The sequence below is a fragment of the Aureisphaera sp. genome, assembly GCF_059726885.1.
Genome location: NZ_AP041051.1, coordinates 3,553,136 through 3,668,478, shown reverse-complemented (window position 1 = coordinate 3,668,478; position 115,343 = coordinate 3,553,136). Strand labels below are relative to the sequence as shown.

Here is a 115,343-nt window from a genome sequence, read left to right as displayed (position 1 = left end):
TCATCATATGCATTTTCGTAGGATGTGTATTCTGAATATGGGCGTAAAAACGTCCTTTCCATACCATAGTTGCCACCTGTTTCATCCATCGTGCCATAGTATGTATGTAAGGAGTCGAATTTGGCCTCGGAGATATAGAATTCATTGCTTTCAAAAGAAACACTACTGGGAACGCGCATTTCGTACTTGTTGTCCAAGTTTAGTATGGAATCAAACGCAATGGTTTTGTAATCACTGTATTCGAAAGATTTGAAAAAAGTGTCGGTCCTGTCTACCTTTTCATCTGCAACCGTTTTCTGAGCCAGTAGTACATAGGTTCTATTACCCCGCATGAAAAATCGGACCAAGGTATTGTAGCCATTTCCTAGTGAAATTTCGAATTCTAGCCCTTCCAAACCTCGTTCTTTATATTGGGTAGGCCCGGATATGATGGTACCCATAGAACTAAAATGGGCAATTAATTCCTCTTCATAGGTCGTATTGTCCATGATATAGTGCCCCTTTGGCTGATCGTTATACCGCATGATGTATAACATATTATTAGCCTTGTCCTGTGCCATGTACATATTCATAATATAGGGCGGCAGTTCTTCTCCTTGTGGATTTGCGACTTCTCGGGAAATATCTTTTATCTCCCCTGGCATGGATATACTCATGGCTCCTAAATCCGGTTCGAAAGTATCCCATTCTACTATGGGAACTTCTGGAGGAAACAAGACAATAGAATTGAAAAAAGCATTAGACTGGGCCATATTTGTGCTGGCTGCCTGGGATTGCACCATAAAGGCATAGACAATTTGGTCCGTTCGGATGATCTGCATTTTCAATACACCTTCATCTTTGTTTACAACGACTTCATCAATTTGGTGGCCGAACTTTTCGAATTGCCTTCTGCTAACAATTTTTGTGGTGTCACCTTGTATCTGTTCTGCTAAAACACTTTCTGTGAAATCGTAGCCCTCTTTGATCTGTTTTCCCCTAAAATCGACAGCCATATAAGCAAAAAAGCGTCCAGTAACCATATCCATTGACATCCTAGAAAATAGGCCTTCCTTAATATTTATGGGCTGGGGTTCCGATGGAAGCTTAAGCTCGAAGCCTAGCTCGGGTATTCTGTCGTGATACCACTCATCTAGATTAATCTCTTGGGAAAAATCGAACTCTGTAGGGTCTTCGTTAAAAGTGGCCGCCACTTTACTTACAACAAACCCTTTTTTACGCATTAAGCTAATAATTCCTTCTTCACCCGAAAGATGTGCTGCCCCTACTGCGGTAAAAAGTGATTTTTCCTTCATGATTCGCTCCATATTGTCCGCCATTACATGATTGCGCCGGTTTAGGGATACGTTAAATGGAGTAGACCCGGCAATCTCTTCATATAATTTTTCAATATCCCCTTGGTAATAAACTTCCTTTAGGAACTGCACATAATTTTCAGACTCTTCTTCGTCACTATCCAAAATCTCAAGTACCTCTTCCCGTATCTCTTCCTTTGGGATGTCCTCGAGATTAGGCAATTGATCTTCCACTTTCTCCAGACCATACACATCATTATTATAATATTTGGCGATACCGTATAAATAGACATCCAAAAATGTTTCCATTTCATCTTCTTTGGGAACATCTTTTGTTAGCCTTGTCTCAATAAAGGTGGGGTTCAGGAACGGTGCACTATCCAACGACTTCCCATGTAATTCTTCGTATCTTTTGTCTAAACGCTCGTATTCTTCTTCGGACAATACCTCCTTATATACATTCTTTTTAATATCCTTAAACATGGTCTTCAAAAGGCTGGAAGTCATGCTGTCTGGGTGAATCTCCATTGCAAAAGCCTCTGTATTCTTTATGGCTGGAATGACAGAATCACTAAATTTGAAAACCTTGGGATCCTGGGAATGAAAAGTACCAAAGAGATAGGATTTTTTCGAAGAATCCAGATGCGAAATCTCCCAAAGAAGGGCATAATTTTCCCTATCTTGGGAATAACCGCTGTATGAAGAAAAGAATAAAAAAAGTAAGAGGGTAATAGATAGGATCCGATGTAATTTCATAATTTACCGTCGAGGATTTAAATGGTTGAATCGTCATTCAATAATACTAATTTTTAGATAAGTTCCCGATCATTGAGGACTATAAAAACGAAAACCGACTTTCTGCTCGATGAATTAAAACCGAAGTTACTGTCGTGGGCACAGCAATTCGAAGAGGTTATATGGTTAGATTCCAACGATCACGTTCAAAATCATAGCAGTTATAAAGCGATTTTGGCAGTAGATGCCAAAACAAGATTAAAGTGTGGCTCCGATGGTGCGTTCGATAGGCTTTCTAATTATCAGGAAACTGCGAACGACTGGTTGTTCGGCTATCTTTCCTATGATCTAAAGAATGATGTGGAAAACCTTTTTTCCGACAACGTGGACAAGCTTTTTTTTCCGGACCTCTATTTTTTTCAACCAAAGAAAGTATTTCTCTTTAAGGATAATGAAGTTGAAATCCATTATCTACAGGAAGTGGAGTCGCAAATAGATGAAGATTGGAATTCAATACGAGGAGGAAGAACGCTCACTGGTATAACTGCGATAGAAGAGCCTATTAAGATTAGGCTTCGTACCACAAAGGATAATTATTTTTACAAAGTGAACGATATGCTTCGCCATATAGAGCGGGGCGATATTTATGAGGCCAACTTTTGTCAAGAATTCTTTGCAGAGGATACACAAATTGATCCGCTGAGGGCTTTTTATCATCTTAACACTATTTCTACTCCGCCATTTGCGACTTTTTTGAAATTGGGACATTTACACGCGCTCTCCGCATCTCCGGAGCGTTACTTAAAAAAAGACGGCAACCAGGTGATTTCACAACCCATAAAGGGAACCGCTAAGCGTTTGAAGGACCCAGAAGCCGATCGGAAGATGGCAAAGGCTTTAGAAAGCGATCCTAAGGAAAGGAGCGAGAATATCATGATTACCGACTTGGTTCGTAACGATCTTTCGCGTTTTGCCATCAAAGGAACGGTTGCTGTAGAGGAACTATGCAAAATCTACACATTTGAGCAGGTGCATCAGATGATTTCTACAGTGAAATGTGAAGTGCCAACTTCCATTTCGCCAGTTTCACTTATTAGAAATACGTTCCCAATGGGCAGTATGACTGGAGCACCCAAAATTTCTGCCATGAAAATTATTGAAGATCTAGAAGATGCTAAAAGAGGTCTGTACAGTGGGGCCATAGGTTATTTTGCTCCCAATGGGGATTTCGATTTCAATGTGGTTATAAGGAGTATTCTATATAATTCACAGGAGCAGTACGTTAGCTTTTCGGTGGGTGGTGCCATAACCGCCAAATCCAAACCCGAGAATGAGTATGAAGAATGTTTGCTCAAGGCAAAGGCCATGCGCAAGGTGCTCGAAGGTTAACGTATCCTTTTGATTTCCTTACATCATCTTTCCTTATTTTTGAAGACATTTATTACCATGCAATCAGCTTTTGTAACACATATTAACAATACTTTTCCCAGTATGGTGGGCAAAAAGGTGCTCGTTGCCTGTAGCGGAGGCTTGGATAGCATGGTTCTTTCTAGTTTGTTATATCGATCAGGTTTCGATATCGCCCTGGCACACTGTAATTTTGGACTAAGGGGTCGTGAAAGCGATGAAGATGAAGTCTTTGTGCACAAAGTGGCACAAGAATACGGTATTCAGGTCTTCGTGAAAAAATTTGATACGGAGCAAGTTGCCAAGGATAACAAATGGTCCATTCAAATGACGGCTAGGGAACTGCGTTATCAATGGTTTCATACGCTATTAATAAACAACGGATTCGAGTATCTCGTTACCGCGCATCATGCAGACGACGATTTGGAAACGTTTTTCATTAACCTTTCCCGGGGAACAGGTATACGCGGTCTTAGAGGTATTCCAATGGAAAATGATAAAATCATTCGGCCATTATTGGCTTTTACAAGGAGTGAGATCGAGGCCTTTGCCAAGGAATCCGGCCTGTATTGGAGGGAAGACAGTAGTAATGAGGACACAAAATATTTGAGGAATCAAATAAGGCACGATTTAATCCCAGCTTTTAAAGGGTTAGGGGATAAAGCGATTAGAGGATTTAGGAATTCACAAAAATACCTGGATCAAGGAAGTCGGCTAATTGAAGATTATATTCAATTGGTGTATAAATTGGCTGTTTCTGAAACGAATGAAGGTATCGTAATCGATATCGCTAGGTTAGACGATCTACCCCATACGGATGCCCTTCTTTTTGAAATGCTGCATCCTTTTGGTTTTACTGATTTTAAAGCCATCAAAGGATTATTAAGTGCGCAGACTGGAAAATTAGTTAGGTCTTCAAGCCACAGAATCCAAAAGAATAGAAATACATTGCTCATTAGTGAATATCCTACTCAGGAAGTTGTCGGTACCGATATTTCGGAACAAACAGAGCAAATGAAGTACCCTATTTCACTTTCCTTTTCCCAAGCCAATCAGTTCGAAATAACTAACGGACATACTGTATTTTTGGACAAGGCAAGGCTAAGCTATCCATTGGTATTGCGTAAATGGAATGAAGGGGATAGTTTTTACCCTTTGGGTATGAAAGGAAAAAAGAAATTGAGTAAGTTTTTTAAAGATGAAAAGTTATCTTTGGTGGCCAAGGAAAATTGTTGGCTTCTTTGTAGTGAAGATCAGATCGTTTGGGTGATTGGATATCGCATGGACGAACGATTTAAAGTGACCAAGGAAACAAAAAATATAGTGAGAATAGATTATACCCCAAACTAAGATATGAAACGTTTCTTCGCAATTTGTATACTTATCCTTTGTGCCCAGTTTTCTTTTGGGCAAGGATTATTGGATCCGGTAAAATGGAATGTATCCATTCAACAAAAACAGGGACAACAGTATGAAATCCTAATCAATGCCGAAATAGATGCTGGTTGGCATTTGTACAGTCAAAAACAGTTTGGAGAAGAATTTGAAGGGCCAATTCCTACAGAGATTTACTTTAATGCTACGGATTCCACGTATCGTTTGGTGGGGGAAACCAAAGAACCACAGATCAAACCAATCTACGACAAGGTATTCGACCTGGATGTAGTTTATTTTGAAGACAAAGTAGAGTTTAGCCAAGTCATTGAAATGATTAATGACAAGGACTTTAAGGCGGTCGTAGAGGTGAATTATTCAGTCTGCGATGACGAAAAATGCCTAGCTCCGGAAAGCAAATCATTCGAAGTTAATCTAGATGGTATCTCAACGGTTATCGATGCGGATATTTCTCCGGAGGATATTGCCAAAACCGATGCCCTTATGCTAGATATCAAGGGCAAAGACAAGTATTTGGTTGCCTCACAGGAAAAGAAGGGGCTATTTACCATTTTCCTTTTAGGGTTTTTGGGCGGTTTAATTGCGCTGTTAACTCCTTGTGTATTTCCAATGATACCGTTAACCGTTAGTTTTTTTACCAAAAGTGCCCAGAATAAGAAGAAAGGACTGGTAAATGCAATTTTGTACGGACTTTTCATTTTCTTGATTTATGTGTTATTGAGTATTCCTTTTCATGTATTGGATTCGCTCAATCCCGAAATATTAAATAACATTTCGACCAACGTTACCCTTAACGTTATCTTTTTCATCATTTTCATAGTATTCGCATTTTCATTTTTTGGGTACTTCGAACTTACGCTTCCACAATCCTGGAGTGCCAAAATGGATAGTAAGGCCACGAGTATAGGTGGTTTTATAGGAATATTTTTCATGGCATTGACCTTGGCAATTGTCTCATTTTCCTGTACGGGTCCTATATTGGGTACGCTATTGGGTAGTTCTTTAACTGCAGATGGCGGGGCGATGCAACTTAGTATGGGAATGGGTGGTTTTGGTTTGGCATTGGCATTGCCATTTGCCCTTTTTGCCCTTTTCCCTAATATGCTGAATTCGCTCCCAAAGAGTGGAGGATGGCTAAACACAGTGAAGGTGGTACTTGGTTTTATAGAACTGGCACTGGCATTTAAGTTCCTTTCCAATGCCGATTTGGTAGAACATTGGGGCTTCCTGAAACGGGAGATATTCTTTGGTATTTGGATTATTTGTGCGCTAGGTCTTGCTCTCTACCTATTTGGATTCATTCGTTTTCCACATGACGGTCCAAAAGGCAAATTGGCCAAAGGAAATATTTTGGTAGGATCCATGGCAATTATTTTTCTATTGTATTTAATTCCCGGACTTACCAATACAAAATATGCGAATTTGAAGCTTTTAAGCGGATTTCCACCACCATTGTTCTATAGCCTTTACGACAAGGGTACTTCGGCTCCCTTAGGACTTACTGCATACAAGGATTTTGATGAAGGACTTGCAGCTGCCAAAGCGGAAGGAAAGCCCATTATGGTAGATTTCACCGGTTGGGCATGTGTAAATTGCAGGAAAATGGAAGAACAGGTTTGGAGCGATCCAGAAATCTTCAAATCCATTAGCGAGGACTATATCCTTATTTCACTTTATGTAGATGACAGGAAGGAATTGGAGGATGCCGAGAAGTTCAATTATTTGAAACCTTCTGGAGGCACCAAGAAAATAAAGACCATAGGGGATAAGTGGGCTACTTTTCAGACTATTAACTTTGGCAATAACTCACAACCCTATTATGTGCTCTTGGATTCCGAATTGAATTTATTGAGTACTCCAGTTGGATACACCCCGGATTCTGATGAATATCTACAATGGTTGAAGGAAGGTACTTCCAAAACTATCGCTAAAAACCAATCATTATGAAGCAGTTATTTTTTGTATTAGCCCTTTTTATTTCAACATCTTTTTGGGCTCAGGAGGACTATTCCAAAAATCACTACAATAAAACAGAAACGACCATCACCATGCGCGATGGTATAAAACTTCACACCACCATTTATTCTCCCAAGGACACCTCTAAGGAGTATCCAATGCTGTTACAACGAACCCCTTATAGTTGTAGGCCCTACGGGGAGGATAAATTCCGCTCGCGAATTGGCCCTAATGAGTTCATGATGAAAGAAGGGAATATCATTGTGTATCAAGATGTACGTGGTCGATGGATGAGCGAAGGGGTATACGATAATATGCGTGCGTATATTCCCAACAAAAAGGGAAAGCAGGTAGATGAGGCGAGTGATACTTATGATACTATTGATTGGTTGGTAAAGAATGTACCGAATAATAACGGAAATGTAGGAGTCTGGGGGATTTCATACCCTGGGTTCTATGCGACTTATTCACTACTGGATGCCCACCCATCACTTAAGGCAGTATCCCCCCAGGCTTGTATTGGAGACTTCTTTTTCGATGATTTTCATCACAATGGCGCCTATTTGTTGAGCTATTGGCGTGCTACGGCGGTATTTGGTTATGAAAAAACCGAACCAACACCGAAGTCCTGGTATTCCTTTCCTGATCTCGGCTCAAAAGATCAGTATCAGTTCTTTCTTGATGCTGGCCCTTTATCTAATTTAGATGCGTATTACGGTGAAGACAATATATTTTGGCAACAGCTCAAAGATCACCCTAATTATGACGAGTTCTGGAGATCACGGGGCATCATTCAGCATCTAAAGGATATAAAGCCAGCCGTAATGGTTGTTGGTGGCTTATTTGATGCAGAAGACCTATATGGGCCTTTCGAGACCTACGAAAAGATAGAGCAGAACAGCAATAATTATAATACGGTGGTTTTTGGTCCCTGGAGCCACGGTGATTGGGCACGAAATAAGGAGCGCCAAGCTATTGGTAATGTGTATTTCGGAACTAATTTATCTAGGGATTACCAGCGTGATGTAGAATGTAAATTCTTTAATCACTTTCTTAAAAACAATGGAGAAGGAGAGTTGGATTTGCCAGAAGCACGTATGTTCGATACGGGTACCCGAGAATGGAGAAACTTTACGGAGTGGCCCCCAAAAAACACAGACCAACGCACATTATGGCTGCAAAGCAACCAACGCCTCAATAAGATGGCAGAAAAAAGCTTTACATTCGAGGAATTTGTGAGTGACCCAAAGAAACCTGTTCCTTATACTGAAGATATTAAAATGGTATTTACCCCAAGAAAATACATGACAGACGACCAACGTTTTGCCGCTAGGAGACCGGATGTGGTCGTTTTTGAAACCCCGGTTTTGGAGGAAGATGTGACTTTGACAGGGGAGATAATGGCCAAGTTAAATGTGTCTACTACAGGAACAGATGCCGATTGGGTAGTAAAATTAATAGATGTATATCCCAATGATGCTGAAGATTATGAGGAAACCCAGAAGTACTTAAAGATGAGTAACTATCATCTTATGGTGAGAAGTGAAGTGATGCGGGGCCGTTTTAGGAATGACTTCAGTAAACCCGAACCATTCGTACCGGGAGAAAAAACCAAGGTCGAGGTAAAACTACAGGATGTTTGCCATACATTTAAGAAAGGACACAAGATTCAGATACAGGTTCAGAGTACCTGGTTTCCGCTAATAGACTTGAATCCGCAGACATTCGTTCCAAATATTTTTGAGGCTAAGGAAAGTGATTTTCAGAAACAAACCCATAGGGTGTATAACGATTCTTCTATAGAGTTTACTGTATTGAAATAGGACAAAAAAAAGCGCTGCGTAGTGAATAGCAGCGCTGATAACAAACCTAACTTAGTAAATTTTATTTCAGTATCGAAAATCAATTTTTTATCCCCACAAAAAATTTTTTCAATACGAATTCACTAATACTCCAAAGATATACTACAAATAATAACTACATATACGTGCATACACGTATTTTCGTATTAATAAATGTTAAAATGATATTTCCCTATAGGGAAGTAGGGTTTTAGTTCGATTTTTCGATAAATCTTTTAATAAAGGGTGGTACCGTTGGTTTTAACTAAAACGTTTTCGGTAATTTATTCCATTTTTGCGCCTCAAAAAATGCATATCTTTAGAGCGTAATAAACAAATTTGAACTGGAAGTACAAATGGGTCAAGGGGTTAAGGAAAATTATGGAAAAGTGTTTTTTTAGTTCATAAAGCATAGGAATTACTACAATTAATGAATAGAAAAGGGTTTATTTTCGATTTAGATGGCGTCATAGTCGATACAGCTAAATACCATTATTTAGCTTGGAAGAAATTAGCAGAAAGCATAGGAATTTCATTCACCGAACACGATAACGAACAATTGAAAGGAGTAAGTCGGGTACGATCCTTGGAGAAAATTTTGGCCTGGGGAGAGAAAGAACTGCATGAAGATAAGTTCATGGAATTACTCGCTGTAAAAAACAACGATTACCTAGCCTACATAGAAAGAATGGATGAGAATGAATTGCTGCCAGATGTGAATAGAGTATTGCAGTTTCTGTTGGAAAGCGAACAACCCATTGCACTTGGGTCGGCTAGTAAGAATGCCCGCAAAATCCTTAGGGAGGTTCAGTTATATAATAAATTTGATACCATTGTCGATGGCAATGATGTAACCTTGGCCAAACCGGATCCAGAGGTGTTTTTGAAAGCAGCAGCCGGACTTAGTGTTAATTCCGAAAATGCCATAGTTTTTGAAGACTCCATCGCCGGTATTCAAGCAGCAAATATGGCTGGAATGACTAGCATAGGTATTGGTAGTCCCGAAGTATTACAGGAAGCCGATTATGTTTTCAGTGATTTTACTGAAATATCCAATGAATTTTTACATAAACTTATTCATCAATAGTTACAAATGAATCAAGAATATATCATACCAGATCCGTGGAGCATCATTGAAGATGGTTTCGATAAAGAATTGGTTAAATCGTCCGAAAGCCTTTTCAGTATAGGAAATGGTGCCATGGGACAAAGAGCCAATTTTGAAGAGGATTATAGTGGTTCCACATTTCAAGGGAGTTATATAGGAGGCGTCTATTATCCGGATAAGACCCGTGTGGGATGGTGGAAAAATGGATACCCCGAGTATTTTGCCAAGGTGTTGAATGCTCCCAATTGGATTGGGATACGGATCTCGGTAAATGGGGAGAACCTCGATCTAAATACCTGCGAAGTAAGTGAATTTCGCCGTGAATTGAACATGCAAGATGGTTCCTACACACGCCGTTTTGTGGCTACGCTCCAAAATGGGACAGAAGTTGAGGTAACTAGTACACGGATCCTTCATTTGGATCATGACGAACTGGGAGTTATAGACTATTCGCTGAAGGTTTTAAATAAGGATGCAGATGTTGTCTTTAGCCCTTATTTGGATGCAGGTATAACTAATGAGGATAGTAACTGGGACGATCAATTTTGGGAAATTCTTGCCGTGACCGAAGATAACGACCAAGGCTTTATTCGTACCCGAACGATGAAGACCCATTTCGATGTATGTACGTTTATGCAGTCCCAGCTGTTATTGAATGGAACTACTATGGGAGTCTCCCCGAAAATGGAGTCTAAGGCCAAAAGTATCTGGGCACATTATCCTATTGCCTTGCAAAAAGGCGAAACGGCAACTCTACAAAAATATGCAGGGTATGTGGTATCCCTTAACCATAAACCAGATGCTTTAATAGATGCAGCCAAAAATGTACTGGAGAATGGGGTTTCTTTGGGATATACAGCATTAAAAGAATCACAAGCCGATGCCTGGTCCAAGGTTTGGGACATGGCAGATATTACTATAGAAGGAGATGTAGAGGCTCAACAGGGAATCCGATTCAATATTTTTCAACTCAATCAGACCTATTCGGGGAAGGACGAACGTCTTAATATTGGTCCTAAGGGATTTACAGGCGAAAAGTACGGTGGGAGCACTTATTGGGATACAGAGGCTTACTGTATTCCATTTTATATGGCTACCAAGGACCAACAGGTTGCTAGAAATTTGTTGAAGTACCGATACGATCAACTGGATAAAGCCATAGAAAACGCCCAAAAGCTTGGTTTTACCAATGGAGCTGCTTTATACCCAATGGTGACCATGAACGGGGAAGAATGCCATAACGAATGGGAGATTACTTTCGAGGAAATACATAGAAACGGAGCCATTGCCTTTGCCATTTTCAATTATGAACGTTACACGGGCGATACATCCTATGTTCCAGAAATGGGCCTTGAAGTTCTTATTGGCATTGCAAGATTCTGGCATCAAAGGGCTACTTTTAGTAAAGCGAAGAACAAATATGTTATTCTCGGGGTTACGGGGCCCAACGAATATGAGAACAACGTCAATAATAATTGGTATACAAATTATATAGCCAAGTGGTGTATCGAGTATGCGACGGCTATGATAGAACGCGTACATGGCGAGTCAGAAAGTGAGCATGCCCGCATTATGGGCAAGACTCAATTGTCGGTTGAAGAGATTCAATCATGGAATCAGGTAGCCCACGGAATGTATTTCCCGTATTCTGTGGAGTACGACATTTATCTGCAACAAGACGGGTTCCTTGACAAGGAGTTAATTACGGTTAATGATTTGGGTAAAGAGAATAGGCCCATCAATCAGAAATGGTCCTGGGATCGCATCCTAAGATCTCCGTACATTAAACAAGCGGATACGTTACAAGGGTTTTATTTCTTCGAAGACCAATTTACTGATGAAGAACTGGAGCGTCATTTCGACTTTTACGAACCTTTTACCGTTCATGAATCTTCATTATCTCCTTGTGTGCATAGTATTCAGGCCGCTAAATTAGGTCGAATGGAACAGGCTTATACCTTCTATCTGCGAACTTCTAGATTGGATTTGGATGATTACAATAAAGAGGTGGAAGAAGGTTGTCATATCACGAGTATGGCGGGAACCTGGATGAGCATTGTAGAGGGCTTTGGTGGAATGCGCATTAAAAATGGAGCATTACATTTTACACCTCAAATGCCAGAACAGTGGACGAGTTACTCCTTTAAGCTCAATTTTCGGGGGAGTATTCTTAAGGTGATGGTAAATAAAGACCAAACTAACTTTAGATTGGAAAGTGGTCCATCGGTTACTGTGACCCTTAATTCAGAACAAATCACCATAAACTAATTATATGATGAAATTTGGGAATTACTTCCTCGTTGCAATATGCACCTTTGTTTGGATAGGATGCGGGGAAAATAAGAAAGAAACGACCGATTCTTCGATTACTTCGGAGGTAGAAATAGAAAACAGTAAAACTTCCCATTTCGATTGGGAAGGTGCCAACATATACTTTCTATTAACCGATCGCTTTCACAATGGAGACACTTCTAATGATGTCAATTTCAACAGAACCAACGAAACTGCCGTTCTCCGTGGATTCGAAGGAGGAGATATAAAAGGAGTGACCCAAAAAATAAAAGAAGGCTACTTCAATGATCTTGGTGTAAATGCGATTTGGATGACTCCCATTGTAGAACAAATACACGATGGCGTGGATGAAGGAACGGGATATACCTATGGATACCATGGGTATTGGACGAAAGACTGGACTACCCTTGATCCGAACTTCGGAACTGAAGAAGACTTAAGTGAATTGGTAACCACGGCACACGAAAATGGCATTCGCATTTTATTGGACGCGGTTATTAACCATCATGGACCCCAGACCGAAATAGACGGGGTATGGCCCGAAGAATGGGTGCGAACCTCTCCAACTTGCGACTTCCAAACGTACGAAACGACAACCAAATGTACACTGGTCGATAATTTGCCAGATGTCCTAACCGAAAGTAATGAAGCTGTTGCTCTACCTCCACAATTGGAACAAAAGTGGAAGGCAGAGGGTAGGTACGATGAGGAAATGGCCGAACTGGATGCATTCTTCGAAAAAACGGGTCATCCAAGGGCGCCCAGATTCTATATCATGAAATGGTTGGCCGATTATATCACGGATTATGGTATCGACGGATATCGTGTGGATACGGTAAAACATACAGAAGAATATGTATGGGAAGAGTTTGAAGATGTTTGTGAGACAGCGTTTAATGATTGGAAAACAGCCAATCCAACGTTAACTTTAGACGAAAGCCCTTTTTATTTGGTGGGTGAAATTTATTTCTACAACATCAATAACGGAAAGGAATACGATTTTGGAGACCGAAAGGTAAATTACTTTAATGATAGTTTTGACGCCCTTATTAATTTTGATTTACGGGGAACAGCCGATCAATCATTGGAGGCCGTTTTCAGTAGATATTCAGATATTCTTCATGGAGAATTGGACGGTTTCAGCACCTTGAGCTATGTCTCTTCCCATGACGACGGTGATCCATACGATAAATCACGGGAAAAAACATATGAAAGCGCAGTACGTTTGCTATTGGCGCCTGGTGCTTCACAAATTTATTATGGAGATGAAGTCGGTCGTTCCTTGATTATAGAAGGTACCCAAGGAGATGCTACGCTACGTTCTTCCATGAATTGGGAATCCATTGCTACGGATCAAGAAGCCCAAAAACTATTGGCACATTGGCAAAAACTAGGGCAATTCAGAAACAATCATATGGCGGTAGGCGCGGGAGTGCATGCTATGATTCAAGAAACCCCATACACATTTTCAAGAATGTACAGTAGCGATGCGTACGAAGATAAGGTGGTCGTAAGTTTGGACAACCCAAACGATAAGGTAATTTCCACTGGGAATGTGTTTCAGGATGGAACCCAATTAAGGGATGCTTACAGCGGACAGACTGTTGAGGTAAAAGAAGGCAGGGTGTCCTTCAGTTCCGAGTACGATATCGTATTGTTAGAACCCATAAAATAAGACGATGAGAAAAATAGCCGTTTTGGCCCTGCTGTGTTTCACGGTATGGTCTTGTAAACAAGGGACCGAAAAAGACAATACAGCTGAACCAGAAGGTTCGGAAACAAGCGAGATGACCAGAAAACCAGAGCGCATTCGTATTACGGATACCGATTTGGAAAGTACCGTGATTTATGAAGCCAATATTCGGCAATATTCACCAGAAGGAACTTTTGATGCCTTTACCAAAGATATTCCGCAGTTAAAGGAATTAGGGGTGAAGGTAATTTGGCTCATGCCAGTGCATCCCGTATCTATGGTGAAAAGGAAGGCCACAAATGATTCTTCCATAGAGGATATAACCGACTTAGAGGAACGGAAAAAATATCTAGGGAGTTATTATTCGGTAGCCGATTACAAGGCCGTAAACCCAGATTATGGAACCATGGAAGATTTCCGCGAATTGGTTCGAACTGCACATGACAATGGTATGTATGTTATTATAGACTGGGTTCCTAATCATACTGGCTGGGATCACCCGTGGATTACGGAACATCCAGAATACTATACCAAGAACGAAGAAGGTGAAATTACCGATCCTTTAAACGATGATGGAGAACCTTGGGGCTGGACAGACGTTGCAGATCTTAATTATGATAACATGGAGATGCAGGAAGCGATGATAGATGCAATGAAGTTTTGGATTGTTCAGGAAGGGATAGATGGTTTTCGTTGCGATGTGGCTCATAGTGTACCCTTACAATTCTGGGAAAAAGCGATTCCTGCATTGCGTTCCGAAAAAAGCATTTTTATGTTAGCTGAGGCAGAGCTGCCTGAGATCATGACCAATGACCTGTTTGAAATGTCCTATGCCTGGGAGTTTCATCATTTACTAAATGCCATTGCCAAAGGCGAGAAAGGAGTTTCCGATTTCGATTCGTATATGAAGGATGAGCAGGAGAAATGGGCTAGTGACGATATCCTAATGCGATTTGTCACCAATCACGACGAAAATTCATGGGCAGGAACCGTAAACGAAAGAATGGGTGATGCTTCCGAAACCCTATTGGCACTTACCTATTGTGTGCCAGGCATGCCCTTGGTTTACAGCGGTCAGGAATACGATTTGAATCACAGGCTTAAGTTTTTTGAAAAGGATCAAATTCCGAAGGATAAAGGGAAGACCTGGGAAGTTTTATCAAGGCTGGGTACCCTTAAAAATACATACCCTGCTCTGTCGGGGGGAAAGAATCCCGCTTCGTATGAAAGATTAAATACTGGAAACGATAAGATACTGGCCTTTCAAAGAATGAAGGGAGATAGCAAACTTTTCTATGTGGCCAATATGAGTGGAACTGCACAAGAGGTAATGATGGACTGGAAATTGGATGGAGCTACTTGGAATCCTGTGCTCAATGATGAAATAATTATAGTTTCTGATGAACCCATGGAATTAGCTCCCTGGGAATACCATATTTTGATAAAAAAGTAATTTTTTGCCCCAATTATTGGGGCTTTTTCATAAAATGCCCATTTCGAAAACGTTATCGTCAATATTTTGCTTTGTTCAATAAAAACTTTGCTATAATTTTACCTTAATGAGTGAAAAAATTAAGAGAATAGCTGTCTTGACCAGTGGAGGTGATGCACCTGGAATGAACGCTGCCATACGTGCTGTCGTGCGTTCCTGTGCGTATCATGATTTGGAGTGTGTAGGTGTGTTCAGGGGACTTCAGGGATTGATAGAAGGGGACTTCAAGGAATTAGGGCCTCGATCTGTAAAGAACATCATTAACCGTGGTGGGACTTTTCTGAAATCTGCCCGCTCAAAAGAGTTCAGGACTAAAGCAGGTAGACAAGAGGCATACGACAATCTTAAAGAATCCAATATAGATGCATTGGTGGTTATTGGAGGTGATGGAACCTTTACCGGTGCCAATGTATTTAATGCTGAATTCAATTTTCCAATTGTTGGGATTCCGGGAACAATAGACAATGATATAAATGGTACAGATTATACCATTGGGTACGATACTGCTTTAAATACAGTAGTAGAGGCCATTGATAAGATTAGGGATACAGCAAATTCCCACAACCGTTTGTTCCTTGTTGAAGTTATGGGGCGTGATGCAGGAGATATAGCTTTAAATGCTGGAATTGGTGCGGGTGCCGAGGAAATCCTGATCCCTGAAGAGGATATGGGAAGGGACAGGTTAGTGGCTTCTTTACGACGAAGTAAGAAGTCTGGAAAATCCTCAAGTATCGTTGTGGTTGCAGAAGGGGATCAGATTGGTAAAAATATCATGGAATTAGCCGAATACATTCGTGAAAACCTCGATGAATATGAGGTAAAAGTAACGGTGCTAGGTCATATTCAACGAGGGGGAACCCCAAGTTGTTATGACAGGGTACTTGGCAGCAGATTGGGTGTGGGAGCGGTTGATGCTCTCATTAATGGTGAAAAGGATGTCATGATAGGAATTTCACATAATAAATTGGTTTCGGTACCATTTGCCGAAGCTATCAAAGGAGAAAACGAAATAGATTTAGACTTAATACGTGTTGCAGATATTACATCTGTATAATTTCAAAAAAAGAATATGACAAAAATTGGTATAAACGGTTTTGGCCGAATAGGAAGAATTGCTTTTAGGGTAGCCGCTAAGAATTACAACGTGGAGATTGTGGCAGTAAATGATTTATTGGATGTAGATCATCTGGCGTATCTTTTAAAGTATGATTCTGTACATGGAAAATATGACGGAACGGTCGAGGTAAAGGATGGGCATTTAGTCGTAGATGGTAAAACCATACGAGTGTCGGCAGAAAGAAATCCTGAAGATTTAAAATGGGATGAAGCAGGAGCTGAAATAATCATCGACTGTACAGGCATTTTTACAACCAAGGATACTGCAGGAGCCCATATAAAGGCTGGAGCTAAAAAAGTAGTTATTTCTGCGCCTTCTAAGGATGCTCCTATGTTTGTTATGGGAGTAAACCATAATGAGGTAAAGCCTGAGGACACTGTCGTTTCCAATGCATCTTGTACGACGAATTGCTTGGCCCCTATGGCGAAGGTTATAGACGACAACCTTGGGATAGTCGAAGGGTTAATGACAACAGTACATGCAGCAACTGCAACCCAACTTACGGTAGATGGTCCAGCAAGAAAGAACTATCGACTGGGAAGAAGCGCTATTTCGAACATTATCCCTACAAGTACGGGAGCAGCGGTAGCCGTGACTAAGGTAATACCTGCCTTGCAAGGAAAACTTACCGGAATGGCATTTAGGGTACCTACGGCAGATGTATCTGTAGTGGACCTTACGGTTCGTACAGAGAAATCAGCTACCTACGAAGAAGTTAAGCAACTCTTTAAAGATGCGGCATCTGGTTCGTTTAAAGGCATTGTAGATTATGTGGAGGACCCTGTGGTTTCCCAAGACTTTGTAAGCGACCCCAACACCTGTAATTTTGATGCAAATGCAGGAATAGCCCTTAATGACAATTTCTTTAAATTAGTGGCTTGGTATGATAACGAATTTGGATATTCTGCTAAATTGATCGATTTGGCAGTACACATTGCAAGTATTTAATATATGACAATTATAGCTGACGGTGGTTCTACGAAGTGCGATTGGATATTGCTAGATGAATCGGGGAATCAAGTCCTTAAAACACGAACGCGTGGATTAAACCCAGCTGTGGTACCGCGCGAGGACCTGTACAAAAGAATACAGGAAAACAATGATTTACCCGGACTCTTCGGAAAGGCAACCATGGTGGACTTTTATGGTGCTGGCTGTGGAACTGAAACACCACGAACAGCATTACGATTGGTACTGGAGGACCTGTTTAAAAATGCAACGGTTACTGTTCAGGAAGATGTTGCTGCAGCGGTATATGCGGCCACAACCGAACCTGGAATAGTTTGTATTTTAGGAACAGGCTCCAATAGCTGCTATTACGATGGTACCGAGATTCATACACCAGTTGCTTCATTGGGATTCTCCCTCATGGATGAAGCCAGTGGAAATTATTTTGGCAAACGATTGATAAGGGATTATTTCTATAAAAGAATGCCTGTAACGTTGGCAGAGGAATTTGAGAAGCGTTTCGATTTAGATCCCGATGTGATTAAACAAAACTTATATCAGAGACCCAATCCAAATACTTATTTAGCAAGCTTTGCTGAATTTATCTTCACTAGTGAAGAAGTGAATGGGTATTTCTATAAACTGATCAGTGAAGGGATTATACGTTTTATAGATTATCGTATCATGTGCTATAAAGAAGCACAAAGTGTGCCTATCCATTTTGTAGGTTCTATTGCGCATTTTTCCAAAGATATTATTGAAGATTGCATGAAACGCTATCAGTTGGAATTAGGTAATGTCATTCGTAGGCCAATAGACGGGCTTATCGATTATTACCGAAATCACCGATTAAACGTAGCCACTCAAAACTAATACCATTATCTAATGAGTTTCCCTAAAATCAATCCCACAGAAACAAAGGCATGGGAACAATTATCTGCGCACTTTTCCGAAGTTGAAAATGACAAAATGCAGGATTATTTTAGCAATGATCCTTCTCGTGCAGAGCGCTTTTCTGTTCAATGGAATGATTTTTACGTAGACTACTCCAAAAATAGAATTACGGAAACTACAAAGGCACTTTTGCTCGAGCTGGCCAATGATGTTAAACTAAAAGAGGCTATAGACGCTCAATGCAAAGGTGAACACATTAATGAAACCGAAAATAGAGCTGTAGGGCATACTGATCTTAGGGACTTCAGCAATATGAAACCCGAAGTACGTGCAACACTAGATAAGATAAAAGGGTTTACGGAGTCAGTTATTAATGGACAATGGAAAGGATATACAGGAAAACCTATTGAAACCATTGTTAATATTGGTATTGGAGGAAGTGATTTGGGTCCAGATATGATCTGTGAGGCGCTGCAATTCTATCATAATGCCCTACAAGTGCGATTCGTTTCGAACGTAGATGGGGATCATACCATGGAATCATTGAAGGGATTGAACCCTGAGACGACCTTGTTCATTATTGTTTCCAAAACCTTTACCACCCAAGAAACCCTTACCAATGCTAACACGATACGGGATTGGTTTCTGAAATCGGCAACCCTAGAAGATGTGGCAAAGCATTTCGTTGCCGTTTCTACCAATTTGCAGGCCGTTTCCGATTTTGGAATTTCCTCCGAAAATATATTCCCAATGTGGGATTGGGTAGGAGGTCGTTTTTCACTTTGGAGTGCTGTGGGACTTTCCATTGCCTGTTCGGTAGGGTATGACAATTTTGAAAACCTCTTAAAAGGAGCCCACGAAATGGATGTGCATTTTCAAAATGCATCTTTTGAAGAAAATATTCCGGTATTGTTGGGGTTACTCTCGATTTGGTACAATAATTTCTACGGTGCCGAAAGTGAATGCATAGTGCCATATTCCCAATATTTGAATAAGCTTGTTGCCTACCTTCAACAAGGGATTATGGAGAGTAATGGAAAGAGTGTAGATCGTAATGGCAATCCGATCGATTACCAAACAGGAACCATAGTTTGGGGAAGTACAGGAACCAATGCACAGCATGCTTTTTTTCAATTGATTCATCAAGGAACTAAAACGATCCCAACCGACTTTATTGGGTTTGCAACGTCCTTACACGGGAATGAAGATCATCAAAACAAATTAATGGCCAATATGGTGGCCCAGACAGAAGCCTTATTGCAAGGGACCTACGGCGCCCAAGTAGAAAATTCCTTTAAAGTTTTTACAGGAAACAAACCAACCAATACAATTTTAATTAAAAAGTTGACACCGAAGACTTTGGGAAGCCTTGTTGCCATGTATGAGCACAAATTGTTCGTGCAGGGTGTCATTTGGAATATTTTTAGTTATGATCAGTGGGGAGTGGAATTAGGAAAGAAATTGGCAAAGGGAACCCTGCAAGCCATTGAGAACGAGGATATTTCTCACATGAAGAATAGCTCAACACAAAACCTCGTGAAGCGCCTATTCTAGTACACTTTATCGATAAGTTTTTAAAACCCTCGTCAAGTTACGAGGGTTTTACTATTTTTAGTTTATGTTTTCCCCACAAAGCATAGAACTAGTAACCAATAAACTTTAAATATGAGTGCAACAGACAAGAAAATTACATTAGCCGAAGCCATTTCATGGACAACTGCATGGAGAGGTTCGCCTTCTACATCAGCTAAGGCATTCCTTATTCCTATCCAGGATCTTCAGGGTGTCTTAAATGAAATTAGTGGACAGGGAGGAAATCCTTGTGCGCGGGCGTATTTGGCTATGGACGGGGGAGTCGAAAAGTTAATTTTCGTGGGGACCTCCCAGGATACCCAAAAGGATGGGTCTGTTATTTATAGAGACCTTCTACCTTCTGTTGGAGGGGCTGAGGGAGCCGAAGCTGCAGGTTCTAATTCCATATGGGATTTCACAGAACCTTGCCCATCTGCATGCGACCCAAATAGTCCATTGAATTGAGTTCATTAGAATTTTTTAGGCTAATAGGGGATGTCATTATCTATGCCGCCCCTATTATTGCCCTTATTTACTTTATAAGCTTTATTAGAAATAATAGGGCTTATAAAATTTTCACTATTTATTTATTCCTCATTGCGATGATTCAATGGGGGTCTTACTATGTGGGGCGGGGAGGTTTAAATGCAAATAATTTGTATTACTCCCACTATTACTTCATCTCGCAGTTTATATTATTGTCCTTTTTCTATTTCGAACTGTTAAAGAGCCTATTAATTAAAATTGTTTTGGTTGGTGTTCTTCTATTCGTATCCTATCAATTCATTGATGACCCAACCATATACTTAAGGTACAACCCTCTTGGTATGGCCATTACACACGCTATTTTGGTAGTGTATGCGATGATCTATCTGTACAAATCCCTCCAAGGCAAAAAAGAATTTATCATCGTAAATATGGGATTGTTGATCTACTTAATTTCAAGTACCTTAATATTTGCTTCAGGAAATTTAGTTTTGGATTTAGATTTTTCAATCGAAACAAAGCGTATTCTAATCAATGTAAATAGATTCTTGGCATTGCTATTTCAGATTTTAGTACTAATTGAATGGTTTAAGAACTATAGACCAAATTCGAGGACTAAGTAGCGTTTCAAAATTCCTATATTCGCTTTGTGGAAGAAGTGTTGAACTCCGAAAACCAGATTACGAACATCATATTAATAGCGATTGGACTTTTATTGCTTATGTCCATAGCCATTGTTTTGTTCTTCTACTTTTCCCGAAAAAAGATCATCAAGGCCGAATTGGAAAAGGCACGATTGGAGATAGACCATCAAAAAGAATTGCTGCAAGCTACGATTATTACACAGGAAGAAGAACGGAGCAGGATAGCGCAGGACCTTCACGATGCCATTAGTTCGAAACTGAATGTGGTGTCCTTAAATGCCAATTTTTTAACGGAAGCTGAAGTAACGAAGGAGGAGGCCAATAAATTTGGTCAAAGTATACTTACCATTACTTCAACGGTGTTGGAGAATTCGAGGAGGATAGCGCATGATCTTTTACCTCCTACGTTGAGCAAATTTGGGCTGGAAGCAGCTTTAGAAGAATTATGTGACGAGGTATCCGAATCTGGGAAATTTCAAGTGAATTATCAGGCAGACTATCCCATGGAAATCCTTCCCGAGGAGGATGAACTCCATTTATTTAGGGTAGTTCAGGAATTGTTCAATAATTCCATTAAGTACAGTGAAGCCTCTCACATTGACCTATCCCTTACTAAATTGGATTCAGGGGTACAATTGGGCTACAAGGATAATGGCAAGGGTTTCGATATGAGTGAAGCCTTGAAAGCAAAAGGACTGGGGATGAGTGGCATACAAAATAGGGCAGATATACTTAAGGCTACCCTTGTTATGAAGTCTGCTCCAAATGAAGGAATACAGGTGAAAATTGAAAAACCCTTGACAAGTAACAGTTAGTATCTGTTCAATTTTATAACTTTACGAAAACCAAACGACCCCGGAGTGAAAATAAATCTAGTATTAGCGGACGACGAAGAACTTTTTCGTGTGGGCATGGCTCATATCCTTTCCAAGGATGAGGACATTAGTATTATCCACCAGGCCTGCAATGGAAAAGAACTACTGGATTATCTGGCGGGAGCCGAACTACTTCCCGATATTATCATTATGGATATAAAAATGCCAGAACTTAATGGAGTGGAAGCTACCAAGACAATTCATAAGGCATATCCTGAAATTAGTATCATTGCTCTAACCACTTACAATACGAAACCTTTTATCCGCAATATGATCCAAGTGGGCGCAAGTGCCTATCTGGTAAAAAATTCTGCCCCAAGCAAAGTCTTGCATACCATAAAGCAAGTGTATTATAATGGGTTTTATTACGATACAGATGTAATGAAAGCCATAAAGGGAATCACCAATTTGGCCAATAAGAATGATGCCAAGACAATTTTTGATGATGAACTCATAACACCTAGGGAGAAAGATGTGTTAGAACTTATCTGTCATCAAAATACGTCTCAGGAGATTGCAGAGAAACTTTTCATTAGTAAAAGAACGGTCGAGGTACACCGTAAAAACCTTCTGGACAAAGCCAATGTAAAAAATATTGCAGGATTGGTCATTTTTGCTATTCAGAATGATTTGGTGCTGTTATCCGATATGGAATAATCCTTTTTTTCTTATTAATTGCCACAGTCTTAATTTATAAAATGTGGGCACTCTGTGTAAATAATTTCCCTCTTAGGGCAGTTTTTCATCTTTTTTGAAATAAATTTAAGATCAGAAAGGTATTCCTTCGGATTGCCGATCAACCAAAAAAACTGCCAATGAAAATTCCCTCCATTGTATTCGTATGCATTTTTTGTACCTCATTTGCCCTAGCACAGAACAGTACACCAGACAATAGTTATTATTCATGGTATGATGGTATAGTGGGCATAGAGAACACTCCTCTCTTTAACGGTGTAGAATATATCGAAGGGTATAAAACGACCCGTGACAATCATAAGTTCTTTATTAATCAATCCTTCTATGAAGGAACTGTGGAATACGACGGACAGGATTATTACGGCATCAGTCTTAAATATGATATATATGAAGACGAACTTATTGCCAATCTAGAAAGCGAAGCCCAGAAGTCCTTATTGCAGCTTATAAAGAGCAAAGTGACCCTGTTTAGTTTTGGAGGACATACCTTTATTAATGTTACGGATGCCAATGCCAAGGCAAAGGGAATTGAAGGGTATCACGAACGCTTGGGCAGTAATTCATTAGGTACATTCTACAAAAAACATAGGAAGCGGAGGGTTAAAAAAGAGGACAAGCGAATTTTGTATTTCGAGTTTTTTGATACCAAGAGCGATTACGTTGTTGAAATGGACGGAACCTATCATTGGGTCAATAATAAAAGTGATTTCTACGAGCTATTCCCCAATATTAAAAAGGAACTAAAATCATTCCTTAATTCCAATGACGCTTTAAGGCGTTCCGACAAGGAACAGCAGTTAAAGGCATTATTCAATAAAGCAAGTCAAATGTCGAACAGTAAAAACCCAACCCCATGATAAAGAAGTTGTTCTTATTGGCTTGTATGCTTCTATCTGGGATTATTTCGGGGCAAGAGGTAAATAACATCACTATTTCCTTTCAGAATGAAACGCTCGAAGAAGCTTTGCTTAAACTGGAAAGGGAAACAGGCATTCAGTTTTATTTCGAAAGAAGTTGGTTGAAAGACAAGATTGTCTCCAGTAACTTTTCGGAAGATTCCATGGAGGATGTGCTAAGCGGTCTTTTCGAGGAAACTACCATTAATTATTACTTATTGGATGGGGACAAGGTAGTGCTCACCCAAAATAACTTTGTGTACGATCAATTGCCACAGGGCTTTTTTGGAAGGGAAACGGATTCCGGAAATCAAACCACTACTGAGCCTGCTCCAAGGAATGTCTCACCCATATTCAATACAATTCCGAGTACTTCTAGTGCGGTTCCCATAGAAACTGTACGGATTGGAAAGGAAACAAAGGGCAATAATGCCAGTAGTTTTACCCTTTCGGGTGTGGTGACGGACGAGGCAGGTAAACCATTGCCTAATGTCACCTTTGTTGTCAAGAACTCTGGATTCGGTACAACCACCAATGCCAGTGGGGCGTATCGCATTACATTGCAACCTGGCGTAAATAGGGTAGAAATAAGATCACTGGGTTTTCAGAACCTTCAGAAGCGCATCATTATTTACAACAACGGTGAATTGAACATAGCCATGCAAGAAGGACTGGAACAATTGGAAACAGTTGTTTTGGAAGGGAGTGCCAAACAGAACGTGGCCGAAGTTTCCACCGGTGTGACCGAAATAGACGTAAAAGAAATAAAGAACATCCCTTTGGTCTTGGGAGAACGGGATATTCTGAAAGTAGCGACTACCTTGCCTGGTATTACAACAGCCGGGGAAGGAAGTTCCGGATTTAATGTGCGTGGTGGTAAGGAAGATCAGAATCTTATCTTATTGGACGATGGAGTAGTGTACAATCCTACCCATTTTTTTGGAATATTCTCAGGAATTAATCCCTTTACCACGGAAGATGCTAAAATTTATAAAGGAAACATACCAGCCGAATATGGAGGACGCCTCTCTTCGGTTGTAGATATCATTACCAAAGACGCCAATGTGGAAAAGCTATCTGCAGAAGGTTCAATTGGGCCAGTTACAGGTAGTCTAGCGGTGGAAGTTCCTGTAGAAAAGGGTAAAGGGGCATTTCTAGTAGGAGGAAGAACAACGTATTCTAATTGGATATTACGTTCATTAGATGATGAAGCCCTTAAGAATAGTGAGGCTAACTTCTATGATGTCATTGCCAAGTACAACCACAAGATTGGTGAAAAAGACGATATAAGGTTCACGGGATATTATAGCAAGGACGCCTTTAGTATTACTTCAGATTCACTTTTTAATTATTCTAACAGAATGGTCTCCCTTCGTTGGAATCATGAATTTAACGAGAATACGAGGGGAAGTATAGGCGTATCGAACAGCAACTATAGATTTGGGATCGAATTTGATGGCGAATCAAATACGGATTTCGACTTGGGATACGACATTACCGAAACTAAGGTTAAGTTAAAAATGGAATCGAATTTAGGAGATAATCATACGCTTAACTATGGTGTGTCATCTAAGCTCTACAGTGTGAACCCAGGAGAAATAGACCCTATAAATGGATCGAGTGTCATACCCATTACCATACCCAAAGAACGAGGTTGGGAATCTGCATTATTTATATCAGATGATTGGAACCTTACCGAAGAATGGCAGTTAAGTGCAGGTGTCCGGTATTCCTTCTATTCAGCTTTGGGACCGTCAGACCAGAATGTCTATGCCGATGGACTACCACGAAATGAAGATACTTTTATTGAGAGTAGGGAATTTGCCAATAACGAATCCATTGAGACGTATGGTGGTCCCGAATTTCGGATATCCTCACGGTATTTTATTACACCGGACTTATCCGTAAAGGCAAGTTTTAACAATACCTATCAATACATTCATACCCTTACCAATAATACAACGGTATCGCCCACGGATACTTGGAAACTTTCAGATTTAAATATTAAACCCCAAGAGGCCAATCAATACGCCCTCGGTTTTTATAAGAACCTAGAAGGAAATGCCTTCGAAATAAGTTTGGAAGGCTATTACAAAACCTTGGATAATGTATTGGATTTCAAGACAGGTGCAGAATTACTATTGAATGAAACCATAGAAACGGAAGTGCTGCAAGGTGAAGGTAGGGCATATGGTGTGGAATTCTTGCTTAGAAAAAGAAAAGGAAGCCTTAATGGTTGGTTGTCCTATACCTACTCGCGTTCTGAGCAGAAATTTGATAGTCGTTTTTCTGAAGAGACTATCAATAATGGAGATTATTTTCCAAGTAATTTTGATAAGCCTCATGATATCAGCTTAGTGGCAAATTACAAGTTAACGAAGCGATTTAGTTTGTCGGCCAATTTTGTGTACCAAACGGGAAGGCCGGTTACCGTGCCAGTGGGTAATTTCTTTATCAATAATTCGGAGTTCGTACTTTACAGTGAAAGAAATAAGTTTAGGATTCCGGATTACTATCGTTTCGATATAAGCTTTAATGTAGAAGGAAATCATAAGAACAAGAAGTTGGCACATAGCTTTTGGAATATATCCATCTATAATGTTTTGGGAAGGAACAACCCTTATTCAGTCTTTTTCGTGACAGAAGAAGGCCAGGTAAAAGCATTACAGAGCTCGATTTTTTCAATACCCGTTCCCACCATCACCTATAACTTCAAATTCTGATATGTATTCGGGCAAAACATATTATATACTGGGTGTCGTCTTGATTATGGCGACGGCTTCTTCGTGTTTTGAAGAGATATCTTTTAATGGCCAGACGGCGGACAGTGCATTGGTAGTGGAAACCATTATTTCTGATGAAATCAAGCATCAGGAGGTACTATTGAGTAGAAGTCATGGTTTCAGCGACACCATTACTAGCTCAGTTCCAGAAAGGAATGCAACCGTATATATTGAAACCGATACTGAAACCATTCCTTTTGAAGAGGTAGCGGCGGGAACCTATCTTTCCGTAGCCCCTTTTGCCGCACAGCCCAATACAAATTATACATTGAATATTGCTACGCAGAATGGAGAACAGTATATGTCCGAGCCCAGACGACTAACACCACCTAGTGTATTTCAGGATCTATATGCCGAACGGGAAACGAATGAAAGTGGGGCACCAGTACTTTCTATATTTGTAGATAGCGATGACCCCACAGGAAACGTAAACCATTACCGTTATCAATTCGAAGAAACGTATAAAATTGTGGCACCCAAATACAATGATTTAGAGCTGGTCATTGCCAATCCCATATTTGCCTTTTGCGATGTGGAATTCATCCCCAAGAAAGTGGATAAAGAGATTTGCTACAATACGGTAAGGAATAAGGAAATATTACAAGTGAGTACGGACGATGTAAGCACGAATACCGTAAGTAGATTTAAGGTGCGACAAATCGCGAGCGATGATTATATTATAGGTCAAAGGTATAGCATCGAAGTAAAACAATACACCCAGTCCAGCGATGCCTTCTTTTATTTCGATAGGCTATTGGAGTTTCAGGAAACCCCGAACACCTTTTCGCAGGTGCAACCGGGTTATTTGGCAGGAAATATAGAAGCGGCCAACACGGAACTTCCCGTAATTGGTTTTTTTGATGTATCCTCTGTGTCTACCAGAAGAATCTATGTGAATTATGTAGACTACTTTCCCGATGTTGAGATTCCTTCCCAAGTACGATTTTGCGATCTATTTGCCCCTTTGCATTATGACAAATATTCGTTTCCATTTGAAGAAGATTGTGGAGAACTAATCCTTAGGGTACTACCGCGTGAAAAGTATTTGTTTTTTCAAATAAACCTGGATCAACAATTTTATGATAAACCGCCATTTTTTTTCCCATTAGACGGTCCTTATGATTTGGTCCCGAAGGAATGTGGCGATTGCACATTGTTTGGAACCACCGAAGTCCCTGATTTTTGGATAGATTAAACCATATGAAAAAGAAAATTGTGTACAGAATTATTGGAATTTTCGCTTTTGCTGCTCTATTAAGTGCATGTGTAGAAGAGGTAGCTTTCGAAACAGAGGATTTGGAAAGTGCCTTGGTTATTGAAGCTATTATCACTGATGAGGATAAGCAGCATGAAATACTGTTGAGCAGAACCTACGCCTTCGATGCTAATGGGCCAATACCGGAAATTGGAGCAACAGTTAGTGTAGAAAGTAGTAACGGAACCATTATATTCAATGAAGAAGAGAATGGACGTTATGTATCAGGATCTAGCTTTAGTGCAGTACCCAATGTAGATTATCAATTAAAAATAAGGACGAGTGATGGAAGGGAATATAGTTCCAGCAACACCCAACTTACCAAGCAAACAGATATTGGTAATCTATATGCAGAACGGGTTATAGACGATATTGGGGATGATGGAATCTCCATATTTGTTGATAGTTTCGACCCGGATGGGGAATCCCAGTTCTACAGATTCACCTATGATGAGACATTTAAGGTCATTGCCCCTTTATGGCGTTTGGAAGATCTTGTGGTCATAGATCCTACTTGGCCAGAGTGTTCGGTCGAATTGGTGAACAAAACTGAAGAAAAAAGAGTCTGTTTTCGCACTGAGGCTTCTACGGAAATCGTTCTGGGCAATACAACAAGCCTTAATGAAGATAGATTAGAGCGTTTTCTCGTTCGAAGAATTTCAAGAAGGGATTATCGCATTACACATCGCTATAGTGTGAACGTAAAACAGTTTGTACAGTCTAGGGAAGCTAATACCTATTACACCACCTTGCAGGAGTTTTCAGGGGAAGGAAGCATTTTTTCACAGAATCAACCCGGTTTTTTTGAAGGAAACATTTTATCCGAAACCAATGCCGAAGAAAAGGTGATAGGCTTTTTTGAAGTGTCCCATGTAGCTGAAAAACGTGTTTTTTTCAACTTTAGGGACCTTATTCCAGATGGCCCACTACCACCTTATATCTCGGGCTGTACGGAATTTGCACCACCAAGGGATCTTGGACACCCCACAGATCAATGTGGTTCCCTTATTACAGCCTTATTGAATGAAGAGGTCGTATATACAAGGGATAACCCCAATGGCGGTACCCCAGAAGAGGGTGAGTACTTTGTGGTCGATGCCGTTTGTGGAGATTGCACTGTAGTGGGAACTAATGTAATTCCAGAATTTTGGGAAGAATGAAAAAACTAACTTTCAACATACCCTATGCTTTTTCAATAATGGCAATAATCATGCTCTTGTTGCAAGGTTGTGTTGAAGAAATCGATTTTAATACAGCGACTTTGGAGAGCGCACTGGTCGTAGAGGCCACACTTACTAATGAACTGAAACAGCAGCAAATTCGACTGAGTCGCACCTATGAATTTGAGGAAGAGGGACCTACTGCAGAAAGTGGTGCGATCGTCTCCTTGGATACAAGCAATGGAGCCATAGTTTTTGAAGAGTCTTCAATTCCGGGTCTATACACATCTACCTCAGAATTCGCTGCACAGGCCAATATAGATTATCAATTAAGAATTGCTACAAGCGATGGCAAAAGCTACACAAGTACCCCTACCCAAATGGTAGCGGAGATTCCGATTGACAATTTGTATGCAGAAAGGGTAACGACCGATTTTGGTGATGATGGTGTATCCATTTTTGTGGATAGTTTTGACCCTACGGGTTCTGCAGACTATTTTAGGTACGAATACGAAGAAACCTATAAAATCATTGCTCCGCTTTGGAATAGTACCTCAATGATTGAAGTAACGGATCCACCCTGTGGTGTCATGCTGGGGATACGAAAACAGGAGGAGCGAATATGTTATAATACAGTTGCTTCCACCGATGTAAATTTGGTAAGCACCAGCGGGCTCTCAGAAAGTAGGGTACAACGTCATCTCGTCCGATTTCTGGATGAAGACAATTACATTATTTCACACCGATATAGCATTCTTGTGAGACAATATGTCCAGTCCCTAGAGGCGTACACCTATTTTAGACTATTGGATGAGCTATCGGGTAGTGAGAGTCTGTTTTCCCAAAACCAACCAGGCTTTTTTGAAGGGAATATAAGGTCGGAAACGAAGGCTGAAGAAAAAGTGGTCGGCTTTTTTGAAGTATCGAGCGTGTCCGAAAGACGTTTGTATTTTAACTACGTCGATTTTTACCCTGGCGAACCCTTACCACCGTATCCTTCGGGATGTACGGAGTTTGCGCCTGAACCTGCAACCTTGGTTCCTGGCGTTTGTGGCCCATTGGTAATAGGAATTCGAAGAAATGAATTAAGATATATTCGATTAAACGACATGCCCAATGAGGCATTTCCAGGACCCTTTTTCGTTGTGGCGAGGGCTTGTGGGGATTGTACCGCATTGGGAACAAATAGTGTCCCAGATTTTTGGGTCGATTAAAACGTAGTATGATGAGAAAATTTGTTTTTACCCTTAGTGTATGTATTGGTAGTATTTTCGGGGTCTTTGGCCAAACCGTCACAGCTACGCAGGAGGTCTTGGAGGGATATCGAAATATTCCGCAAGAAGAGATATATGTGCATTATAATACAAATCTACTATTTGCTGGAGAGTATTTGTACTACAAAGTGTATTGTAAAAATAGTACCACCCAAAAGTTGAGTACGTTAAGCAAAGTCTCCTATGTTGAATTGGTTGCTTCTGATGGAAGATCCGTTTTTAAACATAAGGTTCGTTTGCATAATGGCAAAGGACAAGGGGATTTCTTTTTACCCGTAGGTACTCCATCTGGCAGTTACAAGCTGATTGCCTATACCCAATGGATGCGCAATTCCGGCGAGAAGGTGTTTTTTAATGGTGATGTTGCGATTATAAACCCATATCAAAATGCCCAGGAAAGCATTTTATTATCCGAAACAAATGAAGGCGAACCCCAGCGTATCATTACCAATAATACACAGGAGAACCTGATCGCAAATAATTCTGGCATTCGCACCAACAAGACCCTATTTGCTCCCAGGGAAAGAGTGGTTGTTACCTTAAACAATCAAAGTATGGATCTTACGGGCGGAACCTATTCTATTTCAGTAAAAAAGAGGGATTTCAATGTGCCTTTTGCAAAAGTTAACAGTCAGAATTATAAAAAACGACCCTCAAAACAAGTAACACCTAGATTGGGAGAGACCCTTTATTTACCTGAATTAAGGGGAGAAGTAGTTTGGGGAAATGTGGTTGACAAAACCAATAAAGGCCCAATCGCAAATGCCAAAGTGGCCTTATCGATCCCGGGTCAGGATTTCGTAACCAAAATTGCGAACACCAACGAAAAAGGGGTGTTCTATTTTATTCTTCAGGAAGAATTTAATGATGAAAAAGCAACGTTTCAGGTGCTTGGTGATACTGCTTCAGATTACAGCATTGAAGTGAAGGAACACACTTCCATTAATTACGATGGTCTTGAATTTCAACCTTTTTATATTGATGCTAATTTGGAAGAGTCTATCGTAAAACGGAGCGTTTATAATCAAATAGAAAATGGGTATTACGAATTGAAACCAGACACGGTAAAACTGCCAGTAGCAAGTAAACCGTTCTATGGTAAACGCGGAACATCATATGACTTAGATGATTACAAGCGATTTAGTACAGTAAAGGAAACATTTCTAGAGTTTATTGATGATGCATGGACCAAGAATGTGAATGGTGAGACCGTATTTTCGGTACGTTCCTACGAAAACACTTTGGTTTCCGATTTCCCACCGCTGATTATTATTGATGGAATTGTTCTTCAGGACCAGCAACAATTGGTAGATTACCCATCACGGAAAATAAAGACCATTGGCATTGTACGTGATAAATACTATTTGGGAGCCGATGTTTTTCAAGGCGTAATAATCGTTGAGACCATTGAGGGCGATTTTTATGATACCCTAAGAGGGGATTATGTAGCCAAAATCAATTTGTTTACACCTCAGTCTAAAAAATCTTATTTCGCCCAACAATATGGGAAGGATGGCAATGATCGCATTCCCGATTTTAGAAGTCAGTTATTATGGGAACCCAATGCTGAGGTGACTTCCGAAGGGGATCAATGGCATTTTTACACCTCGGACAATACGGGAACCTATGAGATCTCTTTCGAAGGATTTACAGAAAATGGGTTACCCGTCTCCCTTAAGAAAACAATTGAAGTAAAGTAAGCTAGGCTAAAAAGGAATTCGCAAGAGGGGAAGATTAAAACATAATCGTTAACTTCGCTACACTCCCTCTTACATAATTAATTCTTTTAATATGCTTACAAAAGTGTATGGGAGTGCTGTGTTTGGTGTAGAAGCCCAAACCATAACTGTTGAAGTTAATACCGATATAGGAATCGGTTACCATTTGGTCGGATTGCCCGACAATGCCATTAAGGAAAGCAATTACCGCATTGCTGCAGCACTACAAAACAATAGCTTTAAAATTCCAGGGAAGAAGATCACGTTGAACATGGCACCTGCCGATCTGCGCAAGGAAGGCTCCGCATACGATCTTACCTTGGCCATGGGGATATTGGTTTCGACCGGACAGATAGCTGAAGTTCATCCTTTACAAGAATTTATCATTATGGGAGAATTGTCCTTGGATGGTTCGCTACAACCCATTAAAGGCGCCTTGCCTATTGCAATTAATGCCAAAGAAGAAGGGTTTAAGGGATTTATCCTTCCCGAACAAAACGCAAAGGAAGCGGCCATCGTAGATGGATTGGACGTATATGGAGTTACTTCGATTAAAGAAGTCATCTCGTTTTTTGATGAAGGCATAAATCTGGAGCCCGTTAAAATGGATATGAAAGCCGAGTTTTATGAACATCTGGAACACCCAGAGTTCGATTTTGCCGATGTAAAAGGACAAGAGGGAATTAAACGCTGTATGGAAATCGCAGCAGCTGGGGGGCATAATATTATTCTTATTGGCCCACCGGGTTCGGGAAAGACGATGTTAGCGAAACGGCTTCCTTCCATACTCCCACCACTTTCCCTGACCGAGGCATTGGAAACCACGAAAATTCATAGTGTGGCAGGACGAACCCTTGAAAAAGGAGGGGTGATGACCTCACGTCCCTTTCGCAGTCCACATCACACCATTTCGGATGTAGCTTTGGTTGGAGGTGGACAGTATCCACAACCTGGAGAGATTTCGTTGGCACACAATGGAGTTTTGTTTTTGGATGAATTACCGGAGTTTAAGAGAAGTGTGCTAGAGGTAATGCGACAACCCTTAGAGGATCGGGATGTTACTATTTCCAGAGCTCGGTTTACGGTCACCTATCCCGCCAGTTTTATGTTGGTGGCCAGTATGAACCCCAGTCCTGGGGGTTATTTCAACGATCCCAATGCTCCAGTGACCTCTTCGCCGGCCGAAATGCAGCGGTATTTGAGTAAGATTTCCGGCCCCTTGTTGGATCGCATCGATATTCATATTGAAGTGACACCCGTTCCTTTTGAAAAATTAAGCGATGATAGAAAAGGGGAGTCTAGTGTCTTGATACGCGAACGGGTAACGCAGGCAAGGATGCTTCAGACAGAGCGGTTCCAGAAAATGGAGCACATTCATTATAACGCACAAATGGGCGTTCGACAAATTAGAAAATTCTGCAAACTGGATACCGCCTCATTGAATTTGCTTAAAAATGCCATGGAACGATTGAATCTTTCGGCACGCGCCTACGATCGAATTCTTAAAGTAGCCAGAACCATAGCCGATTTGGAGGATTCCATTGAAATAAAAGGAGGACATATTTCAGAGGCCATACAATATAGGAGCCTCGATAGGGATGGATGGTTGGGTTGAGGACGCCTTTCCAAATTTCGGAACCAGTGCAGGGTCAATCGTAATTTTATCCCTAAAATGGAGAGAATATAAAGACTTTTGATGTAAGCTTAATCTGGAATGCATAGAAGGGGTCCAATCCCCAAACCCTCATTAAGATGGGTGGGGTCCATATCGTTTAATTTTATGGTTACTTCAATTATATCCTCAGGATTAATACTATCATCAGGAATACCCTTACGATCATTATGTAGTGGTTGGCCCTGAGCTTCTAGCTTTGTAAACTGAACAATTAACAACAATGCCTCATCCTTAACGACTTTATAGGGTTCCCTATTTAATTCCCCAAACATTAAACTGCCATTATAGTAGAAATCGATATGTTCTTTTTCGTTTATTTTTTTCAGGTATTGCTTTGAGTAATTCCTTTTAACAAATTTCTTGCACTTCTTTTTACTTTTACTATTATGTGCCTCCAACCACGAATTCAAAATCCGATGGGTGGTTTTTACGGAGGTATGATCATCTACTGTGCTTAGTCTATCCGTTTGCAAGCCGGTAAAATAAAAGAGACTGATTGATAGTAGTATTAAGCTTGATATTTGTGCCATAGTATTTATGAAGTAAGAATTATATAAATACAATACAGTTTACTTCACTTGGTTGCATTTTGTCGTATCAACAAACATTTCTTCATGTTTTCCTGACCTCAGGCACTTCACAAGAAGAAAAATGTGCTAACCTATATAGGAATGAACCCTAAATTATAGAACGCAGCCCTTATAATTTATTTCGAAGGCAAGTTCGACTTCGTTTTTCTGAAAGTTCTGAAGTAATTAAGAAGGAAACTTGTAAAGAATAAAAATACACTTGGTAAAAGCAGGCCGTTTCTACCTTAAAAAAAATCACCAACTAAAACTCTCGACTAAATCATTGTGGAAGAGTACTTTTATGGTATCTTTTTTATTGAGAAATATATGATGAATCCTGTCATCGCCACGACGTATTTCTCTATGATCCACATGAATAGTGGCAGAGTCCAGATCTTTTGGAACTGATTTTGTCGTATGCTCTAGCTCATTCTTTGCAAATTTGATATAGGTAGTATTTACATTTTCAAGGGAAACAACATTTATTGAGTAAAACGGGTCGTCCGTTTTTGAGGCATTATATATAAGTCGATTGCTGCTGGGGGACCAATTAATCACAAAGGTTTCTGGCATTAGGTCATTAGCAATTTCCTTAATTTCTTTTTCTTCTATATCCTCTAGCAATAACATATACGTATTATCCGTCTTTTTGTAATACGCAATGAGTTTTCCATTGGGAGCTAATGAAGATGCGACTTTTTCTTCTTGGGTCTCAATGGTATTAAAAATGAATATCCCCATCAATGTGACCACAAGTAAGAAACAAACTCCCACTAGGGTTTTTTTATGGCGGGGCCTTCTTTCTATCCCTTTTCTTGAATATTCTTCTTTGTAGACAGGGAAGGTTATTCTATATCCTTTTTTGGGGACGGTTTCAATAAAATTTTTATCGGATCCTCGATTGAGAATTTTTCTTAGCTCATAAATGGCTTTATTTAATGAGTTTTCCGTTACGATTGAATCGGGCCATACTTTCTGATAAAACTCGTTTTTGGTAACTACAGCACCATTGGCTTCAAGAAGCAGCAATAATACCTTCATTACTTTATCCTGAGTCCTAAATTCTAAATCATCCTTCTTTAGCAATAGGGAATCAGGGTAAATAACCCACGGGCCTATTTTGAATATAAAGTTTCGATCGGACATAAATCTAATCAGATGTAGTTAAGATAAAATTCAGAAAAAAGTAACACCTAAAATTAAGGCTTTATTTAATTAAGTATTAATTACGCCTTCAAATATAATCTATTAACCACCTAAACCAATTTGCACTCAGGCCAATTGTTTGTAGAAAAGATCAATCCGGATAAAGATGTATGTGTCAACGGATATGAAGATGGGCACTTAAAGAATGTTTGAATAGAATATAAAAATGAAAAAGATGAAAATTTTAGTTACGGCATTAATGCTACTGTGTTACGGTGCAGGTTATGCTCAGTTTTATCCATTAAGAAAAATAGATGAAAGAAAGATATACTCGAATATTCTTGATGAAAATAGGCCCATATTAATTTCCAAACCCAATGGATATGATCAATCTAAAGAGAAATATTTTGTTGTCTATGTTTTGGATGGCAACCTAAATATGTATTTCACTACCGGTATTGCGGAGTTATTATATCAAGCTGGGTATCCCCGGTTATTGATTGTTGGAATTCCCAGTACGTATAGAACTAGGGATTTGACACCTTCAAAGACGGAAGAAGCTCCTACCGGTGGAGGAGCGGATAATTTTATGAAATTTATTGAAAATGAATTAATGCCCTATGTCAATAATAATTATAGAACCCATGAATATTCTGTACTTATTGGACATTCATACGGCGGTCTATTTGCAGCGCATGTACTTGAAAAAAACCAAGACTTATTCGACGCATATATCGCAATTACCCCAACGGTTGTTCATGATGATTTTCTAATTAGTAAGAGGTTGAATAGCAAGTTTAACACTATTAATGAACTAGCAAAAACCTTCTTTTTTTCCGTTGGTCACGAACCGGGAGCAGAGGGTGATGCCGTAATCGAATTAAATGAGATATTCAAAAAAAGCGCCCCAGCCAACCTTAACTGGAAATACAAATATTACCCTGGGGAAAACCACTCTACCACACCGGTTATAGCCACTATTGATGGTCTAAGGTTTGTTTTTAAGGATCTAGTGCCTGACGAAAAACTGGTAGAGGAAATAGGTTTTACCAAAACATTGGAGTACTATGAGAACTTAGAAAAAAGGTACGCTAAGAAAATAAACATACCACAACGGGTATTAATGAATTATGGCTATCCACTGCTGGATTCAGAAAACACAGAAGAGGCTTTTAAAGTATTTAATTACTATAAAGAAGCATATCCAAAAAACCCTGTGGGTTATGATGGTTTGGCAATTCTGTACGAAAAGCAAAGGAACCTTAAGATGGCTATTGAAAACTTAAGGATAATCATGAAGATAGCCCCCGGTTATGAAGATGCAGAATCACGATTAGCGAAATTGGAAGGACAGTTGAAGGAGTAAACGACTGATTTATAGAGAAAAAATCCCGGTATAACAACCCATTAATTTTTGCAACCATAACGGCTTTTTTGAATTATACACAAAAGCCACTTATTACGATATGAACAAAACAGATAATGAATCGATACTATTAACTACTTGCCCTGTAATACCAGTCGATAATATGAATAAAGCAATACGATTTTATTGTGATAAATTGGGTTTTGAAAACACCTATGATTCAAATGAATATGAAGAAGGGCCCATAAATTATCTGGTTTTGTGCAGAAAAAATGTGTGCCTTCATTTTCAATTATTTGATAGCATCGAGGATATTACCATGCCCTTTTTAAAGTTTCCCGTAAGAAACATAGAGGCTCTTTATGCAGAATTTAGGGAGAAAGAAGCTATTGACGAAAGTAGGAAAATACAAAATACTGCTTGGAATACTAAGGAGTTTGCCATGTATGACCCATTTATGACGGGCCTTACTTTTTATGAGAGTCTTAAAAAATGATGTCCATATAGACGACAAAGGAATTAGCGCTTCCCATTTTATGGGGATAAACTAATTTGTGTTTGTTAACTAAGGTTTCGGCAATGAATTAATCTACAATTTTGTGATTCTCGTTTTTCATTAACAAATGAAAACCAGAAGCGTCACTTTGTATGAAGTCCTCTTGATTTTTTATAATCCCTTCAATTTCGGCCAACTTATTATTTGTGTTTTTGGTGTTGATAATCCTAGTGGTTGTATTGTAGTTCATAAGCAATGAATGCAGCGTATAACATAAGTATGGGTTGGTACTCCATGAGGCATGGTGAAGTTCACTCAAATCATTATTGAACAAGGAGATTAAGGAATCCTTCCCGTCAACAACAATATTCAATTGTTGACTTTTCCATTTCTCCATGATCGAAGGACCTATTGATGAAACCACAATATTCGCTCCCTTTAGTTCAACGTCATTGGAATAAGAGATTAAATGCACCGTAACACCACGTTTAATAGCATTTTGAATATTGGTTTCAATTTCCCGATAGGGTATAGGGAACGTATCCAAGATTAGTATACTATTGCAGTGATCTATCATTTTCTTTACTTTTTCAAATACAAGATCAACAGATTTAATCACATACGTTCCATCATCCGATTTTGGTTTTTTAACTTTTGAAAGGGACTTCGAAACATTTTTCGCGTTCACATTAAATTTAAATTGTAGCGCATTTAAAAATTCCTGAACATCAATTGCTTTACATAGTCTTTTGCTCCCATTTTGAATTACAATGGCTCCCTTTTCACTTAAAGAATCCACAGCTTTGTATATGTTGGCGGTAGGCTTGTTCAACATTTTACCAATTTTGTAAGCTGTAATTGGCTCGTTTCCTAGCAAGAGCAAATAGACTTCAGCCTCCATCTTATTCAAACCAATTTCTTGTAATTCCCTTATGATTGCTTCCATAATATTCATTAAGAATATAGTAGTATAAAAAAGTACTACTAATTTTATATATTTACAATATAGACAAAATTAAATATATGAAAAACCGTAGGCTAATTGCAGTTCCATTGGTATTTATGATAATACTGGGAAGCTTTGTTGTTTCCCGATTTGAAATAAGTGAAATGGGTAAAGTTGATAATTTATTGTTGATTGCCTTTGGAGTATTCTTAGGCATTTTTTTAACGGCTATAGGGGCTACCTATAAAAGGTAGCCTAAAAAGAACTATCAATTTCACTTTGGTTGTTCTTCAGTTTATCTATGCATTTTGCAACCATAATTTCAATTCAGCATTACAACATATACGCTAGTGGTAATGCGGAGCTTAATTTGGCATCAAGTGTTAACTAACCCTCATTGCATATAAACAACTAATTAATATGAAAAAGGTTACCCTTATAGTATGTTTTATGTCAATTTGTGCTTTCGGTCAAGAAAAGTTACTATCTCCTTCCGAATTAAAGGAAAGTAAAACCTTCACTTCTCTCGAAGACGCCTTTTCTTCTCAGGAAAAAGTACATATACTGGATCTTTCCAATCAGAAATTCGATCAATTTCCTTCCGGCATTCTGGACTTGGAATCGCTTCAAGTTCTCATTCTTTCCAATACTCAAATACCCAACCTACCAGATGAGATAGATCAACTAAAGCATCTTCAGACATTAAATTTAGATCATCTCGAATCTCCCAACTATGGATTAATGAAGTTACCTAGTAGTTTTGAAAATCTACAATATTTACGTGAAGTCAATTTAAACGGGAATCCAAATTTGAATTGGAAAAGAACTTTTAAACTGTTTTCTAGACTGGATAGTTTAAAAATACTGGCCCTCATGAATAATCAATTATTAAAACTTCCAAAAAGCATCTCTAATCTAAAATTGTTGGAGCAAATTTGGTTGGGAAAAAATCCGGATCTAGAAATTAACCCTACGTTGAAGCAATTAGATGTGCTGAAAAACCTAAAACATTTGGGATTGGGCGGAAACAATTTAAAAGCGATACATTTCAAAAAATCGACCCTTAAGCAACTTCAAAACCTTTGGCTCTCGGGTAATGTTCTTAACAGCTTAACTGGCATACAACATCTGGAAAATTTAAAAAGCATAAGTTTAAATAATAATCAGCTGACTGCAATTCCAAACTCATTATTCAATTGTGAAAAATTAGAATCCATATCATTAAATAACAACCCAAATCTCGACCTGAGCAAGACAATCGACTCCATGTCGGACATGCCCAACCTTAAAATAATTGGCTTTAACAATAATAACCTTGCCGTTCTACCCGCGAATCTTAACAAATTAAAATCGTTACGCTATTTAGTGATCAAGGGCAATAAAATTTCAGAAGCAGAAATTAACGAATTACGAATCAATTTACCATCCGTAACAGTCATAAGCCAATAGGTGGTGCTTTCCCGCAAGAGTGAAGTTAAGACAGTAGAAGTGAGTAAATTTGCGAGACTTTTAGTAACATTTTCATATATTATAACACCAATAATTAAAGAAAAAAATTAAATGCCAGTAGACGGGACATATGGAAGATTAGCAGCTCACAACAGGCGTTTGAGTGATCTAAAATATAAAAAGAGTGAAAGAAAAAAGAATATTAATTCTGCGATTCTGTATGCTCGTAATTCCAAGGAATCTTTTGATGAGTTTGACCGGGATACTGTAGAAAAAGTGAGATCCGAAATTAAGTTGAAAGCATTAATTAGAAAACGCAAAGAAAGAAATTTGTGGATTGTACTTTCGATTGTTGGATTTGCCCTAACAGTGTTTTTTACATACTTTATAATAAACCTTTAAACGGCATACGATTAAATTTCCCCAATTAGTACTGATATCCAACTACATTCCAATACAGCATAAAAATAAGAAGCCAGCAAATACCCATAGCCGTAATTGAAAAGAATATTCTTTTACTTGTACTCCAAAGTTTTTCTTTCCAAACATAAGGAACTAAGCCCACCACAATTAACCCTAGAATGAAGGCACCCAATAAAATAGTACACACTGTATTTAGCACAGGTATTTGATTGTAATGATGCTTACCTGGAGAAAGTAAGGCCATTATAAGACCAACAACCGGAGCGATGAAAAAAAGCAATGAAGTAATGATGGCAAGGCTGTAGACCCTACGACTTTTTAACGAAGATTTTGTTCTGTCCACACCTTTTATTTTAAGCTTTCTAATCATGAATCTAAATAAAGATACCAGCAAGAACATGAGCAATATGACTATGGAGCATACCGTAGCGACCAAATGATACTTTCCACGCTCATACCATGGGATTTTACGCAAGGTGACGGGGTCTCTTAAAATTGTACTAATGTGCATATTCGAAATACCTCCATCTTCATTTTCATCGAACGCGACAAATCCACCATTTTGTGTTCTATAAAACAAAGGATCATGTGCGATTAAATTGGTTGCATTGCCTCCGCCTGGATTACCTAGCATTAATTGCCCTTGATCATTTCTATATACTGGCAAATCGGAAACAATCGCCATTAGTTTTTCTATTCTATGGGACGGCATGCTATTTAAGCGGTAATAACCTATTATTTCATTATTCCCCAATGATGTATTGTTGCTATGGGATTCTATGTTTTTACTTGTGTTAGGATACAAAATGTCCATGAGCGCTTCGACCAAAAGATACCTTAGCCGACCATTCTGCCCGTCGCCCGAAAGTGAAACGTAAATTCCGACCTCATCATTAGGAACAATCGCTAAGAGCGATAGGTGATCCCTGGCTCCCGTATGAAAAAGTATCTTTTTATTATTGATCACTGTTTCAAAAAAACCTAAGGCAACCCCGGGCATTCGTCTATCCCCGGAGTAGTGATTTGAATGCATCAGGTGTAATGTTCCATCGGATAATATGGTAGAGCCCGATCCCTTAAAATTTGACATCATAAATTTTCGCATATCTGAAGTTGAACTAACCATAGAACCTACTGAATAAATGAGCTTCGATTTTGGAAATCTTTGGTATGCCATGTTGTTTTTCAGTGAATCTGGAGGGGGCTGTATAAATGTACTCCTTGTCATTCCAAGGGGATTGAAAAGGTTCTCCGTGACATATTCGTTAAATGGCTGGCCTGATATCACTTCCACAAGATATCCCGCTAGGGCTATTCCCTGATTTGAGTAATTTATTTCGGTTCCTGGTTCTATAACACAGGTTGGTGGGTGCTTTCCAAAGTATTCTTCGAGAGGCACATCTTTTGAATGTATGGGCGCATCGATACCCAAGGTATACGAATCGAAACCACTAGTATGGGTAATTAAATGTTTAACCTTAACAGGGGTAGTGTACTTATTGTTTATGAGTACGTTTTGCAAATGGGTTTGGACATCATCTTCCAGATTTAGTTTGCCCTCATCAATTAACTTTAATAGGGCAGTCGTGATGATTAATTTTGATACCGATGCAGTATAGAATATCGTTTTTACGGGATCCACTTTTTGTTTCCTATGCCCCGGATCCAAAAAGCCATATCCCTTTTCTAATAGTATTTCATTACGCTTTACTACGGAAACTCCGGCGCCAATATTTGGATTTTTTTCGATAAAAGTATTTACAATAGAGTCAAACACAGATTCAATACGTAGTTTTATATGATTTGACGATTGCAAGGCAACAGTTGTAGTGTCCCTTGCTTCTTTTTGTAAGCCAAGCACATCTTGCGAAAAAGAGAGGCATACAAATGCAATAAGTAAGCGGTAGGGTAATTTATGCCCCATAAAATTTGATAGATATACTTTCATGAATTATTGACTTTACCGTAAAATGCAAATCCGATTAAATGGTTGCAAAAGGATAGATTAGTACGTTCGTACATGAATGGCTCGCAAAGGAGGATGGATATTGCAACTTTTTTTAAAAACTGAATTATTAGTTTATGAATCAATTGAAAGATGAACAACAAATAATTGAGCAGGCGAAAAGAAATCCTGAAGAATTTGCTAAAATATATAATCACTATTATTCCAGAATATTCAATTTTATATACAAACGCACCCTTAATTTTGATATCTCCAGGGATATCACATCTGAGGTTTTTCTGAAGGCCTTCATTTCAATTGGTACATTTAAATGGAGGGGGATTTCCATTGGCAATTGGCTTTTTAGGATAGCCATTAATGAAATCAATCTATACCATAGACAAAAGAAATATGCTCCGGAAACCCTTAAAGATTCATACGGGACTATGGTTTTTGAAAAGCATACCACAAATCTTCAAGAAGAAAAGGAAAAAGCTGAAAAGGAGTTGTTGGATCATCAAAGGTTTATAGATGTTAGTAGGCGCTTAAAACAATTACCTCAAAAATATCAAGATGTAATTGCACTTAAATATTTTGAAAAGTTAACCATACGCGAGATTAGTAATATCTTGGGTATTAAGGAAGGAACAATTAAGTCCTTGTTATCAAGAGGAGTAAAGAAGCTAGCAGGGGACAACTAATGCAACCGTATTATATTATTAGAATTACAAGTACAAGATGTTATGAATACAGATGAAAAAGATATAGAGAAAATCATGTCTGAGATGAAAATACCAAACGTTGCTGTAGATGAGCACAAAAGAATTTTTGGGTTAACAATCTTAAACACAAGAAGATCTGCTTTTGCAGGTATTGTGCTTCTTATGTTACCGCTTATTTTTCTATTGGGGGTTTTAGCCAAGCACTATCTCGCTATTTCTATCCCGGTTATTAGTAGTGTTTACGATTGGATTGGTGAAATGGATCGTCAATATGGGGATTCCTCCATCCTTAATTGGGTCATTCGCATCTTACTCCTTTTTGGGCCATTAGTGGGGTTGGCCATTAACTTATTGGCGGTATCCCATGTTAGACTAGAACGCAATCCTTATGAGCTGGTAATTAGTTTAAAGTTCAAATGGATTAATTGGATACTAATTCTCGTATGTACTTTAGTACTTTTAATCTTCTTCTTTTATCTAATCATGGAAAATGCTTAGACCTATGAGGCAGATGTGAAGCATCCCAAAAATTGCATTAAGTACCCACAACAGGAATAATTAGGTTAAGAAAACCAAAGGGGACATATTTCTGAGGCCATACAATATAGTAGCCTCGATAGGGATGGATGGTTGGGGTGAAGGTATTCGAGAAGTGATTTACTGTTTAGTAAAGACGAGCTTTAGAATCTTGCTTTATCCTAGACCACGATATACAGACTTATAATAATATCTTACAGCAGCTTTCGATGCTGTTTTATTGGGAATAACTTATTACTATAAAACGACATAAATACTATGTCGTTTTTAACTTAAATTATATACTGACTGTTTTTGTAAATTTATTATTCAAAAGAACTACAATGATGGAACGACCCAGGAACAAATGATACTAAAAGAAAACAATTGATTATGAAACGCTTTCTCCTTATCGTAAGCTTTTTTGCGACCTACACCGTGGCCGCACAGATCACCCTTATCCCGGATCAGTTTTTCGAAGCCCATCTGGTAGTAGCGGGTATTGATACCGATGGGGAGGTAAATGGACAGGTATTGACAGCGGATATTGCCGATGAGGAAACGTTAATTATGATAGAAAATGGTGCCGTGGATTTAACCGGGATTGAGGATTTTGCAGCCCTAAAAACGCTTTCGCTCTTAAATTTCAATATACAGGAAATGGACCTATCTCAGAACAGCAACCTTGAAGATTTAGATCTAGACAATGTAACCTTGGAAAGTTTAGATCTGACTGGAAATCCTAATCTGGAAATATTGATTATTTCACCCAATACTACTTACCCGAGCACAATTCCCGAATTAGATCTCAGCAACAATCTGAATTTAAGATGGATAAGTATATTCAATATACCTATTTCGGAATTGGATTTGTCAAGCAATAGTGCCTTAGAAGATATTTCTATAGGAGGTGCAATGTTAGGCATTACCCATTTGGACGTTTCGAGCAACACCGCGCTCAGGGATTTTGCATATTTTGGCTTTTCCGAGAGTATTAATTATATAAATCTTCAGAACGGCAACAATACCAATATACTCTCTGTTGATATAATTGATAACCCTAACCTGCAATGCATCCAGGTGGATGATCCTGCTGCCGTGATTGCAGGTACCGACCCACCCTACGATAATTGGATCATTGAGAATAACGACAGTAATCCATTGATTACGGACGATTGCCAGTTTGGGATTGAGGAATTCCTTTTACAAAATCTACATGTTTTCCCCAACCCCGTAAATGATATATTATATGTCGAAGCTCTGGATGGGATAGAAGTCAAGGCCATGAGGCTCTGCAACGAACTGGGACAGGTTGTAATGAGTAGTAAGGTAACGCAACTTGATCTGTCAGGGTTACCAACAGGCTTTTATCTCCTATCGATAGAGACAGATAAGGGAACGATAACCAAGAAATTGAGTAAACTATGATTTCTCAGGATTTCTGATTGAAAGCTTACAATTAGAATTTAGAATGCCTAGACCTCGAAGGCAGATGTGAAGCATCCCAAAAGTTGCATTAAGTGCCCACAACAGGAATAATTAGGTTGAGAAAACAAAATGATATATTTCTGAGGCCATATAATACGGGAGCCTTGATAGGGATGGATGGTTGGGGTGAAGACACGTAACAACCTAAGATTGGTTTAATGATGCATTAAACAATGAGATGTGTGTCTTATAGAAATAAAGTATATCTTCGTAACACTTCCCCAGCCTTTAAAGAAACATCTTAATTAGTTTTGATTTGAACGAGAATCAATCATTCCCATTTTTTTCATTGGGTACGGAACATGTATTTAGTACTATTTCCGAAATTAACGGAAGAAAGGCCGCTATTGAAACCGTGGTACAGGTAAAAACCGCAAAAGTTAGATTTGCGAACTACCCATTATTGATGCAGGATTTTCCTCAGCTACATGAATCTGAACTGCTGAAAAGGAACCCAGGGCTTCGAACCATGGATTCCGACCAAAGAACATGGAAGATTCACCGTTTGATCGACACGTGGCTATTGCACCATGGAGGGTATGTTTCGACCAGTCAGGCCAAAAACACCCTTGTAAATACTAAAATTGAAACGGGGTCGAAAGAAACCCGGGCATACCGACCCTTGCATTACGGGAGGGCACTCATTTTTTCCATAGAGGAAACCATTAAATCCTTAGGCGTTCTGAAAGAAGTGGGTGAGCAGCAATCAGATCGTGGATTATTGGATATTAAAGGAGTAGGGGTGGCACCGCACAGGACGCCTAGTCATAGAACGCACGGAAGTGGCCTTATGCCCCTTCGTGGGTGCTATAAGGAGTTGTTTATGGAGCAACTTATTCATCAAATCTTCACGAATGAAAAGGCAAATCATAGAACCACCCCAATTTATGCCATTGTGGATCTAGGGTTCGATAGGGTGGTGCTTAAAACAAGGCTGCATGAAATTAAGAACAAATCCATAGATTCGGTCGAAAAGTTAGAACAGCCTGCGGGACTTCTTTTTAGAAGGGCCCACAATCGTGTTGATGGTAGGGTAGATCTCCCCAATTACGGAACGGAACACTACCAATTGACCAAGAATATTGAAAAGATGCTAAGAAAGTATGGTATGACATCTGTTAGCACACCTTCCCAGCTTAAGCTATGCCCTAGGAATAAGGGTTTCGAATTATGGCATGGACGGTTCAAAAAAAATGGGATTAAAGAAGGTGGTATTAAGAACTATTTGCAAAACCTTGCGAAGGTAATTTCTGGACCCATCACCTTCGATGGGGTCAATGTCCAGCTAACAGGAGAACTGCGCTCCAATCCCTCAGGAGGAATCCTCGTGGATTTTGATCACTATGAAATTAGGGAATGCTTTGCGAATCCTGTCCTTTATATGTCATCGCGGTATCTCTGTTGGGGTGATCTAAACTGGCCCATAGATGGTGATTTTGTACAACCCAGTAATGGTCTCGCTATTCCTTATGACCTTTTGGAAGGCGAGGGGGAGGTGGATGGGTTTCCACAATATGAAATTATAAAAAGGAAGTTAATTACCCTATGTGAAGGATTGGTAAATGCGTTAAGGAAAGGGCAATTGACCAATGAAGATGTTATTAACAGGCTACAGGAATTAATGTGTTCCTGCATCGGTCACTGGAAGGACCATTAAGTTTTACGGTCCAAGGTCTGGATATTCAATACGCTACTTGCCGTATTTGTCAGATAGTCAATCAAGTACAATTCAATTTTATCTATCTCAAATCATAAATGTTTAAAATATTTACAAAATAATTATTTAGTGTAAATAATATATTCAAAAATATTATATATTCGTAGTACGTAGAAGCGTGCACTACTTCCATGAGCTCGACAAATCCATGATCTGCAGCGGATTTTCGGGCATATGATATCTATACCCATACATCAATAATTGGGTACTAGGGATTCATACAAGTACATACATTTTTCACTTTTAAACTGAATTTTTATCATGGGGGGATTAAGAACTAATATCCGACAATTAATCAGTTTGGCAATCTTTATCTGTCTATCGGGATGCCAAAATGACGACAATACTATTAACGATCAACATGTTGATCACAAGCACATTAGGATACAAAAGGTGAGCCTACACGATTTTCCTGAAATTGCCAATTATGTAAACCGTTTAACTACCAAGGACAACCCATTGCGGGTTCAACCTTCTTCAAATCCATATGCCAACCAATCTCGCGATGTAGATTTGGTTTTATTGGATGTAGATTTGGATAATGTTATACAAAGTCTGGACGAGAACGAGAAATCCAATTTTGCGATTTCGGCCTCTGCCGAAACTTCAGGAACCCCAACCGAATTCAGGTTTGTCACCTATAATTTGGTCATATCGGAATATGGGGAAGAGGCCTATAGCTTTATTGTAGAATACGAATACGACAGAAATTGGATCGCTTCTCAACCCATTGGTAACTTCGACTACAGCACCTTATCTGGTTTTATTCGGTTTTATGATATCTATGGACAATTTGTGCAAGAACACACTTATGTAAATGGACAGGTCCTGGCATTACGCGGAAGCGATCCCTGTAATGATGACGATACAGATCCAGATCCGGACCCAACAGGCGGAGGGGATGGACCTACCGTAGTTATTACCTGCGGCTGCGATCCGTCGCACAATGGAGGGAATTCTAACCCGGTATGCAGTTGTACGCTTCCCGATATTATTACCATTTATAATTTTGGTCCAGAAGGGGGCGACACAGACAAAGATCCGTTGCGATCACCAGATCCCTGTTCAGATGGCACTGGTGGTGGCGATGGCGGCGATGGCGATGGTGATGGCGGCAACACCAACTTACCCGATGAATGCTTTTTGCCGAACGGTGATCCAATAGATTGTGAGAATCCAAATATTCCTTTAACACCACAGGAACTGCAGGAGAATTATTTTTCATTGCTGACCGCTTTAGGTGATCTGGTCCCTGATTTTTGGACCGATTATATTCCTGAAATGCTATGGTTAGGAGATAACAAAGACATAGCAAGCGAAATGCTATATTATTTGGTCGATGAAAACTATTCGGAAAGCTCGGTGCATTTTGTGATGGAGGCACTCACCAGTACTATGGAAGGGGGACAGGTGAATTTTGATGAAAAGCTCATTATGGATCCTACAATTTCTGAGTGTGTTCAAAATATTATAGATCCATTAATTACAAAATCAGACTACGTTAGTTTAGTGCCAAACTTACCGGTTAACATTAACCTTTCATCATTGATTTTAGACATTTTTAATAATTCATCCAATCATAATTACAAGATTAAGGTGGGGAACCTGCCTAGCGGATTTAATGCGTTAACTACTGCAGGATCTCAAGGGGGAACGTCCTTTTTGTATACCACAACAATAAACTCTTCATATATCAGCAATGCAACCGACCTAGCCATCGCCCGGACTATAATTCATGAATCGGCTCATGCATATTTGTCCTATATTTACCAAGAACAACCCCTATCTTCTATTTCTGTGGCTTTGAGACATCATCTATCACAAAATGGGTATGATACGAATGCTGCCCAACACGAATTCATGGTACAGTATGTTGATGCGATCGCATACTCACTCCAAAACTGGGATAATAATAGTCTCTTGGGCATAGAATACTATCGTTATTTGGCATGGTCGGGAGATATGTTGAATACAACAGACTTTAACCAACTCCCTGCAGCGTTTAGAAATAACGTTATAGATGCCAACATTGCAGAGGGACAGGCAGGTTCTGGAAATGGATCAACTAGTGCCGCCAGAGGTATAAATAATTGCCAAAACTAATGAAAAGATTGCTAGTCACATACTTCATCCTTCAAGCAGTATTTTGTTTTGCCCAGGAAGGCACACGAAGATCTGATATTGAGGCATATGGTGTTATAAATACGGCCCTCGGAACTAAAAACATTGCTGTATATAAATACTTTTCGAATAGCAAGGGATGGTCCGTGATACTTTCTTCGGAGGATATCTTCGACTCTTTATTGGGACATTGCTTGAATGCAAATGGAACTGAAACCCTTGAATACAGTGAAGTTATAAATGAAAAGGAAGCTGAGGCCATTTCTTATGAGCTCCAGTCATTTAGGCCTAATGAGAAATTGAAAAAAGACTTATTATCCCGCAATATCAAAATTCGGGGAAATTCAAAAGCTCAGGCTCTGGTTCGGGTTACAAAACCAATTTTCTTTTCGGACAAGGCGGTACTATTTATGCAGTATGATTTGGAAGAAAAAGTATTGATATTTCAGAAGGACGTGAAAGGGGGCTGGAATTTACTTTGTGAAAAATTCCTGTATTTATCGACAAAGAATTGATATGGATTCCTTCAAAAAGTTGAACTTAAAGAGGTTTGAACTCAAATGGGTAATTATGGGCATAACCCTAAGTATAGGTGTTTTTCCTTCATAAATCATAGGTGTTTCCCTCTTGTTAGGTTGCTAGTTTTCAATTACTTTTAGCTTTAACTAATGATGTTCCATACCTATAATTTAGGGTTGTGGAACATCTTCAAATACCCCCTATGGAAACAAAATTTGGTTTTACCCTAATGTCAGTTTCAGAATTCGAAACTTGGATCACACAGCAAAATATTGCGAGAACAGTACTATTTCTTCAGGAACATCACACCTTTTCTCCAAGTTATCAGCACTTTAATGAAAGCAATCATTTCAAACTGCAAAAGGGAATGAAGAACCATCATGTTAATAACAACGGATGGAGTGACATAGGACAGCATTTTACGATTTTTCCGGATGGAAAAGTGGCAACAGGAAGAAGTTTGGAACGTTCGCCTGCCTGTATTTTCAATAATAATAATCATTCCATTTGTATTGAAAACCTTGGGTTCTTTGATAATGGCAAGGACCAGATGAGACAAGAACAGAAGGAAGCTATTGTTCGTATTTCCGCGGCCATATGTAAACGGTTTAATATTCCAGTTACTACAGATAGGGTAGTCTATCATCATTGGTTCGATCTTAGCAGCGGTAATCGTACCAACGGTAGCGGAGTGACCAAATCCTGTCCCGGAACCAATTTTTTTGGTGGAAACAAAGTGTCCGATTGTGAGGCAAACTTTTTACCACTGCTTAACAATGCCCTCAACGAACCTATTACGGGAACCATGGATTCCCCTCCATTGAAATATGGATATGTAACTGCTAATAAGCTGAATATTAGAAAGGGACCTCGTTCTACATTCCCTGTTTTGGGGCAGACAACCCTAGGTTCTGTACTTCGGATATACAAGGTTAAGAATAGATGGTGTAAAATTTCCAAGGGAAAAGAAGAATGGGTCTATGGTAACTTTGTTAAGGAAGTAAAGCGCGCTATTGTAAATGCCGATGTGCTTAATGTACGAAGCGGACCCTCTGTAAGCTTCAATCGAGTGGGGTCTGTCGTGAAGAATCAGGAGATTTTTGTCTATGAGGAAAAGAACAATTGGTCCAAAATAAGTTTAGACGAACTTTGGGTTTCCAGCAACTTCATCGATTTCTGATTCCCATAACTACTTACCAAAAACATTAGCCCACCTTAGAAATAGAACCTTTAGGGGCTTTCTTTGCAATAAATAAGGAAAAACCCCTGTTGTAAATGAGTGTTTTAATTGTAACTATCTGTATATTAGTTGTTTAATTTTGTATAAAGTTATTTATAACTAACAACCAAATACGAATTAAAACTTCATATCCATGAAAACAAAATCAATTTTAAAAGGTTGGGTTGTATGTGGGATTCTTATGGCCATAGCGATTAGCTGTTGTCCACCTACAGACGATTCCAAAGTATTGCCCGTAACACTTAGGGCGCAACAAACCAGTCAATGGTGCTGGGCCGCTAGTGGACAAATGTGCATGGAATGGCTGGGTACCAATGTAGCTCAATGTACACAAGCCAATAATAGGTTTAGTCAAACGACTTGTTGTAATAGTCCAACTCCGGGTGTTTGTGTAGTGGGGGGTTGGCCAGAATTCAACAAATACGGTTTTACGTCTTTGAATACGGTAAATTCAGCATTATCATGGGAGAAAATCAAGGAAGAGATTGACTGCGGTAATCGTCCTTTTACGTACACCTGGCACTGGGCTGGAGGAAGCGGTCATATGGTCGCCATTGTTGGATACTCAACAGGAGTATGTAATGGACAGAGATTTTTGCATGTTAACGATCCATTGCCCGTGAATACTGGAAGTAACTACACCATTACCTACGATGCTTATGTGGCTGGAAGCCCCGGTTCCTCTCATTGGAATGACTATTATGAAATCAAAAAAACGCCTTAAAACGAATATCATGAAAAAAGCAATAATAATTGTAATTTGTTTCTTCACATTAGGAGGAACCCAGATGAATGCTCAAGGCGGCGGAACATATATACAAATAGCAGAGGATGCATTGGCCTATTTCCGTTGTGCCATTACCGAGCTGAACTACCAGTTCTACGGACTTAGCAAGTATAGTAAGTTAGAAGATGTCCAGATAGGACAGGCAGTAGAGCATTATGCCGTGGGATTGGATCGACTCAAGAAATATACAGCAGATCAGGATCCGGGTAGAATCATACAGCCTATGGGCTTTGTAGCTGTGAACATTCAGGTAGATGGATCGGAAAATGTATATATCATGCTAAATGAAAGGGATGGAAAATGGCAATCTACCTCATTAGGTCAGGAGTACTATTCGCAGGCCTTTATCGACCTACAACGAAATTCTGATTTTGGGGAAGAAGTTAGTTTGGTTCGGGTTCCCGGATTAAACTTGGCATATGCCAGTACTGTCATCGATGAAGTTTTGCACCTAATACCATTACAAATTGGAGATGAGCAAACTAAAGATAATGAACCAAGGCCCGCAGCTGAAGTATTTGAGGAGCTTTCCCGACTTATTGATGATGGGGAAGATGTCCCAAGATAGTTAGAATTCCACCTAACGAAACAAAAGAGTCTATCGCATTTTATCGATAGGCTCTTTTGGTTTTTGTGCATCTTAAATTAACACCATTTTAAGGGTTTGAAAGTGGTAGGGATTGTATATTTAAAAAAATCAAAAAACACTCAAAACCCATGTATTCCAAAAATCGTTTTAATGTTATTTTGGGCTTTTCATTGGCCCTTTCTTTATTCCTCATATCCTGTGGAACAAAAGAATCTTCCCCAGAGGAGTCGTCTAAGCTCTCCATTGAATTCGAGAAATATGAACTCGAAAATGGCTTGGACGTGGTTTTGCACCAAGATAAAAGTGACCCAATTGTTTCCCTTGCCATTCAGTATGGTGTAGGATCCAATCGTGAGAAGACAGGACGAACAGGATTTGCTCACTTATTCGAGCATATGCTGTTCCAAGAATCTGAAAACGTAGGACAGGATCAGTTCTTCAAAAAAATTCAAGACGCAGGTGGTACTTTAAATGGTGGTACCTGGAAAGACGGAACCATCTACTATGAGGTTGTTCCAAAGAATGCCTTAGAAATGATCATGTGGCTGGAAAGTGATCGTATGGGGTATTTAATAAATACCGTTACCGAATCTGCTTTTTACAATCAGCAAGAGGTGGTTCAGAATGAAAAACGCCAGCGAGTAGACAATAATCCATACGGGCATACCAATTGGGTATTGGATAAGAACATTTATCCAGAAGGTCATCCTTACAATTGGCAAGTAATTGGTGAGTTGGTAGATCTACAAAATGCGACGGTCGAAGATGTTCGTGAGTTTTACGATAAGTTTTATGGACCCAATAATGCTACCCTAGTGCTAGCGGGTGATTTTGAAACGGAAGAAGCCAAGGCCTTTATCGAAAAGTATTTTGGTGAAATAAAAAGACGTCAGGAAGTTCCGAAATTGGAGCCAATGCCAGTGACGATATCAGAAACCAAGCGCCTGTACCATGAAGATAACTTTGCGACTGCGCCTCAGTTAAATATGGTTTGGCCTACGTTGCAACAATATACCGATGATGCTTATGCTTTGGATTTTCTTGCGGAAATCATATCAAGCGGTAAGAAGGCACCATTGTATAAAGTGCTGGAAAAAGATAAGCAGCTTACCTCTCGCTTCTTTGCATACAATAACTCCCAAGAAATAGCTGGGGAGTTTCATTTGCAGGTTACGGGTAATAATGGCGTGAACTTGAACGAGGTAGAACAAGGTGTTTTTGAGGCCTTTAAATTGTTTGAAGAAGAAGGAGTAACCGATAGGGATGTAGAGCGTATTAAGGCCGGATTGGAAACACAATTTTATAATGGAATAAGTAGCGTATTGGGTAAATCGTTCCAATTGTGCCAGTACAATGTGTTTGCAGGCGATCCTGGATTTATAGAGCAGGACATTGCCAACATTAAAAAGGTGACAAAGGAAGATGTTATGCGTGTGTATGACAAATATATTAAAGACAAGCCATTCGTCATGACAAGCTTTGTCCCTAAAGGACAGATGGAGCTCATTGCCGACAACTCTGTAATCGCACCGGTTGTTGAGGAAGAGATTAAAGAAAATGTGGAGAAAATAGTTGAAGATGCCGAAGAGGAAGTTGCAAAAACACCTTCATCATTCGATCGTTCTACGGAGCCTGCCCAAGGGCCTGCACCTGCGCTGAATATTCCATCCAGTTGGAATGCTGAATTAGCCAATGGGATGAAGGTATACGGTATAGAGCAAGGTGAAATACCTACTGTAAATTTCAGTCTTATTCTTGAAGGAGGTCATCTATTGGATGATATGAGCAAAAATGGTGTCGCCAATCTTATGACGGATATCATGATGGAAGGTACCGCAACAAAAACCCCTCAAGAGTTGGAGGAAGAAATTGAAATGCTGGGGGCCAACATTAATATGTATACCACCCGTGAGTCTATAGTGATTCAGGGTAATACATTGGTACGTAACTTTGATAAGACGTTGGAATTGGTGGAAGAAATTCTTTTGGAACCAAGATGGGACGAGGAAGAATTTGATTTGATCAAAACCGCGACGATTAATCAAATAAAACGATCTGCTGCCGATCCTAATTCAGTAGCCAATAGGGTATTTAATAAACTCCTTTATGGCGAAGATCATATTTTCAGTTATCCAACTACTGGAACAGAGGAATCTGTTGCCGCAATAACTATTGATGATTTAAAGGCATTTTACAACAACAATTTCTCCCCATCCGTCACCCGTTTTCATATTGTCGGAAAAATTGATGAGGCCAAAACGATGGAGAGCTTAAAGAGCCTGGAAACGAATTGGGCGGCCAAGGAAGTCTCTATTCCGGAATATCCAATAGCGAATAACAGGGACAAGTCTTCCCTGTATTTTGTAGACATTCCCAATGCCAAGCAATCCGTGATCAACATAGGGTATATTGCACTGCCTAGAACCGATAAGGAGTTTTATCCTGCCGAAGTAATGAACTACAAGTTAGGAGGATCCTTTAGCGGAAACGTTAATTTGATTTTAAGGGAAGAAAAAGGATATACCTATGGAGCGCGAACGCGTTTTAATGGAAGCAAAATCCCAGGTACGTTTGTCGCTTCTTCGAGTGTTAGGACCAATACCACGGGAGAGTCTGTTTCCATTTTTAAGGAGGAGATTCAAAAGTATAAGGAAGGGATTAGTGAAGAAGATTTAGAATTTACAAAGAATGCTTTGATTAAGTCCAATGCCAGACGTTTCGAAACTCAGTTTTCGCTGTTGGGCATGTTGCAGGAAATGAGTGGTTACGGCTTAAGCCCTAACTATATCGAGGATGAAGAAAATGTGATTAGGAATATGACGTTAGACCAGCATAAAACACTTGCAAATAAGTATTTGGATGAGTCGAAAATGGCATATTTGGTTGTTGGGGATGCTACCACACAGTTCCCGCAGTTCCAAGATATGGGCTTCGATGAAGTTCTACTTATGGATAGGGAAGGTGAAGTTGTGGAGATGGAAGATGTTAAACAGTAATCTGCAGATAAATGCACATAAAGGAAAAGGGGCTTTGGCCCCTTTTTCATTATATCAATTTGTTTTTTTTATAACTAACTCGAATACAAAATTTTATTGAATTCCTGTTGCGGTAAAACCCTTTTTGGTCACAGGATTTTTCCTGTTTTTTGTTTAATAAAGTGTTAAAACCCTATTGTTTTTCCTATTTTGAAGCACTTATTAACCTAAAACTTTTAATTATGTCTAAACCACAAAATTGTATTTCGGTTCAGGATGCAAAACAAATGCAGTCTAATTGGATGGCTACCAGAGCGGTAGATATTACAAGGGCTGAAGGTCATCAAGACACATGCGCAGTTACTTTCAATATTGAAGATTTACAAGAGTACCTGAATTATGTCCTTGAAGAATCCAAAAAACAGAAAATTGAAAACCCGGGAATCAGGGTGTATTTTGCAGCTTATGATAATAATGAGTCTGATATGTCAACCGTTTTTTTCTGTCCGTCCGAAAGTGATGAAGGGGATTCAGATAATAATTATGATATAGACCCTTTCAATCGAGGCCAGAATGGATGGCCCCCAAACGCATACTAAATTGATATTAGATTATTTAATACATACGCTGCCAATAACATTGTTGGAATTATTGGCAACAATTGCCGGGTTTTACTTTTTGAAGAAGAGCCCGGCAAATATTTTCCCAGAAAAATACTTTGTCCAATTCCTATTGTTCACTGTAATAGTAGAGCTTATTGGTTCTTATGCGCCCATTGCCTATTTTGAAGGGTATAACACTTTTTCATTTTTGAAAGATACCCCAGTGGCCGATAATAAGTGGTTATATAATATTTATTCAATTGTTAGCGGTGGATTTTTTGCCTTTTACTTTGCGCAGCATATAAAAAATAAGGTTTGGAAAAAGCTATTGTTCTATATAATGTATGCCTTCGTCATAACTTCGATAGTCAATTTATTAGCAACCGATGTGTTTTTCACCAAGGATTCCCGGTACAGTAATATTGTAGGCACTTTCGTAATACTTTTAAGTGTTATTCTTTTTTACTTTGACCTCCTAAGGAGTGACAAAATATTGAACATTAGATTTTCTATGCCTGTATATGTTTCTATTGGGGTAGTTATTTTCTATTTAAGTATAACTCCAATTACTATATTTTCTGAATATTTTAGTCGGGGTAGCGGTAATTCCCTTTTTGTGGAAATGCAATCCAAATTAATTCTCTATTCCAACATATTTATGTATTCTTGTTTCATCCTTGGATTTTTGATATGCTCCAGAAAGAAGAAATTCTCTTAATAATATATTTCATTGCCGTTATTCTGTTTTTGGCAATATTTGTGATTTTGTTCTTTGTCGCTTTCCAAAGAAGGAAAAACAAATTGCTGCTTGAAAAGTATGAGGCACAGCAGCGATTCCAACAGGAATTGGCAAGTTCGCGGTTGGAAATACAAGAGCAAACATTTAAAAACATTGCGTGGGAATTGCATGACAATGTGGGCCAGCTACTCTCAGTTGCCAATTTACAATTGAATATGCTTATGACCGCTCCCGTAGACAACATGCAGGATCAGATTAAGGACACCAAAGATGTAATCGTGGCAACGGTAGAAGAAGTGCGTTCCCTTTCTAAAACATTGAATACAGAAGTAGTACTCAATAATGGATTGGTAGAATCTGTAAAGACCGAGTTGGAGCGTTTTAACCGCCTGAATTTCCTACATGCAGATCTTAAGATCGATGGCGAAGAAACTGTCATTCGCAAGGAAGACGAAATTATAATCTTTAGAATTTTACAAGAGTTTTTCTCTAATGTGATTAAGCACGCTAAGGCTGACAAATTATTTGTACATTTATATTACGATAACAAACAACTTCAGATCATCGCCAATGACGATGGTGAAGGGTTCGATACCAGCAAGAAAAGTGGCAATTCCGGGCTTCAGAATATGAAGAGCCGGGCTTCTTTATTAGGAGCGGATCTAAACCTCACGTCGCAATTGGGCGAAGGCACAAAATTGCAACTGACCTATCCATATCCAATTTATGAGTAACGCTAAAAAATACACTCTTGCCATTGTAGACGATCATTTGCTTTTCGCCAGTTCGCTGGAAAAGCTAATCAATACCTTGCCGGAATTTCAAGTAATATTCAAGGCACGACATGGATTGGAAATGCAGAATGAATTAAAAAACAACGGAGCCATCCCCGATCTAATTCTATTGGACATTAATATGCCCGTAATGAACGGTTTCGAAACGGTAACTTGGCTTACCGAAAATCATCCAAAAATAAAGGTCTTGGCGTTGTCGGTTGAAGACAATGAAGGAATCATCCTTAAAATGATTAGGGGAGGGGCTAAGGGCTATTTCCTAAAAGACATTCATCCCGATGATCTTAAGTTTGCCCTGTTGGAGGTCATGGACAAGGGCTATTATTATTCGGAAAGGGTAACGTCTACCATGGTAAATGCACTGCAGCCAGGAGGTAGGGAGCCTATGGTAAAGTTAAGGGAAAATGAGCTTACTTTCCTGCAATTGGCTTGTAGTGAAATGACCTATAAGGAAATTGCAGATGTTATGAACCTGAGCCCAAAAACCATCGATGGTTATCGACAGGAGCTTTTTAATAAATTAGGGATTAAGAATAGGGTAGGACTGGTTATTTATGCCCTTAAGAATCACTTGATCGAACTTTAAACGCAAGCATTCCAAATGGTTTCATTTGGAGGGGGTGCTTCCACTACCAATTTTTCTTTTTTCACCGGGTGAATAAACTCCAGTCGCCTTGCATGTAAATGAATACTCCCATCAGGATTGCTACGGTCAAATCCGTATTTGAGGTCCCCTTTTATTGGTGACCCCAAAAAAGATAATTGCGAGCGTATTTGATGGTGCCTGCCCGTTTCCAGATCAATTTCAAGAAGTGAATACCGCTGTAGGTGCTTTATGACCTTATAGTTTAGGACGGCCCGTTTACTATCGGGGACTTCCTTTTCGTAGGCGTAGGATTTATTCTGTTTTGGGTTTCGTTTCAGAAAATGAATCAACCGATCCTCACTTTTGGGAGGTCTTTGTTTTACAATTGCCCAATAGGTTTTCTGAGCCTGTCTTTCTGAAAATATCTTATTGAGTCTTGTAAGTGCTTTACTGGTTCTCGCAAAGACCACTGCGCCACTGGTAGGGCGGTCAAGACGATGTACAACCCCTAGAAAAACGGCACCCGGTTTCTGGTATTTTTCTGCAATGTATTGCTTGGCTATCTCGGATAGTGGAATGTCCCCAGTTTTATCACCCTGCACGATATCGCCAGGCCTCTTATTTACAATGAGCAAGTGATTGTCTTCAAAAAGTACCTGAAGTGTATCTTTGGTGCTGTGCACTTGTGAAACTAATTTTAACGGAAATTAATACTGTTCTTTTTCACTTGGGAAATCCCCGCTCTTTACATCATCGATATACGAACTAAAAGCATGGGTCATTTCCGTAAATAGATCTAGATACCTTCTAAGGAACCTCGGATTAAATTCATGTGTCATACCAATCATGTCATGGGTAACCAAGACCTGTCCATCTACTCCACCTCCAGCACCGATCCCAATAATTGGTATGGTAAGGCTTTTTGCCACTTCTTGGGCCAAACTAGCCGGCACCTTTTCCAATACAATGGCAAAGCATCCACACTTTTCAAGTAGTAGGGCATCTTGCCTTAGTTTTTCAGCTTCCTCTTCCTCTTTTGCCCGTACCGTATAGGTCCCGAATTTATATATGGATTGAGGGGTAAGTCCTAAATGTCCCATAACGGGAATCCCTGCATTTAGAATGCGTTTCACGCTTTCCTTGATTTCTTTTCCGCCTTCTACCTTAACAGCGTGAGCACCGCTTTCCTTCATAATTCTAATGGCAGAGCGCAATGCCTCCTTGGGGTCACTTTGATAGCTTCCAAAAGGGATATCGACCACCACAAGACTTCTTTCAATACCACGGATTACGGAAGATGCATGGTAAATCATCTGATCCAACGTAATAGGCAAGGTAGTTTCGTGTCCGGCCATTACATTAGAGGCAGAATCACCTACAAGGATTACATCGATACCGGCACCGTCTACAATTTTCGCCATCGTATAATCGTATGCCGTTAACATGGAGATCTTTTCCCCATTACGTTTCATATCTACCAACGTTTTTGTGGTAATTCGTTTGTATTCTTTTTTAGCTATGGACATATGTGTAACAAATTGTGCCGTAAAAGTACTAATTTTGGAAGCAATCTATATTTTTATTCCTATGAAGCGTATTCTACTTATTCTTTGCCTAAGTATTTCTTATTTAGGTATGGCTCAGGATGATTTTTCTGAAGCCGATGCAAAACAACTGATCGATACTTTTTTTGAAGGATTTCACAAAGGTGATACTACGCTTATGCGTTCCACATTAATAAAGGAAGTACCCTTGCAAACTGCCTATACAGATAAAGAGGGAATAGCCCATCTATCCACTGCAACTTTGGACAAACTTCTTGTGGGCATTGCCAATAGGCCGGCTGAGCAAAAGTGGGATGAACGTTTACTGGATTACAAAGTTTCAATAGATGGTAATTTGGCGCATGTTTGGACTCCCTATGAGTTTTGGGTAAACGATTCATTTAGTCACTGTGGTGCAAATGCATTTACCCTAGCTAAAACGGAAGATGGCTGGAAGATTATCCACTTGATAGACTCAAGGCGCCGATCTACTTGTAATCAGTAATTAAGGAAAATTAGACCAATGGGAAGAAAGTGCTTTTAAGTACTTCTTTCGGTATATGGGTGATTCTTCGAAAAGGATCTTTACATTTCTTTCCCAATCACGTGCAATTTCAAAATAACTGGAATTGACTTTCGACATAATGTGTCCACAATCATCACAGGTATGCTGGCTGTATTCCAAAAAGTAATGCGCGAATTCATGAAACGCCACAATTTTTAGGATTTCAGGATCCAATTGAGCCATCCAGTTAATATCTATAGCAACGACTTTGCCTTGATTATTCCTGCGGAGCATTCCAAGTGTAGACCCATCTTCAGATACTGTTAAGGTGTTGACAATATCTATTTTTTCCAATTCAAATAATTTATCATGATATGGAATGTCATAAGTATCGCAATGAGCAAAGAAATCATTGAGAAGGGGTTGTAGCCTTCCGTCAATTTGAACATTTTGTGAACAAACAGGAAGAACAACCATAAGGATTATTAGAAGTGGGGATAACTTCAACATAATGTTAGCTCTAGTTAATATTCGAACAAATAGTCGATAAAAAGTAAATAAAAACGATTAAAAGTAAATAATCATTAATTATTCTGTTAAAATTTTAGGTTGATTGTACCTTTAACAGCTTTTATCAATCAATAATACAACGTGTACGGGATGGTTCAGTAAGCGCAATTATTTGATTAACGAAGATCTTTGGTGCTCAAGTATACGATGGGGAAACTTTAACAGTCACTTATGTTTACCTGTACAGCAAGGCCACCTTCACTGGTTTCCTTGTATTTGGATGCCATGTCCTGGGCAGTCTGCCACATGGTAGCGATAACTTTGTCCAAAGTTACTTTAGCATGGATCGGGTCGCCATCCAATGCCATTTCACAGGCATTAATGGCTTTAATGGCTCCCATGGCATTGCGCTCTATGCAGGGTATCTGTACCAACCCGGCAATGGGATCACAAGTAAGTCCAAGGTGGTGTTCCATAGCAATTTCGGCTGCCATTAACACTTGCTCGGGACTTCCTCCCATTAATTCGGTCAGGGCTCCAGCCGCCATGGCAGAAGAAACCCCAATTTCGGCTTGACAACCGCCCATAGCGGCCGAAATGGTAGCGCCTTTTTTAAATAGACTTCCAATTTCACCAGCTACCAGTAGAAATTTTCGAATATCCTCAAAATTGCCATCATGGTTTTCAATAACCAGATAATACATTAAAACCGATGGGATTACTCCAGCACTTCCGTTGGTAGGAGCGGTAACCACCCTTCCCAAGGAAGCGTTTACTTCATTTACAGCAAGGGCAAAACAGGAAACCCACTTAAGGATCTGACGGAATTTTACTTCCGTATCCCGTATGGCATCAATCCAATCGTAATTATTGGTGTAAGACTTGTTGCTTTTTAAACTTTGATGGGAATCATAGGCACGTCTTCGCACATTGAGGCCACCTGGCAATATCCCTTCGGTATGACACCCAACATACATAGAATCCAGCATCACATCCCAGATTTCCTTTAGTCCCTGATTCACCTGACTTTCGGAACGCAGTGATTTTTCGTTTTCCAATACAATTCCGCTTATGGACTTCCCTTCAGAAGCACAATGCGCAAGTAATTCTTGCCCCGTCTGAATAGGAAAAGGAAATTCGGAGAACTTTTCTTGTTGTTCCCTAGCAATACGTCTTTCTTTCTGTATTACAAAACCACCTCCAATGGAATAATACGTACGACGTACAGTACTTCCGTTTTTAAGTGTAGCGCTAAAAGTCATTCCGTTGGGGTGAAACGGTAAGAATTTACGATGAAACTTTATGTGCTCGGAGATCTGGAAAGGAATTATGGTGGTCCCATTAAATCGTAAGATGCCATTTTTGTGAATGAGATCTATTTCCTTCTGAATGTTTTCTATGGGAAAGGTAACGGGGTCGTAACCGCATAATCCGAGGACCACAGCAATATCCGTGGCGTGACCTTTTCCAGTCAATGAAAGGGAACCGTATAAATCTATATGTACAGATTCAATTTGATCGATCTGATCTTTCTCCTTTAATCGGTCGATCCACCTAAGGCCTGCACGCCATGGTCCCAATGTATGGGAACTAGAAGGGCCGACCCCAATTTTTAGCATATCGAAAACACTGATGCTCTCCATGTGTTGGTTTTAGCATGGCAAATGTAATTGTTCTTTTCATAATTATTGTTGAAAAATAATTTGGAATATTTCCATTTTTAATATGGAATATTTCCATATATTTGTTTCCGTATTAAGGGGGGCATCATTAACACTTTTGGTGCGATGATGACCTTGACTTAGGGATATAGAACGGTGGATGGGGAGAAACTCTGGAAAGTGCAGGAGGGAGTGCCTTTTCTTGAGTTTGCCACCGTTCCCTTGGTCAAAAATACTGAACGATAAAAAAGTAGCGGCACCTTCAAATGGAAGGTGCCGCATCTATATGTGCTTACATGGTAAGCACTTTCTTAGCCACTCTAACTGCCTCACTAAACAAAACTTCCAGAATATAACGCCACTCGGTTACGATAAGGAGCGTACTAGGGCACATTCCCTACCTAGGAAGGATCGGGTTACTATTTTGGAAACTGTTCTGTCTATAATTTGAATGGCTCTGGTTAAGGCGACTAATACTAGTAATGTATATATCATATTTAAGCTATAACTGTTCGTTTCTTTTGATACCGAAATATCGAACATTAAATATGCAAGTGGGTTTATAATTATAATGATGGACTCTTCTTTTATAAAGAAAGACATTATGGGTGCTATGGTATGCCCAAAACTGACACCATGTCATATACATGCGATTGGCACATTCCTTGACATATGCTGTTCGTAATAATTTATTTTGAAACACTTAAAAAAATACTATACACATGAGTAAGATTATTGGAATCGATTTAGGGACTACCAACTCTTGCGTTTCGGTAATGGAAGGTAGCGAGCCAACCGTAATACCAAATGCGGAGGGGAAGCGAACCACACCTTCTGTCATCGCTTTTGTAGAAGACGGCGAAATTAAAGTAGGGGATCCTGCCAAAAGACAGGCAGTGACTAATCCTACCAAGACCATTGCTTCTATTAAGCGATTCATGGGAAATAAATTTTCTGAATCTGCAAAGGAAGCAGAAAGAGCTGCTTACAAAGTAGTGAAAGGGGACAATGACACACCACGAGTAGATATCGATGGTCGTTTGTACACCCCACAGGAATTGAGTGCAATGATTCTTCAGAAGATGAAGAAAACAGCAGAGGATTACCTAGGACAGGATGTTACACGCGCTGTAGTTACCGTTCCTGCTTATTTTAATGACAGTCAGCGTCAAGCGACTAAAGAAGCAGGGGAGATCGCGGGATTAACAGTAGAGAGAATTATCAATGAGCCTACAGCTGCGGCTTTGGCTTATGGATTGGATAAAAAGGACACCGATCAGAAAATCGTGGTATTCGACTTTGGAGGAGGTACGCACGACGTTTCTATTTTGGAATTGGGTGACGGTGTATTCGAAGTATTGGCTACCGATGGGGATACGCATCTAGGAGGTGACGATGTAGATAGCAAGATCATTAACTGGTTGGCCGATGAATTCGAAAAAGAAGAGTCTATGGATCTTCGTAAAGATCCTATGGCATTGCAACGTTTAAAAGAAGCTGCCGAAAAAGCGAAGATTGAACTATCTTCTTCTTCACAAACCGAAATCAACTTACCATACATTACTGCTACTGCCAGCGGACCTAAGCACTTAGTGAAAACCATGAGCCGTGCAAAGTTCGAGCAGTTGATCGATGATTTGGTAAAACGTACAATCGAACCTTGTCAGACCGCTTTGAAAAACGCAGGTCTTAAAACAAGCGACATCGATGAGATCATATTGGTAGGAGGTTCTACCCGTATTCCTGCGGTTCAAGAAGCTGTGGAGAAATTCTTCGGTAAAGCACCAAGTAAAGGTGTAAACCCAGATGAGGTAGTAGCTGTAGGAGCCGCTATTCAAGGTGGGGTACTTACGGGAGATGTAAAAGATGTACTTCTATTAGATGTAACACCACTTTCATTGGGTATTGAAACCATGGGAAGTGTTATGACTAAGTTGATAGATGCAAACACAACGATCCCAACGAAGAAAAGTCAGGTGTTCTCTACTGCAGCGGACAATCAGCCAAGTGTTGAAATCCACGTACTACAGGGAGAGCGTCCAATGGCAGGGGATAATAAAACCATAGGTCGTTTCCACTTAGATGGCATTCCACCAGCGCCTAGGGGAGTTCCTCAAATTGAGGTAACCTTCGATATTGATGCCAACGGTATCATTAAGGTAAGTGCTACAGATAAGGCCACAAATAAGTCTCAGGATATTCGTATTGAGGCATCATCTGGATTGACCGACGAAGAAATCGAGAAAATGAAGGCCGAAGCCGAAGCCAATGCCGAAGCAGATAAAGTGGCAAAGGAAAAGGCGGACAAAATTAACGAAGCCGATGCGATGATTTTCCAAACGGAAAAGCAACTGAAAGAGTTTGGTGATAAACTATCTGATGACAAGAAAGCTCCTATCGAAGCAGCTTTGGAAGATTTGAAGAAAGCTTATGAAACCAAGGAAGTAGAAACAATCGAACCTGCGTTAGAGAAGATTAACGAAGCTTGGAAAGTAGCTTCTGAGGAAATGTACAAAGCCCAACAAGAAGCGCAAGCGGGCGGAGCTGCCCCAGGCGGTGATGCTGGAGCTGGAAATGCTTCCCAAAATGGAGAGGAGAACTCAGACGTAGAAGACGTAGACTTCGAAGAAGTGAAGTAATAACAATACCGAAGATACTATACGCTTCCTAAGCTTTCTGCAAAAATGGAAAGTATAGTAGGGAAGCAGCGTGTACCGAAAACAGAGGTATTTTAGATACAATGAGCCCGATGGAAACATCGGGCTTTTTTTTATGCAATCTCACTCTACTTGCTATTCTCGGGATAAACACTAACTTTAAAACAGAAAGCAGCTTACCAGAATTCAATGTATCAAGGGAACCAAGGGACAAGGAATCATCCTGTATCTTTTTGGCTATTATGCCTTTTGGCATTATGGCTTACTTCTGGTATGGCTTTAGGGCAATCTTATGGCCGTTTCGAGCAGTTCCATAAGGAAGTAGACCTACTTTCGCAATTAAATGATACCACCGCCACAACCGAGGCCTTTGCAAAAGGAAAAGCTTGGGCAGTGCGTAATGGCCTGCCTAAAACCGATCCCGGTTTTCTGGAGTTCAGGATTAAGGAAACCCGATTTTTATTGCGTTTTTCTAAAATCGCGGTAGACAGCGGCATTGTTAATTACCATAAGATTCATGAAGATGCCCTCCAAGCAAACAATTACACGATTCAAGCTAAGGCCTTGGGATTTCTGGCCAACGCCTATAGAAGCAAACGGGAATTGGGAAAGGCTTTTGAGTACAATCAGAAAGAGATTAGTGCTGCCAGACAAAGCAAGGATAGTCTGCTAACGGGAAGAGCGCTCATTACAGAGTTGGACATTGCCTATAATTCGCTACCATCCCCTATGCAACCCGAGGATTTGGACGAATTGATCGCAAAGGGGAACTATGTGATCGACTATGCAAAGAATAATGGTCTGAATTCAGTGCTAAATTTTGGTAAACTCTATCTCTCGAAGTTCCACATAAAACAAGGTGCCTATAACGAGGCTGAGCAAATCCTATTTTCCATTTCCGATAATGAGCCCTTATCAGTTACATTTTCGAAGTATGAACATCTCTGCGAAATAGCCAAACTAAAAAAAGACCTAGAAGCATATCGCAAACATACGTTGGAATTTAAATCCAGGGCCTATCAAACCAAAAGGGCATTCGTAGCATTGAATGCACACAATTATTTGTTGGATTATTCAATGACGGTTGGGAGTACGGATTCGTCATATTTCTATGCGCAACGCCTTGAGCAGAACCTAGCGGAAGTAGACACGACCAAATACTTGGATTTTTTGGATATCACCTATTCCTCCCTAGCTAAGTATTATAGTGAAAAGGATCTTCAGAAAGAACTAATGTATACATCGCATTCTGCTGAAATCAACAGGATTATTTCCTTGCATCAGAAACAGGCTTTTTCAGCAATTTTGAAATATAAAAGTGAATTGGCGGCTTTAGAGTCTGAGAATTCCAACCTGGCAGAATCGAATTCTTCAGTAAAGACCAACCTTATTTTGGTGGCGGGATTGCTTTTGCTAATTGCAATAATTACGATTGTAATTTACAGGAAATACAAAAGGTCCCGCAAGACGGCAGAAGATGTATTATTGGAAAAGCAACGAATGGAAGAGGTTGTTTCCAAAAAGAGTATAGAACTGAACAACAAACAACGTGTATACTTAGAGGATCTTCGCTACATGAAAGCCGATAGAAACTATGTTGAGTTTTATACGGAAGACAAGCGTTATGTAGACCGCCATGTGTTGTCTGCAGTCCTTGAAGAACTCCCACCCAATTTTGTGCAAGTACACCGTTCGTATGTCATAAATAAGAACTTTATTAAGACCTCTTCCAGTAACCGCATCATCCTATTGCCTGATGTAGAAATACCCGTTTCGCGCACTTTTGGAGCTAAGCTAAAAGAAGGCTTGTAATTCGTCAACAATTTTTTGTCACTCGTCCCATTCTTCTTTGTAAGGTCTTCATTTTAAATAGTTTTGAGGAGAACTCTAAACCATTTAAAGATGAAAACTTTTACACTTTTATGTAGTGCTTTTCTATTTCTAACAAGCACTATTTGCATATCACAGACCGAAATCGATCTGGATGAATTACTTTCTAGATTACATCAAAACCATAGGGGAGCTGTCACGGATGTGTTCTCTCCCGAAGAAATTCAAATATTGAATAATCACTTTGCCGATAAACGCCCCCAAAACCAGTCTACCGTAATTGGAGGGGGTGTTGAATTGTTCGCTCCAGAGAACCAGAGTGGTGACTTTGGACACTATAATTCTGGAGATCCAAATTTCTTTAACACTATTGGTCCTGGTGGAACCGCAGATTTTGAAGGTGCGGGTGCCTATAATCCTGTTAGCGGGACTTTCTTTGTGGTAGATGATAGTGGTGGGGTTTATGATCTAAATCCCGATACAGGGGTGTATACGTTCTTAGGCTTTACCGATGCTCCCAATGGAGAGAACTTTACGGGATTGGAATTTAATCCCATGGATAACCATATGTACGCTATTTCTACTAATGGAACGGGAAGCACTAGCATTTCAACCATTAATACCACGACACTTGAAGTAGAGGCAAAGGGAAGTACAGGGCTTACCTTGGGTATAGCACTTGCGATCGATGATTTAGGACAAGGGTATGCATTCGACATAGATGTCGATATGATGTATCGAATCAATTTAAGTAATGGTAACGCCACTGCATTGGGAAGTATAGGTTTCGATTCCAGTTTTGGTCAGGGAATGGCTTACGATAGTACCAATGGGGATTTGTTTATGTCGGCCTTTAATAATGATACCTTTCAATCCGAATTACGCATGGTAGACCCAACAACGGGTTGGACTACGTTTATGGGGGCTATTGGATCTGTGGTGCCCGGAGGGACGGTTCAATTTGCTTGGACAGGGCCAACCAAGCCACCACTTTCTGTAGATGATAACACTATTGCTGGATTTAAACTATATCCTAATCCAACCAATTCACAATTGAATCTATCCGCACTTTCAAATATTGATAGAGTAGAAGTGCATAGTGTCTTAGGACAAAAACTTATGAGTCAAAAAATAGGTAGTACCTCAGGTGTCCTGGGTGTTTCCCAGTTACCTGTAGGCGTATATATATTAACGGTAACTGTCGAAGGGCATTCGGCATCGTATCGATTTGTGAAAGAATAACGAGGGTTTGTATTGAGGAGTATGAAACCAAGTTAGATGGGGTTCGCCAATGAAGGGAACCTTGTTCCTCAAGTTTAGAGTTTTCATTGTATGTAATTCTAGCTAACCGTAACCTCCATGTTGCATTGCCTACCCTTGAGGGCAAGAGATGTGGAGGTTTTTTTTGTAAAGGAATTTTAAAGACTAATTAGAACACACTACTTTCTGTCCAAAGAATAAAACGAATAGCCCAATTCTAAACTATCATTGTTTGGGGTAGGGTTTTTTTCATCATTGGAAGCCTTCTTATTGCTAACAGCATGTGCACGGTGAAGCGTCCATTCTACCAAAGATCTTCCCTTAGCATCCTTTAAGCGCAGCGTAGCATTGCTTTTTGGGGTGGCTTCCTCTGGGTTTTGGCAAGCGGCACACCATTCCATTAATTTGGAACCTTGCTGTATCGTTCCTTTTTTCAATTGAATATTCCCTTTTGGAAGCGAAGGCAGACGGAACCGAAACGGATTGTCCCCTTCTTTTAAGTTGTTTTTAAGTACAACCTCGGTGACCATGCCATCAACTTCCTTAAAAGTTGTTTGTTCGCCATTGGCAGATAATTCGAAATGAAAAGGAGATGGGGAGTTTTCGGCTGGATTCATATGGCTACTGGTTTGATTGTTAGTCTTCTAAAGGTAGCAAAAAAATATGTAAGATTGAAAAGTCCCTATTTATACGGAATAACTACAGTTCGTATTACAAAAGACTGGCGTGACTTCTGGTAACTTTTGCTTTCGACAAGGACTCCTTATAATTTTTAATGGCTTTGTAAATTAACCTTTTATCACGTCGTTCTTTGGGCTGCATTTTACCAAATTCAGAAAGTAGTTTCTCAAGATGTTTCAATGACTCCGATGTGCTTCCATTTTCAGAGAGAAATTTGGCATACTCCAAGCGCTGTGGATAATTGGTATACATAGAATCCATTTCCTGAAAGACTTCTTCAGCCTTGTTGATTTCTCCCATATGGTAAAGGGACCAGGCATATCCCACTTTCTCTGGGGCCTTCTTGAATTCTTTTTTATCCGCAATCTTCTCTGCATATTCGACCGATTGAGCATAATTCCCGTTGTAATAATGTGCTGCTATTAATGGGATAAGTACATGTAACTGGCCTTCAGGTTTTGTGCCGAGACATGAAGTGTACAATTTAATTGCATCCTTAAATCTACCTGCCTGCATATAATGCTCTGCCAAATTAAACCTGTTAAGATCGCTATCCGTAGTTTCCAGCTCCTTTTCCAGTTTTTCAATCTGGTAATTACTGTTTACGATTCCTTTAAAGCCTTCGGATATGGATTCTAGGTTATCCCGATTGTAAAAGTGGTCGTATAGGTAAAGTATTGCTCCAATGACGGGAAAAAAAATAATTAACCAGAACCATTTCTGGTCAGCACGGTTTTTATAAGCGTGGTATAAGCAATAGCCTTGTAATATGGCTACCACGGGAATAAAACGGAACATTAATTGGATAGTTGGTTATTATAGACTTCAATATAATTGATTTTTCCGAAAAGTTGGGGAAATCCAAATACAGTTCGATCAACTAACTGAAAATAGGGTTCTTTGTATCATTAGGACGTTGTCTAACAGCACGTAACCATCTGAGCTGATCTATATTTTGTATCTTGTAGTGATAATACGGATGCCATTGGGTGTCTTTGATGTAATTTTAAAAATGACCGAGTTATGAAAGCGATTTTAGACCATAAGTTGAAGAATAGGCTCGTTTTTCTATTCTTTATAATTTGTGTGGCCTTGCCTTTACAGGCCCAACAGACATTCCAGGAGTTTCATGGTAAGGTTTTCGATAGCGAAACCAATGATGTTCTCGTTTTTGCTACCATTGGTTTAAAAGGAACCAATATAAGTACCATTACAAACGCAGAGGGTGAATTCACTTTGAAAGTTCCTTCAGACACCTCAGAAAATACAGTTTTGATTACATCCTTGGGATATCAATCTGTGGAAGTCCGACTTACCGAATTGGACAAGGGCTTTTCTAAAATCAGGCTTTCCCCTATGGTTACACAGTTGTCCGAAGTGAACCTCACAGCCTTTAATAGTGCAGAAGCTTTGGTGCGAACGGTTTTTGCCGATAAGGCAAAAAACAACTTAAGGGAAGATGTTTTAATGACTGCATTCTATAGGGAGACCATTAAAAGAAGAAACAGGAATGTTTCCTTAACCGAAGCGGTCATCAATCTATACAAACAGCCCAATAATTCTACTCAGAAAGATGTGCTAGAACTGCATAAGGCAAGGAAAAGTACAGATTACCGGCGTTTGGATACCGTAGCAGTAAAACTGCAAGGAGGGCCATTTTCAGCTTTATACATCGACGTTATGAAATACCCCGAATACATTTTTACCGATCGTTCTATAGGCTATTACGACTTTTCATTCGCCGCCCCAACTACGGTAAACGATAAACCCGTATATGTGGTGCAGTTTCGGCAAAAAGAGGATATTCCTCCCCCTGGATACCAAGGCAAACTCTATATCGATGTTGAAAGTTTGGCACTTACGAGTGCTTCGTATAGTTTGATAATTGGTAACGAACGTGAGGCCAGCGAATTGTTCGTGAAAAAGAAACCAAGGGATGTAAACGTAATTCCTACCAAAGCTTCCTATCGCGTTGATTATCGTGAAAAGAATGGAAAATGGTATTACGGGTATGGCAGTGTGCAATTGTCTTTTAAAGTGAGTAAACGTCGCAAATGGTTCAATTCGCATTACTCATTGTCCAGTGAAATGGCCGTTACAGATTGGGAAACCAACCCTTCGGGTAAAGTGGCTTTAATGAAAGATCGTTTAAAACCTACTGTTATTATAGCCGATGCAGTGTCTGGGTTTTCCGATCCTGAGTTTTGGGGACCATATAATGTAATTGAACCCGAAAAATCAATCGAATCCGCTATTAACAAGATAAAACGTAAGCTCAGAAAAGAAAAGGGCTCATAGAAAACGAAATGTTGAAAACGGTCTTTATGGCCGTTTTTTTTAGATATCTATGTTAAATAAGTACCTTGCCTTAGAAAACTAATCAAGATATTATGGACAAGGCTTCTACTGCAATATTGGCGGGATCTCTCATTATCATTATGCTAGGTATGGGATTATCCCTTAGCACCAAAGACTTTAAACGTGTAATTTTTTATCCTAAAGCCATATTTGTAGGACTGGTTAATCAACTTATTTTACTCCCTCTTATTGGTTTTGGTATAGCAGTGGGGTTGAGTCTTCCCCCTGAGATCGCCATTGGAATTATGATATTGGCAGCCTGTCCCGGCGGACCTACTTCCAATCTTATTTCCCATTTGGCCAAAGGAAACTTGGCACTTTCTGTTACCTTAACTGCATTAAGTAGCTTAATTACTATACTCACCATTCCTTTCTTGGTAAATTTTGCGCTGGAGTATTTCAGTGAAAAGGGACAGTATATTCAATTGGATGTGTTGCGAACTATCCTTCAAATCCTTGTTATTGTTGTTATTCCTGTAACCATAGGAATGTTGATACGCCACTATCGACCAAATTTTGCCCATAAAATGGCCCGTCCCGTACGCATCGGTTCTGGAATTGTGCTTGCCTTGATTATTGTAGGCTTGGTGGTGAAAGAAAAAGACAATTTTGTTTCTTATTTCCAACAGGCTGGTCTTGCCACATTTTTGTTGAACGCGATTACGATGCTAATAGGTTTCTATTCTGCCAAATTGTTTAAACTGACCAAACAGGAAGCCGTTTCCATCTCAATAGAATCTGGTATACAGAACGGGACGTTAGCCATAACCGTAGCCGTCGTTTTATTGAACAGTACATCATTCGCCATTGCTCCAGCGGTTTACAGTCTTCTTATGTTTTTTACCGGAGGCTATATGATTTTCATGGCTGGTCGAAATAAGACCAAAGCTGCCTAGGTTATTCACCGATAATATGAAGTTCTGTAAAGTTTTTGTCGACTACCAGGGACGTATTGCCATTCACTTTAAGCGAAGTTAATGAGGTTACCTGATTGTCTACTTCTATGGTTTTAATGGTAAAAGGTAGTCGTTTCAGGTCCAATTTAAAACTGGAATACGGAGTTACATATTTACCCTGTTTATGCTGTTGAATGATCAATTCATTTTTCTTACCCGTTAGCTTGAATGTCCTTGAACTGAATCTTCCTTTTTTATAGTCGTATCCATCATGGGCATCTTCATATAAAGAGGAATTTTCTTTTCCTTCTTTGTAATACACTTCCAATTCAACTTCATCAAAATCCTTTTCACCTACATACTGTTGTACGGGATATTTAGGGATAATGGCTCCTTCCTTTACAAACAGAGGAATACGGTCTATGTCGGCATCAACCCATTGTTCTTTTCCTCCATCTACCAAATCATGCGTCCAATAGTTATACCATTTCCCTCGAGGGATATACATTCTTCTTCCTTTGGCATTGGCCTCCAAGATTGGGCATACCAACATATGGTTTCCGAACAGGAATTCATCTGTTCTGTAATAGGTCTGATGGTCCTTCTGATCGAATAGCACTAAGGGCTTAATCATGGGGACACCATCTGTTACATATTGTTTAAATGCTGTATATAAATAGGGGAGTAACTTGTAACGAAGTTCTATGAACTTTCTGGTAATATCCGTTACGTCCTCATCGAACGACCATGGCTCCTGATCTCCGTGGTCCCCAGAAGAATGTACGCGGCAGAACGGGTGGAAAATTCCCAACTGAATCCAGCGTAAGAACAATTCTCCCGTAGGCTGCTCGGCAAAACCTCCAATATCTGTTCCGATAAAGGACATGCCGCTTATGCACATTCGCTGTATTTGCTGATTGGCGATCCAAAGGTGTTCCCAAGATGCAATATTATCGCCAGTCCAGGAAGAACAGAATCGTTGCGCACCAGAATAGGCCGCTCTCGTTATAATAAAAGGTCTTTTTGGATAGACAAATTGCTTTACCCCATCGTAAGTGGATCGAGCCATCTGCATACCGTATACATTGTGTGCCTTGCTATGGCTACACGGATTTCCATCGTAATTATGTCGAACGTCTAACGGGAAGGTCTTTGTAGGGACCTCCATGACCGCAGGTTCGTTCATGTCGTTCCAAACGCCAGCTATACCTACATCTTCGATTAATTCTTTATATAGTCCACTCCACCATGTGCGTACTTCAGGATTGGTAAAATCTGGGAAATTACATTCCCCTGGCCACACTTTTCCCCGCATAAGGGGACCATCGGCACGCTTACAGAAGTAATCGTTTTCCAATGCCTCTTGATAGACCCAATAGTCCTTGTCAATTTTAATACCTGGATCTATGATGGCCACTGTTTTAAAACCATCCTCTGCCAGCTCGTCTACCATCCCTTTAGGATCTGGGAAATACTCTTTGTTCCAGGTAAAGCAGCGCCATCCGTCCATATAATCAATATCCAGATAGATCGCATCGCAAGGAATTTTAAGGTCCCTGAATTTCTGAGCGACTTCCTTCACATTGTCTTCCGGATAGTAGCTCCATTTACTCTGGTGGTATCCCAATGCCCATAAGGGTGGTAGCTCAGGCTTACCAGTTAAATCTGTATAATTTTTGACTACCTCTTCCATTTCCGGTCCGTAGAAAAAGTAGTAATTCATTTCACCTCCTTGCGCCCAAAAGCTAGTGGTGCTTCTTCTTTCGTGACCGAAATCGAAATACGTTCTAAAGGTATTATCGAAAAAGATACCATAGGAAATATCGTGGTGCAGTCCCACATAAAAGGGCACGGCTTTGTAAAGTGGGTCCCTATCTTTACCGAAAGCATACTCATCGGTTACCCAATTTTCCACCCGCTTCCCTTTTAGGTTGAGGTGCATGGGTTTATCGCCGAGACCATAATAGCATTCCATTTTCTGCTCGGTCTTACTCATTTTAACGATATCACTACCATGTTCGTAGCTGTATTCCCAATGGAAACCCAATTCATCCTCATTGATGAGTTGTCCGTTGATATCGTAAATGGTCTTTTTTAGATTCGACTTTTGAATATGTAGGATCAATTTGGAAGTCTTGATCTCAAAATGCGAGGCCTCTTCCGAAAATTCCAATTCGTTATATCCTCGAACCGCTTCATCTGCAATAGCGTAGCTAAAATCATTCGGAAAACTACCTGCAGGGGCATAGCGAAATCGCAATACGCTGTCCCTTACTACAGTTATTTGTAATAAGACGTCATTTTGGGTAGTGATTAAGAACTTATCTTTTTTCTTGGTGAAGCTTTTTATTTGAGATGGGAATTGATTCCCTTTTTGTTCCAACTCGGTATTTATAATCATAGTTTTTCCTCTTTAAATAGGGGTCATTACAAATGAACCATTTCTTGGTGAAAAACAAACCTAAGCAATTGAACTATTTCGAGAAAGTAATCAACAGACGAAATCGATTTCGTTAACCGTTTTCCTTCGAATTCACCCGTTTAAGGGCGATCATTGCTAATGGAGGGAGATTGAAAAGAGCAGATTGTTCTCTAAATTGCCAAGGGATTTCTTCGGAAGAATATTGTTTTTTTACATCAAATCCACTACCTGAATATTGCGGTTCGTCACTATTAAAAATGAGGCGGTATTTTCCTTTTTCAGGCAGACCAATTCTATAATTTTCCCTAGGAATAGGTGTCATGTTACAAACGACCATTACCGTGTCTTTTTTCTCCGATCCTTTTCTTAGGAAGGCAAGTACGCTGTTTTCGGAATCGTTGTAATCAATCCATTCAAAACCTGAGGCATCGAATTGCTTTTCGTGCAATCCTAACTCCTTTTTATAAAGGGAATTTAAAGCTGCGACCAAGTTCTTTACCCCTTTGTGATAATCAAAGTCTAATAAATGCCAGTCCAGACTCTGTTGGAAATTCCATTCTTCGTGCTGACCAAATTCCCCACCTTGAAACAACAACTTGGTTCCCGGATGTGTATACATATAGGAGTAAAGCAGTCGGAGGTTAGCGAAGCGTTGCCATTCATCACCTGGCATACGACCGAGGATGGAATGCTTTCCATAGACCACTTCGTCATGGCTTAATGGCAGCATAAAGTTTTCAGTAAACGCATAGGTCATACTGAAGGTAATATCGTTTTGATGGTGCTTCCTATAAATGGGTTCTTTTTTGAAATACTCCAGTGTATCGTGCATCCAGCCCATCATCCATTTCATACCAAAGCCCAATCCACCTATGTAGGTTGGTTTGGATACCATGGGAAAAGAGGTCGATTCCTCTGCGATGGTCTGAACACCTTCGAAACTAGAATAGATTTCAGTATTCAACTCCTTAAAAAATGAGATGGCATCTAAGTTTTCCCGACCACCAAACTCATTGGGTTCCCACTCACCGTCTTCCCTGGAATAGTCTAAATAGAGCATAGAGGCAACAGCATCTACTCGTAGACCATCTGCATGATAACGATCCAACCAAAAAACGGCATTGCTTATAAGGAATGATCTTACCTCGTTACGGCCATAATTGAAAATAAGGCTTTTCCAATCGGGGTGATACCCTTTTCGTTTATCGGGATGTTCATAGAGGTTGGTGCCATCAAAAAAGCCCAAACCATGTGCGTCCTCCGGAAAATGGGAGGGTACCCAATCCAGAATCACGCCAATATCATTATTATGAAGTGCATCTACCAGTACCATAAAGTCCTCTGGTTTACCAAAACGAGAAGTAGGCGCAAAATATCCCGTTAATTGATAACCCCAAGAAGGATCGTACGGATATTCCATAATGGGCATGAATTCTACATGGGTAAAATTCATTTCTTTTACGTATGCTGTTAATTCTTTTGCAAGCTCCAAATAGGAAAGGGATCTATTTTCCACAGCATTAAACATCCAAGACCCTAAATGCACTTCATATACCGAGAATGGTTGATTTAATTGGTTGGTCTTCTTCCGTTTTTTTATCCAAGCCGAATCTTTCCAATTATGGGTATGATTCCAAACTACGGAAGCCGTGTTTGGCGGATGCTCACAACGAAAAGCAAAAGGATCTGCCTTTTCGGTTTTTATATCATTGTGATTAGAATGTATTTTGTATTTGTATTTGCTTCCTTTTTGAATACCGGGAATAAATCCTTCCCAAATACCACTTTCGTCCCATCGTACATTAAGGGGATGTTCCCCTTCAATCCAATAATTGAAATCACCAATCACCGAAACAGCCTTAGCCGAGGGTGCCCAGACTGCAAAATAGACCCCTTTTTCGCCCTCTACTTCCGTTAGATGAGCCCCTAACTTATCGTATAAACGAAAATGTTTTCCCGATTTAAAGAGGTTGATATCGAATTCGGAAAAAAAACTGTGTGCTTTGACCTTGCTCATAAAATTATTCTTGATTCATAATGGAGGCAATTCCTTCTAAGGGAATCACGGCCCAAAGTGGGCGCGAATTCATTTCATAACCCAATTCATACACAGCTTTTTCCAGCATGGCATGTTTTAACATAAAAATACGCTCTTGGTTGTATCCTATGTTTAGGTTTGCTTCTTGTATAATGTCTGTATATGTATTTAAAAATACAGCAATAAAAAAGCGGTACAGTTTTTCGCCTGCTTCATACAATTGCTCCTGCGAATAGGGAAGATCTTCCCCATGATTAAAAATCGTAGCATAAATGGCGTAATGGAACGACCGGAACAATCCTGCCACATCTTTTAAAGGTGGCTGTTTTACCCTTCTGTCACGTATGGTACTTTCTGGTTCCCCTTCAAAATCGAGAATATAGAAATCACCATTGTTCACCAAAACCTGCCCCAAATGATAATCGCCGTGAACACGGATGCGTTCCCCTTTAAGCTTGTGCCAATCGAAAGACATGAAACGCTTTCTTATTTCATTTTTTTGAGAGAGAAAATCCTTGGCCAAACTCAAAGCAAGGCCATCCAATTTATGAAGGTTGTTTTCAACGGTATTAAGTCGGTTCTGAAATTGATACAGCAAGCGGTTCTTAAGCCAAACTTCATAGTCCCTATTAAAATGCTGAGGTGTAAAAGAGGTTTCTTCAAATTCAGATCCCAATGCGATGTGCATCTCTGCCGTACGGACGGCCAATTGTTGTAACTTCAGGAATATATCCAAACCAGCCCAATCTATGATCTCGGGAGGGACTTCACGAATGCCCATACGCTCAAATATTCCAATGGAAGGCAATTGCTTTATGTCGATACCCTTGTCGGATAGGTTATGGAATACCTTCAGTATTTTTTCCAACATATACTCCCAGGCATCACCTTGATTCGGCACCAATTCCTGCATTAGGGCTATGGTTACCATGAGTTTGTCGCTGTCAATTATATTGAGGCTACCCTGGTAGGCCGGGGTGTTTTTAAACCCTTTTTTGTCCGATAGGAAACGGGACATTTCATAATCAGGATTTTTATTGGCATAGATACGCCTGAAGAACTTAATGACACAATGGTCATTAATGATTACAGAGGTATTGCTCTGTTCCATTCCCATAAAACGGGAGGACTTATATTCGGTTTCCTTGAGACTTTCCCCACGATGGTACTGCACCCGTGTGGTATCATTGGGTTCTGCCTGTAAAATACGCTCGAACACCAATTTCCTGAACGACTCCAGGTTTATGGCATCAATAATATAACCGGAAACACCATTAATGGTAAGGGATAGAATACGATCCTCTTTGGCAAAATCTTCATCGGTTACAAAGGCGATCGGAATGAAGTAATGTTGATAGAACGCCTCTTTAAAATTAACCTCCAAAAGCAAGCCATAGTATACTTCTTCTTTCTGTTGAATTCGAAAGTACTCCGTAAGTTCAATATACTTTAGGGTGCTCGATTTCCCTCCGTACCAGCGCTGTTTCGAAATATATTCTTCCAAAACTTCGGAAAGAAACATCTTTACAAAACCTTGATCTTCCATCAGGGTTTCCCAAGTACTATTGAATTGAGCTTTAGATTTATTTTTAGATGTTTCCGTTTTCGCCATGCTATTTTTCTATTTTGAACAAGTGGAAGGGAAGTGCAGGATGAAGCTCTACAAAATTCCATTCTTTGTCCCAATGATAACTACTTCCAGTTATGAGGTCATGAACCCTAATTGTTTGGCCCTCGTGTATGCCAAGATCGCTCATTGGTAATTGCACCCAGCCATTTTGGGCATAGTAGGGATCTAGATTTACCACTGCTAAGATTTCATTTTCTTTAGACTGGTCATGCTTGTAATAGGCCAGCAACTGATCATTTTCAATAGAAAGAAAACGAATATTGTTGGTTTGTTGAAGGGCTGGCTGTTCTTTTCGAATTAGATTTATTTTCGAAATTAAAGTGGTCAATTTGTTTTCCTGCTCCCAATCCCAATGACGAACCTGAAATTTTTCACTATCCAAGTATTCCTCCTTACCGGGTAAGGCCGCACTATGCATTTGTTCGAAAACCGGACCGTAAATACCTGTATTGGAACTTAAAGTGGCCGCCAAAAAATACTTTTGAAGGTGCACCGCTTCGTTTCCCCCTTGCAATGCCCAAGGGTTGATATCTGGTGTGTTGGGCCAGAAGTTAGGGCGGAAGAACCACTGCTGATCTGTTTGCGTGAGCTCTTCTACATATTCAATGAGTTCTTCCTTATTGTTACGCCATGTAAAATAGGTATAGGATTGAGTAAATCCTTGTTTGGCCAATTGGTGCATTACTTTGGGTTTGGTAAATGCTTCTGATAAGAAAAGCACATCGGGATGTTTCTTTTTCAATTCGGCAATGAGCCAACCCCAAAAATAGAAAGGCTTTGTGTGCGGATTGTCCACCCTAAATACCTGAATACCGAATTCTTCTACCCAGTACAATGCTGTGTCCAACATTTCCTGCCAAAGGTTTTTCCAGTCCTTACTTTCATAATAAATAGGAAGGATGTCCTGGTATTTTTTAGGTGGATTTTCGGCATACTGCACCGTACCGTCCGGTCTCCACTTAAACCATTCTGGATGTTCCTTAACCCATGGGTGATCAGGAGCTGCCTGGAGTGCGAAATCCATGGCTACTTCTATGCCCATTTCCTTTGCCTTGTCTACAAGGGATTTAAAATCACTTTCAGTACCCAATTCTGGATGAATTGCCTTATGACCTCCTAGTTTCGAACCAATTCCCCAACAAGAACCCACATCATCTGGTTTAGCCTCTGTTGTATTGTTCTTACCTTTTCTGTTCACTTCACCAATGGGATGAATGGGAGGGAAGTAAAGCGTGTCAAAGCCCATTTTTGCAATTCGAGGGAGCAGGGATTCACATTCTTGTAACGTACCGTGCTTTCCCGGTTCTTTGGACGATGATCTCGGAAAGAACTCATACCAAGTACTGAAACGTGCTTTTTGACGATCTACATAGACGGGAAACTCAGAACTTTCATTCAACAATAGTTTTTCGGGATACTTCGTAAATAGTTCATGAAGTTTGGAGGAAACGGCTTCAGCTACAGCCGTATCGTATGCATTGGGATCTCCAAAGTAGGAGATGAGCCCATTCAAATACGTCTTTTCATCATTTGTTGCCCCTGCAGCAATTCGCTGCAAGTATTCTACACCCTCCAATAGTTCGGAGGTTACTTTTTGTCCATCTTCAATCTTTCGTTCAATCCCATGTTGCCAATTTAGGGCATAATCTATCCAGGCTTGGACTTTAAATGTATAATGACCCTGTTTCGAAACACCAAATTGAGAGGACCACTCATCGTTTTGTTCGTGTTGCATGCGAATTTCTCCCCATTTCCTTTCTTTTTCATGTTTGAATAGGAGGGAAGCTGCCACCACATCATGGCCATCTGCCACCACATCGGCTCGCACAGGAATGATTTCATCAATTACGGCTTTTATGGGAAGACTGCCATCATTAATTTGTGGGTATACATTTTCAATTACCGCTCTACTTTGATTGTACATGCAGGGTTTGGATTAGTGATTGTATGTTAAATATATAAAAGAAGGTACAATAAATTGAAGAGTCTTGTAAATACTTGGAAACGATAACGTTTTCGTTGAGAATTTCATAATAAAAAAGGGTGTTTTGATTTCCAAAACACCCTTTTTCGAGCTATTAAACTTACTATACGAAGATTAGTTTTCGTCGTCGCTAGTTTCGATCGCAATGATCGATTTCGCAGATGGATTTAAGCTATTACCTTCTAAATTTATACTTGCTGAATTGGATAGTAGAATAGTTGAGATTTCACTAGCATTTCCAAAGTTATTTTCGGCAACTATGAATTCCCTAATGCTTCTTATTTTTCCAATTCCCAATGGAACATTTCCATCTAATTTATTATCGAATACATTAAATACCTCAAGGGACTCGAGTTTTTCCAATGAAGAAGGAAGTTCCCCAGATAAACGATTACTGCTTAGATGAAGCTGCTTTAAGTTCGTCAGGTTTCCAAGACTGTTTGGCAGCGCACCTTTAAGATTATTTCCATTAAGGGCCAACAGCTCTAATTTCTTAAGACTTCCAATCGTATTTGGTATTGTTCCGTTTATTTTATTGAAAGATAGTTCAAGAACCTTTAGTTCGGTTAGGTTCCCCAAACTCTGAGGTAATTCGCCATTCAAATTATTGAATAGCATACGAATTTCTGTAACATGATCATCTACTACGGTTACTCCCGGCCAATTGGCAACGGGTTCATTTAAATCCCATTTTTGATTCCAATTATCCCCTTGGGTAGCTTGATACAAATCATTCATTGCTTCCAGCTCCGAATTTGGAACTTGGGCATAGATTTGACAGGTAAGTAGTAGGGTGAAAAGAATGGTTAGTTTACGTTTCATCGCTATGAGGTTGGTGTAAATTCTTACAAAATTTCCTACAAGAAACAATTAATAAGATTAAACGCCAAAAAAAATCGACGAAATGCACAATTCAATTTGCTATTCTTCAGCTATTTGTACTAGAAAAGGAACATGTACTTCATGTATACCCTCGAAAACAGTTACCGTAAGGCGGTTGCCGAAAAGTTGGGATCCTTTCAGGGATTCTTCTGTCTTCCTAGCTTCGGTAATATACTGATCCTTATTTCCATATATGTAAATAACATTGGTATCATCGGGTAAATAATTGAAGTCGGTAGGGATCAATTCTTTGGGAATGCCACCACTATGGAGGATCAAGGTGTTACAGGTGATTTTTCTGCTGGATAACCATCTTGTAGCAATAGAAACGCCCTGTGAGTAGCCCAATACTATAAAGTTTGGTATGTTATTCGGCTTTTCAGCAGCCCAAACACTATCTATATACGCCAAAACATTTTGTGTTTCGGATACCGTGTTTTCCCTGGTTAGCCAAGAGGCTCCTACATGTTTAAAATTTGCACCTTGGTAGTACTTTGATGGCGCTTGCGGTACGATAATAAGGTTTTCATCCGGATTAAGGGCTTCGAAGTACTTAGCGAAATATCTGCTTAAGTAACCCATTCCATGAAATACCAGCCATACGTTCTTGGTTTTTTCAGAATAGCTATTTACAACAGAATAGGTATTAGTGGTAGAATAACTTGCCGCTTTTTCCGCGATCATATAAAGTGCATTTTGTATTTTTACAAAAGTAAAGTTTTACAATGATCCATTCCAAAGAAGAGATACTTTCCCGATGTAATGCCATATGCAAAAATACGCTTATGGAAACCCTTGAAATTGAATACGTAGATGTTACCGAGGATTCTTTAACGGCACGTATGCCTGTTACTTCAAGGGTACATCAACCAGACGGGGTATTGCATGGAGGAGCTACGGTAGCGTTGGCAGAAAGTGTAGGCAGTGCAGCGGCGTTTACCGTTTTGAACAATCCAAATGCTGCGGTTCGGGGTATAGAAATAGCCGCCAACCATGTGAAAGCCGTGCGTTCGGGTTATGTGTATGCCAAAGCTACGGTATTGCACAAGGGCAGGACGACACAATTATGGCAAGTTCGGGTTGCAAATGAGGAGGATGAATTGGTGTCCATGATTAAATTCACCACCATAACATTGCCAAAAGCCTAATATGGAATTTTCGGACCTGCTTGATAAAATTGATTCACACTTCCAAGCTGGCTTTCCTTTCATCGTTTATTTACCGCCAAGGGCTGAAACCATTTCGGGATCCTTCCAAAGGAGTAACAATACCTTTACAACCCATGATTTCAATGAAAGTGGATTTGTATTTGCATCGTTTTCACAGGATAAAACCTTACTAATACCAGATGATGAAAGTGATTCTATTTCTGTTCGTTGGATCCCTTCCAATGTGAAAAGGGTAGATTTGAATCTTGCCACCAATACCGAAGAAAAAGACAGACATATTCAATTGGTGCAAAATTCTTTAAAGGCAATTGAAAAAAAAGGCTTGATTAAGATTGTTGTCTCCAGAAAGGAGATCGTTCCGTTAAAATCATTAGAACTAACCACAGTTGTACATCGTCTTTTCAACCTGTATGAAACGGCCTTTAGATATGTTTGGTTTCATCCTTCATCAGGACTTTGGGTGGGGGCCACGCCAGAGGTGTTATTACAAGTGGATGGTAAGGATTTTAGTACGATGGCCTTGGCGGGGACTCAAAAATATGTAGAAGGCAGAGAACCAAAATGGGGTGTTAAAGAACTTTTGGAGCAACAATGGGTTACCAATGATATTGCAGACAAGTTACAGAAGGTGACCGGAATCGTGAAAGTTTCTCAAACGAGAAATCATGTTGCGGGATCATTGGTTCATTTACGAACCGACTTTAATGGAGTATTCCCAAAGGGAGGAAGTAATTTGGCTGCCGTCATCAAAAATTTGCACCCTACTCCGGCCGTCTGTGGATTACCAAGAAATCTGGCTTACGATTTCATTCTAAGTGAAGAAGGATATGATCGGGAATTCTACACGGGCTATTTGGGATGTACTGCAGATGGGCTTAGTACTGCCGAGTTATATGTTAACCTTCGTTGCATGAAAATTACAGGGAATGAAGCCCATGTATATGTGGGTGGTGGTATTACGCAAGATTCTATCCCCCAATTGGAATGGGAGGAAACCCAGAATAAAAAACAAACAATGCTTCAGGTATTGGCACCAATGCTTTCGAATTGACATTGTAGTTCGTAATTTTGCATAGATGAATTTTTCGAAGAAGATCCTTTCTCAAACCGTCACCCAAATATGTTTATCTGCAGGAGTCGATCGCATTGTCATATCGCCCGGTTCCCGAAATGCTCCCTTAACAATAGGGTTTACCCAGCACCCAGACTTTACATGTTATAGTATTGTAGACGAGCGTTGTGCCGCTTTTTTTGCATTGGGAATGGCTCAACAACTACATAAGCCGGTGGCATTGGTTTGTACTTCAGGTTCTGCACTTTTGAATTATTATCCGGCCATTGCTGAAGCTTTTTACAGTAATATTCCTTTGGTGGTTATATCTGCAGACCGCCCGGAACACCTTATCGATGTTGGCGACGGGCAAACCATAAGACAAGAGAACGTCTATCAGAATCATATTCTGTACACTGCAAATTGTAAAGAAGGGGAAACCTATCAAGGATTTAATGAGAAGGAAATTTATAAAGCATTGAATATCTCTTTATCAGAAAATGGTCCTGTACATATCAATGTGCCTTTTTCGGAGCCCCTGTACGAAGTGACCCCAACACTAGACGTTTCTTTGGGCAAAATATCTTTTGATGCAAATCGCGAATATCAGTTGAATGAGGATGCTTATGACAACTTCTCGGAGGACTGGAGGTCTTCAGAGCGTAAAATGGTATTGGTGGGAACCTTACCCCCAAATTCAATAAACAAAGAAATCATTGAACTCTTGGCAGGGGATGAAAGTGTATTGGTGTTTACAGAAACTACCTCTAATCTGCATCACAAAAACTTCTTTCCCGGTATAGATAAGATTATCATGCACTTAGGGGAGGATGATTTCGAAGCGTTGCGCCCCGATGTTTTGGTCACTTTTGGAGGAATGGTGGTTTCGAAAAAAATAAAAGCCTTTTTAAGACAACATCAACCGAAAGCGCATTTCCATGTGGGACCCTATCAAGGATACGATACTTTCTTTAGTTTAAGGCATCATTTTAAATTGACGGTCAATGAATTTTTCTGTCGTTTTGAAAGGGATTATAAAAGGGAATCCTCTGGGTATCGAAATTCTTGGTTGAAAGTAAAGCACCTAAGGGATGCAAAACATATTAATTACTTGCAAAAATCGCCGTTTTCTGATTTTGTAGCGCATTCCATAATATTCGAAACCCTTCCAGAACAAACACTACTTCAGTTGGCAAATAGTGCCACGGTTCGTTATTCTCAATTGTTCGATTTAGATGCTTCATTGCACGTGTATTGTAATCGGGGTACCAGCGGTATCGACGGAAGTACCAGCACGGCAATAGGGGCTGCTGTAATTTCAGAAAAGCAAACGGTATTTATTACCGGCGATTTGAGTTTTTTCTACGATAGCAATGCCCTTTGGAATAATCACGTGCCCCTAAGTTTCCGAATTATCATTTTAAACAACGGTGGAGGTGGAATTTTCAGGATCTTACCAAAAGCGAAGGGCTCTGAACATTTCGAGCAGTTTTTTGAAACAAAACACGATCTGGATGCTTCACAATTAAGCAGGATGTACGGATTCGAATACCATACAGCCAATGATGAGGTTTCATTAAGAAAAGAGCTAGAGAGTTTCTATGATGTTTCTGAAGCCCCTAGGATTCTAGAAATCTTTACTCCATACCAAGTTAATGATGATGTGCTTTTGGAGTATTTCAAGTTTATTTCTTAGACTTCTGAAGTAACGCCTTTGCCCATAGGTAGGCTTCGGTTAAATCTTCAAAAATCCCTACTTTTCTAGTAATGGCTTTTTTTTCGGGTAATTCTATGGGTGCATTCGTTCCCTTGGGATATACAATGGCAACACCCTTTAAATAAGGAATAAGATTCACGTATTTGAAAAAAGAAGGGTCAACATCATAAGGATGTAACCTGTGAGAAATATATACCCATGGTTTATAGTCTACATAGTTAACCCCCTTGACAATTAAATCGAAGGTATTCTTATAGTCTATTTTTACCCCTTGCACCACTTCTGTAATCACGATGTTTTCGTAAATCCAAACCTTAGCCAGTGCATTCTCAATGAAATGCAAAAGAGGAGGTGCCCCAGGCAAGTTATGAGGGCTGTCTAGAGACATAAAGGTTAGTTAGTTGCCTCTAAGATACAAATTTAAATAAGATGGATTCTGAGCGCAGGGAACGTTTTAATTGTATCTTTGCGCCCTATGTTGCAACTAGGGAAATTTCAAAAACTAACCATTTTAAGGGATACCGAGCCTGGCCTATTTTTAGGGGATGAAGAGGAAAATGAAGTATTACTTCCGAACAGGTATAAGCCAGAATCCTTCGAAATTGGAGATACGCTAGAAGTCTTTGTTTACCTCGATAATGAAGAACGTCCCGTAGCTACTACGGACAAGCCATATGTAACACTAAATGAGTTTGGTTATTTAGAATGCAGTGCCGTTAACAAATATGGGGCATTTATGGATTGGGGCTTGGTGAAGCAATTGTTTGTACCCTTTAAGGAACAAGCTCGTCCCATGAAGCAAGGCAGTTGGTATATAGTGTATTTGTATGTAGACGATAAGACACAACGTTTGGTTGGGACCAGTAAGACCAATAAATTCCTGGATAATAGCGAGATTACGGTTTCCAAATATGATGAAGTAGCCATTATGGTGACCCATCTAACCGACAAGGGTGCCAATGCCATTGTAAATGGAAAGCACAAAGGACTGATTTATATCGATGATATATTTGAGGATATTCGTACCGGTGACCGTCTCAAGGCCTATGTGAAGAAAGTGAGGTCGGACAATAAGATTGACTTGGTTTTACATTCGCCAGGGTATAGGAGTATAGAACCCAATGCACAGTATATCCTAGATGAGTTAAAGGCCGCTGGAGGCTTTTTGCCACTGCATGACAAATCGGATCCAGATGCGATTAAAAATGAATTGGGTTTGAGCAAGAAAAGCTTTAAAAAGGCGATAGGAAGTCTTTTTAAGGACAAGCAAATTACTATTAAGGAAGACGGCATCGAATTAAATCAATAGCCCCTTCCTACTCGATAAGGTGCACATCGACCGCAAATTCCGAATGGAGGGCATGGATCCAGAAAATCCAAACCACGTTGCTCTTTATATACCGTATTTCTTACTTTGGTAGCACCATCGGCTCCATACTGGGCAGTTCCCCCGGAAGCACCACCATATTGTGCCTGCAACTGTTCTACATCTACATTATTATTCCGGTATTGCAGGGTTTCTGAATATGCCTCACTCATGCTAACGGGTTCGTAGTAATTTTCTACGGTTACCTTAAAGAAATCCTTGATGTTCTTATTCTGAAAGTTCGGTGCACTTTCAAAATCCAAATTCAATGTATACTCTTCTGAAATTCCCGGAAGCGAAGTGGCATCTATCTTAAAATAACGGGTTTCGAAGTCATATTGACCCCAACCCAAAACGGGAAGCAAGAGTAGTAAAAGGCATAGTTTTTTCATTGGTGAATGAACATCAAAAATTGAACCGTTTTATCGAGTATCTATAAGTTTAACTTTTTAGCCGTATCCTTGGGAATAGCATCTTTATGAACCGTAATGCTAATGGCTTTTAGTCGCATGTAACTTTCGCTAAAATATACATATCCACCATTAGCGTTCCTTGAACTATCAGACCCCCAGCTATTTTTCACTTTGTAATATTTGGTTCCATTTTGGTCCTGAAGCGTTCCAGTAATATGCATTAGGTGGTCATCGGTAGTAGTGAAGTTTTCGAATTCATCTTGACGGTATTCCTGGGAAATCTTCTTTTCTGGATATACCCCTTGCAATGCTTTTTTATTGTTTTCTTTATCCATGGGAATAACAGCGACACCGTCTTTAGAAGAAAAGGTGCGCTCGCTTACGTCACAATCCAATTCCACCGTAAAACCTTTTTCCAGTGCATAATCTATGGCACCGATCATTTCATCCAATGGCACATTATGAAAACTTCCATAACTCCAGTTATCTGGAATGTTTAGAATAAATTCGGAATAGAATGGCGAATGACTGAATGAAGTGATGCTCACATAGTCACTGGGTACGATTTTAGTCATTTCCAAAAAGGATTGGGGCGTATAGCTTTTCCCTTCATACGTAAACGTAGAAGGATTACTGCCAATGTAGGCGGAAAGAACCCCGTCGATAGCCTTTCTCCATTTTTTACTCAGTTTTTTCCCTGGATTATCTACATAGGTTTCTACCATAGATCGCAATACAGCAGCCAATTCTGCATGATTGTGGTACGAATCATCCATCACCAAACCACTAAATGCCTCATTGGGAACTAGGCCATATTCCGCCACGGAATTCATCACATCATGAGCCAACCCTCCTTCACTGAATTGTGCTTTTCCCTGTCGCATCACAAAATTTTCTGCCTTTTTTGGATAGGTATTACGAACCGTATACATTTCGGATAGATCGATTTGCTTTCCGGTAAGCCGTATAATTTCAGATTCCAAAAAGGAAGTACTGGAAAAGCTCCAGCAGGTTCCTGTTCTTCCTTGACTTATAACGGGTGTAGCTTCTAAATCAATAATTTCAGTGAATTTATAAGCTTCTTGAGCCGAAATTTGACAAGTTAGAAGCGCGATTGCTAGACAGAGGATTATCTTTTTCATCATTTCTTGGGTATTAAATGGAATGCCCCGAACTGGGGAATTAGTATCTTTGAAGCTAAAATATAAAATATGATGACACCCAACTGGAAAACAGCCAAAGAATATACCGATATCACCTATAAGAAAAGTGACGGTGTTGCCCGAATAGCTTTTAACAGACCCGAAGTTCGTAATGCATTTAGACCACATACCACTTCTGAGTTATTAGATGCTTTTAACGACGCACAGGAGGATACCAGTATTGGGGTTGTATTGCTTTCGGCCGAAGGCCCTTCTCCTAAAGATGGCATTTATAGTTTTTGCAGTGGTGGGGATCAGAAATCCAGGGGACACCAGGGATACGTAGGACAGGATGGATATCACAGATTGAACATTCTAGAGGTGCAACGCCTTATTCGGTTTATGCCTAAAGCCGTCATCTGTGTGGTGCCGGGTTGGGCCGTAGGGGGCGGACATAGCCTTCACGTGGTATGCGATATGACACTTGCTAGTAAAGAGCATGCCATTTTTAAGCAGACCGATGCAGATGTAACAAGTTTTGATGGTGGCTACGGTAGTGCCTATTTGGCAAAAATGGTAGGGCAAAAGAAAGCACGTGAAATCTTCTTTTTGGGACGGAATTATAGTGCACAAGAAGCATATGATATGGGAATGGTGAATGCGGTGGTTCCTCATGCCGAGTTAGAACAAACTGCCTATGAATGGGCTCAAGAAGTCTTGGCCAAATCACCTATTTCAATTAAAATGCTGAAATTCGCCATGAACCTTACGGATGATGGAATGGTAGGGCAGCAGGTATTTGCTGGGGAAGCGACACGGTTGGCATATATGACAGATGAGGCAGTCGAAGGTCGCAATGCTTTCCTCGAAAAGCGAAAGCCAAATTTCGATAAGAAGTGGCTGCCTTAAAGTGGCTTCTATTGGGTGATGAAAAGTTCGGTCGGAGCAAGCTCTAAATCAACAATCTTTAAAACTTCAGCTTCAAAATTGGTATAGAGAATACCATGTACATCGCTATTGTTTGAAAAGCTGTAAACGATAATCCCATTTTCTAGGTCTACTGTATAGTTGCCTAGCGATGCACTGCCATAACCTGCAATTTCACGTAAATTATTCGTTAGGAAGAACCCTAGATTGTCCAGGCTCAATAATTCTCCGTTGGTAATATCAATTATTCCCGGCCAATCCGATAAGGGGTTGGGCTGTGGGACATCTAATGTAACCAACATCGAATTTCCATTAAATTGAGAATCGAAAAAGCCATTCTCCATTAAAATACCCACCGAAGGAAGGAAGGGCACTACATTTTTTAAGGAAAGGGTCGACGCGTCGTAGACATGATAGCGGTCACTAAAAAAGACGTAAATGTCATTTCCGTTTTGCGTGATACTTACGGAAAATTCAGAAACGGGTATTGTGGCTAGTATTTCACCAGTATCCAAATCATGTTTCTGAAGCTCACTTTCTGCACCCCCAATACCAATACTTACAAATACCCATAAATCCTTTTCAATGGTTGCCGATAAGATACCCGTATTCAACAACTGAGTGAGCGTGCAATTATCACCTGTTTCGGTAATACGAATATTTGCCGAGGTGTTTTGGCTTAGGCTAGCTTCAGAAAAGGCAACTAATTTATCGCTGGAACCCAACACGAAAGCCGGGAACTCACCAGAAATGGAGCAAATGTCGTTAAAGGCTTCTGTCGTTTTGGAGGCCAAATCACGTTTCCAAACTTTAAAGTTGGCACCTTCCCTTCGGAACCAAGTAACAATGTTCTTATTGGTATTGGCAAAATCATTGGTCGTAATCCCTAAGTCCGAAGTCAAATTCACCGTAGATACCTCAGTCGAAATTCCAGAAATTGAAATTTCCAGTACCTCCGTATTGTTCGCAGCAATAACCGTAACATTTGGAGCCATAAAATCTGGCGGTGGGGGATCCGTATGCAATCCATCACCGTCATCATTGGAACAACCATGGAGGCATAAAACGATAATCAGTAAACTAAGAAACCGAATAGATGGCATACGATAAAGATACATTAATTGCCTAGAAGAACTTATTCTATGTTAATGCTTAGTGTGCTATTTTTATTTACCGACAATCAACTTTTTAGACACAGTACCATGATCCGTTTCAATTTGGAGGATCAAGAAACTACTTTGGGTGGTTGGAATAGAAAGTTCAGTACTAGTACCTTCGGTACTTTGAATCAACCGTCCCATAATATCGTACAAACGTGTTTTAAGTATGACTACATTATCCGGACTTTGAATGTTCAGGCGATCTTGTACGGGATTGGGATAGACAGCAATGCCCAAATCGGTATCGAACGAATTCACCCCTAAGGTGCTCTCTTTTACCAAAAAGAACCCTCCTTGACTGCCTAAGGAAGAGATAACGATATTACCGCTTTCAAAATAGGGATATACACTCCAAGCCCCGCTAAACCCCGAAGAGTTATTGGACGGATACACATCGAAATAACCTATTTCTGTCATGTTTCCGTTGGCAATATCAGAGATATCAATAACACGCATTCCTGCATTATAACTGGCTTGATAGTATCGATCCCCAAGTACATAACCATTGTGGTCTGTAGCACTTGTAGGGCCGAAATATTCAAATGACTCGACTGGGTTATCCAAATCGGTAAGGTCAAAAATGATGGTTCTTGTGTTAAAGCCCAGGTTTAATTCATCAGATTCATCGCCCACAATTAAAAACCGTTGGTCTTCCGTAAGCCATCCCTGATGTGCATGTTCGCTAGTGGTATAATCGAAATTGGAAATGACCTGCGGATTGCTTTTGTCCGTAATATCTACTATAGTAATATCCTCATCGAACCCATTGAAACTTAATAGAATTTCGCGACCTGTATAGTCAGAATCAGGCCCATCATAGGTAACAATTTGTGCATCATGGGTAAATACCCCGCTAACACCACCAGAGTTCACTGGATTTTGCGGATCGTCTATATCAATAAAATGAACACCTCCACCAAACAAGTTTGTTCTACAAGCGTAGGCAAAACCCGTATCCTCATTAATGGCAAGGTTATGGGCATTTTCAAAATCTGAGTATAAGGCATCCTCTGCAAAGGTTTCAGGCGGATTGGTCACATTTCTTAATCGTGTTAAATCGAATACCTGCATTCCATGGGCGCCATTGTTGTCACTAACCACAAAAGCATGGTCATTATAGGTTTTAATGTCCCTGGCGGTTGCCGTTCCCGTAGCGGTAGGTAATTTACCTAAATACACAGGATTAAAAGGATCGGAAATATCTATAAAAGCAGTACCGTTATTTAATCCTACAATGGCATATTCTTTACCGTCTAGCGGATCTGTCCAACCCCATGAATCATTGGCGTTTGAGGCTCCCATGGTCGTATATGAAATATATGCTTGGAGGTCATAACCATTACAGGGGTATATACCAGCCATACCACTCTCACAGGGTGCTTGAGCGTTTATTACAAGAGGAAAACAGACAAGAAGTAAAAGAATATTTTTTTTCATAACAATAGATCTTTTGTTGCTAAGCTAGTGTATTTTTTGAAGAGTTGCTGAAATTTTAAGCGCATTCTAGTCGTAAAACAAAAAACCACCTCGTTAAAGGTGGTTTTGACTGTTTAACAGAATTGATTATTCGTATGCTTCTTCATGTACGTTGGCCACTGCACGCCCACTTGGATCATTCATATTCTTGAAGCTTTCATCCCATTCTAAAGCTATTGGGGTGCTGCACGCAACCGAAGGAACAGAGGGGACACTCAGGGCAGCTGTATCGCTTGGAAAATGTTCCTCAAAAATGGAACGATAGTAGAACTCCTCTTTACTGGTTGGGGTTTGAATTGGAAAGCGATATTGTGCGTTTTTCATTTGCTCGTCGGTTACTTCTTTATCGACCATTACCTTTAGGGTGTCTATCCAACTGTAGCCTACTCCATCACTGAATTGTTCTTTTTGACGCCAAGCCACACTTTCCGGAAGCATATCTTCGAATGCTTTTCTCAGAATCCACTTTTCCATACGCTCAGGAGTAATCATTTTATCCTGTGGGTTCAATCGCATGGCAACGTCCATAAACTCCTTGTCCAAGAAAGGAACTCTTCCTTCAATTCCCCATGCAGCAAGTGATTTGTTGGCCCTTAAACAATCATACTGATGCAGTTTATCCAACTTTCGGACGGTTTCTTTATGAAATTCTTCCGCATTGGGGGCTTTGTGGAAATATAAATAACCACCAAATATTTCGTCACTTCCTTCACCCGAAAGTACCATTTTAATCCCCATGGCCTTAATGGCACGGGCCATGAGATACATTGGGGTGGAAGCCCTAATAGTAGTAATATCGTAGGTTTCTAACTGATAAATTACATCTCGAATAGCATCTACCCCTTCTTGGATTGTAAATTTCACCTCATGATGCACCGTGTCTAAATGATCTGCCACTTTCTGTGCGGCTTCCAGATCCGGTGACCCTTCCAGCCCTATGGCGAATGAGTGAAGTTGAGGCCACCAAGCTCCTTCTTGGTCACCACTTTCAATTCGCTTATCTGCGTATTTTTTTGCTAGGGCAGAGGTTATGGATGAGTCTAACCCACCAGAAAGTAAGACTCCGTAGGGTACATCACTCATTAATTGTCTATGCACAGCAGCATCAAGGGCTTCGCGCAATTCTTCGATAGAAGACTCATTGTCTTTTACATTTTCATAATCCATCCAATCACGTGTCCACCAACGCTTCAATTCTCCATCCGAACTATGTAGATAATGCCCCGGGGGAAAGAGTTCAATCTTAGTGCATACACCTTCCAATGCCTTAAGTTCTGATGCTACATAGAAAGTTCCATTTTGGTCCCATCCCATATACAGTGGAATAATCCCCATATGATCACGGGCAATAAGATACTCGTCTTTGTCAACATCATATATGGCAAAACCAAAGATGCCATTTAATTCGTCAAGGAAATCTACTCCTTTTTCTTGGTATAATGCTAAGATAACCTCGCAATCACTTTTGGTTTGAAATTCGTAAGATCCTTCAAACTGCTTGCGCAATTCCATGTGGTTATAGATTTCACCATTGGCCGCAAGTACCAGATTTTTATCGGGAGAAAACAAGGGTTGTTTTCCGCTGGTTGGGTCTACAATGGCAAGGCGTTCGTGCGCCATAATAGCTTTTGGGGTATCGAAAATACCGCTCCAATCCGGTCCACGGTGACGAATACACTTCGCCATAGATAATAATTGAGGTCGCAACACTTCTGTTGGTTGCTTAAGTTCGAATGCACATACAATTCCACACATGATATTAAAGTTTTATAAGATGAATCTAAAAGTTAATCCCATAAAAAAACCCGTCAGGTTCGAAACTTGACGGGTTTATATAGGGTACAAGTTTCTGCTACGGATTTCCGTTGTTATTATTCAAATTATTATTGAAAACAGATAATAGCATTACTTGAATTTTCTCTTTGCTTGGTGTAAATGTTTAATAAAAATATTGCTTTTCCAAATTATTATTGAAAATTTTATTGAATTCTGGATAAAAGCACAAAGAATTCGTTGAAGTGTATTTTCCTACACTTTTAATGCTCAAAATACTAAGTATGTGCTTAACGAAGTGTTGGATATGAAGTTGGATCCACCTCACTCATGATGCTGTATACCTTTTCGAACACATCTTCTACCGATGGTTTACTGAAATAATCCCCATCGGTTCCATAGGCAGGACGGTGAGGTTGTGCAGCCAATGCCTGTGGTTTACTGTCCAAGAAATTATAGGCATTCTGCTTGTCAACAATCTCCTGAAGCAAATAGGCAGAAGCTCCACCTGGCACATCTTCATCGATTACCAAAAGACGATTGGTCTTAGCGACACTTTTGGCCACATCATGATTTAAGTCGAACGGCAGTAAGGACTGGGCATCGATAACCTCGGCATCAATACCTACTTGCTGTAATTCTATAGCAGCTTCCTGAACGATCCGAAGTGTGCTTCCATAAGAAACCAATGTTATATCCGAACCTTCCTTAACTGTTTCAACGACTCCTATCGGAGTTCGAAGTTCGCCTAGGTTTGTAGGCATTTTTTCCTTTAATCGGTACCCATTCAAACATTCTACAATCACCGCAGGTTCATCACTCTCTAACAACGTATTGTAGAAACCGGCCGCCTTGGTCATGTCGCGGGGAACTAATAGGTACATTCCTCTTAGTAAATGAATAAGTCCACCCATTTGAGAACCACTGTGCCAAATGCCTTCCAAACGATGCCCTCTCGTTCTAACAATTAAAGGTGCTTTCTGCATGCCATTGGTTCGATAACGAACCGTAGCCAAATCATCACTCATGATCTGTAAGCAGTACAGGATATAGTCCAAGTACTGAATCTCGGCAATAGGCCTGAGTCCACGCATGGCCATACCTATTCCTTGTCCCAAGATGGTGGCTTCACGGATTCCGGTATCACTTACCCGCAATTCTCCGTATTTGTCCTGAAGACCCTCGAGCCCCTGATTTACGTCACCAATGGTACCACTGTCTTCGCCAAAAACCAATGCTTCCGGATGATTATTGAAAATGGCATCGAAGTTATCCCGTAAGACCAAGCGACCATCTACCATTTCTGAATGGTCATCATAGGATGGTTTTACTTCCGATACTTGTGTTGCTTTGTTCTCACCTTCTGAGTACAGATGGGCACTATATTTTGGTTGAATAATTTCGAAATAGTTATTTATCCAATCCTGAAGTTGCCTTTTTTCACTGGTTTCCTCGGCAACCACATAGCGCAGCGCTTTTCTTCCTGCTGCAAGGATATCCTTACGGATGGGTTCCTCGTTGGAAGCCAGATCATTTTTTATCTTTTCGATAAAGACTTTATTAGGACTGCTTTCTGCAAGGTGGGTTAGCAGTGTAACTACTTCTCCCTGGTCTTTTAGTTGGGGAGCCAGAAAAGAGGACCATGCAGCTTTTTTACCTTCCCGAACTTTTTTCTTTATATCTTTTTCTATAGCATCCAGTTCCTCGGAAGTCGCAATATTGCTAGCGATCATCCACTCCCTCATTTTAAGGTTACAATCATGCTCTTTTTCCCATTGAAGTCTTTCGGGGCTTTTATAACGCTCGTGTGAACCACTGGTTGAATGTCCTTGGGGCTGCGTTAATTCGTTCACGTGGATTAATACCGGAACATGCTCATCACGGGCTACTTTGCCAGCTTTTTGGAACGCATCCACTAATTCCGCATAGTTCCATCCTTTTACCCTAATTATTTCGAAACCGGGCGTTTCCTCATCTCTCTGAAACCCTTTGAGGATTTCAGAAATGTTCTCTTTTGTGGTTTGATGCTTCGCATGCACAGAGATTCCATACTCGTCATCCCAAACACTCATAACCATAGGAACCTGCAATACACCAGCGGCATTCATGGTTTCCCAGAAAAGCCCTTCGCTCGTACTTGCATTACCAATAGTTCCCCATGCCACTTCATCCCCATTAATGGAGAATTGCGTTTTGTGTTTTAAATCCGGTAGATTTCTAAAAATCTTGGAAGCTTGCGCCAATCCTAACAGTCTTGGCATTTGCCCTGCCGTAGGGGAGATATCCGCACTACTATTTTTTTGTTGCGTCAAGTTTTTCCAACTTCCATCTTCATTAAGGCTGTGCGTGCCAAAATGACCTCCCATTTGGCGTCCAGCACTCATAGGATCGGCCTTAATATCGGTATGGGCGTAAAGACCTGCAAAGAATTGTTCTATATTCAATTCTCCTATTGCCATCATAAATGTTTGGTCACGGTAGTACCCGCTTCTCCAATCACCATTACGGAATGCCTTAGCCCATGCCAGTTGAGGGACTTCCTTACCATCTCCGAATATTCCAAACTTGGCTTTTCCTGTTAGTACTTCCCGGCGTCCCAACAAACTACATTCCCTACTGGTAACAGCAATGGTATAATCGTTCAAAACTTCAGCTTTGAAGTCTTCAAAAGAAAGCTCACTGTTTACTTGAGGGTTTGTTTGCATATAAAGGGAATTTTGTTTTGCAAAAGTAGCTAAATTCAATCAAAATTGCAATGATGCTAGATGTTAAAGTGTTGCGAATAATTCAAAAATAATATGATCTTACTCGCTAAAATTATAAAATTCGTAATCAAACTTTAAATTGATAAAAAATAACACAAGGATTTTTAATGCTATTATCATAGATTTTATGAGACAGAGAACTACTTAAATTGAGCTAATCCCTGAAAACTTGGGAATCCACAATTCAAAGAATAGCATGGTTCTTGGGAAGCGTACTTCACCATGACTTTTGGGAGTGAGATATTAATTCAAATTGCAGAAGGGGGCGATCCAGATATTACAATTAAATGGGTATTATTAGGATGATTTTTTATTCAGTCTAGATGTTCTAATAATTAGCCACCTAAGCAACAATAGAAAAGGCAAGGAGTGCAGGATAAGATCAAAAACATCCATCGCCTTCATTCCTTGGGCGCCTCCCCAAACCCATTTCAATTTACCCCAAAGGTGTGGTTCTGGGCTATAGGGTGCAAGTCCCAGGGTAAGACAGAGCAGAACAATGAGTTTCCAGTTGTTTAGCATATAATTGGTTTGATTATGGTTGCCTCAAAAATAGAAAAAACCCGAGTCCTATTGGCATAGGGAACCCGGGTGATTTCAATTAAGTTGTTTGTAGCTCTCCGAAAAATACGGGGCTAGAATAAAAGAATTTTGAAGAATTGAAAATTTATCAGGGTGTGGGGCACTAATACCATTCCCTTGTAAATAGCCCAAGTAGTGTTTTAATGTCAAGAGTTACGATAAAGCGGATGCGCTGATCATAATTGGGCAGACCTGGCTCCCAGCCAATGTTGGAGTAGAGGGGAAAATACAGTTCGAAATAATCGGCGACCAAACTAGCCCTAATACCCGTATCCCATACGCCTTTTACCTTTTCTCCTTTGTTCTTTACCAATCCAACATCGCCATAGGCATAGACCCATTTCCAGATATTCGTACTGGCATTAACAGTAGATATGAATTGATTGGCAAATGCAGGCTCCAGCTGTGATTTAAAGCCACCTTCGGCAATAATAAGTTGTTGACTGAAAAGCCCGGTATCCTCACTTCGCCCATAATAATTGTAATCGAATAAGTAGTCGGTAGGTCTATCCAAAGCAAAACTGAAAAAGTCACTATCTGCTCCAGTATCGTTAAAGACAAACAATCCCGCATAAAAACGAACATTCAATTGTCTATTACTTAAGAACAATTTCCGGTATTCGAATTGAGTAGAAATCTTGCTGAACTTTTGCGAAATCTGATAGTCGAATACACCACGGTAGAAATCGATAAGATTGTTGTCCCTATACACATATTGCAAGTTGAAGACACTGTAATTGGGGTCCTGATCCGGATCGTTGGGGTCTTCATCCCTGAAAACATTCACGTTCCTAATATTGATGAACTGTTTTTTGTTCTTTCTCAAATCATCATTATCCCTGAAGGCAAAGGTGATAAAGGGTGAAAGGCGTTTATAGAACAAACCTCTGTTGTAGGAGAAGAAACTTCCGGAGATTCCATAACGCATACTGTACAGATTTCCATTATCCACACGCTCTGTATATACCAATGACCCTTTACCAATTAGTTTCTTGGACCTGAAACCAAATTGGGGCTCCAACTTATAATGTACTCCCTTCGGAAGCAATGTTTTATTGTAGACCTTGGGCCCTAAGCTAAATCCATCATATAAGTTGTACTGAAAAACGGGCATAAAGAACACCTGATTGAACTTAGGGTTTTCAATATCCTTGAAAAGGCGAAACTGAAGCGGTCGATTAAAAATACCCTTAACCGCCTTGAAGTTGTTCCTCCTATTGAATTCGGCAATTTCCCCCTCATAGTTTAATGCCAGTTTTCTGACCCCTTCTTTGGGCACCCTAATAGTGGCGATGCTATCTATGGGTCTAACCCAGGTTTTGAATAGTACAGAATCTTTTTTAAGCCCGTAAAGGGAAACAGGCATAACATTGTCCTTTTTGTTTATAATGGACACTTCTAAGGAATCACCAACTTCCCTTACTTTTTTAATTTTGAAATCTATGGTGGTACGCTTTCCCACGTAGTCTGTGAAGAACCAATCGATGGGAAGATCCGAGTTGGATTTCAGAATTTCTTTGAAAGTTACTGGATTCGTAAGCTTTAACTTGTGGTTGTTGTAAAATGTCTTTATGGTTTCATCAACCACATTCTTACTTAAATAATCCGCTAAATAATGAAGTCCATGGCCTGCATAGTAATCGCTTCCTAATTGCTTATTGAACTTGAGAAGGGAATCCCGAGGGGTTTCCAATGATTGATGCAGATTATTCCGCGCCATATTGAGGTATAGAAAAGGATACTGGTCATTGAATTCCAATTCGGAGGCATAGAGCCAATCAATTATCCAAAAATTACTCAGGCTTCCCATGATTTTCATTTCAGGATAATACGTATCCACATAATCTATCATGAGATATATCTGTAAAGCTCCAATTAGCCAATGGTCTTTCCTTGGATTGAGTGGCAGCGTCTGGGTAATGTACTTTCTTGTGGTGGTTTTGAGCAACTCCATATCCAATTCGAATCCGTTGGGAAACGGACTTATAAAATCGGGCAGTTGATTTAATCCATAGACGGGACTTGTGCGGTATTCGGCATCGCTAATAATGATCTTTTCGAAAGGGTAGGAGCCCAAGCGGTCCCCCAGAAACCTTGTAAGACGATCTACCAATATGGCTTTGTTCGTGGGAGAAACCTTTTTGTCCTTTAAATCGGTTACCATTTCTACCTGATCGGTCACAATGCTTTCAAAATTCCGGACCTTCTGAAGGTGAATGGAAAAAGACATTCGATTTTTACCTTCCAGTCCAATTGCTTTTACACCTTGGATGTCCTCCTCCTGATTCGTATTAAGATCTGTGAATAAGCTATAGTTGCTGGGGTAGTGAAAGGTAACTGAGAAATTTGAGGGTGGCTGAAAATAATCATCTGTATTCTTATGGCTATAATGTTGCCATTCCCCATTAAAAACGGCAGGGGTAATTAACCAGTGTTTTAGCTTGTAATCCCCATTTCGGGTAACCCCATAACGGGTAAATTTGTCTTCAGGAAGCTTAACCGTATACTCCATTTTTACGGTAAAGGACCCTCCGGGTTCAATGTTTTTGTTCGGAATAATCTTTAGAATGTCCACCTCATTACCACGTTCCCAATCTATTAAATTTCCTTGGTTGTCAGAGATATTCTTTATTAAGGTTCTTCCTCGATTTTCGTCTTTTTCGAAATGAAACCCACTCTTAAAATTTTCAGCAAAACGAGTGGCGAGAGGTGTGTTTTTGTTGGAAAAACTATTGGCCCAATCTAATAGATAAATCTCGTTTAATGTATGTTCAGTTGTATTATGGTAAACAACTTCCTGTACAATTTCAATGGTATGTGAATCGGCTTTTAGGCGGGCATCTACAGTAATGTCGTGCTGTGCCCAAGAGGCAAGCGACCATAACACAGCGAATATGAGAACAGGGAGCTTCTTCAATTACCTTTTACAAATTTAATTGGATAAAAGTTGTTTTGAGAAGTTGTTAGCAGGTAAACACCTTCAGGGAAATGCGATACATTTATCATTTGCTCCCCTGTTGTTTGTATAGGAATATGCATCAATTGCTTTCCGAGCATATCAACGATTTGAAGGTCTTGTATTTCATTAGACCGAATATATAGCCGAAGGTTGCTTTGAACCCATGTATTTGTTACTTCCAACGGGTTTTGAGCCTCAAAATCCGTACCGTTTAATAGTATGACTTCTTGATTTGTTTCTAATTCCATCACAACAGGCAAGTGATCACTCATATTGTATAGGTTAGATCGAAGGCTCGTACCATAGTCTCCTACACAGTTGGAATTGTTGATGCTTAAATTGTAACAATTGCCATTATTGCCATAGGCTTCATAGGTATCCTCCACATATCTAAGTTTAGGATCGGTGGTCATGTTTTCGGATATGAGGATGAAGTCGAAACGATCGTCCAAACCACCTCCAGCACCCGCTCCAAAAGGACCTGAGCTTGTTCTGGTACTCTGGGTGTGGACCGCAGTAAAATCTTCATTATTGTTCCATGCACCAGGCGTGTCGATAGGATCTACCAGTACAATGGGGTTGGTAGGGTCTAATAATTCTATATAGGCAGGCTCGGTTGAAGTGTATAGGTTTAGGTCCCCTGCAAACAACACATAAGAATTGGGATCAAGGTCGCCCATGGTATCTGTAAATTCGGTGACCATTTCAAAACGAAGTGTTTCATTTTCACCGCCTTGACTTGCTTTGAGATGGCAAACATATAAGTCTAATATCACAGGGTCTATATCTCCGTTAGCTGTATTTAACTGAAGCTCATAGCGATTAATATCGCGCACATCTGTAACAATTATGTCCGTTTGTAGCAATTGGAACTTATCGGTTCTGTAAAAAACCAATTGCTGTAGGTCTGCCTCACCCGACTGATTGTCCACAAATGGAGGTGCGGTATACACAACATCACCATCATTCAAAGAAACGTCCAGTATTTCGTCAGCTCCTTCTTGACTTTGCAATTCGCAGACCATTAAAATATCGGGCTCGTAGGTGTTAATAATTTCCCGCAGCAATAATTGTCGATTGTAAGCCGGTTGCGCCTCTGGATACTCCAAGAGGTTGTAAAACATTACCTTAACCCTTTCTTGCGCCTCAGAAGTAAAGCTGAGGAGAAGAGCGGTAATTACTGCTATTTTGAATATGGGGGAGGGGGTCTTCAAAATTAGAAATTTGGACTAAAGTTCGCCTTATTATAGAAATCATCCAGTATTTTCAATACTTGATCCTCGGAATCCACAATGTGAATTAGGTCTAAATCCTTAGGGCTAATATTTTGGTTAGCCTCAAGAAGTGTCGATTTTACCCAATCTATGAGTCCACCCCAAAAATCGGTACCTACCAAGATAATAGGGAATTGCTGAATTTTATGGGTCTGTATCAATGTCATCGCTTCAAACAGTTCATCTAAGGTTCCAAACCCACCGGGCATGACCACAAAACCTTGGGAATATTTCACGAACATTACTTTACGAACAAAGAAATAATCGAAATCCAAACTCTTGTCGCTGTCAATGTATGGATTGTCGTGTTGTTCGAAGGGAAGGTCTATGTTAAGGCCTACAGAGGTACCTCCTGCAAGGTGCGCTCCTTTATTACCCGCTTCCATAATTCCTGGTCCACCACCCGTGATTACACCATAGCCATGCTCAGTAATTTTTTTGGCAATGCTTACTGCGAGTTTATAGTACTTGTTGTCTGGCTTTGTACGCGCCGAACCAAATATGGACACGCATGGACCAATATTGCTCATGCTTTCGAATCCGTTAACGAATTCGCCCATGATCTTGAATATGGCCCAAGAGTCATTTGTTTTTATTTCATTCCAATTCTTCTGATGATTTTCAGTTCTCATAGCGCATTCTTTTATTGAAAATAACCTCGTAGAGGCTAAAGTAGTTCTTTTTTAAGGAATTTGGCGGTATGGCCCTTGCCTTGTGTTACAATTTCTTCCGGGGTTCCGATAGAGACTATTTTACCTCCTTTTTTACCCCCTTCTGGCCCAATATCGATAATGTAATCTACAGTTTTAATAACATCAAGGTTGTGCTCAATGATCAGTACTGTATTTCCTTTCTCGACCAATTTGTTCAATACCAACAATAGGACCCTGATATCTTCAAAATGTAGACCCGTAGTAGGTTCGTCCAGGATATAGAATGTGTTCCCAGTATCTCTTTTGGATAGTTCAGTGGCCAACTTAATTCGTTGTGCTTCACCACCCGAAAGGGTAGTGGATTGCTGCCCTAACGTAATATAACCAAGCCCTACATCCTGAATGGTTTTTAGTTTTCTATAGATCTTGGGAATGTGCTCGAAGAAACCACAGGCTTCATTAATGGTCATTTCTAATACATCGTAGATCGATTTGCCCTTATAGCGAATCTCAAGGGTTTCACGGTTAAAACGTTTTCCCTGGCAAGTTTCGCATTCTACGTATACATCGGGCAAGAAGTTCATTTCAATTACCTTGAGTCCACCACCCTGACAGGTTTCGCAGCGTCCTCCAGATACGTTGAAGCTAAACCTTCCCGGTTTATAACCACGTATCATTGCTTCTGGTACTTTGGCAAATAGGCTTCTTATTTCAGAAAACACCCCTGTATAGGTAGCGGGATTGGATCGTGGTGTACGTCCAATAGGCGATTGGTTAATATCTATAACCTTATCTATGTGTTTTAATCCTTCAATTTTCTGGTAAGGCATTGGTTTTTTGACCCCATTAAAGAAATGTGCATTCAGAATAGGATACAGAGTCTCGTTTATAAGGGTGGACTTACCGCTACCAGAGACACCGGTCACCCCAATCATTTTGCCCAAAGGGATCGAGATATCCACTTTTTTCAAATTGTTTCCAGTGGCTCCTTTTAAGGTAAGGATATGGCCGTTTCCTTTTCGGCGTTTGCTGGGTATTTCAATTTCCTTGGTTCCGTTCAGATAATCTGCAGTGAGGGTATGATGAGCAAGGATTTCCTCTGGTGTTCCCTTAGATACGATTTCACCTCCATGTTTGCCAGCAGCGGGACCAATATCGATTACATAGTTGGCCTTTTCTATCATATCCTTGTCATGCTCTACCACAATGACGCTATTCCCAATGTTTTTTAGTTGAACAAGGGAATCGATAAGGCGTTCGTTATCCCTTTGGTGTAATCCGATACTTGGTTCATCCAGTATGTAAAGCACGCCTACCAATTGCGAACCAATTTGGGTAGCAAGACGAATTCGTTGTGCTTCCCCACCGGAAAGGGATTTAGAACTTCTATTGAGTGAAAGGTAAGTAAGCCCAACATTTACTAAGAATCCCAATCGCGCCCTTACTTCTTTTATAATTTCTGATGCAATTTTTAATTGGGTCTCACTAAGGTCTTTTTCGATATCACTGAACCATTCTGAGAGCTCGATAACATCCATGGCAGACAGGTCTGCTATACTTTTGCCATTAATTTTGAAATTCAAGGATTCTTTTCGAAGTCTACTTCCGCCACATTCTGAACATGGGATTTTATCCATGTATTCCTTTGCCCAACGCTGTAGGGATTTGGATTCGTTGGCTTCAAATGTATTCTGCAAGAAGGTAGCCACTCCTTCAAAGTCTATTTTGTAATTACGGGTGATTCCAAGCGTCTTGGAAGCAACATCGAAGGTCTCCCTTCCTCCGTGAAAAATAATTTCCTTGGCTTCTTTAGGAATACTGTCAAAAGGATCGCTGAGTTTGAAGTCGTATTTGGTGGCGATAATTTCCATCTGCTTAAAGACCCAATTACTCTTTTGTGGACCATGTGGTGCCAGGGCCCCTTGTTTAATGGAAAGGGAAGTGTCCGGCACGATTTTGTTGAGGTTTACCTCATGTAGTTCTCCAAGCCCCTTGCAATTGGGGCACATACCCTTTGGTGAATTGAAGGAGAAATTATTAGGTTCTGGATTGGGATAGGAAATTCCAGATGTGGGGCACATTAACGACCTGCTAAAAAAGCGTACTGCTTGGGTTTCATGATCCAATACCATAAGGACGTCATCTCCATGGTACATAGCCGTAAGAATGGTTTCCGTGAGGCGGTTATCTTTGTCACTCGCTTCAGAAATCTTCAAACGATCGATGACAATTTCGATGTCATGTGTTTTATAGCGATCAATTCGCATCCCTTTAACGATATCCATAACATCGCCATCCACGCGTACTTTCAGAAACCCTTGCTTACCAATTTGCTCGAAAAGTTCTCGATAATGTCCTTTTCTGGATCGAACAACAGGTGCGAGAATGCTTACTTTTTTTCCTTCAAAATCCTTAATGATGAGCTGCTTAATTTGCTCATCACTATAGCTCACCATTTTTTCACCTGTTTGGTAACTGTAGGCGTCGCTCGCACGGGCAAATAACAGTCGGAGGAAGTCATAAATTTCGGTAATGGTTCCAACGGTGGAACGGGGACTTCGACTGGTTGTTTTTTGCTCTATGGCAATAACAGGGGACAAACCTTCTATTTTGTCTACATCTGGGCGCTCGAGACTTCCCAAAAACTGACGGGCATATGCCGAGAATGTCTCGATATAGCGTCGTTGTCCTTCCGCATAAATCGTATCGAAGGCCAAGGAAGACTTTCCACTTCCCGAAAGCCCCGTAATCACTACCAATTTTTCCCTTGGAATCGTGACATCGATGTTCTTTAGGTTATGGACGCGAGCCCCTAAAACTTCAATAACTTCTTCATTTTTTGCCATAGTTTGCAAAGGTACTTAAATGGTTTGAAAATTTGAAGGTCGAAGACTACCGAAAATGAAGTAGTTATCAAATAAAATGCTGGAAATATCTATCCGTTTGTTTCCTTCATTAGAAATTGATAGAAACTGATGGCGATGAAGAAAATGATGCTAATAATGAACGAGAAACTTATTATAAGCGTGATGATGGGTAAATTGAACAGTAGATAGGCCAAAGGCAATAGAATCCCAGTGAAAACCAAGAAAAGAAAAACAATGTAAAGATACTTGATTAGGGAAGGCATGCTTTTGTTGGATTTTCCCTGAAATTGAAAGAGTTTTGGGATAACCTCATTACTCATATATTCTCCCAGTTTGGCTAGGAACACCTCATTGAACGAAGAATCCTGAAAGGCCTCTCCGTCGATAGAATTGGCCAAGGTCATGATTTTTTCCTGATGGCGCTCAAATACAGCATTAAAATCCAATGCTTCCTTAAAACTGCCATATTTATATCCGAAGTAATACCAAAGTCCCGATCCACATTTATGCTCTAACCACTTGGCTACAATATCCTGACTGTAGATTTTTGGATATCGAATGCTTTCAGGAATACTCTTGTCTTTCGGACTCGTCATTAAAAGGGCTTTCAATTCTAAGTATAAATTCTCGGTATCTTCATAGTGATGGCTTTCTTGGAGAAATTCGATTGCCAATTTGGATTTACCTTTGTAGAATTCCTTTACTTCGAAGAAGGTAAGACCCGCAAATTCATCATCTATGTATTCTTTTAATCCAGGGAGCCACATTTTGGAGCGCATGAGCAATTCTATAATGCTCCTAAAATTATGCATCTTCTGGGTGATCTTGCTTAGGGTATCTATGGCATCGTCGCGCAATCGCTTAAGGCTACTTGCCATAAAGGCTAGATACACCATGATGACCGTTGCCAGAATTCCACTAATGGCAATAAATACATTGGAAATGTCTTCCAGTGTTTGAGCAAAGGTAACATCGGAGCCCTGCTTCTGCCATAATAGAAAAATAAGGCCAATACAAAGCAGTCCACTAATGAAAAGTGGAACAATGGCATACAAATCCTTAAAGAAAGACTTTGCTTTCATCAATTATAAGCTGTAATTGCAGCTAAAGGGAAACATTCCAATTACGGAAAGCTAAATAATACAGGCAATTACAACGGGTTTATCGAAATTTGGTTAGGGTATCAAAATTAAACGAAAAACCCATAGTTTGTAGTAAATTACCTACAAATCGTTGTTGTGTAAGCTTTTATCGATAAACGACCTAGCTAATATGATTAATCGGGTTAAAATCCAACTGCAGTATCATCACCTCGTTTATCGGCACCTCCTTCCAAATTGCCATCTGGTAGCTTTAGAATAGCATCGACTTTACCAATTACAGGAGCATTCTTTTCATCGATGATATATCCTTTATCGCCTAAGGTTTGAAGCGTGTTTGGATCGAAAGAATCTGGTTCGAACATGACCATGTCGGGCAACCACTGATGATGAAACCTTGGGGCGTTAACGGCTTCTTGCATGCTCATATCGAATTCGTACACATTTAAAATGGTTTGTAGGACAGAAGTGATGATAGTAGAACCACCGGGGGTGCCCACAGTCATCCAGAATTCACCCTCTTTTTCAACCAATGTGGGTGTCATAGAACTTAGCATGCGCTTTTGGGGGGCTATGGCATTCGCTTCACCGCCAATTAATCCAAACATATTGGGTTCACCGGGTTTTGCACTAAAATCATCCATTTCATTATTTAGGAAAAACCCCAATTCATTTACATATAACTTAGACCCAAAGGCAGCATTAAGTGTTGTGGTTACTGCAATGGCATTTCCAAATGGGTCCACAATGGAGTAGTGGGTGGTCTCCAAGCTTTCATATCCAGGAATACTTCCGTAGGATAGGCTAGAGGAAGGCGTAGCCTTATCGAATGAAAAATTATCCATTCTTCCGCTTAAATAGGCGTCCGAGATAAGGGTGTCCACGGGAATAGATACAAAATCAGGATCCCCTAAGTAATAACTCCTATCTGCATATGCCCTACGTTCCGCCTCTGTAATAACCTGAATTGCCTTGGTAGAATTATGGCCAAATTCACTTAGAGGATAGGGCTCAACCGACTTTAATATTTGTGCTAAGCAAATACCACCGCTTGAAGGCGGAGACATAGATATAATTTTCAAATCCTTATAATCGAATACAATTGGATCGCGCAATTGAGCCTCGTAAGCATCTAGGTCCTCCATGGTAATAATACCTCCTTGCCCTTTGATATAATTTACAAGTTTTTGTGCCGTTTCTCCCTGATAAAACTCCGTTCTTCCATTTTCTGCTATTCGGGTAAGGGTATTGGCCAGGGCCTCATTTTTAAAAAGGTCTCCTTCAGCAAAAGTCCCATTGTAAATAGAAGATTCACCAGATACCTCCTCGAATATGGGGCCGTAGGTATTAAACCGTTCGGCTTGCATTTCAGTTATAGTGAAACCCTCCCGAGCTAATTGAATGACAGGTGCCAATATGTCTTCTATGGGTAAAGATCCTAATTTGCTATGTACTGCAAAAATTCCTGCAATGGTTCCAGGAACTCCAACGGCCAAGCCACCTGTTTTGCTTTTGTCCCTTACATAGTCTCCATTCTCATCCAAATACATATCCCTGTGCGATGCTATGGGCGCTTTCTCACGATAATCGAAAGCCCCTAGTTCTCCATATTCCGTTCTGTATACCATAAATCCGCCACCTCCAAGGTTCCCTGCATAAGGAAATGTAACCGCTAGGGCCATTTCGGTAGCAACCATGGCATCGAATGCGTTTCCGCCCTTTTTCATGATCTCTGTTCCAATTCTCGATGCTTCCTCCCGAGCAGAAACAACCATGGCATTTTGGGCAATAACACCAATCTCTGGTTCATTCTCGATAATGGGAGTTTCATTTTTGCAAGCAATAAATAGTAAGAGGAGGGGTAACCATTTTAAATTCATAGTTCTATAAGTTTTTGGGTAACATGGGCTCTTAGTTCTTCAAAAAAATCGGTGAACTCTTGCTCAAATTCAGTGTAAAACTCTTCAAGTTCCAAAACGGCAAAGTTCATTTTAGAAACGCCTTTGGTGCGGACATTCATCTGACTCAGTATTTTACTGATCCCTTGTATGGATGCATAGCTTAACAGCCAATTGTCACTAATCATGTAGGGCATCATTCTTTGTATTCGCGCAGGTAAAATTTCGAAATTGGTTCGCAATAGTTCATAGAAACCCTCTACATACACATCGAGTGGGATATGATGATATTGTTTCCAATTTTTTGCGAGGAAATGATCGTATAGAATATCTACAATAACACCGCTATAATGACCATAATTTTTATGAAGTCGCTTAGTGCTCTGTTTTACCGTAGGGTGTTGATCCGTGTACGAATCAATAGCACGGTGCAGTAGTATACCTTTCTTAATTGCCGGGGGATACTTCTCGTATCTTCTTCCTTTAATACCATCCGCAATGAAATTGCCAATAGTAATCCCTTCATCTTCTCCAGAAAGGTATATATGTGCGAGAAAATTCATTAGGACAATTTACGAAAACGCAACATAACATTTCTGTTTAAAAAGTATCTTTGCTCAAAATTATCGTTAATGACATTAATCAAATCTATATCGGGAATCCGTGGGACTATTGGTGGTCTCCAAAAAGAAAACCTTACTCCAATTGATGCTGTAACCTATGCTGCTGCGTATGGTACTTGGGTGAAGGAACAAAGAAATAAGGAGAATTACAGAGTGGTGGTAGGCCGCGATGCCCGAATTTCTGGGGAGATGATTCAACAGCTGGTCATGAACACGCTTATTGGTTTGGGAATAGATGTTATTGATTTAGGATTATCCACAACTCCAACGGTTGAGGTGGCTGTAGATTTGGAACATGCCGATGGGGGCATTATTTTAACAGCAAGCCATAATCCAAAGCAATGGAATGCCCTTAAGCTTTTAAACAATAAGGGAGAATTCCTGAATGCTGAGGCAGGGCAGCGTGTCTTGGACATCGCTGAGGCTGGACAGATTTCTTTTGCAGAAGTAGATCACCTAGGAAAAGTAAGTAAGAATGATGCGTATATAGATTTACATATAGACGAAATACTTGATTTGGATCTAGTCAATGTCGAAGCAATCAAGAAAGCAAGTTTTAAAGTGGTGGTAGATGGTGTGAACTCTACAGGTGGGATTGCAGTACCGCTACTTTTGGAAGCATTAGGTGTGCAACCTGTGAAACTGTTTTGCACTCCCAACGGGCATTTTCCACATAACCCCGAGCCATTAAAGGAACATCTTGGGGATCTCATGGATTCGGTAGTTAAAGAACATGCCGATTTTGGCTTGGTAGTAGACCCAGATGTGGATCGGCTAGCTTTTGTTGATGAAAAGGGAGAAATGTTTGGTGAAGAATATACCCTGGTAGCAGTTGCAGATTATATATTAAAGCATAGACCTGGGAATACGGTTTCTAATATGTCATCATCTAGAGCCCTTAGGGATATTACCCTTAAACACGGGGGAAAATATACCGCAAGTGCAGTTGGAGAAGTTAATGTCGTGCAGCAAATGAAAGATACCAATGCTGTTATAGGCGGGGAAGGAAACGGAGGAATTATCTATCCAGAATTACATTATGGAAGGGATAGCTTGGTAGGCATTGCACTTTTCCTGAGTCATTTAGCAGAGGAAGGTATAAGCGTTGGTAAGATGAGAGCTGGATATCCTTCTTATTTTATGAGCAAGAAGAAAATCCAACTGACTCCAGAATTGGATGTTGATGCTTTGCTTAAGAAACTGGAAATGAAGTACGCCTCGGAAGAAATCAATACGTTGGATGGGGTTAAGATCGACTTTGCTGAAAACTGGGTTCACCTTCGAAAATCAAATACCGAACCTATCATCAGGATTTACACAGAGGCTAAATCGCAAGAAGCTGCAGACGCTTTGGCAGATCGATTTATTGAGGAAATCAAGGCGATATCTTTGGCTTAAATTTCTTACATTTGCCCCTTCAATATCTTGATTATTAAATGTTTACAAAGTCTATAGATAAGGTGGGTAAATTAGAAGCCCACTTTAATTCCTTCAGAAACAACATTGTAGGGGTAAGTCAAACTTTTCAAACTCCTTTTGGCCTAAAAGAGATGGTATATACAGACTGGACTGCCAGCGGTCGTTTGTATCGTTCAATAGAAGAAAAACTGTTGAATGAGTTTGGCCCTTTTGTAGCAAACACCCATACCCAAACTACAATAAGTGGTACGGCAATGACCAATGCGTATCACAAAGCACGAAAGATAATTAAGGATCATGTGAACGCTGATGAGAATGATGTCTTAATCACAACCGGAACAGGTATGACGGGCGCCGTGAATAAGTTTCAACGCATTTTGGGATTAAAAATCCCGGAACAGATAAAGGCACATTTAGAATTGAATGATGAAGATCGTCCTATTGTATTTGTTTCCCATATGGAACATCACAGCAATCAGACATCGTGGTTGGAAACAGTTGCCGAGGTCATCGTGGTACCAAGTAATAGTGAAGGATTATTCTGTTTAGAAAATTTCAAAAGCCTGTTAGCAGAATACGCTGAGACTCCCAATTTAAAAATCGCATCTATTACGAGTTGTTCTAATGTTACCGGAATTATAACTCCTTATTACGAGGTAGCAAAATTGATGCATGCAGTGGATGGATTATGTTTTGTAGACTTCGCATGCTCTGGGCCGTATGTAACAATAGATATGCACCCAGAAGATCCCGAATGTTACTTGGATGCAATTTTCCTTTCACCTCATAAGTTCTTGGGAGGTCCTGGAAGTTCAGGAGTTTTGGTGTTCAATAAAAAATTATACCGCAATACAGTACCGGACTGTCCCGGAGGAGGAACCGTTACTTGGACAACACCTTGGGGGAATCATAAATATGTAGATGATATAGAAGAAAGGGAAGATGGTGGAACCCCAGGTTTTATGCAGGTAATTAGGGCATCCTTGGCTATGAAGCTAAAAGAACAGATGGGGGTACAAGCGATGCTTCAAAGGGAACATGAAATATTGAGTTATTTCTTCGATCGTATCTCAGAGTCTCGTGAAATCTCAATATTGGCAGATGAGCATAAGGATCGCTTGGCAATTATCTCATTGAATATAGGGGAACTGCATTTTGACTTGGCGGTAAAAATACTAAACGATCGTTTTGGTATTCAATCAAGGGGAGGATGCAGTTGCGCTGGCACTTACGGACACTATCTCCTCGAAATAGATCAGTTGAAATCACAGTCCATCATCTCCAAAATGGAATCGGGTAGTTGTTTGTTAAAACCGGGTTGGGTACGTATATCTTTCCATCCCACTACTACGAATAAGGAAGTAGCTTTCGTTTGCGATAGCCTTCTTCAGTTGGCCGATAATTGGAGGGAGTGGCAGCATGAGTATGAATTTAAGGATGGAAAATTTATTCACAAAGATGTGGTTGAGGATTGCGCTATAACCGTATCCAAAGATTGGTTTCAACTCTAGTTTTTCAGTACCTTACCCAACTAGTTTCATTCTTTCTTATTTTCAGAAAGTAATATACTGTGATGAAAATTATTCTAGCTCCCGATAAATTTAAAGGATCACTGTCCTCTTTGGATTTTTGTGATGCTGTGGCAGATGGAATTAGTCAAGCTATCAAGGATGCCGAACTTGTTAAGCTGCCATTGGCAGATGGAGGGGATGGCACCATAGATATTATCAATTATTATTTGCACGGGGATTTTGTTCAGGCTAGGGTACACGATCCATTGTTTCGTACCATTTCTAGCCGCTATCTTTTTGCTGAAAACTCTAAAACAGCATTTGTTGAAATGGCTGAGGCATCCGGTCACAAATTATTGAGATCTTCAGAAGCGAATTGCAAGAGCGCTACCACATTGGGGACGGGAGAATTGATAATGGATGCAGTGAACAAAGGCGCCAGAAGAATTATTTTGGGTATAGGAGGGAGTGCTACCAATGATTGTGGAATGGGTATGGCAACTGCTTTAGGCTATCGTTTTTTGAACTCAATTGGTGAAACAGTAGCTCCTATTGGGGCAAACTTATCGAACGTTGTGGCCATAGATAATTCTGAAGTAGATCATAGACTGAAAGAAATCGAATTCTTTGTGGCGTGCGACGTCACCAATCCACTGTATGGCGAAAACGGTGCGGCCCATGTCTATGCAAAACAAAAGGGTGCCTCACCAGAAGACATAGAATTATTGGATAAGGGGTTAATGGACTTTGCCCAAATTCTTGAAAACCATTTTAAGGTAGATCCACAGAAAATTCCGGGTGCAGGAGCGGCAGGAGGGATGGGAATAGGTTCCATACTTTTTTTAAGTGCCCACCTTGTTCCAGGTATTGATTTGATCAAGGATTTGGCCAATTTTGAGGATCAAATACAAGATGCTGATTGGATCATTTCAGGGGAAGGACAACTGGATGAACAGACACTATCCGGTAAGACTATTAACGGGGTGTTGGATTTTGCACAAGCCAAAGGGGTTTCCGTGGCTGCTTTTTGCGGAAATATTACCTTATCGAAGACCGAAATTGAAGCTATGGGAATTCATTATTCGGATGCCATTATGAAACATACTTCAGATTTTGATGAAGCCATGAAGTGCAGTAAGGGATTTGTTAGGGAAATGGCTGTTGATTTCTGCCATTGGTTATCGAAAAAGGACTAAGAGATTTCCTTTGGGGCATTGTCTTTATACTTCCAGCGTTTGTGCGTCCAGAGATAATATGCTGGATCTTCATAAATTAATTCTTCTACCAATTTCAAAAATGTATCCGTTATTTCGAAATCAGGGAGTTCCTTGGCTTCTGTGGCAATTGTTTTAAAGGTGGTAGAGTAGTGTCCCCTTTTTATTTTTTTAGTTCCAATAAAGACCACCGCCATATTTAATCGCTTGGCAATCATCTCGGCTCCAGTGAGCACGGGTACCTTAACTCCTAAAAATTCCTGCCAATGTTTCGTTTTCCAATGTTTTGCCGTCTGATCGGCAAGAAAACCATTTATGGTCAGTTCCCCTTTCATTTGGGATGCGCCTAATTTGTGATAGGTCTCTTTCGTAGTGATAAGGTGCGTATTGTATTTGGCCCTAAGTCCTTTGATTAAGGCATCAAAATACTTGTTTTCAATTTTCTTATACACGGCGTACCCTTTATGGTTTATGTGCCGTTGTAAGATAAAAGACCATTCCCAGCTCCCGTAATGCCCGCCCATAAGCACAATACTTTTACCCTGTTTCTCCAACTTATGGATTTCCTCAACATTGGTAAATGTAAAGCGCTTGTTTAGCTCCTTTTCCGAAATAGAAAGGGACTTGACCGATTCTACGACCATGTCGCATAGGTGGTGATAAAATCTCCGGGTTATATCCTTGATTTCCTTTTCTGCTTTGTCCGGGAAAACCAATTCCAAGTTTTGTCGGACCACTTTCTTTCTATAGCCAATGAGGTAGTAAATTAGGACGAAAAGAACATCCGATATAAAATAAAGAACTCCCATTGGGAGCTTAGATAGAAACCAGATAATCGGATAAACAATAATATAAACTAGCCGTTGCATAGGTAAAGTTAGCGCAAAACTAACTAAATTTATTGCATTATAATTTCCTGCCAACAGAAAATTCCATATGCTGAACATAGATATTGTAACCATTGTTATTATAGCCGCTAACGTACTTATATCGATGAAAGGCTTTAACGATTTCTCATTTTTCGAGAAATACAAGTTTAACATCGCTGGTATACGACGGGGTGAACAAGTACGGATGTTTTCTTCCGCCTTCCTGCATGCAGATTATATGCACTTGTTTTTCAATATGCTCGCGCTTTTCTTTTTTGCACCTGTAGTGATATTTGAATTAGGCGTGCCGCGATTCGTCCTCATTTATGTGGGGAGCTTGATCGTTGGAAACCTCTTGTCGTTTTATTTCCATAAAGAAGAATTTCATTACAGCGCTGTGGGAGCAAGTGGTGCCGTTATGGGTGTTTTATACTCTGCTATTCTTTTTCAACCCAATATGACCATCAATTTCATACCGGCTTGGTTGTTCGGAATATTATACTTAGGATATTCGGTTTATGGAATGAAAAAAAGATTGGGTAATATTGGTCATGATGCACATTTTGGAGGTGCGATTGCGGGTTATGTTACGACCTTGGCTTTCGATACAGGTTTACTAGAAACCCGGTTGTGGTTAGTTATTCTATTGGCGATCCCAATTGTGGTATTATTCGTGATGTACAAAACAGGAAAAATATACTAGACATGAAACATTTAATAGTAATTATCACTTTAATAAGCACCTGCCTTATGACAGCACAAAATCATCAACCACCAAGTGTAGACGTAACAGGAGAAGGAACAGTTTCTGTTGTACCGGATCAGGTTACCGTAAGTATTCGGGTAGAAAATACCGGAAACGATGCCAAGGAAGTAAAATTGAAGAATGACCAGACTATAAGTGATGTTCTTCAGTTTCTGAAGAAGAAAAAGATTGATGATAAACATATTAAGACCGAATACATTCGCCTTAGTAAGAATTATGAATACAACACCAAGCGTTATAATTATGCAGCCAATCAGTCCATCTCGGTTAAGCTTGTCGATTTAGATGACTATGAGGAAGTTATGAATGGTCTCATTGAAACTGGGATAAATCGTATTGATGGTATTCAGTTTTCCTCGACCAAAACATCTAGCTTAGAATCTGAAGCTCGTGTCAAGGCCGTTCAAAATGCAAAAACCAAGGCAGAGGAGTATGCGGCTGTTCTTGGGCAAAAGATTGGTAAGGCCATGCATATTAGCGAATTTCAGGCGGTACAGACTCCAGGGCCTATGTTGCGATCGGCTATGGCAATGGAAAGCGCTGGACCTGGGCAAACCATGGCACCAGGCGAAATGGAAATTAAAGTTAGGGTAAACGTTCGCTTTGAGTTATACTAGTCTAATAGGCTAGCAATTTTCTGCTGTAAGGCAGGTCCTCGTAAATTTTTATCAATAATTCGGCCTTCTTCATCCAATAGGAAGGTAGCCGGAATACTGCGTACATTATACTGCCTTGCAATGGGATCTTGCCAAAACTTCAGGTTCGATACATGATACCAATCCATTTGATCGTCTTCAATTGCCTTTAACCAACGCTCTCTTTGATTGGCTTTGTCCAAGGAAACACTAATAATATTGAGTCCTTTATCGTGGTATTTGTTGTACACTTTTACCACATTTGGATTTTCCATTCGACATGGCCGGCACCAAGATGCCCAGAAATCTATAATCGTGTATTTTCCTAACACATCATTAAGCGCTAACATTTCACCATTGGGTTGTGGCGCAGTAAATTCTGGGGCAAGTCCGCCTATACCGGCTTTCTTTTTGGCAGCGATTGTATTCTTGAGGTTATCCACCATAGGGTGTTGAGCCATTTTTGGGCCTAATTCTCCAATAATCTTCGTTGCTTCTGCACCAGTCACTTCATCCTTACCTACTAATTCTGCTAGTAACATAATGCTGAAAACAGAATTTTTATTTTCGTTTACAAAATCATATTTGAATCCGCGCTCTTCGGCCTCCAGTTGTTTGCTCTGAGCCCTTAGCTCATTTACGATAATACCATCCTGCTCCTTTTGCGCCTGTCTAAAAGCAGTAGCAATTTGTTGTTTCTGGTTATTTAAGGTGGCCAATTCTTTATTAAACTCCATATACAATTCGTTTTGTTTTCCTCCTGTAACGAATGAGGAACCAATACTATCTTTGTAAATGGTTGCTTTTAATGGCTCGTTCTCCACAAAGTATATGACATTATTTCGCGAACCTTCTACACGAAACAATTCTATTTTAACCTCGTCTTCCTTTGGATAGGTAGCTGAGAACTTTCCTCCCGTTACTTCTAATGTATCCTTAATCTTGGTTTGGTTGTTTTCAACACCGTATACCAAAATCTTGGTGCCGTCCGGATAACCGGCAGCCAATCCGTCTACCGAATAAGAAGTAGAATCGGTTTCATTACAAGAAATCAAAATAAGTGTTACAAAAAGTCCAAAAAGTCGTCTCATTGCTATGTAGGTTTTATGTCACAAAAATAACAGTATTTTTTTCTGATTGCACCTTGGAATTCCGAAAATACTGTTAATTACATATGATAGCAGCCAAACTTGCAGGATAATTCTTAATTTTATATCGTACTACGCTGATAATGAAACAAAAAATTACTCAAGGGGAATTTCCCCTACGTGTCGAAATTGGCTTTAGAAAGCTGTTCAATTCCTACCGCGATAAGCTTGAAGGGAGTAATCCTATGTTCCGGGCACGTGCAGAGCAGGTACTCAAAATTGCTGAAGAATATCCGGCATTGGTTGATGGTATGTCTACTTTGGCCGATATAGAAGCGCACAAGGAACAAATAGATATCATATTGGAAGATCTTTTTGCACCCATACTGCAAAAGAACGAGATCAAGACGGCAACCATTCCTTTTCAAGACTACGTATTAAAATCTTCAGAACGCTACGATTCCATAATTAAGGTGGCTGGCGAATCTTTCGAATTTAAGCTAGCAGACTTTTCAGACGATGAAATGTTCATTATGGGGTGTAGCGTCATCCTAAATATATATTACGGATACAGGACTGACTTTAGAAGACCGTTCTTTTATGAAATTCCGGATGCACAGGGTATTATGCGTTATTACCGCGTGCTCTATAACGGGGACTTTGTAGAGATTGAGAAAACGGAGAACAGCATAGAAATTACTCCTGAAGATGTAGCCGAATTATTGGATAACTTTGACAATATCGAGATTTGGAAGAAGAAATTTCCTCCTAATAGCTGGAAATTTTCGGGCTTTGTAATTGCGAATATGTATGACGCCACTACGGATGTTGCCTTATCTAATTTCAAGGCGAATCTGCTACAAAATGATCCAAAAAATGAAAGTTTTGCAAAGCAGTTCCAAGAAATACTCAGGGCCATATTCAATTTACCTCAATTAGAAGTTGGATATTCCATTTACGATCCTGAAGATGATACGTTTCAAGCGCCACCATCGTTACTCAATGTTAAAAGTTATTTGCTGAATAAAGAAGGTAAAGAACCTTGCGACAGGGCCCTTTGTTCGCATTCCTACGATCATTTAATGAATAAGGGTGAAGCCTATTGCATATCGGACACAGATAGATA

Annotated in this window: 93 protein-coding genes (2 of these 93 running past the window's edge); 59 read left to right on the top strand and 34 right to left on the bottom strand. The window is 40.0% G+C overall.

The window, feature by feature from the left end; translation table 11 throughout:
• On the bottom strand, nucleotides 1-2,051 hold the 5' portion of the coding sequence (locus AC6JAD_RS16465) for a TraB/GumN family protein (RefSeq protein WP_461303858.1). Its footprint begins 1,432 nt before the window's first position; the window shows 2,051 of its 3,483 coding nt (coding positions 1-2,051); the start codon lies at nucleotides 2,049-2,051; its stop codon lies off the left edge, out of view.
• 72 nt (nucleotides 2,052-2,123) lie between these two features.
• On the opposite strand from AC6JAD_RS16465, the gene AC6JAD_RS16460 reads away from it, so the two are divergent.
• The 23 genes from AC6JAD_RS16460 (at nucleotide 2,124) to AC6JAD_RS16350 (ending at nucleotide 33,147) form a co-directional block, all read left to right on the top strand.
• Nucleotides 2,124-3,419, top strand: coding sequence for an anthranilate synthase component I family protein (locus AC6JAD_RS16460; RefSeq protein ID WP_461303859.1), 1,296 nt, complete (start codon nucleotides 2,124-2,126; stop codon nucleotides 3,417-3,419).
• A gap of 57 nt (nucleotides 3,420-3,476) precedes the next feature.
• Nucleotides 3,477-4,787, top strand: a complete 1,311-nt coding sequence (gene tilS / locus AC6JAD_RS16455; RefSeq protein WP_461303860.1) for a tRNA lysidine(34) synthetase TilS — start codon at nucleotides 3,477-3,479, stop codon at nucleotides 4,785-4,787.
• Between the two features lie 3 nt (nucleotides 4,788-4,790).
• A complete protein-coding gene (locus tag AC6JAD_RS16450; RefSeq protein WP_461303861.1) occupies nucleotides 4,791-6,779 on the top strand; it encodes a protein-disulfide reductase DsbD family protein in 1,989 nt (662 codons plus the stop codon).
• Complete coding sequence (locus AC6JAD_RS16445; RefSeq protein WP_461303862.1) at nucleotides 6,776-8,611, top strand: CocE/NonD family hydrolase; 1,836 nt, start codon at nucleotides 6,776-6,778, stop codon at nucleotides 8,609-8,611. Before AC6JAD_RS16450 ends, AC6JAD_RS16445 begins: the two co-directional genes overlap by 4 nt.
• Nucleotides 8,612-9,059: 448 nt before the next feature.
• Nucleotides 9,060-9,716: a beta-phosphoglucomutase gene (pgmB, locus tag AC6JAD_RS16440; RefSeq protein WP_461303863.1), complete on the top strand. Its 657-nt coding sequence runs from the start codon at nucleotides 9,060-9,062 to the stop codon at nucleotides 9,714-9,716.
• Nucleotides 9,717-9,722: 6 nt separating this feature from the next.
• Nucleotides 9,723-12,005, top strand: coding sequence for a glycoside hydrolase family 65 protein (locus tag AC6JAD_RS16435; protein WP_461303864.1), 2,283 nt, complete (start codon nucleotides 9,723-9,725; stop codon nucleotides 12,003-12,005).
• Nucleotides 12,006-12,009: 4 nt separating this feature from the next.
• The gene (locus AC6JAD_RS16430) at nucleotides 12,010-13,704 is read left to right on the top strand and encodes an alpha-amylase family glycosyl hydrolase (protein ID WP_461303865.1); all 1,695 of its coding nucleotides are present in this window, start codon (nucleotides 12,010-12,012) and stop codon (nucleotides 13,702-13,704) included.
• Between the two features lie 4 nt (nucleotides 13,705-13,708).
• Nucleotides 13,709-15,175 (top strand): alpha-amylase family glycosyl hydrolase, encoded by a 1,467-nt coding sequence (locus AC6JAD_RS16425; RefSeq protein ID WP_461303866.1) that lies wholly within the window; start codon nucleotides 13,709-13,711, stop codon nucleotides 15,173-15,175.
• Between the two features lie 106 nt (nucleotides 15,176-15,281).
• Nucleotides 15,282-16,268: a 6-phosphofructokinase gene (gene pfkA / locus AC6JAD_RS16420; protein ID WP_461303867.1), complete on the top strand. Its 987-nt coding sequence runs from the start codon at nucleotides 15,282-15,284 to the stop codon at nucleotides 16,266-16,268.
• Nucleotides 16,269-16,283: 15 nt separating this feature from the next.
• Complete coding sequence (gap, locus tag AC6JAD_RS16415; RefSeq protein WP_461303868.1) at nucleotides 16,284-17,279, top strand: type I glyceraldehyde-3-phosphate dehydrogenase; 996 nt, start codon at nucleotides 16,284-16,286, stop codon at nucleotides 17,277-17,279.
• Nucleotides 17,280-17,282: 3 nt separating this feature from the next.
• Nucleotides 17,283-18,152: an N-acetylglucosamine kinase gene (locus tag AC6JAD_RS16410; RefSeq protein ID WP_461303869.1), complete on the top strand. Its 870-nt coding sequence runs from the start codon at nucleotides 17,283-17,285 to the stop codon at nucleotides 18,150-18,152.
• Nucleotides 18,153-18,164: 12 nt separating this feature from the next.
• A complete protein-coding gene (gene pgi, locus AC6JAD_RS16405) occupies nucleotides 18,165-19,727 on the top strand; it encodes a glucose-6-phosphate isomerase (RefSeq protein ID WP_461303870.1) in 1,563 nt (520 codons plus the stop codon).
• Between the two features lie 111 nt (nucleotides 19,728-19,838).
• On the top strand, nucleotides 19,839-20,210 hold the full coding sequence (locus AC6JAD_RS16400; protein WP_461303871.1) for a hypothetical protein: 372 nt from the start codon (nucleotides 19,839-19,841) through the stop codon (nucleotides 20,208-20,210).
• Nucleotides 20,207-20,854: a hypothetical protein gene (locus tag AC6JAD_RS16395; protein ID WP_461303872.1), complete on the top strand. Its 648-nt coding sequence runs from the start codon at nucleotides 20,207-20,209 to the stop codon at nucleotides 20,852-20,854. The genes AC6JAD_RS16400 and AC6JAD_RS16395 overlap by 4 nt, the downstream gene beginning before the upstream one ends.
• A gap of 26 nt (nucleotides 20,855-20,880) precedes the next feature.
• Nucleotides 20,881-21,690, top strand: coding sequence for a sensor histidine kinase (locus tag AC6JAD_RS16390; RefSeq protein WP_461303873.1), 810 nt, complete (start codon nucleotides 20,881-20,883; stop codon nucleotides 21,688-21,690).
• A gap of 45 nt (nucleotides 21,691-21,735) precedes the next feature.
• The gene (locus tag AC6JAD_RS16385) at nucleotides 21,736-22,407 is read left to right on the top strand and encodes a response regulator transcription factor (protein WP_461303874.1); all 672 of its coding nucleotides are present in this window, start codon (nucleotides 21,736-21,738) and stop codon (nucleotides 22,405-22,407) included.
• Between the two features lie 158 nt (nucleotides 22,408-22,565).
• Nucleotides 22,566-23,303 (top strand): hypothetical protein, encoded by a 738-nt coding sequence (locus AC6JAD_RS16380; protein WP_461303875.1) that lies wholly within the window; start codon nucleotides 22,566-22,568, stop codon nucleotides 23,301-23,303.
• Nucleotides 23,300-26,065, top strand: coding sequence for a TonB-dependent receptor domain-containing protein (locus AC6JAD_RS16375; RefSeq protein ID WP_461303876.1), 2,766 nt, complete (start codon nucleotides 23,300-23,302; stop codon nucleotides 26,063-26,065). The genes AC6JAD_RS16380 and AC6JAD_RS16375 overlap by 4 nt, the downstream gene beginning before the upstream one ends.
• 1 nt (nucleotide 26,066) lies before the next feature.
• Nucleotides 26,067-27,320 (top strand): DUF4249 domain-containing protein, encoded by a 1,254-nt coding sequence (locus AC6JAD_RS16370; RefSeq protein ID WP_461303877.1) that lies wholly within the window; start codon nucleotides 26,067-26,069, stop codon nucleotides 27,318-27,320.
• 5 nt (nucleotides 27,321-27,325) lie between these two features.
• The gene (locus tag AC6JAD_RS16365; protein ID WP_461303878.1) at nucleotides 27,326-28,540 is read left to right on the top strand and encodes a DUF4249 domain-containing protein; all 1,215 of its coding nucleotides are present in this window, start codon (nucleotides 27,326-27,328) and stop codon (nucleotides 28,538-28,540) included.
• Nucleotides 28,537-29,754 carry a DUF4249 domain-containing protein gene (locus AC6JAD_RS16360; protein WP_461303879.1) on the top strand — a complete coding sequence of 406 codons (1,218 nt, stop codon included), beginning with the start codon at nucleotides 28,537-28,539 and terminating at the stop codon, nucleotides 29,752-29,754. The genes AC6JAD_RS16365 and AC6JAD_RS16360 overlap by 4 nt, the downstream gene beginning before the upstream one ends.
• Before the next feature lie 8 nt (nucleotides 29,755-29,762).
• The gene (locus AC6JAD_RS16355) at nucleotides 29,763-31,514 is read left to right on the top strand and encodes a hypothetical protein (RefSeq protein ID WP_497865750.1); all 1,752 of its coding nucleotides are present in this window, start codon (nucleotides 29,763-29,765) and stop codon (nucleotides 31,512-31,514) included.
• A 91-nt stretch (nucleotides 31,515-31,605) separates the two neighbouring features.
• On the top strand, nucleotides 31,606-33,147 hold the full coding sequence (locus AC6JAD_RS16350) for a YifB family Mg chelatase-like AAA ATPase (protein ID WP_461303881.1): 1,542 nt from the start codon (nucleotides 31,606-31,608) through the stop codon (nucleotides 33,145-33,147).
• 89 nt (nucleotides 33,148-33,236) lie between these two features.
• Here the strand turns inward: AC6JAD_RS16350 and AC6JAD_RS16345 are convergent, their stop codons facing one another.
• Nucleotides 33,237-33,737: a hypothetical protein gene (locus AC6JAD_RS16345; protein WP_461303882.1), complete on the bottom strand. Its 501-nt coding sequence runs from the start codon at nucleotides 33,735-33,737 to the stop codon at nucleotides 33,237-33,239.
• A gap of 294 nt (nucleotides 33,738-34,031) precedes the next feature.
• Nucleotides 34,032-34,922: a winged helix-turn-helix domain-containing protein gene (locus AC6JAD_RS16340; protein WP_461303883.1), complete on the bottom strand. Its 891-nt coding sequence runs from the start codon at nucleotides 34,920-34,922 to the stop codon at nucleotides 34,032-34,034.
• A gap of 235 nt (nucleotides 34,923-35,157) precedes the next feature.
• Between AC6JAD_RS16340 and AC6JAD_RS16335 the strand changes: the two genes are divergently transcribed.
• Both AC6JAD_RS16335 and AC6JAD_RS16330 read left to right on the top strand, forming a co-directional pair.
• Nucleotides 35,158-36,288, top strand: coding sequence for an alpha/beta hydrolase-fold protein (locus AC6JAD_RS16335; protein ID WP_461303884.1), 1,131 nt, complete (start codon nucleotides 35,158-35,160; stop codon nucleotides 36,286-36,288).
• A gap of 100 nt (nucleotides 36,289-36,388) precedes the next feature.
• A complete protein-coding gene (locus tag AC6JAD_RS16330; RefSeq protein ID WP_461303885.1) occupies nucleotides 36,389-36,784 on the top strand; it encodes a glyoxalase superfamily protein in 396 nt (131 codons plus the stop codon).
• 88 nt (nucleotides 36,785-36,872) lie between these two features.
• On the opposite strand, the gene AC6JAD_RS16325 is transcribed toward AC6JAD_RS16330, so the two are convergent.
• Complete coding sequence (locus AC6JAD_RS16325) at nucleotides 36,873-37,730, bottom strand: TrmB family transcriptional regulator (RefSeq protein WP_461303886.1); 858 nt, start codon at nucleotides 37,728-37,730, stop codon at nucleotides 36,873-36,875.
• A 77-nt stretch (nucleotides 37,731-37,807) separates the two neighbouring features.
• On the opposite strand from AC6JAD_RS16325, the gene AC6JAD_RS16320 reads away from it, so the two are divergent.
• The 3 genes from AC6JAD_RS16320 to AC6JAD_RS16310 all read left to right on the top strand — a co-directional run bounded on the left by AC6JAD_RS16320 (nucleotide 37,808) and on the right by AC6JAD_RS16310 (nucleotide 39,581).
• Nucleotides 37,808-37,984 (top strand): hypothetical protein, encoded by a 177-nt coding sequence (locus AC6JAD_RS16320; RefSeq protein ID WP_461303887.1) that lies wholly within the window; start codon nucleotides 37,808-37,810, stop codon nucleotides 37,982-37,984.
• Between the two features lie 166 nt (nucleotides 37,985-38,150).
• Nucleotides 38,151-39,179, top strand: coding sequence for a leucine-rich repeat domain-containing protein (locus AC6JAD_RS16315; RefSeq protein WP_461303888.1), 1,029 nt, complete (start codon nucleotides 38,151-38,153; stop codon nucleotides 39,177-39,179).
• 111 nt (nucleotides 39,180-39,290) lie between these two features.
• Entirely contained in the window at nucleotides 39,291-39,581 is a 291-nt protein-coding gene (locus AC6JAD_RS16310; RefSeq protein WP_461303889.1) for a hypothetical protein, read from the top strand.
• Nucleotides 39,582-39,606: 25 nt separating this feature from the next.
• On the opposite strand, the gene AC6JAD_RS16305 is transcribed toward AC6JAD_RS16310, so the two are convergent.
• On the bottom strand, nucleotides 39,607-41,550 hold the full coding sequence (locus AC6JAD_RS16305) for a serine hydrolase domain-containing protein (protein WP_461303890.1): 1,944 nt from the start codon (nucleotides 41,548-41,550) through the stop codon (nucleotides 39,607-39,609).
• A gap of 134 nt (nucleotides 41,551-41,684) precedes the next feature.
• On the opposite strand from AC6JAD_RS16305, the gene AC6JAD_RS16300 reads away from it, so the two are divergent.
• The 14 genes from AC6JAD_RS16300 (at nucleotide 41,685) to AC6JAD_RS16235 (ending at nucleotide 56,942) form a co-directional block, all read left to right on the top strand.
• On the top strand, nucleotides 41,685-42,248 hold the full coding sequence (locus tag AC6JAD_RS16300; protein ID WP_461303891.1) for an RNA polymerase sigma factor: 564 nt from the start codon (nucleotides 41,685-41,687) through the stop codon (nucleotides 42,246-42,248).
• Between the two features lie 84 nt (nucleotides 42,249-42,332).
• Nucleotides 42,333-42,767: a hypothetical protein gene (locus AC6JAD_RS16295; RefSeq protein WP_461303892.1), complete on the top strand. Its 435-nt coding sequence runs from the start codon at nucleotides 42,333-42,335 to the stop codon at nucleotides 42,765-42,767.
• Between the two features lie 411 nt (nucleotides 42,768-43,178).
• Nucleotides 43,179-44,213, top strand: coding sequence for a T9SS type A sorting domain-containing protein (locus tag AC6JAD_RS16290; RefSeq protein WP_461303893.1), 1,035 nt, complete (start codon nucleotides 43,179-43,181; stop codon nucleotides 44,211-44,213).
• Between the two features lie 316 nt (nucleotides 44,214-44,529).
• Nucleotides 44,530-45,930 (top strand): hypothetical protein, encoded by a 1,401-nt coding sequence (locus AC6JAD_RS16285; protein ID WP_461303894.1) that lies wholly within the window; start codon nucleotides 44,530-44,532, stop codon nucleotides 45,928-45,930.
• 321 nt (nucleotides 45,931-46,251) lie between these two features.
• A complete protein-coding gene (locus AC6JAD_RS16280; RefSeq protein WP_461303895.1) occupies nucleotides 46,252-48,093 on the top strand; it encodes a hypothetical protein in 1,842 nt (613 codons plus the stop codon).
• Nucleotides 48,093-48,626 carry a hypothetical protein gene (locus AC6JAD_RS16275; RefSeq protein WP_461303896.1) on the top strand — a complete coding sequence of 178 codons (534 nt, stop codon included), beginning with the start codon at nucleotides 48,093-48,095 and terminating at the stop codon, nucleotides 48,624-48,626. The genes AC6JAD_RS16280 and AC6JAD_RS16275 overlap by 1 nt, the downstream gene beginning before the upstream one ends.
• A 206-nt stretch (nucleotides 48,627-48,832) precedes the next feature.
• On the top strand, nucleotides 48,833-49,810 hold the full coding sequence (locus AC6JAD_RS16270) for an SH3 domain-containing protein (RefSeq protein WP_461303897.1): 978 nt from the start codon (nucleotides 48,833-48,835) through the stop codon (nucleotides 49,808-49,810).
• A 193-nt stretch (nucleotides 49,811-50,003) separates the two neighbouring features.
• The gene (locus tag AC6JAD_RS16265) at nucleotides 50,004-50,594 is read left to right on the top strand and encodes a C39 family peptidase (RefSeq protein WP_461303898.1); all 591 of its coding nucleotides are present in this window, start codon (nucleotides 50,004-50,006) and stop codon (nucleotides 50,592-50,594) included.
• Nucleotides 50,595-50,604: 10 nt separating this feature from the next.
• Nucleotides 50,605-51,225, top strand: coding sequence for a hypothetical protein (locus tag AC6JAD_RS16260; protein WP_461303899.1), 621 nt, complete (start codon nucleotides 50,605-50,607; stop codon nucleotides 51,223-51,225).
• 149 nt (nucleotides 51,226-51,374) lie between these two features.
• Nucleotides 51,375-54,242, top strand: a complete 2,868-nt coding sequence (locus tag AC6JAD_RS16255) for a M16 family metallopeptidase (protein ID WP_461303900.1) — start codon at nucleotides 51,375-51,377, stop codon at nucleotides 54,240-54,242.
• Between the two features lie 221 nt (nucleotides 54,243-54,463).
• Nucleotides 54,464-54,820 (top strand): hypothetical protein, encoded by a 357-nt coding sequence (locus AC6JAD_RS16250; protein ID WP_461303901.1) that lies wholly within the window; start codon nucleotides 54,464-54,466, stop codon nucleotides 54,818-54,820.
• Nucleotide 54,821: 1 nt separating this feature from the next.
• Complete coding sequence (locus AC6JAD_RS16245) at nucleotides 54,822-55,541, top strand: hypothetical protein (protein ID WP_461303902.1); 720 nt, start codon at nucleotides 54,822-54,824, stop codon at nucleotides 55,539-55,541.
• Nucleotides 55,514-56,296, top strand: coding sequence for a sensor histidine kinase (locus AC6JAD_RS16240; protein WP_461303903.1), 783 nt, complete (start codon nucleotides 55,514-55,516; stop codon nucleotides 56,294-56,296). The genes AC6JAD_RS16245 and AC6JAD_RS16240 overlap by 28 nt, the downstream gene beginning before the upstream one ends.
• Complete coding sequence (locus tag AC6JAD_RS16235; protein WP_461303904.1) at nucleotides 56,289-56,942, top strand: response regulator; 654 nt, start codon at nucleotides 56,289-56,291, stop codon at nucleotides 56,940-56,942. Before AC6JAD_RS16240 ends, AC6JAD_RS16235 begins: the two co-directional genes overlap by 8 nt.
• Here AC6JAD_RS16235 and AC6JAD_RS16230 read toward each other — a convergent pair.
• Both AC6JAD_RS16230 and panB read right to left on the bottom strand, forming a co-directional pair.
• Nucleotides 56,939-57,625: an RluA family pseudouridine synthase gene (locus AC6JAD_RS16230; protein ID WP_461303905.1), complete on the bottom strand. Its 687-nt coding sequence runs from the start codon at nucleotides 57,623-57,625 to the stop codon at nucleotides 56,939-56,941. The genes AC6JAD_RS16235 and AC6JAD_RS16230 overlap by 4 nt on opposite strands.
• 24 nt (nucleotides 57,626-57,649) lie before the next feature.
• Nucleotides 57,650-58,468, bottom strand: coding sequence for a 3-methyl-2-oxobutanoate hydroxymethyltransferase (gene panB, locus AC6JAD_RS16225; protein ID WP_461303906.1), 819 nt, complete (start codon nucleotides 58,466-58,468; stop codon nucleotides 57,650-57,652).
• A 61-nt stretch (nucleotides 58,469-58,529) separates the two neighbouring features.
• On the opposite strand from panB, the gene AC6JAD_RS16220 reads away from it, so the two are divergent.
• A complete protein-coding gene (locus tag AC6JAD_RS16220) occupies nucleotides 58,530-58,991 on the top strand; it encodes a nuclear transport factor 2 family protein (protein ID WP_461303907.1) in 462 nt (153 codons plus the stop codon).
• On the opposite strand, the gene AC6JAD_RS16215 is transcribed toward AC6JAD_RS16220, so the two are convergent.
• Nucleotides 58,992-59,501, bottom strand: coding sequence for a hypothetical protein (locus AC6JAD_RS16215; protein ID WP_461303908.1), 510 nt, complete (start codon nucleotides 59,499-59,501; stop codon nucleotides 58,992-58,994). It abuts the gene before it with no gap.
• Between the two features lie 218 nt (nucleotides 59,502-59,719).
• Nucleotides 59,720-61,144 (bottom strand): L-serine ammonia-lyase, encoded by a 1,425-nt coding sequence (locus AC6JAD_RS16210; RefSeq protein ID WP_461303909.1) that lies wholly within the window; start codon nucleotides 61,142-61,144, stop codon nucleotides 59,720-59,722.
• Nucleotides 61,145-61,884: 740 nt separating this feature from the next.
• Between AC6JAD_RS16210 and dnaK the strand changes: the two genes are divergently transcribed.
• The 3 genes from dnaK (at nucleotide 61,885) to AC6JAD_RS16195 (ending at nucleotide 66,891) form a co-directional block, all read left to right on the top strand.
• Nucleotides 61,885-63,801, top strand: coding sequence for a molecular chaperone DnaK (gene dnaK / locus AC6JAD_RS16205; protein ID WP_461303910.1), 1,917 nt, complete (start codon nucleotides 61,885-61,887; stop codon nucleotides 63,799-63,801).
• A 207-nt stretch (nucleotides 63,802-64,008) separates the two neighbouring features.
• A complete protein-coding gene (locus tag AC6JAD_RS16200) occupies nucleotides 64,009-65,631 on the top strand; it encodes a LytR/AlgR family response regulator transcription factor (RefSeq protein WP_461303911.1) in 1,623 nt (540 codons plus the stop codon).
• Between the two features lie 90 nt (nucleotides 65,632-65,721).
• Nucleotides 65,722-66,891, top strand: coding sequence for a T9SS type A sorting domain-containing protein (locus AC6JAD_RS16195; protein ID WP_461303912.1), 1,170 nt, complete (start codon nucleotides 65,722-65,724; stop codon nucleotides 66,889-66,891).
• 197 nt (nucleotides 66,892-67,088) lie between these two features.
• Here AC6JAD_RS16195 and AC6JAD_RS16190 read toward each other — a convergent pair whose 3' ends face one another.
• Together AC6JAD_RS16190 and AC6JAD_RS16185 are read right to left on the bottom strand one after the other, a co-directional pair.
• Nucleotides 67,089-67,526 carry a phage tail protein gene (locus AC6JAD_RS16190; RefSeq protein WP_461303913.1) on the bottom strand — a complete coding sequence of 146 codons (438 nt, stop codon included), beginning with the start codon at nucleotides 67,524-67,526 and terminating at the stop codon, nucleotides 67,089-67,091.
• 94 nt (nucleotides 67,527-67,620) lie between these two features.
• On the bottom strand, nucleotides 67,621-68,388 hold the full coding sequence (locus tag AC6JAD_RS16185; RefSeq protein ID WP_461303914.1) for a PLDc N-terminal domain-containing protein: 768 nt from the start codon (nucleotides 68,386-68,388) through the stop codon (nucleotides 67,621-67,623).
• A gap of 225 nt (nucleotides 68,389-68,613) precedes the next feature.
• Here AC6JAD_RS16185 and AC6JAD_RS16180 point away from each other — a divergent pair, with 225 nt between their 5' ends.
• On the top strand, nucleotides 68,614-69,888 hold the full coding sequence (locus AC6JAD_RS16180; RefSeq protein WP_461303915.1) for a carboxypeptidase-like regulatory domain-containing protein: 1,275 nt from the start codon (nucleotides 68,614-68,616) through the stop codon (nucleotides 69,886-69,888).
• A gap of 92 nt (nucleotides 69,889-69,980) precedes the next feature.
• Nucleotides 69,981-70,844 carry a bile acid:sodium symporter family protein gene (locus tag AC6JAD_RS16175; RefSeq protein ID WP_461303916.1) on the top strand — a complete coding sequence of 288 codons (864 nt, stop codon included), beginning with the start codon at nucleotides 69,981-69,983 and terminating at the stop codon, nucleotides 70,842-70,844.
• A 1-nt stretch (nucleotide 70,845) separates the two neighbouring features.
• On the opposite strand, the gene AC6JAD_RS16170 is transcribed toward AC6JAD_RS16175, so the two are convergent.
• The 6 genes from AC6JAD_RS16170 to AC6JAD_RS16145 form a co-directional block, all read right to left on the bottom strand.
• Entirely contained in the window at nucleotides 70,846-73,245 is a 2,400-nt protein-coding gene (locus AC6JAD_RS16170) for a glycoside hydrolase family 31 protein (RefSeq protein ID WP_461303917.1), read from the bottom strand.
• Nucleotides 73,246-73,357: 112 nt separating this feature from the next.
• Nucleotides 73,358-75,283, bottom strand: a complete 1,926-nt coding sequence (gene glgB, locus AC6JAD_RS16165; RefSeq protein WP_461303918.1) for a 1,4-alpha-glucan branching protein GlgB — start codon at nucleotides 75,281-75,283, stop codon at nucleotides 73,358-73,360.
• Nucleotides 75,284-75,287: 4 nt separating this feature from the next.
• Nucleotides 75,288-76,916, bottom strand: coding sequence for a maltokinase N-terminal cap-like domain-containing protein (locus AC6JAD_RS16160; protein WP_461303919.1), 1,629 nt, complete (start codon nucleotides 76,914-76,916; stop codon nucleotides 75,288-75,290).
• A 1-nt stretch (nucleotide 76,917) separates the two neighbouring features.
• Entirely contained in the window at nucleotides 76,918-78,858 is a 1,941-nt protein-coding gene (locus tag AC6JAD_RS16155) for an alpha-1,4-glucan--maltose-1-phosphate maltosyltransferase (RefSeq protein ID WP_461303920.1), read from the bottom strand.
• 174 nt (nucleotides 78,859-79,032) lie between these two features.
• Entirely contained in the window at nucleotides 79,033-79,740 is a 708-nt protein-coding gene (locus AC6JAD_RS16150) for a leucine-rich repeat domain-containing protein (RefSeq protein WP_461303921.1), read from the bottom strand.
• Between the two features lie 99 nt (nucleotides 79,741-79,839).
• Nucleotides 79,840-80,484 (bottom strand): alpha/beta hydrolase, encoded by a 645-nt coding sequence (locus tag AC6JAD_RS16145; protein WP_461303922.1) that lies wholly within the window; start codon nucleotides 80,482-80,484, stop codon nucleotides 79,840-79,842.
• A gap of 41 nt (nucleotides 80,485-80,525) precedes the next feature.
• Here AC6JAD_RS16145 and AC6JAD_RS16140 point away from each other — a divergent pair, with 41 nt between their 5' ends.
• Genes AC6JAD_RS16140 through menD form a run of 3 tightly spaced genes read left to right on the top strand, consistent with a single transcriptional unit; the run spans nucleotide 80,526 to nucleotide 83,716 of the window.
• The gene (locus AC6JAD_RS16140; protein ID WP_461303923.1) at nucleotides 80,526-80,948 is read left to right on the top strand and encodes a PaaI family thioesterase; all 423 of its coding nucleotides are present in this window, start codon (nucleotides 80,526-80,528) and stop codon (nucleotides 80,946-80,948) included.
• Nucleotide 80,949: 1 nt separating this feature from the next.
• On the top strand, nucleotides 80,950-82,020 hold the full coding sequence (locus AC6JAD_RS16135) for an isochorismate synthase (RefSeq protein ID WP_461303924.1): 1,071 nt from the start codon (nucleotides 80,950-80,952) through the stop codon (nucleotides 82,018-82,020).
• Between the two features lie 25 nt (nucleotides 82,021-82,045).
• The gene (gene menD, locus AC6JAD_RS16130; protein ID WP_461303925.1) at nucleotides 82,046-83,716 is read left to right on the top strand and encodes a 2-succinyl-5-enolpyruvyl-6-hydroxy-3-cyclohexene-1-carboxylic-acid synthase; all 1,671 of its coding nucleotides are present in this window, start codon (nucleotides 82,046-82,048) and stop codon (nucleotides 83,714-83,716) included.
• On the opposite strand, the gene AC6JAD_RS16125 is transcribed toward menD, so the two are convergent.
• Nucleotides 83,706-84,125 (bottom strand): hypothetical protein, encoded by a 420-nt coding sequence (locus AC6JAD_RS16125; protein WP_461303926.1) that lies wholly within the window; start codon nucleotides 84,123-84,125, stop codon nucleotides 83,706-83,708. The two genes, menD and AC6JAD_RS16125, sit on opposite strands and share 11 nt — an antisense overlap.
• A gap of 87 nt (nucleotides 84,126-84,212) precedes the next feature.
• On the opposite strand from AC6JAD_RS16125, the gene AC6JAD_RS16120 reads away from it, so the two are divergent.
• The gene (locus AC6JAD_RS16120) at nucleotides 84,213-85,046 is read left to right on the top strand and encodes a CvfB family protein (RefSeq protein ID WP_461303927.1); all 834 of its coding nucleotides are present in this window, start codon (nucleotides 84,213-84,215) and stop codon (nucleotides 85,044-85,046) included.
• On the opposite strand, the gene AC6JAD_RS16115 is transcribed toward AC6JAD_RS16120, so the two are convergent.
• Together AC6JAD_RS16115 and AC6JAD_RS16110 are read right to left on the bottom strand one after the other, a co-directional pair.
• Nucleotides 85,040-85,495: a hypothetical protein gene (locus tag AC6JAD_RS16115; protein ID WP_461303928.1), complete on the bottom strand. Its 456-nt coding sequence runs from the start codon at nucleotides 85,493-85,495 to the stop codon at nucleotides 85,040-85,042. The two genes, AC6JAD_RS16120 and AC6JAD_RS16115, sit on opposite strands and share 7 nt — an antisense overlap.
• Nucleotides 85,496-85,536: 41 nt before the next feature.
• Nucleotides 85,537-86,658 (bottom strand): C1 family peptidase, encoded by a 1,122-nt coding sequence (locus tag AC6JAD_RS16110; protein ID WP_461304012.1) that lies wholly within the window; start codon nucleotides 86,656-86,658, stop codon nucleotides 85,537-85,539.
• A gap of 69 nt (nucleotides 86,659-86,727) precedes the next feature.
• Between AC6JAD_RS16110 and AC6JAD_RS16105 the strand changes: the two genes are divergently transcribed.
• Nucleotides 86,728-87,567, top strand: coding sequence for a 1,4-dihydroxy-2-naphthoyl-CoA synthase (locus AC6JAD_RS16105; protein WP_461303929.1), 840 nt, complete (start codon nucleotides 86,728-86,730; stop codon nucleotides 87,565-87,567).
• 8 nt (nucleotides 87,568-87,575) lie between these two features.
• Here the strand turns inward: AC6JAD_RS16105 and AC6JAD_RS16100 are convergent, their stop codons facing one another.
• The 12 genes from AC6JAD_RS16100 to AC6JAD_RS16045 form a co-directional block, all read right to left on the bottom strand.
• The gene (locus AC6JAD_RS16100; RefSeq protein WP_461303930.1) at nucleotides 87,576-88,688 is read right to left on the bottom strand and encodes a hypothetical protein; all 1,113 of its coding nucleotides are present in this window, start codon (nucleotides 88,686-88,688) and stop codon (nucleotides 87,576-87,578) included.
• Nucleotides 88,689-88,751: 63 nt separating this feature from the next.
• On the bottom strand, nucleotides 88,752-90,182 hold the full coding sequence (locus AC6JAD_RS16095) for a choice-of-anchor B family protein (protein WP_461303931.1): 1,431 nt from the start codon (nucleotides 90,180-90,182) through the stop codon (nucleotides 88,752-88,754).
• A gap of 126 nt (nucleotides 90,183-90,308) precedes the next feature.
• On the bottom strand, nucleotides 90,309-91,976 hold the full coding sequence (gene asnB, locus AC6JAD_RS16090) for an asparagine synthase B (protein ID WP_461303932.1): 1,668 nt from the start codon (nucleotides 91,974-91,976) through the stop codon (nucleotides 90,309-90,311).
• A gap of 308 nt (nucleotides 91,977-92,284) precedes the next feature.
• Nucleotides 92,285-94,699, bottom strand: a complete 2,415-nt coding sequence (locus AC6JAD_RS16085) for an alpha-ketoacid dehydrogenase subunit alpha/beta (RefSeq protein WP_461303933.1) — start codon at nucleotides 94,697-94,699, stop codon at nucleotides 92,285-92,287.
• A gap of 357 nt (nucleotides 94,700-95,056) precedes the next feature.
• The gene (locus tag AC6JAD_RS16080) at nucleotides 95,057-95,281 is read right to left on the bottom strand and encodes a hypothetical protein (RefSeq protein ID WP_461303934.1); all 225 of its coding nucleotides are present in this window, start codon (nucleotides 95,279-95,281) and stop codon (nucleotides 95,057-95,059) included.
• Nucleotides 95,282-95,444: 163 nt separating this feature from the next.
• On the bottom strand, nucleotides 95,445-98,258 hold the full coding sequence (locus AC6JAD_RS16075) for a gluzincin family metallopeptidase (RefSeq protein WP_461303935.1): 2,814 nt from the start codon (nucleotides 98,256-98,258) through the stop codon (nucleotides 95,445-95,447).
• The gene (locus tag AC6JAD_RS16070; protein WP_461303936.1) at nucleotides 98,255-99,514 is read right to left on the bottom strand and encodes a T9SS type A sorting domain-containing protein; all 1,260 of its coding nucleotides are present in this window, start codon (nucleotides 99,512-99,514) and stop codon (nucleotides 98,255-98,257) included. Before AC6JAD_RS16070 ends, AC6JAD_RS16075 begins: the two co-directional genes overlap by 4 nt.
• Before the next feature lie 2 nt (nucleotides 99,515-99,516).
• Nucleotides 99,517-100,206: an LOG family protein gene (locus tag AC6JAD_RS16065; RefSeq protein ID WP_461303937.1), complete on the bottom strand. Its 690-nt coding sequence runs from the start codon at nucleotides 100,204-100,206 to the stop codon at nucleotides 99,517-99,519.
• Between the two features lie 35 nt (nucleotides 100,207-100,241).
• Entirely contained in the window at nucleotides 100,242-103,073 is a 2,832-nt protein-coding gene (gene uvrA / locus AC6JAD_RS16060; protein ID WP_461303938.1) for an excinuclease ABC subunit UvrA, read from the bottom strand.
• A gap of 89 nt (nucleotides 103,074-103,162) precedes the next feature.
• Nucleotides 103,163-104,176 carry a hypothetical protein gene (locus AC6JAD_RS16055; protein WP_461303939.1) on the bottom strand — a complete coding sequence of 338 codons (1,014 nt, stop codon included), beginning with the start codon at nucleotides 104,174-104,176 and terminating at the stop codon, nucleotides 103,163-103,165.
• A gap of 203 nt (nucleotides 104,177-104,379) precedes the next feature.
• Entirely contained in the window at nucleotides 104,380-106,074 is a 1,695-nt protein-coding gene (gene ggt, locus AC6JAD_RS16050) for a gamma-glutamyltransferase (protein ID WP_461303940.1), read from the bottom strand.
• Nucleotides 106,071-106,655: an acyl carrier protein phosphodiesterase gene (locus AC6JAD_RS16045; protein WP_461303941.1), complete on the bottom strand. Its 585-nt coding sequence runs from the start codon at nucleotides 106,653-106,655 to the stop codon at nucleotides 106,071-106,073. Before AC6JAD_RS16045 ends, ggt begins: the two co-directional genes overlap by 4 nt.
• 69 nt (nucleotides 106,656-106,724) lie before the next feature.
• Here AC6JAD_RS16045 and glmM point away from each other — a divergent pair, with 69 nt between their 5' ends.
• From glmM to AC6JAD_RS16030, 3 genes are all read left to right on the top strand, one after another.
• A complete protein-coding gene (glmM, locus tag AC6JAD_RS16040) occupies nucleotides 106,725-108,113 on the top strand; it encodes a phosphoglucosamine mutase (RefSeq protein ID WP_461303942.1) in 1,389 nt (462 codons plus the stop codon).
• A 38-nt stretch (nucleotides 108,114-108,151) separates the two neighbouring features.
• On the top strand, nucleotides 108,152-109,645 hold the full coding sequence (locus AC6JAD_RS16035; RefSeq protein ID WP_461303943.1) for an aminotransferase class V-fold PLP-dependent enzyme: 1,494 nt from the start codon (nucleotides 108,152-108,154) through the stop codon (nucleotides 109,643-109,645).
• 62 nt (nucleotides 109,646-109,707) lie between these two features.
• Nucleotides 109,708-110,841 carry a glycerate kinase gene (locus AC6JAD_RS16030; protein WP_461303944.1) on the top strand — a complete coding sequence of 378 codons (1,134 nt, stop codon included), beginning with the start codon at nucleotides 109,708-109,710 and terminating at the stop codon, nucleotides 110,839-110,841.
• Here the strand turns inward: AC6JAD_RS16030 and AC6JAD_RS16025 are convergent.
• On the bottom strand, nucleotides 110,838-111,728 hold the full coding sequence (locus tag AC6JAD_RS16025; protein WP_461303945.1) for a lysophospholipid acyltransferase family protein: 891 nt from the start codon (nucleotides 111,726-111,728) through the stop codon (nucleotides 110,838-110,840). The two genes, AC6JAD_RS16030 and AC6JAD_RS16025, sit on opposite strands and share 4 nt — an antisense overlap.
• Before the next feature lie 67 nt (nucleotides 111,729-111,795).
• Here AC6JAD_RS16025 and AC6JAD_RS16020 point away from each other — a divergent pair, with 67 nt between their 5' ends.
• Nucleotides 111,796-112,431 carry a rhomboid family intramembrane serine protease gene (locus AC6JAD_RS16020; protein WP_461303946.1) on the top strand — a complete coding sequence of 212 codons (636 nt, stop codon included), beginning with the start codon at nucleotides 111,796-111,798 and terminating at the stop codon, nucleotides 112,429-112,431.
• Nucleotides 112,432-112,433: 2 nt separating this feature from the next.
• Nucleotides 112,434-113,111, top strand: a complete 678-nt coding sequence (locus AC6JAD_RS16015; protein ID WP_461303947.1) for an SIMPL domain-containing protein — start codon at nucleotides 112,434-112,436, stop codon at nucleotides 113,109-113,111.
• Here the strand turns inward: AC6JAD_RS16015 and AC6JAD_RS16010 are convergent.
• Nucleotides 113,108-114,220, bottom strand: a complete 1,113-nt coding sequence (locus tag AC6JAD_RS16010) for a redoxin domain-containing protein (protein ID WP_461303948.1) — start codon at nucleotides 114,218-114,220, stop codon at nucleotides 113,108-113,110. The genes AC6JAD_RS16015 and AC6JAD_RS16010 overlap by 4 nt on opposite strands.
• Before the next feature lie 140 nt (nucleotides 114,221-114,360).
• Between AC6JAD_RS16010 and AC6JAD_RS16005 the strand changes: the two genes are divergently transcribed.
• Nucleotides 114,361-115,343, top strand: the 5' portion of a protein-coding gene (locus AC6JAD_RS16005) for a GAF domain-containing protein (RefSeq protein WP_461303949.1). It continues 1,393 nt past the right edge of the window; 983 of the gene's 2,376 nt are visible here — the first part of the coding sequence; the start codon lies at nucleotides 114,361-114,363; its stop codon lies off the right edge, out of view.

What these genes read in the sequence shown, in the direction of transcription:
- AC6JAD_RS16325 (WP_461303886.1), bottom strand. Translation starts at nt 37,730, where the DNA reads ATGGAAGCAATCATAAGGGAATTACAAGAAATTGGTTTGAATAAGATG.
- AC6JAD_RS16435 (WP_461303864.1), top strand. Translation starts at nt 9,723, where the DNA reads ATGAATCAAGAATATATCATACCAGATCCGTGGAGCATCATTGAAGAT.
- AC6JAD_RS16170 (WP_461303917.1), bottom strand. Translation starts at nt 73,245, where the DNA reads ATGATTATAAATACCGAGTTGGAACAAAAAGGGAATCAATTCCCATCT.
- AC6JAD_RS16260 (WP_461303899.1), top strand. Translation starts at nt 50,605, where the DNA reads ATGAAAAAAGCAATAATAATTGTAATTTGTTTCTTCACATTAGGAGGA.
- AC6JAD_RS16025 (WP_461303945.1), bottom strand. Translation starts at nt 111,728, where the DNA reads ATGCAACGGCTAGTTTATATTATTGTTTATCCGATTATCTGGTTTCTA.
- AC6JAD_RS16120 (WP_461303927.1), top strand. Translation starts at nt 84,213, where the DNA reads ATGTTGCAACTAGGGAAATTTCAAAAACTAACCATTTTAAGGGATACC.
- AC6JAD_RS16370 (WP_461303877.1), top strand. Translation starts at nt 26,067, where the DNA reads ATGTATTCGGGCAAAACATATTATATACTGGGTGTCGTCTTGATTATG.
- AC6JAD_RS16295 (WP_461303892.1), top strand. Translation starts at nt 42,333, where the DNA reads ATGAAAATACCAAACGTTGCTGTAGATGAGCACAAAAGAATTTTTGGG.
- AC6JAD_RS16115 (WP_461303928.1), bottom strand. Translation starts at nt 85,495, where the DNA reads ATGAAAAAACTATGCCTTTTACTACTCTTGCTTCCCGTTTTGGGTTGG.
- ggt (WP_461303940.1), bottom strand. Translation starts at nt 106,074, where the DNA reads ATGAATTTAAAATGGTTACCCCTCCTCTTACTATTTATTGCTTGCAAA.
- AC6JAD_RS16140 (WP_461303923.1), top strand. Translation starts at nt 80,526, where the DNA reads ATGATCCATTCCAAAGAAGAGATACTTTCCCGATGTAATGCCATATGC.
- AC6JAD_RS16400 (WP_461303871.1), top strand. Translation starts at nt 19,839, where the DNA reads ATGAGTGCAACAGACAAGAAAATTACATTAGCCGAAGCCATTTCATGG.
- panB (WP_461303906.1), bottom strand. Translation starts at nt 58,468, where the DNA reads ATGTCCATAGCTAAAAAAGAATACAAACGAATTACCACAAAAACGTTG.
- AC6JAD_RS16360 (WP_461303879.1), top strand. Translation starts at nt 28,537, where the DNA reads ATGAAAAAACTAACTTTCAACATACCCTATGCTTTTTCAATAATGGCA.
- AC6JAD_RS16445 (WP_461303862.1), top strand. Translation starts at nt 6,776, where the DNA reads ATGAAGCAGTTATTTTTTGTATTAGCCCTTTTTATTTCAACATCTTTT.
- AC6JAD_RS16380 (WP_461303875.1), top strand. Translation starts at nt 22,566, where the DNA reads ATGAAAATTCCCTCCATTGTATTCGTATGCATTTTTTGTACCTCATTT.
- AC6JAD_RS16345 (WP_461303882.1), bottom strand. Translation starts at nt 33,737, where the DNA reads ATGGCACAAATATCAAGCTTAATACTACTATCAATCAGTCTCTTTTAT.
- AC6JAD_RS16355 (WP_497865750.1), top strand. Translation starts at nt 29,763, where the DNA reads ATGATGAGAAAATTTGTTTTTACCCTTAGTGTATGTATTGGTAGTATT.
- AC6JAD_RS16335 (WP_461303884.1), top strand. Translation starts at nt 35,158, where the DNA reads ATGAAAATTTTAGTTACGGCATTAATGCTACTGTGTTACGGTGCAGGT.
- AC6JAD_RS16240 (WP_461303903.1), top strand. Translation starts at nt 55,514, where the DNA reads ATGCTCCAGAAAGAAGAAATTCTCTTAATAATATATTTCATTGCCGTT.
- AC6JAD_RS16080 (WP_461303934.1), bottom strand. Translation starts at nt 95,281, where the DNA reads ATGCTAAACAACTGGAAACTCATTGTTCTGCTCTGTCTTACCCTGGGA.
- AC6JAD_RS16175 (WP_461303916.1), top strand. Translation starts at nt 69,981, where the DNA reads ATGGACAAGGCTTCTACTGCAATATTGGCGGGATCTCTCATTATCATT.
- AC6JAD_RS16190 (WP_461303913.1), bottom strand. Translation starts at nt 67,526, where the DNA reads ATGAATCCAGCCGAAAACTCCCCATCTCCTTTTCATTTCGAATTATCT.
- AC6JAD_RS16160 (WP_461303919.1), bottom strand. Translation starts at nt 76,916, where the DNA reads ATGGCGAAAACGGAAACATCTAAAAATAAATCTAAAGCTCAATTCAAT.
- AC6JAD_RS16410 (WP_461303869.1), top strand. Translation starts at nt 17,283, where the DNA reads ATGACAATTATAGCTGACGGTGGTTCTACGAAGTGCGATTGGATATTG.
- AC6JAD_RS16020 (WP_461303946.1), top strand. Translation starts at nt 111,796, where the DNA reads ATGCTGAACATAGATATTGTAACCATTGTTATTATAGCCGCTAACGTA.
- AC6JAD_RS16220 (WP_461303907.1), top strand. Translation starts at nt 58,530, where the DNA reads ATGAAGCGTATTCTACTTATTCTTTGCCTAAGTATTTCTTATTTAGGT.
- pgmB (WP_461303863.1), top strand. Translation starts at nt 9,060, where the DNA reads ATGAATAGAAAAGGGTTTATTTTCGATTTAGATGGCGTCATAGTCGAT.
- AC6JAD_RS16135 (WP_461303924.1), top strand. Translation starts at nt 80,950, where the DNA reads ATGGAATTTTCGGACCTGCTTGATAAAATTGATTCACACTTCCAAGCT.
- AC6JAD_RS16095 (WP_461303931.1), bottom strand. Translation starts at nt 90,182, where the DNA reads ATGAAAAAAAATATTCTTTTACTTCTTGTCTGTTTTCCTCTTGTAATA.
- AC6JAD_RS16365 (WP_461303878.1), top strand. Translation starts at nt 27,326, where the DNA reads ATGAAAAAGAAAATTGTGTACAGAATTATTGGAATTTTCGCTTTTGCT.
- AC6JAD_RS16265 (WP_461303898.1), top strand. Translation starts at nt 50,004, where the DNA reads ATGAAAACAAAATCAATTTTAAAAGGTTGGGTTGTATGTGGGATTCTT.
- AC6JAD_RS16180 (WP_461303915.1), top strand. Translation starts at nt 68,614, where the DNA reads ATGAAAGCGATTTTAGACCATAAGTTGAAGAATAGGCTCGTTTTTCTA.
- AC6JAD_RS16110 (WP_461304012.1), bottom strand. Translation starts at nt 86,658, where the DNA reads ATGAAAAAGATAATCCTCTGTCTAGCAATCGCGCTTCTAACTTGTCAA.
- AC6JAD_RS16330 (WP_461303885.1), top strand. Translation starts at nt 36,389, where the DNA reads ATGAACAAAACAGATAATGAATCGATACTATTAACTACTTGCCCTGTA.
- AC6JAD_RS16375 (WP_461303876.1), top strand. Translation starts at nt 23,300, where the DNA reads ATGATAAAGAAGTTGTTCTTATTGGCTTGTATGCTTCTATCTGGGATT.
- AC6JAD_RS16450 (WP_461303861.1), top strand. Translation starts at nt 4,791, where the DNA reads ATGAAACGTTTCTTCGCAATTTGTATACTTATCCTTTGTGCCCAGTTT.
- AC6JAD_RS16055 (WP_461303939.1), bottom strand. Translation starts at nt 104,176, where the DNA reads ATGAAAGCAAAGTCTTTCTTTAAGGATTTGTATGCCATTGTTCCACTT.
- AC6JAD_RS16085 (WP_461303933.1), bottom strand. Translation starts at nt 94,699, where the DNA reads ATGCAAACAAACCCTCAAGTAAACAGTGAGCTTTCTTTTGAAGACTTC.
- glmM (WP_461303942.1), top strand. Translation starts at nt 106,725, where the DNA reads ATGACATTAATCAAATCTATATCGGGAATCCGTGGGACTATTGGTGGT.
- AC6JAD_RS16045 (WP_461303941.1), bottom strand. Translation starts at nt 106,655, where the DNA reads ATGAATTTTCTCGCACATATATACCTTTCTGGAGAAGATGAAGGGATT.
- AC6JAD_RS16350 (WP_461303881.1), top strand. Translation starts at nt 31,606, where the DNA reads ATGCTTACAAAAGTGTATGGGAGTGCTGTGTTTGGTGTAGAAGCCCAA.
- AC6JAD_RS16210 (WP_461303909.1), bottom strand. Translation starts at nt 61,144, where the DNA reads ATGGAGAGCATCAGTGTTTTCGATATGCTAAAAATTGGGGTCGGCCCT.
- AC6JAD_RS16150 (WP_461303921.1), bottom strand. Translation starts at nt 79,740, where the DNA reads ATGAAACGTAAACTAACCATTCTTTTCACCCTACTACTTACCTGTCAA.
- AC6JAD_RS16030 (WP_461303944.1), top strand. Translation starts at nt 109,708, where the DNA reads ATGAAAATTATTCTAGCTCCCGATAAATTTAAAGGATCACTGTCCTCT.
- AC6JAD_RS16235 (WP_461303904.1), top strand. Translation starts at nt 56,289, where the DNA reads ATGAGTAACGCTAAAAAATACACTCTTGCCATTGTAGACGATCATTTG.
- menD (WP_461303925.1), top strand. Translation starts at nt 82,046, where the DNA reads ATGAATTTTTCGAAGAAGATCCTTTCTCAAACCGTCACCCAAATATGT.
- AC6JAD_RS16200 (WP_461303911.1), top strand. Translation starts at nt 64,009, where the DNA reads ATGTATCAAGGGAACCAAGGGACAAGGAATCATCCTGTATCTTTTTGG.
- AC6JAD_RS16125 (WP_461303926.1), bottom strand. Translation starts at nt 84,125, where the DNA reads ATGTCTCTAGACAGCCCTCATAACTTGCCTGGGGCACCTCCTCTTTTG.
- AC6JAD_RS16320 (WP_461303887.1), top strand. Translation starts at nt 37,808, where the DNA reads ATGAAAAACCGTAGGCTAATTGCAGTTCCATTGGTATTTATGATAATA.
- asnB (WP_461303932.1), bottom strand. Translation starts at nt 91,976, where the DNA reads ATGTGTGGAATTGTATGTGCATTCGAACTTAAGCAACCAACAGAAGTG.
- AC6JAD_RS16105 (WP_461303929.1), top strand. Translation starts at nt 86,728, where the DNA reads ATGATGACACCCAACTGGAAAACAGCCAAAGAATATACCGATATCACC.
- pgi (WP_461303870.1), top strand. Translation starts at nt 18,165, where the DNA reads ATGAGTTTCCCTAAAATCAATCCCACAGAAACAAAGGCATGGGAACAA.
- AC6JAD_RS16035 (WP_461303943.1), top strand. Translation starts at nt 108,152, where the DNA reads ATGTTTACAAAGTCTATAGATAAGGTGGGTAAATTAGAAGCCCACTTT.
- AC6JAD_RS16065 (WP_461303937.1), bottom strand. Translation starts at nt 100,206, where the DNA reads ATGAGAACTGAAAATCATCAGAAGAATTGGAATGAAATAAAAACAAAT.
- AC6JAD_RS16015 (WP_461303947.1), top strand. Translation starts at nt 112,434, where the DNA reads ATGAAACATTTAATAGTAATTATCACTTTAATAAGCACCTGCCTTATG.
- AC6JAD_RS16340 (WP_461303883.1), bottom strand. Translation starts at nt 34,922, where the DNA reads ATGTCCGATCGAAACTTTATATTCAAAATAGGCCCGTGGGTTATTTAC.
- AC6JAD_RS16145 (WP_461303922.1), bottom strand. Translation starts at nt 80,484, where the DNA reads ATGATCGCGGAAAAAGCGGCAAGTTATTCTACCACTAATACCTATTCT.
- gap (WP_461303868.1), top strand. Translation starts at nt 16,284, where the DNA reads ATGACAAAAATTGGTATAAACGGTTTTGGCCGAATAGGAAGAATTGCT.
- dnaK (WP_461303910.1), top strand. Translation starts at nt 61,885, where the DNA reads ATGAGTAAGATTATTGGAATCGATTTAGGGACTACCAACTCTTGCGTT.
- glgB (WP_461303918.1), bottom strand. Translation starts at nt 75,283, where the DNA reads ATGAGCAAGGTCAAAGCACACAGTTTTTTTTCCGAATTCGATATCAAC.
- AC6JAD_RS16270 (WP_461303897.1), top strand. Translation starts at nt 48,833, where the DNA reads ATGGAAACAAAATTTGGTTTTACCCTAATGTCAGTTTCAGAATTCGAA.
- uvrA (WP_461303938.1), bottom strand. Translation starts at nt 103,073, where the DNA reads ATGGCAAAAAATGAAGAAGTTATTGAAGTTTTAGGGGCTCGCGTCCAT.
- AC6JAD_RS16425 (WP_461303866.1), top strand. Translation starts at nt 13,709, where the DNA reads ATGAGAAAAATAGCCGTTTTGGCCCTGCTGTGTTTCACGGTATGGTCT.
- AC6JAD_RS16215 (WP_461303908.1), bottom strand. Translation starts at nt 59,501, where the DNA reads ATGTTGAAGTTATCCCCACTTCTAATAATCCTTATGGTTGTTCTTCCT.
- AC6JAD_RS16300 (WP_461303891.1), top strand. Translation starts at nt 41,685, where the DNA reads ATGAATCAATTGAAAGATGAACAACAAATAATTGAGCAGGCGAAAAGA.
- AC6JAD_RS16255 (WP_461303900.1), top strand. Translation starts at nt 51,375, where the DNA reads ATGTATTCCAAAAATCGTTTTAATGTTATTTTGGGCTTTTCATTGGCC.
- AC6JAD_RS16275 (WP_461303896.1), top strand. Translation starts at nt 48,093, where the DNA reads ATGAAAAGATTGCTAGTCACATACTTCATCCTTCAAGCAGTATTTTGT.
- AC6JAD_RS16315 (WP_461303888.1), top strand. Translation starts at nt 38,151, where the DNA reads ATGAAAAAGGTTACCCTTATAGTATGTTTTATGTCAATTTGTGCTTTC.
- AC6JAD_RS16195 (WP_461303912.1), top strand. Translation starts at nt 65,722, where the DNA reads ATGAAAACTTTTACACTTTTATGTAGTGCTTTTCTATTTCTAACAAGC.
- AC6JAD_RS16310 (WP_461303889.1), top strand. Translation starts at nt 39,291, where the DNA reads ATGCCAGTAGACGGGACATATGGAAGATTAGCAGCTCACAACAGGCGT.
- tilS (WP_461303860.1), top strand. Translation starts at nt 3,477, where the DNA reads ATGCAATCAGCTTTTGTAACACATATTAACAATACTTTTCCCAGTATG.
- AC6JAD_RS16100 (WP_461303930.1), bottom strand. Translation starts at nt 88,688, where the DNA reads ATGCCATCTATTCGGTTTCTTAGTTTACTGATTATCGTTTTATGCCTC.
- AC6JAD_RS16290 (WP_461303893.1), top strand. Translation starts at nt 43,179, where the DNA reads ATGAAACGCTTTCTCCTTATCGTAAGCTTTTTTGCGACCTACACCGTG.
- AC6JAD_RS16430 (WP_461303865.1), top strand. Translation starts at nt 12,010, where the DNA reads ATGATGAAATTTGGGAATTACTTCCTCGTTGCAATATGCACCTTTGTT.
- AC6JAD_RS16010 (WP_461303948.1), bottom strand. Translation starts at nt 114,220, where the DNA reads ATGAGACGACTTTTTGGACTTTTTGTAACACTTATTTTGATTTCTTGT.
- AC6JAD_RS16280 (WP_461303895.1), top strand. Translation starts at nt 46,252, where the DNA reads ATGGGGGGATTAAGAACTAATATCCGACAATTAATCAGTTTGGCAATC.
- AC6JAD_RS16250 (WP_461303901.1), top strand. Translation starts at nt 54,464, where the DNA reads ATGTCTAAACCACAAAATTGTATTTCGGTTCAGGATGCAAAACAAATG.
- AC6JAD_RS16185 (WP_461303914.1), bottom strand. Translation starts at nt 68,388, where the DNA reads ATGTTCCGTTTTATTCCCGTGGTAGCCATATTACAAGGCTATTGCTTA.
- AC6JAD_RS16155 (WP_461303920.1), bottom strand. Translation starts at nt 78,858, where the DNA reads ATGTACAATCAAAGTAGAGCGGTAATTGAAAATGTATACCCACAAATT.
- pfkA (WP_461303867.1), top strand. Translation starts at nt 15,282, where the DNA reads ATGAGTGAAAAAATTAAGAGAATAGCTGTCTTGACCAGTGGAGGTGAT.
- AC6JAD_RS16305 (WP_461303890.1), bottom strand. Translation starts at nt 41,550, where the DNA reads ATGAAAGTATATCTATCAAATTTTATGGGGCATAAATTACCCTACCGC.